The sequence below is a fragment of the Neobacillus sp. plas4 genome, assembly GCF_057221695.1.
The window spans coordinates 3,720,607-3,835,949 of sequence record NZ_CM170152.1 but is presented as its reverse complement, the minus strand read 5'-3'; the positions used below and the strand labels follow the sequence as shown (position 1 = coordinate 3,835,949).

Genomic DNA, 115,343 nt, shown 5'->3' with positions numbered 1-115,343 from the left:
CAGCAGAATTTATGATAAAACAACAATTAAATGAAGTGGCGGTTACGGATGAAAATCGTCACTTTCTTGGTATATTGTCTTTAGGTATGGTAACGAAAGCTTTATTAAAAGATGTTTCTCCGGATATATCGATTGAGAACCATTTTGACAAACAGGCTAAAACTTTATACTTTCAAGAAGTATTATCGATTGTTTCATTAACAAAAGGGAGTATACCAGTTGTTGATAAACAAAATGTATTGCTAGGCATGTTAAATCAACATGATGTTTTAGATGGATTAGCAAAAACTTACCAAGAGTTAGAGCGATTGGAAAAGACTATCGAATGGTTGAGTATTTGTTTTGATAATGTCTCTGAAGGAATTGTAGTGGTTAACGAAAATGGGTTCGTCAAAATGATTAATAAAGCATATTGTAATTATTTAGGAGTTGAACAAAAGTCAGCAATCAATCAACATGTTGTAAATATCATTGAAGGCACACGATTACATATGGTCATTCAAACGGGTATTCCTGAACATAATCAAGTTCAATTTTTGCAAGGTCAAGAAGTCGTTGCCCACCGCATCCCTATTTGGAAAAACAATAAAATCATCGGGGGAATAGGTATCCTTGTTTTTCAAGGAGTTTCTGAACTTTATACCATTTTTGATAGAATTCAGGAATTAAATGGAACAACGGACCTGACATCCGTAAATATTGAACAGCCAAAACGAAAAGAAGAACCCACTACTTTTAACCAAGTCATTGGAAAGAGCGAACGGTTTATCCATGCAAAAAACATTGCCCGGCGTGCTGCACAAACCTCTGCCTCTATATTAATTACCGGAGAAAGCGGCGTAGGAAAAGAGATCTTTACAAAGGCTATTCATTCCCTGAGTAAATATAGTGAAGGTCCGTTTATCAGTGTGAACTGTGCTTCAATTCCAGAGCATTTACTTGAATCTGAACTATTTGGATATGAAGAAGGTGCGTTTACTGGTTCGAGAAAAAAGGGGAAACCAGGAAAATTCCTTTTAGCCCATAAGGGGACATTGTTTTTAGATGAAATTGGAGATATGCCTTTACATATGCAATCAAAAATATTACGTGTTTTACAGGAACGGGAGGTAGAACCAGTAGGAGGTTCGAAACCGATTCCCGTTGATTTCCGGCTCATTGCGGCTACAAACTGTTCAATTAAGGAAATGGTAAAGGAAAATAAATTCCGAGAAGACCTATATTATCGTATCAATGTTATCCCCATTACGATTCCGCCGCTAAGAGAAAGAAAAGAAGATATCCCACTTTTGATTGGGCAATTTATGAAAACAATCTGTGAGAAATATCAAATACCACTGAAAGATATAAGTAAAGAAACCGTTGCGGGTATGATGGAATATACATGGCCAGGAAATATCAGAGAGTTATTTAATGTGATGGAAAGGCTTATCACATTGGTAGATGGTCAAGGAATTTATTTTGATGACTTTCAACGCTACTTCTTGGAACGGAATAAAACGAATAAAGAACAGGCAATCGAGTATCAAATGTTGGAGAGGGAAATTGCCCCGATTACCTCCTTACATACACTGAAACGCTCTGAACTACAAAAGGAAAAAGAGCTTCTCATACAAATACTAAAAGAAGAACAAGGGAATAAGACACGTGCGGCTAAGAAGCTAGGTATTTCAAGGGCTACTCTATATAATAAAATAAAAGAGTTCAACCTATAAAAGTGTCCAATCAATTAAACGTAGTGTCTAAACTTTCAAACATTTTGTCTAATAGTTTAGACGCTTTTCGTTTTAAATGTTTCGAATATTTACTATTTTCCCAAAGATGTAAGTTGGCACACTTCTTGCAGTATAAAGGTTATAAATACAAACAATGATTTGGGGGTGTCGCATGCTTAGTTTTATTGGTCTTTTCCTAAGCTTGGCTTTATTAATTCTATTTACAATGCGAGGAGTAAATATTATTATTGCTGCCGTTCTCTGCTCTACTTTGCTTGCGTTAACAAGTGGTTTGTCCTTGGAGAAAGCGCTTACGGAAAATTATATGACTGGATTCACTGGTTATTTTGCTTCATGGTTTCTCGTATACCTATTAGGCGCTATTTTTGGAAAGGTAATGGAGGAAACGAAAGCCGCAGATTCCATTGCGGAATGGGTAAAAGTCAGAGTGGGTGCAAAACGAGCAGTCTTTGCCGTTGTGGCGGCTTGTGCATTAATGACATATGGGGGAGTAAGTATTGCAATCGTTGGTTTCTCTGTTTATCCGATTGCTGTTTCCTTATTCAAAGTAGCCAATCTGCCTCATCGATTTATCCCTGCAGCGATCGTTTTCGGATCCATCTCTTTTACGATGACTGCACCGGGATCTCCGGAGGTTCAAAATCTTATTCCAATGCAGTTCTTTGGAACACAGCCTACTGCAGGAGGATGGATTGGTGTAATCACTGCGATATTTATCATGGTTTCAGGGGGCTATGCCCTTAAGTACATGGTTACAAAGGCAGTGAAAAATGGAGAGTCGTTTGCCTTACCAGGTTCGCAAAAAGGAAGTGGAAGTGCCCTTTCTGAAGTGGCAGCAGCTTTAGAAACGCAAACAAATGAAAAACTGCCGCCTTTCATTTTAGCTATTTTGCCATTAGTCATGGTTGTCGCGGTATTAAATGTTGCTTCAAGGTTTATTTCTCCAACTGCAGCCGCATTATTAGGTTTATTCTCAGGGGTCATTGTTGGATTAGTCTTAATGAATCAATACTCTAGGAAGTATAGCGCCATCTTTGGAAAAGGCAGTGAAAACGCTATTGTAGCAACGGCAAATATATGTGCGGTCGTTGGTTTCGGTGCAGTAGCCCAACAGTCACCCGCTTTTGGATCAATTGTCGATTCACTTGTGAGTATGCCTGGAATGGCATATGCCGGATTAGCAGCAGCTGTAACGATTATTGCGGGAATAACAGGTTCAGCATCAGGAGGACTTGGAATTGCACTACCTATTTTAGCACCTGCCTATATGGCACAAGGGCTTGATCCAGGTGCGATGCATCGGATTTCATCGCTTGCTTCTGGCGGACTTGATTCTCTTCCTCATAATGGATATATTGTCACAACCATCCGTGCCGTATGTAATGAAACGCATGAGAAAGCATACATGCCTATCTTTGTTCTTACAGTTGGAATTTCATTGATTGCACTCGCACTAGCTGTCTTGTTATACACATTCATGGGTTAGTAATCGATCAACTTAATAAAGGAGGAATAATAATATGAGTAACCTATCAAAGATTGCCTTCATCGGGTTAGGGAATATGGGCCTTCCGATGGCTATTAATCTTGTAAAAGCGGGGTATGAAGTTTATGGAGTAGATACGATTTCAGAGGCTGAACACAAATTTTCGCAAGCTGGCGGAAAAATCGGAGTGGCTCCTGCTATTTTAGCGAAGGAAGTAGACATTATTATGACAAGTCTTCCAACGCCACAAATCGTAGAGAAAGTGTATCTGGGTGAAAATGGAGTGATAGAAAATGCACACCCTTCGCTAACTATTATTGATTTTAGTACAATCTCTCCTCAATTAAATGAAAATGTCTATACTGTTTCAAAGGAAAAAGGGATTGACTACCTAGGTGCTCCCGTAAGTGGAAGTGTATCTGGTGCAGTGAATGGAACTCTTACCATCATGGTAGGCGGAGAAAAATCTGTTTATGAAAAATCCCTTCCAGTTCTGCATGTACTTGGAGATAATATCTTTCATTTAGGTGAAAGTGCTGGTACTGGAACGGTTATTAAACTATTAAATAATCTAATGATCGGCTTCTATACGGAGGCAGTAGCTGAAACCGTTGCATTAGGGGAGCAGATGGGTGTAGATGCACAAACGATCTATGATGTATTAAGCGTAAGTTTTGGGCAAAGCAGAATCTATGAAAGAAACTACAAAGGGTATATTGCTCGAAACGACTTTAACCCTGGATTCTCTACAAACCTATTACTAAAAGACCTAAAACTAGCAAAACAAATGGCGGCGGAAGTTGGAAGCCCTCTCCCGATTGGGGATCAATTAATTGATTTATATACAAAGGCTGTAGAAAAAGGATATGGTCCACAGGATATGTCAGCCGTCTATCTAATGGTGAAAGAGTCTATCGAAGAAAACAATCTCGTGACATCAAAAAATTAATTAGGAGGAGAAATGAACATGACTACTACAACACAAAATACAGTAAAAAAATTAACCCATTTTATTGGCGGTGAAATGACGCCAGGTAAAAGTGAACGCTTCGGGGAGGTATATAGCCCATCTACAGGTGAAGTCATTGGATTATGTCCTCTTGCATCAACAGAGGAAGTAAATGAAGCGGTTGAAGTGGCACATGCTGCATTCGAAAAATGGAAGAGAGTATCATTAGGAAAAAGAGTAGAGGTTCTTCATCGTTTTAGAGGTTTATTAGTGAAAGAAATGGATTGCCTGGCTGAAATGATAGGTTTGGAAAGTGGAAAAACAATCGCTGATGCAAAAGGAGAAATTGTTCGTGGAATTGAATCTGTTGATTTAGCTATCAATGCCCCACATTTGTTAAAGGGAGAATACTCCGTAAATGTGGGTGGAGATATTAATTCGTTCTCGATTAAACAACCGTTAGGCGTGGTGGCTGCAATCTCTCCATTTAACTTTCCAGTTATGGTACCACTAGCAATGACATCTATGGCGGTAGCGGTCGGAAATGCCGTAATCTTAAAACCTTCCGAAAAGGTTCCGAACTCTGCCTTATATGTATCGGAGCTTTGGAAAAAAGCTGGCTTGCCGGATGGAGTTTGGACCGTTATCAATGGAGACAAAGAAGCTGTAAATACGATCCTAACAAATCCAAAGATTCATGCGATTAGTTTTGTTGGATCTACTCCAGTTGCTGAATACGTGTACACGGAAGGAACCAAAAATAATAAGCGTGTAGCAGCTTTTGGCGGCGGAAAAAATCATATGATTATCATGCCTGATGCAGATTTAGATCAAGCGGTAACCGCATTTCTAGGTGCGGCATACGGATCTGCTTCACAACGTTGTATGGCTATTTCTGCAGCGATGCCAGTTGGGGAAAAAACAGCTGAAGCATTTGTAACCAAATTGAAAGCTCGTGTAGCAGAGCTTAAAGTGGGAGCATATACAGATGAAAGTGCAGACTTTGGGGCTGTCATTTCTCAGCAATCAAAAGATACGGTTCTTAAGTATATTAATGAAAGTCTTGAAGAAGGCGCTGTTTTAACCGTAGATGGTCGTAATCCTGAAGTGAATGTACCAGAAAAGGGATTCTACTTAGGAGCCACTCTTTTAGATCATGTTACTCCAGATATGAAAATATACCGTGATGAAGTATTTGGGCCAGCACGTATCGTCGTACGGGTTAGCACATTAGACGAAGCGATTAACCTAATTAATAGTCACGAATTAGGTAATGGGGTTACCATCTACACTGAAAGTGGTCCTGCCGCAAGAAAGTTCACACAAGAAATTGAAGTAGGAATGGTTGGTGTGAACGTCCCGATTCCAATTCCAGTCGGATACCATAACTTTGGAGGATTAAAACGTTCGAAATTCGGTGAAGCCCACATGTTTGGACCAGATACAGCACGCTTCTTCACAAAGTCTAAAACGGTATCGGAAAGATGGCCCGAAGCCAAGGAAGAAAGCAAGACAGAGTTTGCTTTCCCTAGTAGTAATTAATAATTACGTTATTCGTGAACATCATGTTTCACTCATAATTATTAATCGATTGGAGGAATATGTATGAAGGCAATTGTTATCAACGAATTTGGTGGTCCTGAAGTCTTAAAAATTGTTAATCTGGATACTCCTTCAATCAGCACAAACCAACTATTAATACGCGTAGAAGCAACTAGTGTCAATTTTGCTGATATACAGACAAGGCAAGGTACCTATCATGCGGCAGGGAAGCCTCCGATTATTCCTGGTTTAGATGCCGCAGGAATCATTGAGGCTGTAGGTTCAGATGTAAAAGGCTTTAAAGTGGGACAACGAGTGATTGCTTTTCCAAAAACCGGATCATATTCGGAATATATCACGGCAGATGAAAATCTTACTTTTGCCATCCCAAATAACGTTGATTTTCGGACAGCAGCAGCAAGTCCAGTCGTTGCTTTTACGGCTTATAAACTTCTCGCCGATGTAGGCAGGGTGCAACCGGGTGAAACGGTTCTGATCCATGCAGCGGCAGGAGGCGTTGGGACGACAGCGATCCAGCTGGCGAAAATCTTAGGTGCGAGCTGTGTTATTGGAATCGTAGGAAGTGAAAACAAGGTTTCGACTGCGATAGAAGCGGGGGCAGACCATGTCATTTGTTACGAGAAGGATGAATTTGCGCCTAAAGTTAATGAACTAACCAATGGAAAAGGAGCCGATGTCATTTTAGACTCCATTTCTGGTAAAGTGACAGAAAAGAGCCTGGATTGTTTAGCGATGTATGGGCGTTTGGTCAACTTTGGGAATGCGAGCGGTGATTTCGGTCAATTTATTACGAAAGATTTGCATGCCAGCTGTCGAGCTGTTCTAGGATTTAGTTTAGGTACGACGAGAAATAACCGTCCGGAACTATTACGTGAACCGGCTAAACGGTTAATGAGTTATTTAGCAGAAGGTCGTTTGAACATGAAGGTCGGAAAAAGTTTTAAAATGGAAGAGGCTGCAGAAGCACATCGTTTGGTGGAGAGCAGAAAAAGCACAGGAAAAGTTTTATTGGAAATGAACAAATGATGTGAGTCGGCACTTCTTGACATCGTTGTGGGAAGTTAAATTTTATGCAGAAAGATCAAGTCGTTATATTGAAAGGATGCTTTGCTTCTATCAGGGAGTAAAGCTTTTTTTCCATTAATGTTGCTGGCTTTTCAGAATTATTTATTAGTTTAAATATATATCTTATTCAAAGAAATGGAGGAGAAGAAATGATGAAAACACGAGTAACAGAGATTTTCGGAATTAACTATCCAATTGTACAGGGAGGACTTGCTTACCTCGCCTATGCTGAACTGGCGGCAGCAGTTTCGAATGCAGGTGGACTCGGACAAATTACGGCGGCTACACTACGTACACCTGAAAACTTGCGGAATGAAATTCGTAAAGTGCGAACACTAACAAATAAGCCATTCGGTGTAAACTTTGCAATTGCGAGACACGACGGTCAATATCAGGAGTTGCTTGAAGTTGCTATTGAGGAAAAGGTACCGGCCATATCTATAACTGGGGCTAACCCACAACCTATCTTTGAACGGATTAAAGGGGAGAACATAAAAACGCTTGTCCTTGTAGCAGGTGTTAGACAGGCACAAAAAGCCCAAGAACTTGGTGCAAATGCGGTAATGGCGGTTGGGCAGGAAGGTGGAGGACATTTAGGACGTGATGGAATTGGTACAATGGTGCTTATTCCGCGTGTGGTTGATTCTGTATCAATCCCAGTATTGGCAAGTGGAGGCATTGGAGATGGACGAGGTTTATTGGCGTCATTGGCTCTAGGAGCAGAAGGAATTGAAATGGGTACTCGCTTTATTGCAACCCAAGAGTGTATTCATGCAAATGAAAAATATAAGCAGGCAATCCTTCATGCCAAAGAGACGGATACAGTAATTATTAAAAAAACAATAGGCTCACCAGGACGAGTTTTGAAAAATGACTTTGCTTTAAGTATTATCGAACGCGAACAGGGAGGAGCAACTTATGAGGATCTGAAAGATGTGATTAGCGGTGAAGCTAATTGCAGGTATATCTATGATGGAAATGAATCAGAAGGCTTCGGATGGGCTGGGCAGGTAGTTGGGCTTATCAACAATATTCCTACGGTTCAGGAATTATTTGATGAGATAATTCTAACAGCAGAAAAAGGATTAAGTCATATAGGTAATCTTTTCGAAAGAACGGACGCATAGATTATATTACTATATTTATTGCAAAAGAATCTAAGCGGGGGAATCGATGAGTTAAGGGAATATTTTCAAGTATACTTAATGGATAGCATTTGCTGCGCTAAAGGGAATGTTATTTCCTCCACCCGAATACCCGAGCTGCTTCTATCAGGTAAAAAGAAGGAAACGGAAAAATTATTAAACTGGAAATTTTTTTCCCCTTGATAAAATCATGTTTATAGTAGAATTTTAAAATAATCAGGGCCCTTCTGGAAAATACAGAAGGGCCCTTGTTGTCGCCTATGGAAAATGATTGAAACGAGGCAATTTAATGCGAAAAGAGCAAAATTGCAGGCGAGTGTAAGTTTAGATTAATAGATTTATTAAAAGTGTAGGTACGTACAATTTTTTGAAACGGCGTCTACTTTACGTCACACTTTACCCCTGCCCCAATTTTTGTTTCAATCCCTGCATAAATTCTCTTGTCACCATTGGTACGTGCTTTGTTTTTGGCAAGACGCTGATTAAATAAGAGGTACTATAATCTGTGTCTGTATCCACATACGGAATGGGGACAATACTTCCATTTAGCACGGAAGGGTCATTCCGGATCCAATATTCTGTAAAGATTCCCGTCGCGAGGTTACTGGCAATTAGTTGTTTGATTACATCGTGATTGTTTGAATATAAAACCACGTTTCCTTCTCCGTAATCTAGAAATATTTTGTTCCAAAATCTTTCCGCGAATTTTTCATTTCGAATCACTAATGGCTGTCGTATCAATTCCTCGGGACCTATTGTCTTGTTATATGCCAATGGGGAATGTTTACTAACGCAAACCATTACGTTTGATTGCAAGAGCACTTCCAGTGATATTCTAGGATCTTCTATCTTTAGTGTCTCATCCGTTCCTAAAACTAGACCAATATCAAAAAGATTATTTTTTATCGCTTCAATAATGTTATGGGTATCGTTCTCCTGGATTTCAATTTGCACGTGTGGAAAATCCTGTCTAAAAGAATGAATAAGGTCTGGAAGAAAAGTTGAAAAATAGATGGACGAAGCGGCTATTTTTAATTCCCCTTTTACCTTGGTATGCTCCTGTCCAAGGTTTCTCATGTCCATTAATTTGCTTATTATCTCTAGAGAAAGTTTAATCACTGCTCTACCCTCTTCGGTACATACACTTCCCAAGCGAGACCTTTTAAAAATTTTAACTCCAAGTTCTGATTCCAGGCTGGAAATGGCTTGACTAATTGCAGAATGTGATACATGTAGCTTTTCAGCTGCTTTTCCAATCGTTCCTTGCTCAGAAACTTCTATTATATAGTGAAGATGGTCGGTATTCATATTTCATTTACCTCCTCTTTAAAATTCAATTGATAGGTTTATTGTAAGTTTTTCTTACTATATTGTAAATATTCTTAACTTTATCTTTATTATGAATTCACATACTATTGGAGTAAGGAGTTTGGAGTTCTTCCAAATGAAATCTTAATCCTGGATAAAGTGAGGTGAAATAGCTCAATGATTACAAAAAAGGTTCGCATTCAATTTGTCGACACAGACATGTCAGAGCGTATTCATTACAGTTCGATTTTCCGCTATTTTGAAATTATGGATCACGACTTTTTTAGACGTATTGGTTATCCCTATAAGAAAATCTTTACATTAGGTTTGGATATGCCACGGGTACATGTAGAGTGCAGCTATTTAGGCAATATTCGTTATGATGATGAACTAGAAATTCAAGCTACTATTGCAAAAATCGGAAATTCATCCTACACGTTACAATTTTGTTTTTACAATAAAGATGAACTAGTGGCGAAAGGTCGTTTGACAAATGTGTTTATTGACACTTCATCAGGTAAATCCGTAAAAATACCAGAGTTTATCAAAGAGGAATTAGTAAAGCATCTTGATCCAGTGTCCGTTTAGTTTTAAAAGTAGAATAGCAAACTACTAAACTGAGTTTAAAAAAATAAGGAGGAATCCAATTATGGCAAAAAGAAAAATTATTGTTACGGTTGCACCAACAAGTAACTTCCACGGGAAAGAAGCAAATCCTGCACTTCCAGAGCAGCCAAAAGAAATCGCAGAAGAAGTTTACCGCTGTTTAAATGCTGGTGCATCGATTGCTCATATTCATGCTAGAGATCTAAATGGAAGACCAACCAATGATGTGAATGTTTTTAAGGAAATTAAGGCTGAAGTCACTGCTAAAAGTAATATCATTACCCAATTTAGTACAGCTCCTGCCATGGTTCCAGAAAGCCATATTGATGATGGTTTACAAGTATTAGAGGCAGAGCCCGAAATGGCTTCACTTGATTGTGGATTAATGCAGGCGTATACGCCAAACTTTATTAAACCTACTTTATGGGACCGTAATTGGCTCATCAGTGCAGCGAAGAAAATGAAAGAACTCAATATTAAACCTGAGATGGAAATCTTTAACCATGCACAGCTTGAAGACGTATTAAATATCTTTATGCCGATGGGTATCATCGATGGTCCAGTTTCTTTTAATTTTGTATTTGGCATGCAGAAGATTAATCAAGGCTCCATCCAATTCAGTATGGAAAACTTAACACACATGGTTCGTAAGTTACCAGAAGGTGTATTCTTTGGTGCAATGGGAATTGCGCAACAGCAGCACCAGGCAACAATTGCATCCCTCCTTCTAGGTGGAAATGTTCGCGTTGGCTTTGAGGATAATATTTACTATCGACGAGGAGAACTTGCGACAAGTAACGCCCAGCTAGTTGAGAGAATCGTAGGAATCGCTACTGATTTAGGGTACGAGATTGCGTCACCTGATGAGGCTAGAGAAATGCTAGGGATTAAAAAAGTCGAAGCGACTCAAAATAAATAATTCGGGAAGCCAGGGGACGGTTCTGTTGGTCTTCACTAATGTTACAAAAAAGCCGTGAGAACCGTCCCTTTGGTTTTTCCTTTGGTTTTTGGGGGGAGAAACAGTGAAATTTTACGATTTAAGTGTTTATTGGGAAGCGAATCCCATGGCTGAGCCATGGCCGCCGAGGGTACAATTTTCAGATAGCGCGGAAGAAGCGGTGAAGCTGGCAGATAAGCTTGATATCCAACCTGCTGATTTTCAAGATGGCCTAGCTCTTGCTGTAGAAAGTGTCAGTGCAGAGGTTTTTACTCACATCGGAACCCATTGTGATGCTCCTATTCATTTTGGTCCGATTACCGAAGGGAAACCATCTCGCACTATTGACCAACTGCCTCTTGAGGAATTCTATGGGAACGGTGTTATTTTAGATATGCGTCATAAAGAACCGAGAAGCGGGATTAGTGTTGAAGATGTACAGAAGGCACTGGCAGATATGGAGTACAGTATTAAACCTAAAGACATTGTCCTCATCATGACTGGGTATGATAAGTACATTTATGATGAAAAGTATCTTAGGGACCAGCCGGGTATGACGGGTGAGGCAACGGAATGGCTGATTGATCAAGGGGTTAAGCTTATGGGCATTGACGCCTACACTTTTGATCGTCCATTTGGTGCGATGGTTGAGGACGTTAAAGCCGGAAATAAGAGTGCTTTGTTCCCAGCCCATTTTATCGGACGGAAAAAAGAGTATTTCCACCTGGAGAAACTCGCAAATCTGGATCAGGTGCCTGTAAAACATGGCTTTACTTTTTGCGCATTTCCAATTAAAGTCAAAGGCGGCACGGCAGGTTCTGTGCGTGCAGTGGCAATCGTTGAATAAAATAAATGTATACATTTTTTCTACCCAAGGACGACAATGAAATCAATTGTTGTCCTAATTTTTTTGTCAAAATTATCAGGTAAAAACAGTGAAATTATTCAAAATCGAAACTATCCTTAGCATAATATTATTCTATTTTAGTAAAGCATAACTTTAACCTCACACCCTTGAACGCCTCTATCATACTATTTCCTATCATTATTTTTCATGAACTATCTATCGTTACTTTGGAATAATAGTATGCGAATTTAAGCACAAGCGATACTTAATATTGATTGTCAATAATTAATTTAAAATTCTGAAATAACGTTTGAGAGAAGCTCAATGTTCCAATATAATGTAAATTAGCAAGGGATAACCCTTGTAATGACTACTAAACGTTCAATAAGTGGAGGTTGTTATGGAAATAAGGCAATTACGTTATTTCATTTCTGTTGCGGAACATTTGAATTTTACACATGCAGCGAAAAGACTTTTTGTAGCACAACCAGCTGTGAGCCAGCAAATTGCTAGTTTAGAAAAAGAATTAGGTCTTAAACTTTTTGTTCGCGATAAGCATTCTGTACAATTGACACCTGCCGGAAAGGTTTTTTTGAAAGATGCGATTGAAATGTTAAACCGTTCCGAAGATGCAATTAAAAAAGCAAAAAAGGCTGCAATTGGTGAAGTTGGAGAATTGAATATTGGTTTTTTATACGCCACAGTTAAAAATTTCTTGCCTTCTCTCATAAGGGATTTTAGAGAAAAGTACCCACATGTTCAAATAAGCTTTAATCATTATCAAACGGCACAAATTATTGAAAAACTGAGAAAAGACGAGGTTGATATTGCCTTTACTTTGTCCTTTAGACCTGAGGATGTGGCTGAATGGGAGTACAAAACATTAATTTCACAACCATATGGTGTGTTTATGAGCAAAAGCCATCGGCTTGCTGGTAGAAATTGTATCCCAATTATTGAGTTAGCAAATGAACCTCTTGTTATGCTTAATAGAAAAGAAGCACCTTACGGATATGACCATTTGATAACGCTCTTTTCTAACCACGGGTTAATCCCCAATATTACTACTCACACGCGGCGGATCGAAACCGTATTAATGCTCGTTGAAACAGGATTGGGTGTTGCGGTACTCCCTAAGCATCTTGGAGTCTATGCCAATCCAGATATTCGATTTATTGAGATAGAAGAGTGGCAGCACACCGTTGAGATTGTTGTTGCATGGAAGAAGACAAATTCAAATCCATCCATTCCATTGTTTTTGGCGGGACTAGATTCATTAAATTTTAAAGAAGTTCAGGATAATATAGGACTTGTTCGATAGGCATTATAAAAAGTAACGGACGGCAGACAAGCCTCCCGTACTTTACGTTTCTTTATATAAAACAATTGAATTAACAATCAGTTGGTAATAAATTGTGCTTATAACGGCGATAAATTTCAGATATTTCAATTTATTGGTACTTTCAAATAGAATGTTAATATGAAAGCGGTTCCCAATCTAAATCATGAGAACATGTTGATATTTATCTACCTATTAAATAGGTACATAAAAGGGGGTTGAAAAGGAGTGGGATGGTTAGAAGGTAAAGTAGCATTAATCACCGGAGGGGGCTCAGGCATCGGCAGAGCATTAATTGAACGCTTTATTGAAGAGGGTGCCCAGGTTGGTGTGTTAGAACGATCCGAAGAAAAAGTAAAAGATTTACAAGAAGAGTTTGGTGCTAAGGTGGTTGTGGTTCAAGGAGATGTATCGCTGCTGGAAGATAATGAAAGAGCGGTAGCTGAAACGGTTCGAGTGTTTGGTAGGATTGATACGTTTATCGGCAACGCAGGCATCTTTGATTATTTTGTGAATTTACTAGATTTGCCTAAGGAGAATCTTGATAAATCATTTGATGAGCTTTTTGGTGTTAATGTAAAAGGACCTCTTTACGGTGCAAAAGCTGTTCTTCCGGAATTACTAAAAACACAAGGAAATATCATTTTTACTGTATCGAATGCAGGATTTTACCCTGCAGGCGGAGGCCCGCTTTACACGGCATCCAAACATGCTGTGGTAGGGTTGGTCCGAGAATTAGCATATGAACTAGCACCGAAAATTCGTGTCAATGGTGTTGCTCCTGGTGGTACCCTTACGGATCTAAGAGGGCCATCTGCATTAGGTCAAGAAAAACAAACGCAATCAAAAGTAGACAACATAGAAGATCTAATGAAGACAACGAATCCATTACATGTCGTTCCAACTCCTAGACAACATACAAGTGCATACGTCATGCTAGCTTCCAACCAGGATTCAATGGCAATTACAGGGGTCATTATCAACAGTGACGGCGGATTAGGTGTAAGGGGATTCCATTCTGCCGCAGGAGGAGAACATTTATAAAAGATTGAAAGCGATTTCGTGTTCATTCCTTCATTTGTTTAGGAGCCAGGGGGACGGTTCTGTTGGCAACAGCACAACTGAAAATAAAGCCATAAGAACCGTCCCTATGGTTTAGGTTTACCTACGGTTTACGGTTTAATAAGAAAATTTAAAAAAGGGGATGTTTCTAGTGATTAATAAGACTCTCAAAGAAACACAGCTCAGTGACGGCACAAAAATTAGTGATTTAGTGGATGCTGAAAAAGGGATTATCTCACCTAGAATCTTTTCAGACCAAGAGATTTACGATTTGGAACAAGAAAAAATATTTTCAAAGGTTTGGAATTTTGTCGCTCATGAAACGGAAATCCCGAACGTAGGCGATTATGTTACACGATTTGTTGCCAATGATCCTGTCATCGTTGTTCGTGAAGCTGAGGATAAAATCAATGTTTTATTGAATGTTTGTATGCATAAAGGGATGCACCTTTGCCGTACGGACAGTGGAAATACAAAAAATTTCCGTTGCATTTACCATGGCTGGACCTACAAGGCTGATGGGGCCGTAATGGGAGCACCTGCAGCGAAAGAAGCATATAAAGGCGCTTTTGACAGAAATCAATTTAAATTGGTGAACGCTCGCGTAGAAAGATACGCAGGACTTATTTTCGCCACATTTAATCAAGATGCTCCTTCGTTAGATGAATATCTAGGAGATATGAAATGGTACATCGACTTGTACTTCAATCGAACACCGCTAGGGATGGAAGTCCTTGGGGAACCAGCACGCTGGATTATTAAAGCAAACTGGAAATCTGCTGCTGACAATTTTGCTTCAGATTCTTATCACACGGTGATGACGCATTACTCTGGTGTGGAGTTAGGTCAATTACCACCGAATCCTATGTTTGCGAGCTTTGGTGTGCAAGTTGCGATGGAAAATGGCCATGGCATTGGGGTTATTGGTGCTCCTCCTAATATTCCATTACCTGAGTATTTAGCTTTACCGCAGGAAATTGTCGATGCAGCCCATGCCAAGCTGACAGAACCACAGTTGGAAGCATTAAGACGATCAAATTTCGTTCCTGGAAATGTATTCCCAAATTTCTCTTTACTAAATGTTATGCAGCTTCCAGGCTTAGAAGAAAACGAATATCCCGTACCTTTTATGTCCATGCGTGTTTGGCAGCCGAAAGGTCCAAATGAAATTGAACTTCTCAGCTGGTTCTTAGTTGAAAAAGAAGCACCACAAGAGTTTAAAGAGGCAAGTAGAGACAATTATATTCGTAATTTTGGTGCGAGTGGAATGTTTGAAGCGGATGATGCGGAAGTATGGAGTGGTATTGCCAGGGTTACGAAAGGTGTGACAGCGAAAAAACAATTAAAACTTCATTATATTATGGGATTGGACGCAGAACATGAACCAGGAAATTGGCCAGGACCAGGGAAAAAAATTGCTCAAACCACCTATACAGAGCAAAATTCACGCAATTTCTTCGGCTACTGGGCGCAATTGATGTCAGAAAAATCTTAAAATACGATTGGCAATAGGAGGGAAAGAAATGAGCGGTCAAATTAAACCGACAAGTCTGTTTATTAATTTTAATGATCCTATCTATCTCGAAATCTATGGTTTTTTATTAACAGAGGCGGCATTGTTAGATGGGAATCAATTTAGGGATTGGACAACTTTGTTAAGTGAAGAATTACAGTATACAATGCCAGTACGTTCTACACGTGAGAACTTTATTAAATCCCATTTTTCAAAAGAGATGTTTCATTTTAATGAAAACTATAAATCAATGATTTTACGTGTTAGACGGATGGAAACGGACTATGCATGGGCAGAAGACCCAGCCTCAAGAGCACGCCGATTCATTACAAATGTTCGTGTTTCAAGATTGGATGATAACCGCTTTGATGTGAAGAGTTATATCCTAATGACGCGGAACCGGCTTGAAGCGGTAGAATATCAACTCCTTTCAGCCGAACGGTGCGATATTATTGAAAAAACAGAAGATGGGTTGAAATTGCTGAAACGAGAAATCTTTGCTGATTCTACAATTATCGGAATGAAAAACCTGCAACTCTTCCTCTAAAACATGTATTTTTTAAAATGATAGATTCATCCTATCTGAGCATCAGCTTAGGTAGGATGAAACATACGAAAAAATTAAAACAAGGGGGAGTTTTAGAAATGGGTAATTCTATAGCGAGAAAACCGCTGCTAGGAACAAATGATATCAATCAAATTGCCTTTGTTTTCAAGGATATTGAAAAAGCTTCACTTTCTTTTGCGAAACTGCTTGGTACGACGGTTCCTCAATATTTTACAGCTGCACCGCAGGAATTTTCGCAAGTTACATATTATGGGGAACCTACTCCAGCCAGAAACAAATTAGCCTTTTTTGAAACTCCGGGGGTTCAGGTTGAACTCATCGAGCCGGATTCCGTGCCCAACCTGATGCGGGAGTGTTTAGACAAGGGGGAAGGCTTTAATCACATTGCTTTTGACGTCGATAAGATTTCTACCACGCTAGAAAGCTTGGAGGAAAAATATCCAGTCGCACAAACAGGCGAGTTTTACCCTGATAAGGGCAGATATGCATTCCTTGATACTTGTGAGAAGTATAAAACCTATATCGAATTGTTGGAGCATGAGGGGCGAAAACGAGATGAGCCACTTTCTCCGCTGACAGGCGACAGCCAGTATGAAGGGAAACCGATACTGGGAACAAATAAAATTGCCCAAATTGCTTTTGTTGTACGTGATGTAAAAGAAGCCCAAAAGGCTTGGTGTAAAATGCTTGGAGTGGAGCCTTCAACCATCTACCATTCAGGTTTTGAAGGCGCGAACAAGGTATCGACATACAATGGCCGGCCATCGGAAGGAAGAAGCCACTTTACCTTCATTCAAACACCACGGATTCAAGTGGAATTAGTACAGCCGGACATCGCATCACCAAGTACCTGGCTGGATCACTTAGAAAAACATGGGGAAGGGTTGCACCATATTGCCTTCTTCGTCGACAGTGTAGAAGAGAAACGAGATTTATTGAACAAGCTCGGTTTTCCGACGATCCAAGAAGGACTTTTTTACGATGGCTCAGGTAAATACGCGTATATGGATACGACATCAGAATTTTCAGTGATCATCGAACTACTAGAAATGTTCAATGAATAGAGGAGGAATAAAGGATGGCAATTGAAAAATTGGCCCATGCCGAGCTTCGGGTACCCGATATTGCAGCGGCGATTGATTATAATGTCAATGTTTTTGGTCTAAGAGAAATGGGGAGAGTGGGAGAAACCATTTATCTAGGATGCGGATTTGATAATAACTATGATTTAGCGTTAACACCGGGTGGAACAGGAATTGCCCATTTTGCTTATCAAGTAAGAAATGAAGACGATCTGAAACATTATAAAAAACGCCTTCAAGACCATGGAATTAGAGTGGAAGAGCGGACGGATGCGGAGCCTAGTGAAAAGAAATGTATTGCTTTTGATCTGCCAGCTACCAGAGTTCCGATTCGCATGGAATTGATTACAGTAGAAGATCGCCCAGCCTATTTTAATCCAGCCTCTAGTCCTTATCGAACTTTAAAAGGTGTGGGACCTCATGACCTCGATCACCTTGGTCTTAAGGTACAGGATCCAAAAGAACTAGCGATATTTTTAGAAAAGGTATTGGATTTTAAAATGTCTGATATTTTCATGCCAGCTCCAGGCGTTTATGGCGCTGTTTGGTCCCGCGTCCAGGAATACCATCATGATTTAGCCTTTATGGGCGGTGTTGGTGGTCCAACTGAATCGTTAGATCATATTGCCTTCTATTTTGAAAATATTGATCATATGAAAAGAGCTTTAGATATGCTTGCGCTGCATGATTTGAAACTCGAATTCGGAGTAGGAAGACATGCACTCGGTGCGAATCTCTATGCGTATTATTGGGCTTGTGGGAATCGCTACGAATTAAGTGCCGAAATGCCGCGAGTGATAGATGATAGTGCAGAAACCATTATTTGGAATGATATCAAAAAATCAATGAGCTCATGGGGTATCCAAATGCCTGAATCGTTTAAAACTGGATCTTAATCTTAATGTGCTTTCTTACATCACTGCCTAAGTAAATATCATTCAAATATTTGCTTAGGCACTTTTTACGAGTAATATTTTCTAAAAATTCTGAAATATAAACGAATTAGTAGGAGGATTAGGAATGATTGAATCTGTTAAGAACGTTTTAATCGTTGGTGGGGGTATTAGTGGATTAACCGCAGCGATTGCTTTGGAAAATGCAGGGGTGAAAACGGAAATTGTCGAGCTAAAAGAAGAGTGGAATGTCTATGGTGTTGGTATTTTTCAACCGCCAAATGCCCTTCGAGCGCTAAATGAAGTTGGTGTCGCGCAAAAATGTATTCAACAAGGATACTCGTTCTCGGGTACAGCTTTTTGTGATGCGAATGGAAATCAATTCACAGCTCCCAATAATCCGAAAATTGATGGGTATCCAGGCTTAAATATCATTTCTAGAAGAACCTTACATGAAATTCTTTTAGAGGAAGCGGAGACGTGTGGTGCCAAGATTCGAATGGGTGTAACGGTGGAGGAGATTGACAATAAGGAAAATCATGTTGATGTGAAGTTGACGGATGGAAGTACGGTTACAGTTGACTTGGTCATTGGGGCAGACGGAGTTCATTCAAAGGTCCGGAATTTGCTATTTGGAAAAGTTGAACATGAGTACGTTGGGCAAGCATGTTGGAGGTATGAACTTCCACGTCCCAAAGAATTAACAAACAGAGTTTTGTATTATGGAAAGAAGGCAAAAGCCGGATTGGTTCCGATGTCAGAAGAAAAAATGTATCTTCTCTTAATGTCTGCAGAACCTGGAAATCCAAGAATGCCTGAAGATCGAATGCATGAATTATTACGTGATAGACTTCAAGAATTCGGAGGAATGGTTGCGGAGGCACGGGAACTCATAACCGATCCGGCTGAAGTGGTTTATCGACCGATCTTTAGCTTTATCATGCCTTCACCATGGTACAAAGGTCGGGCTGTATTGGTAGGAGATGCTGCCCATGCGTCTACGCCGCATCTTGGTCAAGGGGCTTCCATTGCCATTGAAGATGTGATTGTGTTAGCTGAACTTTTGGAAAAAGAGTCTGACGTTCAACAGGTGCTGCAAAACTTTATGGAAAGACGTTTTGAACGCTGCCGACTGCTTGTCGATAGTTCACACCAATTGGTGAAATGGGAACTTATGGAGTGGGAAGGGCAAACTCTAGAAGATGTAAACCCGGGAAAGTTTTCACATCTCATCTTTGAAAAAATGAACGAAGTTATTTAATAAAAATTATTTTTAAGGGGTGTTTTATTTGGAAAAAAGAAAGTTTTGGACGTATGAAAATAAGATAGTAGCCCTATTTTTCTTCTCAGTAGGATTTGTCTTCTTTGATCGACTAGCGATCAATTACCTGATTCCTTTTATCCAGGAAGATTTTACACTAACCAATACCCAAATCGGATTAATTGGTTCGGCGTTAGCGATAACGTGGGCAATCTCTGGACCATTGGGAGGCTATCTGTCCGATAAGGTTAAAAGTAAAAAAGCGCTCTTAGCTACGTTCGTTCTTGGTTTTTCTCTCGTGTCTTTAATGCATGGTTTAGCAGCGTCATTTGCTACTCTGTTTGTTTTACGATTGATTATGGGAGTAGTCGAAGGCCCCATCACACCGATAACTCAATCCATTTTGGCAGCTGAATCTTCAGAGAAGCGTCGTGGATTCAACATGGGATTTACGATGAATACAGGAAATGCAATTTTCGGGAGTTTTCTAGCACCGCTTGTCATTGTAGCATTGGCAAATGTGTTTGATTGGCATACGGCATTTTATTTGACGATCATCCCAGGGATCATTTTAGCTATTTTCATTTTTAAGATTTTGCGTAATCCACAAAAAACGAATGAGGCAGTCAAGTCATCTGCCGATGCAAATAAAAAAGCGGGGGTAAAAGAAGTATTCAAACACCGTAACATCTGGTTATCAATCATTATTTTCAGCTTCTTCTTGATCTATGTAATGTCTTTCAATATCTTTGGTCCAGTTTTCCTTGTTAACGCAAAAGGCATGACTCCTGGCGAAATGAGTTTAGTTATGGCTGCATTTGGAGCAGGGTTTGCTATCTTTGGAATTTTGGTTCCGATCCTATCCGATCGTATTGGCAGAAAACAGGCATCACTCATCTTTGGAATCCTTTCCGGATTTACTCCACTTGCCATCATCTATTTAGACTCTATGGCGTTAATTCTTGTATTAGTATTCCTATTCTCTTCAGGTATGGGTGTAGGTTCATTGGTGATGTCCACCATTCCAGCTGAATCTGTTCCGGTCCAATATGCTGGGATGGCTGTCGGATTAGTTATCGGTATTGGCGAACTATTTGGCGGCTTTTTAAACCCAATGTTAAGTGGTATGGCCGCTGATACATGGGGTTTAGCAGCTCCACTCATTATTAGCTCAAGTGCAGCATTTTTAGCTTTTGCTTTCACACTATTTCTCCGTGAAACAGCACCCGTTAAGGTTCGAGTAAACGCTGAGATCGAAACAGTTCTATAAGTGCCTAGGTCTCTCTCTCCGTAGAGAGACTTTTTTTAGGCTATTTTTGAATTGATTGTTGTTTTAAAACTTAGGATTTTAGAAAAGTGGTTGATTCAGACGAGATTGCACTTGTATTAATTATACACGTCTGATATTCAAATAAAGCTTTGTCTTCAATGGAGGGTCTTGAGGACAAATCGCAGGAGTTGCCAAAGAGATTTGTCTTTAATGGAGGGCCTTGAGGACAAATCGCAGGAGTTGCCAGAGAGATTTGTCTTTAATAGGGGGTCTTGAGGACAAATCGCAGGAGTTGCCAGAGAGATTTGTCTTTAATGGAGGGTCTTGAGGACAAATCGTAAGAGTGGTCAGAAAGATTTGTCTTCAATTGGGAACTTGAGAACAAATCGCATGCACTATCATTCTTTCAGCCACAGTTACCTCTGAACTCAACAAACTATGTCTGAAGCAATCTCTTTGTAAACTGTTTACGAAAAGAGATTTTTTAACACATTCTTTATTGTAATAAGCATTCTTTATCACTGACATAATATTTAGGTATTTCAAATTATTACAAAAACTAAGTAGTATAACATTATAAAGCGTTTACAAAAAACAAGATTAAGGGAGAGAAGAAAAAGTGGCAAATTATACACGATTGGAAGCTAGACAGTGGGCAAAGGAAAATTTAACAGGGCTTGCAAATGTGGTCATTCCTTCATTTACACAGAATCTAACTCGTTTAAATGAAAAAGGAATCCGACATGATGTTCGGAGAAATATTGAGTTGGGCTTTACCGGGACACTACTAGTGGCAGAAACGGCTACTACTCTTGAAGAATATATCGAATTTACAAAGATTGCAGTAGACGAGGCGAAAGGGAACATCACCATTATCCACCATGCGAGTTTTCACACGCTGGAAGAGAACATTCAAGCAGTTAAATTGGCAGAAGAAGCTGGCGCTGAACTAGTCCTGCTTTCATATCCTGCAAATTTTTATCCGAAGGACAGCCAGGAAATCTATGAATATACGAAAAACTTTGCAGAAGCTACAAACTTAGGAATTATCCTTTTCCCTGTTCCACTATGGAACTTTGAACGTCTGCACCCTGCAGCCATTGATCCAAAAATCATTAGACAACTTCTTGACGATGTTCCGAATATTGTTGCCATCAAGGCAGAGGGCGGAATGCCATTAGTTGCCGGCTTCACTCAATGTTATCAACTATTTAAAGATGAAGTCATTGTAATGACTCCTTTAGAAAAAGACGCATTCGCCATCGGAAACTTAGTACCAATCCAATGGATGGCTACGAGTAACTATGAAATGTATGGTGATGTGTTACCAAAACTATTCAACTTAATGCAAGAAGGAAAATTTGAAGAGGTATATGAACAATATTGGAAATTACAGCCTGCAAGATCGACCATTGGAAAATTCATGGCTTCTACGGATGGTGCCGGTTTAGTGAATCGTATGCTTTGGAAATATGCAGCTTGGCTAAACGGCTTTAATGGTGGACCATTACGCCAGCCAACAATGAAAATAAACCAATCGCAAATGAGCGCGCTCCGTCAAGCTCTCATCAAATCAGGAATTGAAGTAACAAACGATGACGATAGTCAATTCTTCATCGGCCGCAATCCAGAATTATAAACAAAATCTTACAGGGGTGAATCTTATGACACTGATTTTAAATTTAAAAGATGTTGAGCAGGCCATTAACATGCGAACGATCATTGAACAAATTGAAAAAGGGCTTGTGGAAGAATATAACGGTGGTGTAATCATGCCGCCTCGAATGAATATGGCAACGAATAACCAAGGATTTTTCCGATTAATGCCGGCAGTAATGAATGAAAGCAGCTATATGGGGTTTAAAGCATTTTTTAAGAGTGGCGGGCAAGTTCGATACCTAATTGGAATCATTGATCAAAATGAAAACAATTTAGAAGCAATGATGGATTCCTCTTATTTAACAGCCGTCCGAACAGGGGCGACAACTGGATTAGCGACCAAATATTTGGCTCGAGAAAATGCGAGGACAGTTGGCGTCATCGGTTCAGGTCTTGAGGCTAGAACAAATCTAGAGGCAGTGTGTGCGGTAAGAGATATTGAATACGTAAGAGTATTTAGTCCGAATCCACAACGTAGGGAACTTTTTGCAACCGAAATGGGTGCAAAGCTTGGAATCCAAGTGGAAGCTGTGGCTTCACCGTTTATGGCAGTAGAAGGTGCAGATATTGTAAATGTATGTACCAATACATCTACAAAAGGAAACGGTGTTGCGTTTGAAGGCAAATGGATGAATAAGAGCATGCATGTAAATTCAATCGGTTCAACCATGCCAATCATGCGTGAAATCGATACAGATACATTTGAAAAAGCAGATGGCATTGTAATCGATACTATCCATCTTGAAAACGAATCCGGTGACGTATTGCAGGCAATAAAGGCAGGTCAATATGATCGCTCAAAAGTTGTCGAGCTGAAAGAGCTGGTAGTAGGGAAAAAGGTCCGTCTTGATGATGACCAAATAACCCTTTTCAAATCGGTGGGAACAGCGGTTCAGGATATCATGGCTGCGCGGGCTGTGTATGAGGAAGCAAAGAGGCTTGGTGTTGGAACGGATGTTGGCGAGTTTTTGGAAGCGAAATTGTTTAACTAAATGGCTTTGTTAATTTTTAGTACAGCAGTATAAAAAGGTCGATGAAGGACAAATCAGGAGAGTTCAGAGCGAGATTAGTCCTTCATAAGCGTGATGAAAGACAAATCAGATGAATTCCAAGTGAGATTAGTCCTTCAAAAGGATTTTTCTGGGAAAATCAACATCAGTCTTTAACAAAGACAATTAAAATACCCTAGCTAAAGGAGGAGAAGGATTGTGAAAAATGTATCTTCAAAGGCTCAACAAGGTACAGGTCTATATATTAATGGGGAATGGTTAGAATCAATTGAAACAATGAAGGTTTACGACAAGTTTTCCGATGAAGTTATTGGCGAGGTTGCCGTTGCCGGACGTGAGGACATTGATAACGCTGTTAAGGCAGCAAATGAGGCGATGAAAAATCGTCCTCTGGCTGCACACGAAAGATATGAAATCTTAAAACGTACTGCAGAACTCGTGAAGGCAAATGGTGATGAAATAGCATTGTTAATTGCTAGGGAAGGTGGAAAACCTTTAAAGGATGCCATCGCTGAAGTCAACCGTGCAGCTGCTGTCATTACCACTTCTTCTGAAGAAGCGAAAAGAATTCATGGTGAAACCGTACCTCTCGATGCGGTTCCGGGATCTGAGAACCGGATGGGATTATATATTCGTGTCCCTGTAGGTGTGATTGCAGCGGTTACCCCGTTTAACTTTCCCATCAATCTAGTAGTACATAAAGTAGCGCCAGCGATCGCTGCTGGATGTGCTGTAGTCCTTAAGCCGGCATCCACGACTCCGTTAACTGCAATATTCTTATGTAAACTATTAGAAGAAGCTGGGCTGCCTAAAGGCTATATTAATTTGGTAATTGGATCAGGACGTACGGTTGGGGATTATTTAGTGGCACATCCAGGGAAAAAAATGATTACCTTTACGGGAAGTCCATCTGTTGGGTTACAAATTAAGAAGAATAGCGGTTTTAACCGTGTGACATTAGAACTTGGTAATAACTCTGGAAACATTGTCCACGAGGATGCGGACCTTGATTTAGCTGCAGATTTACTAGCAAAAAGAGCTTTCGGATCAGCTGGTCAATTTTGTGTATCGGTTCAACGGATTTACGTCCAAGAAAAGGTCTTAGAATCGTTTACACATAAAATGGTAGAAGCCACTAAAGGTCTTGTAGTAGGGAACCCACTTAATGAAGAAACAGATGTCGGACCGATGATCAGCTTAAAAGAAGCTGAAAGGGTAGAAGAATGGGTTAAAGAAGCGGTTCAAGAAGGGGCAGAGGTAATCATTGGTGGAAATAGAGAAGGAGCGGTCATGCAGCCAACGCTCCTAAAAAATGTGAACCCTAAAATGAAAGTAGTGTGTGAGGAAGTATTTGGACCACTTGCTTCAATCATTCCTTATAAAACATTTGATGAGGCCATCGAGTTTGTAAACGACTCAGAGTATGGTTTACAAGCTGGAGTTTTCACAAACAATATTGAATTGGCTTGGAAAGCGGCAAAAACGATTACGACGGGCGGCGTGATCATTAACGATACTTCATCCTATCGTGCTGACATCATGCCATATGGCGGTATTGATAAGAGTGGTGCCGGCAGAGAAGGTCCAAGGTTTGCAGTGGAAGAAATGACGGAAATTAGAATGGTCGTTTTCAATCTACAAAAATAGTCAAAAAGCTCCTGATGTCGATGATTACTGGCGGATAGCGAGAAATACTGGCGGATAGAAAAAACATTGAATCCTCCCCCTCACTTGGGGGAGTTTCAGTCGATTATATGAATCGAGCTTACAATTGGAGGGTGGGATAACAAATGACAGCAAGTGCTTTTAATAAAGATGATTTTTATCGTGAACCTATTGAGGTTTTAGTGGTTGGAGGAGGTCCGGTTGGTCTTTCGACGGCAATGGAGCTCGGGCTTCGGGGAGTCAAATGTGTCGTGGTAGAACCGCGAAAAGAGGTTTCTAGATTACGGCCTCGTGCCAAAACAACCAATGCCCGTTCCATGGAACATTTTAGAAGATGGAATATTGTGAAGGATATAAGAGCGGCAGCTTCGTTAACACCTGAATGGTCTCAGGAAGTTAGTTTTTGCACGAGTTTACTAGGAAGAGAAATTACTCGATTTGATGAAGCGTGGGCAATTACGGCCGCACCACGAGAGCTTTATGCAGAGGCTGGGCAATCGATTCCTCAATACACCATTGAAGAAGTGTTGCGGGACCAGGTTAGTAAATTGGAAACCGTTCGATTTGCTATGGGATGGAGCTTTGTTGGTCTCTCCCAAGATGATGAAAAAGTGATTGCTCAATTACAAAATGAAACAAATGAATCGGTATCCGTCGAGTCCAAATTTCTAGTTGGCTGTGATGGTGCACGCAGCGGGGTACGGAAAGAAATCGGGATATTTTACGAAGGGGATGTCGAAACAAAGGCTAATTTTAATGTCGTGTTCCGTGCACCAGGATTAGCAGATTTAGTTTCGCAAGACCCTGCAATCCAATATTGGGTAGTGAATAACGAGGCTCCTGGTTTACTAGGAAGATTAGACTTGCAGGATACCTGGTGGATGATGTGCCTTGGAGTGGACCCTGTAGAAGGAAATGCCAATCCTGAAAAATATATTCATGGAATGATAGGGGATAAAGTACCGGTAGAAGTATTAGCTACAGATGATTGGTCCGCACGTATGCTGCTTGCGAATCACTTTCAATCCGGCCGTGTATTCCTTGCGGGAGATGCCGCACATCTCAATCCACCTTGGGGCGGTTTAGGCTTCAATACAGGATTAGGCGATGCGGTAGACATTGGATGGAAGCTTGCTGCTTATTTGCAAGGCTGGGGTGGAGAAGAGTTACTAAAATCCTATGAAATGGAAAGACGTCCGATCAGTGACAGGGTGATTAAAACAGCAACAGAGAATATGCAAACCCTCTCTTCAGAGCTTGCTTCACTCACCATTAATGCTAGTAATCAAGAAATCTATTACAAAAAATTGGCAGAGCATATTCAAAAGACAAAGAAAATGGAGTTTCATAGTTTAGGTCTCGTGTTGGGATATCGTTATGATCATTCCCCGGTCATCGCGGATGATGGTACACCTTGGCCAGAAGAAAGTGTGGTCCATTATCAGCCAACCTCACATCCAGGGGCAAGATTACCACATACATGGTTAGATGGTAACCATTCTATCTTTGATGAACTCGGTGAAGGGTTTACTTTATTGGTACTCGATCGAAGCATAGACATCAGCCAATTAGAAAATAGTAAAAATAAGATTCCGCTTAAAGTTGTTACCCTAGAGAAGCCGGACCTTATTGAAAAATACGAAAAACCTTTACTGTTAGTTCGTCCAGATCAGCATGTAGCATGGCGCGGAGATAAATTAACTGAAGATTTTGACTTATTACTCCAAACTGTCTGCGGGATTAAGGAACTTGATAAATCAAAAATTTAATGAAGCACTAAAAATAGGAAGAAGGGTGGAATGGAAGTGGAACCATTTCAATATGTAAGCCACGCAAATAGGGTTATTTTTGGACAAGGAAAACGCAGTCTTGCGAAAGAGGAATTAGTCCATTTAGGAATAAAAAAAGCAATCGTTATTGCTACTCCACAACAAGTAGAGTTAGCCAACGAGATCGGAGAAGTGATTGGAGAGCTTTGTGGCTATATTTATACAGATGCGGTCCAGCACGTTCCGATCGAAACCGTTAAGGACGCGCAAAGTATCGTAGAAAAGCTGAATCTTGATGGTCTTGTCGCTGTTGGGGGTGGTTCGTCAATCGGCCTTGCGAAAGCCATTGCATTGAATGCTTCATTACCTATTTTGGCCATTCCTACTACGTATGCGGGTTCTGAAATGACACCCGTTTGGGGCATTACCGAAAATAATATCAAGAAAACAGGAACAAATGTCGTTGTCAAACCGAAGGCTGTTATCTATGATCCGGATCTTACTATCACATTGCCTCAGAATTTCGCGGTAACTAGTGGAATGAATGCGATTGCCCATTGTGCAGAGGGTATATATGCAGAAAACGCAAATCCGATTATTTCCTTATTTGCAGAGGAAGGGGTTCGGGCACTAAGCAATAGCCTTCCTAAGATTATTGAAAACCCAGATGACATGGAGGCAAGATCCGAGGCACAATATGGGACGATGCTGGGTGGAATGGTGCTAGGTTCAGTGGGTATGGCTCTTCATCACAAGCTTTGTCATACATTAGGCGGTACCTTTAATCTGCCGCATGCAGAAACGCACACTGTGATCTTGCCATATACGATTCAGTACAATGCGGAACATGCTCCAAAAGCGATAAAAGCCTTAGCACGAGCACTAAAAACGACCGAAAAAGATGTACCAGGAGCTTTATTTGATTTAGCTCATTCATTGGGAATCTCGATGTCATTAAAAGATTTAGGGATGAAAGAGAGTGATTTGAATTCGGCTGCTGAATTGGCAACGAAGAATCCATATTACAATCCGCGTCCCGTTACGAAGGATGGAATTCAAGAACTCCTTCAAATGGCTTATGAAGGAAAAAGACCAGTACCTGGATTGATATCTGCCACATAAACGAGCAAGCTGCGAGGTGAAGAATGTGAATAAATTAATGACAACGGCCGAAGCAATACAAAAGGTTAAATCTGGGGACACCATTATGGTGGGTGGATTTGGCTTGGTTGGTGCTCCGTTAAGTCTTATTGACCAGTTGACGAAGGAAGAGGTAAATAACTTAACGATCATCAGTAACAACCTGGGGGAACCAGGTAAGGGGTTAGGAATTCTGCTTAGACAAGGAAAAGTGAAAGAAGCAGTAGGCTCCTACTTTACGAGTAATCGTGAAGTAGGAGAAAACTACAATGGCGGAAAAATAAACATTAGACTTATGCCTCAAGGCACGATGGCAGAATCTATTCGCGCTGGCGGTGCCGGAATCGGCGGGTTTTATACAAAAACGAGCGTAGGGACAAAGTTAGGTGAAGGGAAAGAGGTACGGGAGATTGATGGACAAATGTATGTTTTTGAAAAAGCATTACATGCAAATGTCTCATTAATTAAGGCTGCAAAAGCCGATACACAGGGTAACCTCGTATATTACAAAACCGCTCGGAATTTTAATCCAGCGATGGCGACAGCAGGAGATTTTGTGATTGCAGAGGTGGATGAAATCGTAGAAGCAGGCGAGCTTTCCCCTGAAGAAATTGTCACACCGCATTTATTTGTGGATGCCATTGTACGTAGTCAATATCAATTAACCAGGGAAGGAGTTGTACAGACAAGATGAGTGTACAAACTGATTCCAAAGAGTTGATTGCTGAACGTGCAGCGAAAGAATTATCCGCTTCATCCGTAGTAAATCTAGGTATTGGAATACCAACCCTAGTAGCAAAATATGCAGATTTAAACCAGGTGTACCTGCATACGGAAAATGGAATGTTGGGTGTAAAAGATATTGAATCAGAGGAAGAGATTGATCCTAGTTTAGTGAATGCTGGGAAATTGCCAATCGGTGAAAATATAGGAGCTTCCTATTTTGATAGTGCAGAATCCTTTGCGATGATTCGAGGCGGACATATCGATATTGCAATTTTAGGTGCTTTACAGGTGGATGGACATTGTAGCATCGCGAACTGGGCAATCCCAGGACAAAATATTCTTGGCGTTGGCGGTGCGATGGACCTCCTGGCTGGCGTAAAAAAGGTCATTATTACGACCAATCATACAGATAAAAAAGGAAAGTCTAAGATCGTAAATTCCTGTACTTTTCCTGTCAGTGCGGTTCGTAAGCTAGATTTACTCATTACAGATTTAGCAGTATTTGAGAATCAAAATAATAAATTAATACTAACAGAATTAATGCCAGGAGTAACCTTAGAAGAACTGAGAGCAAAGACAGACGCAAGTTTTGATGTAAGTGATCAACTGATAAGTCACAAGGAGTGTAAAAAATGATCGATAATCATGTATATGTAGTAAGTGCAAAGCGGACAGCTGTTGGAAAAATAGGTGGTGCACTAAAAGAGGTCCAGCCAGATGATTTATTGGTGCCTTTATTTCAGGACCTAAAAGGAAAACAGTTTCTTCCGGAAGACGATATTAACGAAGTCATACTTGGGCAGGCAAAGCAAAGTCAAGATCAATCGAATATAGCACGCCAAGCATTACTGAAAGCCGATTTTCCGGAAAGTATTCCTGGGTATACCGTCCAACGTCAATGTGGTTCTGGGATGCAGGCGATTCACAATGCCTTTCTAGCTATTAAAGCTGGCTATGGAAATGCCTTCATTGTCGGGGGCGTTGAGAGCATGAGTAATGCACCATACTATATTTCAAATGCTCGGTATGGTTTAGTGTCAGGAAATGGAGCCATTCTTGATCCGAATAAGGAAAGCCAGCCGGGTTCACAGCCAGAAGAGAAGTACGGACGTCTCATAATGGGAGAAACAGCTGAAAATCTCGCAGAACAGTATTCGATTTCTAGAGAAGAGCAGGATCAATTTGCCTACAACAGTCAAGTAAAAGCAAACACAGCTATCGAAACGGGCAGATTTCGTGATGAAATCGTTCCGGTCAAGATTAAGCAAAGAAAAGGCGATCCTATTCTTTTTATAACAGATGAACATCCTAGATTAACAAGTTTAGAAAAATTAGCTGCGTTAAAGCCAGTTTTTAAAACAAATGGAACGGTAACGGCAGGGAATTCTTCCGGATTGAATGATGGTGCGTCTATGTTGTTAGTCGTATCTGGAAAACTAGCAAAAAAATACGATTTACCTGTCTTGGCTGAAGTAGTTAGTATTGGTGTTTCTGGCGTTGACCCGCGCGTGATGGGAATCGGTCCCGTGTGTGCTTCGAAAAATGCATTGGAGCAAGCGGGCATAGAGGAAAAAGATTTAGATTTAATTGAATTAAATGAGGCATTTGCAGCCCAATCTTTAGCAGTATTAAGGGAGCTAAATGTACCATTGGAAAAAGTAAATGTGAACGGGGGAGCCATTGCTCTAGGTCATCCGATTGGAAATAGCGGCGCAAGAATAGCCGTCTCCTTAATTCATGAAATGATAAAAAGAAATGTAAAATGGGGTCTTGCTACCTTATGTATCGCAGGGGGACAGGGGATTGCAACGGTTCTTAAAAATGTAAGTGCGGATTAAGCTATTATTCTATGGAATGGTCACTGAGTGATGAGAGCCCGAAGATTACCAAAAATAGGGTCATTAGTCACTCATAAAGATGCAACAATGTAATCAAGATGGAAAGAGTTCGCTTCAAATAATCTGATATGGGGTGAAAGGAATGAATGAAAGATTATCAGAAATTACTCAAAAAATCACAATGAGTCTCCACGATATCATAAGGGAATACGAAGTGACAGAAGGAGAGTGGATGCAAGCCATTCAATTTTTAACACAGGTCGGTATTAAAGATGAGTTTATTTTACTATCGGATGTATTAGGTATTTCTATTTTAGTAAATAACTTAACACACTCCCATGACCATGATGATCATGCAACGGAAAATAATGTGATTGGACCACTATACAGAGAAAATGCACCACTGTTAAAAACACCAGCAAGGCTTTGTTCGATTGAGGAGAGCGACCAGCCTTTAGTAATGTCTGGCCAAATACTTTCCGTAGATGGAAAACCGATTTCCAATGCAATTGTGGATGTCTGGCAGGCGAATGAGAAAGGGGACTATGAAAATGAGGACCCGAATCAAGCAGATTATAATTTAAGAGGAAGAATAGAAGTGGATGAACAAGGGAACTATCAATTTACCTCTGTCGTTCCTGGCGGATATGAAATTGGTAAAGGTGGTCCGGTCGGTGAATTATTAAAACAAATTGGACGTCACGCATGGAGACCGGGCCATATCCATTTTAAAATCGAAGCGGAAGGATACAAACCGTTAACAACGATGCTTTTCATCCCAAATGATCCGTGGATCGATTCCGATGCGATTTCTGCAGTTAAAGATTCCTTAATTTTGAACTTGAGAAAGACTGACAATCCAAGTGACAAGGAAAAATACGGTTTGGAAAAGGCATTCTTTATTTGCGATTATGATTTTAAATTAATTGCTGATAATTTGTAAAAACTGAAAAACACACATAAATGTTGTTAATTCAACATTTATGTGTGTTTTTTGATTTAGAAACAATATCAAGAAAATTAAGGGAAATCTGATATGGTCATATTAGCGCATTTGGATGAAAAAGCTAATGAAAGTATAGTAATGAAAACAAAGCATGATTGAGCAAATGTGCTATGTTTTATACGATTACACGAAAAAAGACCTCATTAAAATGTCTAAGAGGATTGCTTTAGGAAATCCCTGATTTCATCAAAAGAAATTCCTAAATTTCTTGCTTCTACTATCAGTTCTAGCCATTCTTTATCTAGTTCTTTATCACCAATTAAAGCAGTGTCCATTCTATTTATGTATCCTCCTAAGATTAAAAGACATTTTAGTTAATAACCCTATATCCAAAGGTTCACAATTTTATTTTGCACATTCAAGATAATCATAGCTTAAGAGTTTTGAGGCGCATTTCTTACAAGTTACTTTGCCTATTTCGACAAACTTAATTTGTTTAAGTGTTTTCCTTTTAATAACCAAATCGGAATTATACTTTAGACCACATTCACAGGAATTTAAATCTTTTACAATATGAACCCTTTTTTTCTGTTTTATTAGTGGATATAACATTATTACTTCACGCCTTTTTTTATAAAATGTTCTTTATTTAGAACTGCTATTGATGTAATTGTAGTTTAATTTCTAGAATTTGTAAATGAATATATGGAAAAAACACCCAAATTTATTGGAGTTAGAATATGTCTTTTGAACCTATTAAAACTTCTTTAAATTTCTATAAATAGTAGTCACAGCACAGTGTCTTAAATGCAACTGCAAAAAAGAGCTGACCCAAAAGTAATATTTAATAGTACTTTTGGGTCAGCCTCAATGATATTCATCTTAGAAGAATTTATCAGTAGTAACGATGGTTGATTAATTAATCCCTCGTAGTAGGATCTTCAATTCTGTTCGTTGATTCTGGAATCGCGTCATAAATCGCCGTATCCACATCATGAATTGATCCGTCTGCAAGCCCTTTAAATACCTCATATAATGGTACTTTTACTGTTTCCTTCAGCATGCCGGCTTGTTTTTGTCCTAGTGTTTGGGTTTGTCCTTTAATTTCAATCAGCATGATGGCTGCATCATTTAAAGCAAACGCTCCAAGTGCTGTACCTGGAAGGTTAACGTCAGGATATTTTTGAATGGCGCCATAATGTGAGTTCCCTCTTTGAAGAGCAAGATTGGCCAGCGCATTCACTTGTTTACCTAGTTTTAAGACGTCCGCATCTACTTCATAGTGTTTGCCTGTAAAAGGATCCGTGTAAGGATCTGCCACTACTGCAGCTACTTGAACAGGAACGGATCTATTGTCCTCATCTGAAAGTGTATTAAATCCACGGTGGTGAACATCAACAAAAACATCAGGTTTAAATTCCTGAAAAACTTTTGTTACCGTACGTGCTTCAGCTGTTACATAAAAACCACCATTATTGCTGTTATTGGTTGCTCTGCTATTAAGGAATTGTGCTACTTTAGCAGGATCTTCATTTTCAACCCTAAAATCCAAATTCGGATTATAGTCACGGTTTTGGTCGTAACCAGGGATTCCATACACCACACGGCCATTATTTGCCTGACCTCTTTCACTGCCATCCGCATTATAGTACCAAGGCGCCAGTGTACCCGCAGGCAGAGCTATATTTTCTGGAAGCCAAGTTTGGTGTGTATAACGAGTAGGGTACCATTTACCTTCAAAAGTATTATCTGATCCTTCTGGATTAATTCTTGGCATAATCCAAATGGATACTTTTTCTAGTATTTTATTGATCTCCTGTCCGCCGCTTGATAGTTTTTGAATAATATCAATGGCAGCCTCTGTTCCAATTTGTTCGTTGCCATGAATTTGCGTTGTAATTAAAATTCTTTTTTTGTTAGGATCGGCGTCACCGAATTTAACAACGTACAATGGATTGCCTTTATCTGCTTCGGTTTTATATCCATCTAAAGTATGGTTAGAATGTCCGACAATTTCAAGCTTCATTTTCCCTTTAGACGATGCTTCAAGTTTCTGTAGAGTTTTGGTTAGTTCCTCATTTGACATGTAACTGGATAAAGAGATATTTTGTTCACCCTCAATATAAGGTCCATTTGGATTTGATTGAGGTCCAGCCAATGCAGTAGATGAAAGTGTCATGGTTAATGCCATTGCGGCTGGAATAACAGCCTTTGAAAACTTTTTCATAGAAATTCCCCCCAATATGTAATAGATACCATTTTTCTATTTCGAGTATAGAAATAAAAGGTAGTTATTAAATATATTACCAGAGGATAGCGTGAATATTAACTGAAAAGTCATTATATTTGGAAAATAAGTCAATAGAACTTGTCTATCATTTCGTTTCAGACCATATTACCCAATGTGCCATTATAGATAGATGGTTTTTTTATCCTATTTTTATAAATTTAGCAGTTATTTTCTTTAGTTATTGTAGTGAAAATGACTTATATTACTTGTGAATCATTTGTAAAAACAAAAAAACACTCATAAATGTTGTTAACTCAACATTTATGAGTGTTTTTGGTTGTTGAAGCAAAATCCTTGTCCTTCATTATCAAATATCTTGAATCGTTGTTTTGTCTTGAATACGTAACATGCTCTTAATCTTTTCAATAATAACGTCAGGAGAAGTATGAAGTGTGATGGCCAATTCTTTAAACAAGATATTTTGTATGGTATTTAAAATTCTACTATCTTGCTGATAAAACTTTCTTTTCCCCATTTCAATTTCATGCTTTTTCCGCATCAGGGTATTGGCTACTTTTGCAATATCCATTCGATTTCCAGTATTTACAATATTTTTATACACTTGGACACGTAATTGCGGCTTTTCAATCCAATTAATTCCTGCTGAATGAAATGATTCTAAAATTCTTTCTGCTTCCTCTTGATCCATTAATTTAACTTTTCCTATGTTGTCATTATCTACAGGGGTATTAATCGTTAATTTCTGATTATTTTCAATCGGATGTAATACATAGTAAGTCTTAGTAATCCCGGCATATGTCTTATCAGAGATATCATCCACTCTGCATATACCATGTCCTGAATAGACGATTAAATCACCAATCTTAAACATAGTGCTACCTCCTATTTAAAAGTAATATCAAATTAGTTGATAAACTTATTATACCATCATTTTTGAATTTTGTAAACCAAGTTGACAAAGTGAATGTATTTTTATGCAAAATTATACAGTTATCTGTTACAGACTTTTCCTCTATCTATTTCTCGAATTTTGCGAGGCAGGTACTCCAATCAAAAAATATTATAAAGAGATAATAAGTTTATCTTATTATCACAATAGTTTTCCGATATTTCCGATTATTACGGAAATTATATAAAGTAAAAATAGGCTAACAGTAATTCGAGTATGAAAGTTAGTTTTGAAAACGTTTTTATTTTACGAATGGATTAGAAATATAAGAAATGGAGGAGATGAAATGCAGCTCGTCATAGACGGAATTTCTAAACGCTACGAAAATAAAGGGCGGGAGACGGTCGCGCTGGATGGAATTGATCTCGTAGTAAAGAAAGAAGAGTTTGTTGCGATCGTTGGACCGAGTGGTTGTGGAAAATCAACGTTATTAAATATTATTGCTGGGTTAACGTCTCCTACATCTGGTGAAGTATATTTCGAAAGAAGTGAGGATGAAATGAATTTACCGAATATTTCGGTAGTATTCCAGGAAGCAGGATTAATGCCTTGGCGCACTGTTAGAGAAAATATAAATCTTGGTTTAGAAAAAATGAAAATCAGCGAAGAAGAAAAACGAAATAGGATCGAAACCTACATAAAAATGGTTGGATTAGAGGGGTTTGAAGATGCATATCCGCATCAGTTATCTGGAGGTATGAAACAACGAGTTGGAATTGCTAGAGCCCTTACAACGAAACCAGATTTATTGTTAATGGATGAACCACTATCAGCGTTAGATGCACAAACAAGAATCGTTATGCAAGAAGAACTATTAAATATATGGAATCAAGAAAAGCACCGTACGATTTACATTACCCATAATATCGAAGAAGCTGTATATTTAGCTGATAAAATCATTGTCCTTTCTCGGAGACCAGGTCGTATTAAATCGGTTATCCAAATTGATTTGCCTAAAAACAGCAGGAAAGATCATCAATCCGAAATCCTGAATTATCGTGAAACCATTTGGAACTTGATAAAAGATGATGCGCAGCAAGCGATTAAGGAGGATATCGATGGCTGAAGTGAATGTGAAGGAAATAAAAGTTGATGTAGAAAAAATTAAAATGAATGCCCTAGACACAAAAATCATTGTAAAAAATAAGGCCGCATTTTTAGATAAGAAAATCCCTAACTATGTTTCTGTTTTAGGAGTCATAGGGATTTTGGTTTTATGGCAAATTGTTTCTAAGTCAGGCTTAGTAAATGAATTTACATTACCTGCACCAACAACCGTATTGAGCACTGCATGGGAGTTAATCACGAGCGGGGCTCTTTGGCCAGAAATATCAGCTAGTTTATATCGCATAGGGATGGGGTATGCAGTTGGTTGTATTCTGGGTATCGTCATTGGCATCGTGTTAGGTTTCTCAAAGTTGGGGGAGAAAATCGGGATACCGATTATCAACATTTTGTATCCTATTCCAAAAATTGCTATCTTGCCCTTGATTATGTTGTGGTTAGGTATTGGGGAAATTTCAAAAATCACCGTCATTTCCTTAGCCGTATTTTTTCCTATCGTTTACAACACCTATACGGGTGTAAGTCAAACAAATCGACTATTACTAAATGTTGCCATTACATTCGGTGCAACAAAATTTGACTTAATTAAAAAGGTGATTTTCCCTAGTGCTCTTCCAATGATCTTTGCAGGGATGAGAATTTCAGCTGGTGTTTCCCTATTAATCTTAGTTTCAGCAGAAATGATTGCAGCGCAGCATGGCATTGGCTCCTTTATCTTAAAGAATGCAGATTTACTGGTTATCTCTAAAGTTTTAGTAGGTGTTTTGGTTCTTTGTATCATTGGAGGTCTATTCAACTTTGTTTTAGCTAAATTAGAAAGTAAATTTGTACATTGGAAATCTTAATCGGAATGGAGTGGGATGTATGAAAAAATTATTGTTTGCTTGTTTACTAGGGGTTATCATGGTTGTTCTAGCAGCTTGTGGAGAAGAGGCTTCGACGAATACATCGAATGGTGATAAGAAAGAAGCTAAAAAAGAAATTGAAACCGTTAAAGTAGGATCATTAGGTAATTTGAGCAATGCTTCTTTGTATATTGGTGATGAGATAGGAATCTTTCAAAAATATGGTGTCGACGTTCAGTTTGAAAGTTTTAAAGGAGCACAGCCAATGTCTATCGCTGTTCAAACGAATGAGGTAGAAGTGGGAACAGGTGCATTTACAGCAGGTTTATTTAATCTATTAATGGAAGGGGACTCCCCTATTAGAATTGTTGCGGATGGCACTCAAGAAAAAAAGGGTTATCCTTCAACAGCTTTGATTGTTACAAAAGAGCTTTATGATAGTGGTGTAACCACGATTGAAGCGTTAAAAGGTAAAAAAGTCGGGATTACTCAAAACGGTGCTTCTGTACATTATATGCTAGGTAAGGCACTTGAAACAGCAGGATTAACCTTCAAAGATGTTGAGGTAACCCCATTAGGATCGTTAGGTAATATTGCAGCTGCACTTGAAAGCGGACAAATTGATGCTTCGTCATTGCCAAGTACCTTAGTTGAAAAGTTGGTGGCAAATGGTCAAGTAGAAATCATTGCACCGATTTCAGATTTAGTAGAAATGCAAGCAGCAGGCGTCTATTTCTCGGGTAAAATGATAGAGAATAAAGATTTAGCTGTTCGATTCCTTGCTGGTTACATTGAATCTACAAGATATTATTACAATAATGTCCTCAAAGCTACAGACACAAGTTCAGAGGACTATAACCGCGATCTCGAAATATTAGCGAAACAAACAAGTATTCCAAAAGAAGGTATAGCAAAAAATTTAAATTATATTGATGAAAATGCAGAGTTCTGGGCTGAAGACTTGAAAACTTGGTCTGATTGGTATTTAGAAAATGGATTAATCCAAACACCGCTTGATATAGAAAAAGTAGTAGATAAAGAGTTATACAACGAGGCGTTAAAATTAATAGAAAAGCAATAATATTAAAAAGCCGATTTAGATGTGATTTTCACTTTCTAAATAGGCTTTTTTTGAGATGTAGAAAATGATATTTTAAGAGCATTTAAATACATATAAATTTTAACTGAATAACAAGAATCATTACTTAAGGAAATCAAGTATAAACACTAATATTTATTCATGTTTGTGAAGTGATGCTTACTGCACTAAATGGCAGAAGAATTGAAGAAGATCATCTAACATCATATAAATGAAATCTTATGAAACGTCTTTAATAAATTATATTTACCCTTATAGTATAAAGCTGTTAGCATAGAATGTAACGAAAAGTTTACTAAAAAGAGGAGGGGTTTTATTGGCGGCAGAAATAAGTTTTAGAATAGCTACTGAAAAAGATTTAGATAGTATTGTTGCAATGCTTGCTGATGATGTTTTAGGAAGTAAGCGTGAACATTATGAGCATCCACTTCCAATTAGTTACATAAAAGCATTCGAGGCTATTACATCCGACCCTAATAACGAGTTAGTAGTGGCATGTGACGGTAATAATGTAATTGGGGTGCAGCAAATTACTTTTACACCATACATAACACACCAAGGTGGATGGAGAGCTACTATCGAAGGAGTGAGAACATCAGCTTCTGTAAGAGGTAAAGGCGTAGGTACTGAACTTATTAAATGGGCAATTCAACGTGCAGTAGAACGAGGTTGTCATTTAGTACAACTAACAACTGATAAAAAAAGACCAGATGCGTTAAGATTTTATGAACGGTTAGGTTTTAAAGCAACACATGAAGGTTTAAAGCTGAAACTTTAAGGAGGCAGAACTATGTCTACAGAGGGTAAAGCGAAGAAGAGTTATTTTAGATTTAGCAGTTACGTTAGATGGTTTTATTGAATGGCAAAATGGAGAAGTTGATTGGTGCATAATGGACTCGGACATGGAATTCATTAATTAATTAAATTTAGCGAGCTCAGTGGATTGGGAAAACAAACATTCTAGCTTAATGATCAATAAATAGTAAAAAACAGCTGGCTTAGATGGATCGGCCAGCTGTTTGTTTGTGTCTGATTGATAGAGCGAGAACTGCGATTTAGAGATTGTATGGCATCTTCTATTGCAAATGTTGTAGTTTATCGGGATTAGCAACCGAGTAGATTGTCTGAACTCGATTGCCACTAAAAGCAAAGGAGTACACATATTGTAAGTAATCATCGAGTGTTAACATCAGTCCCGGCAGACCGTTGATAGAAGTATAGGTAATAATTAACGGGAGGAGTTAAGTTGAAAAAACACTTTACCAAAAATAATATTTCTGAGATGGTTAAAAATGAAAAGAAATTATGTTATCGTGTGCATTATTGGAACAGCAGTAATGCTTTTTCTACTTCATGTAAAGGAAGGGATAGTTTATCCATTAAAATAATTTCTAGTGCCTCTCATAATGCAAATTATGATAACTTTAGGAATTTAATGATCTACTCAGTTCTTTTGTGCAATCAATAAAATTTAGGTGCCTGTAACTTATCGAATGCGACAAATTTCGAGTAGTCACTTTATTTATTATCAAGATTTTTCAATTGCCTATAAAGGATCTTTGTGAAAAAAAGCGAAAGAATGGCCCCTGCGAGTAAAAGTGCCATATCCTTCTGGGAGTCCCATATGTCTCCTTGCATACCTAAAAAGTCTTTTGTGGCTTTTCCTTCTTTTCCTATTTTTGTACCTAACCATTCAATGATTTCGTATAAAGCCCCTATTGATAGTGTTATACATACAGCAATTATATTTGTCGTTTTACTTTTTAATAAAACTGTTTTCCTTAATAATATCTCGATTATAACGATGACCATAAGCCCCTTAAGAAAATGACCAAACCGATCATAGTTGTTTCGTTGTAAATCAAAATAATCTTTGATCCATGTAAAGAGAGGAACTTTGGCGTAAGAATAATGCCCTCCAATAAACGTCAAAATGACAAGAAGAGTAATAATGACATAGGAAACAGTGGTAAGCCGAAACTTATTGTAGCTTGATACCAAGAATAGTAAAACCAACACGGAAGGTGAAATCTCCATCATCAAAACCCTATAACCTTCCTCTGGTTTAATTAGAGACCAAATAAGAACTAGCAAAACAACAAATAACAAGAGAAAATGAATCGAAGTACCTTTTTTACGTGACATTCAAATCACTCCATTAGAAAACATAATGTATCTAGTATTAGCTAAACATTTAAATAGTATAGATGAGGTATAGGGTTAAAATTGTAATGTTTTCTTCCAAAATAATACATAACAAACTCCATTTGGAAAAGAATAAAAAGGATTTTTCCAAGTTGTGGAGGGTAAAAAATGGTAGAAGAAAATAAGAATAAAGAGAAGCTAGGTACTGGTGAAGGGAATGATTCCTTAACCAATCGCCAAGGTCATCCCGTAACCGATAACCAAAATATCAGAACCGTAGGAAACCGAGGGCCTTCAACCCTTGAGAATTATGACTTCATCGAAAAGATCTCTCATTTTGATAGGGAAAGAGTACCTGAGAGAGTGGTTCATGCTCGGGGAGCTGGTGCCCATGGATATTTTGAGGCTTATGGAAAAGCAGGGGATGAGCCGATTGCAAAATACACAAGAGCAAAATTGTTTCAGGAAGCGGGAAAACGTACTCCAGTCTTCGTTCGTTTTTCAACGGTAGCAGGTGCAATGGAATCACCGGAAACAGCACGGGATCCTAGAGGATTTGCTGTGAAATTTTATACGGAGGATGGAAACTGGGATCTTGTCGGAAATAATCTGAAAATATTCTTTATCCGAGACCCGATGAAATTCCCTGACATGATTCATGCATTTAAGCCGGATCCGGTTTCCAATTTAAGTAATCCTGAACGAATGTTTGATTTTCTTTCTGGTACACCAGAAGCGACACATATGGTGACATTTCTTTTTTCTCCTTGGGGAATTCCTGCAAATTATCGCCAAATGCAGGGATCAGGTGTCAATACATACAAATGGGTTAACAAAGATGGAGAGGCTGTGCTAATTAAGTACCATTGGGAACCCTTGAAACAAGGTATTAAGAACCTTTCTCAAAAGGAGGCAGATGAGATACAAGGTAAAAATGTAAGCCATGCTACACAAGATTTGTATGAGGCTATTAAGAATGGTGATTATCCTGAGTGGGAGCTTTGTGTTCAAATCATGAGCGATGATTACCATCCTGAGCTGGATTTTGATCCATTGGACGATACCAAATTATGGCCGACTGATCAATATCCATTCTTAAAGGTAGGAAAAATGGTTTTAAACAAGAATCCAGAAAATTATTTTAATGAAGTGGAGCAGGCTGCATTCGGTACAGGAGTATTAGTCGATGGATTGGATTTTTCTGATGATAAAATGTTACAAGGCAGAACTTTTTCCTATTCCGATACACAGCGACATCGGGTGGGCACAAACTATTTACAGCTTCCGATTAATGCACCTAAAAAGCGTGTGGCCACCAATCAGCGAGGGGGACAAATGTCCTATCAAGTGGATGTAGGATCTGATCAAAATCCACACGTAAATTATGAGCCTTCCGTTATCGGTGGGTTAAAGGAAGCTGAACAAATAGGAAAAGTCCATGAGCCACACTATAATGACAAATTGGTCCGCGAAAAAATTGATCGTCCAAACGATTTTGGGCAGGCCGGTGAAACGTATCGGAGCTTCGAGGACTGGGAAAGAGATGAGCTCATCAGTAATCTTGTCGATGCACTGAAAGTTTGCAGGCCAGAAATTCAGGATAAAATGATTGAGTATTTTACGAATGCCGACGAGGATTATGGAAAACGAGTCAAAGATGGTGTAGCAAAAGCGATGGAAATGAGAAAGGATACTACACATACAAGCACAGCTGAAGCAGATGAGACGACACAAAAGGCAAAACAAATGGGACATGAAGCAGATCCATATTAAAATCAAAAGACCGAACTTTTAGTGAGTTCGGTCTTTTGTCGTCAAGCATAATCTTTAATCTAACAGCACCTTGACAACGGCTTTTTTAATAGATTGTGGTGTACGGTCATAAATTTCAGGACTATGGACTTCTTCCGGTAAAAAGATGGCAAATGATCCTTGGTTCACAAGCATTAGATCGCCAGTTCCTTCATAATAATAATGGTCTTTTTCTTCATGCCGCTCGATTTCGTTCATTCCTTCAATCGTTGAATATCCCATTCTTTCCTGACCGCTTATCATGTATTGAATATCTGCGTATTTTAGATGGGATTCCCAACGTCCTTGTTCTTTTGGTCTCGTCTCGTATTCTTCTATAATAATAAACAAATTTAATCCATCTATTTCGTATTTACCTGGTGCGAATGAATTCAAATCATGTTCAATCAGATACTCTAGTCCTTTTTGCATTCTCGGATGAATACCATAATAAAATTTTGCATTCGCTAGCTTATCTATGATCATTGTAATCCCTCAAACTTTCAATTTTTAGAATTTGTTTAGAAAAACTTAGTGTTAATATGAAACGAGCGTTATTCACATAATTACCCATATAGTGAAACCGTTGTACCACTATGCAGTTAGTTTGAGTATATACACTTTTTAAATATATGTAAAACAAATATTTTGAACTGAAATAGAGGAAATTGGGAATTCAATCCATACTATTCAAAATATTGATATATTGGGAAAGTATATTGACAACTTTATTTGCCTTCTGGTAGATTACTCTTAATAATATAAATCAGTGACGAGAACGAGTAAGAAAAGAATTATGTTCCCCAGAGAGTCGGCGCATGCTGAAAGTCGATGAACACAACTTCTCTGAAAATCATCTCCGAGGTGCAAAGCTGAACTAGGTAAGCTTTGACGAATTTCCACCGTTACAATGGAACACGTATGATGGTACGTTGACTGAGAGCCGGATTGTTTCATTTTGCGAAACTTGCGGAATAAGGGTGGTAACGCGAGTAATAACTCGTCCCTATTTTAGGGGCGAGTTTTTTTATACAAAAAATAGTAATGCCCATCAGTTATTTCAATCGATTATTCTCGTAAATCAGATCTGTTTATGTCCCAAGTTACTTTTTTTAGAAACGAGGTTTCATGAAGTATGAAAAATATAATTGTTGTCGTTGGATCGTTAATTGTTGCTTTTGGCTTTAATTTCTTTCTGGTTCCATACGGGATTTTAAGTAGTGGAATAAGTGGTATTGCCATTTTGATTGGGTTAATCACTCCATTTGATATAGGTTTAATGAATCTATTGCTCAATCTGCCTATACTTATATTGGGATACTTTAAGCTTGGTAAGTTGATTACGGTTAATACATTGATTTGTGTTGTATCACTTTCCGTTTTCTTATCTCTTTTGCCAGTCGTTCCTGTAACAGACAATATCTTGCTGTCGGCAATTTTCGGAGGAATCATCGGCGGCATTGGGATTGGCGTGATTTTGAAATATTCAGGCACCTCTGGCGGATTGGATATCATTGCGATTATCATTTCACGCACTAGTAATGTTAGTGTGGGTCTTCTCCTGACGGGCATGAATGGCGTCATTGTCCTTATTTCTGGTGCTGCTTTCGATTGGAATATTGCACTATATACGCTATTGTCGATTTTTTTGACTGGTAAAATGATTGATACTATTCACACGAATCACATCAAATTAACGATGCAGATTGTTACGACAAAAGGGGAGTTAATACGAAAGGAATTACTAGAATCAATCTATCGAGGTATCACCATTACAGAAGGTTATGGCGGCTATACAAAGGAGACAAAACAAATATTAATGATTGTGGTTACACGCTACGAAATGCTGCAAGTTAAAAAAATTGTCCGCAGCCATGATGAAAAAGCCTTTATTAATATATTTGAAACGGTAGAAGTCGATGGAGAATTCGCAAAAAATTAGATTCGGGTCAGACCTCCGGCGAGTTAAAGCTTTAAATCGCCGAAGGTTCACACGATTGTGCGAGGTGAGTACGTATAATATTAGATAGAACAGTTGAAATAGTTTACAAAGGTGGAATACTCTACTATAATGACCTTTATAGCAAAAAAATGAATACGAGACAAATAGGTTTCTTAAATAATCTAAAGTGAGATTCATTTGAGACTAAGAGGGAAGTTGGTTAAAGTCCAACACGGTCCCGCCACTGTAAGCGAGAAGGAAGGTTATAAAAATCCACTGTGTTTATAACATGGGAAGGGATAACCAACGGTGATTCGCAAGTCAGGAGACCTGCCTATTATGTTTTTAAGCTTCCTCGAGGAAAGGAATGTTTAAAGTGCAGGTAATCGATTATGTAAATAATTTTTTATTTATTATGAAGATTGCAAGTTACATACAGTCCACAAGACTTAGTAGTATAAAACAAACTGCCTTTTTACTTTAACGCTTTCCTCCGGAACAGCGTTTTTTTGTGTTCAAAAATAGAAGGGGGAAAAAAATGATGAAACTGATCGGAAAAAAATGGGGTCTTTTCCTTGTAGTTCTGCTGTTAAGCATGGGTATCATAGCAGGCTGTGGCACGGAAGGACAAAAGACGAAAGAAGATGCGGCTGCTAAAACGGAAGAAGTGGAGAAGGAAAGTGGAGAACAATTCCCTATCACCCTCACGGATGATGCGAATCGAGAAGTAACGATAGAAGAGGAACCTAAAACAATCGTTTCAATTCAGACAAGTAATACTGAAATAGCGTTTGCACTTGGGTTAGGCGATAAAATAATCGGAGTATCCGATTATGATAACTATCCCCCAGAGGTAGAAAAAATAGAAAAGGTTGGAGCACAGGATATCAATTCAGAGCTGGTTCTGACACTCCTTCCAGACATTGCACTTGTTACGGATTATCATTATAAAACGCATCCAGAAACCTTAAAACAGTTTGAGGAAGCTGGTATTGACGTGGTGGTTGTTGGAAGTGCGGTATCTTTTGAGGACGTATATAGCAAAATTGAAATGATTGGTACGGCAACCGGAAGTAAGACGGAAGCAGATGAAATCGTTACAGATATGAAAGAGCGTCTTCAAGCAATCAAAGACAAAGCAGCAGCGATCAAAGATAAAAAGAAAGTTTGGGTTGAAGTTTCACCGGCTCCAGATATTTTTACAACAGGACAAAATACCTTTATGCATGAAATGCTTGAGACCATTCAAGCCACTAATGCCGCAGAAAATCAAGATGGCTGGGTAAAGATGACGGAAGAAGAAATAGTAAAATTAAACCCTGATGTGATTATTACCACTTATGGCTACTATGTAGATAATCCAACAGCAGGGGTGCTAAGTCGTGAAGGATGGACAGAAGTGCCGGCTATAAAAAATAAAAACGTATTTGACGTAGATAGTGATACGGTTACAAGACCCGGGCCTCGTTTAATTGAAGGAGTCGAGACACTTGCGGAATTTATCTATCCGGAAATATTTAAGAAATAAAATAGGTTGGATGTATTTGATTAGCGGAGGGCTTTTACTTGGTACAAGCCTTCTTGGCTTATTTTATAGTAGTGTCGCAGTTCCAGTCCCTGTCATTTTACATATAATTCTGGAAAAAACGTTTAACATAGGTTGGCTTGAGATGGTACCAAAAAATGAAGAAATGATCATTTGGAATATCCGACTGCCACGAGTTCTTCTTGGTTTTTGTATAGGTGCGTCTCTGGCATTAGCGGGTGCTGCTTTTCAAGGGCTATTACGCAATCCTTTAGCAGACCCCTATACCATAGGAGTATCATCTGGTGCCTCTTTAGGTGCCGTATTGGTTTTATTTTTTCAATTTACGATTGTTGGTTTAGGCAGTTTTACGCTTCCGTTTGTCGCCATTTTATTTGGATTAATCTCTTTACTCGTTGTATTTGGACTCGTTCACTTAAGCAGTAAAAGTCTTGCGATTGAAACGATCATATTGGCGGGAATCATTGTAAGTGCCTTTATTGGTGCAATTGTCTCTCTCATTATTTCATTAAGTGATAGAGACTCCATGACACAAATTATCTACTGGTTATATGGCAGTGTGGGAATGAGAGGGTGGAGTCATGTTCAACTTATTCTCCCATTTATGCTAATAGGTTCTTTTATATTATTCTATCACTACCGTGAATTAAATGCCCTGGCACTAGGTGAGGAAGCAGCAGATCATATTGGGGTGGATGTTAAAAAGGGAAAGACATTCGTTCTAATTGGTGCGTCGTTATTAACAGGTGCAGCAGTAGCTGTTTCAGGGTCAATTGGATTTGTTGGACTTGTTATTCCACACCTAGTACGACTAGTTACGGGCCCAAATCATCGACATGTCCTTCCGCTTTCCTTGATAATAGGCGGAGCTTTTCTCATATTAGCTGATTTAATGGCTAGAACCATCATTGCTCCTAAAGAGCTGCCAATTGGCGTTATCACTGCCCTCATTGGTGCACCTGTATTTGCCTTTTTATTGATTCGAGAAAGACTTGGGAGGGGGATTAGAAGATGATCAACGTTCAAAACTTGGTAGGAGGATACTTCAATTCCCCCGTTATTAATGGTATAAATTTAGAAATTGAAAAAGGAGAATTTTTTGCTCTTCTTGGTCCGAATGGGAGTGGGAAAACAACCCTTTTTAAACTCATTACAGGGCAGTTACCGACGATTAGCGGGAAAGTATCAATCTGTGGTAAAGAAATTTCTTCTCTCTCAAAACTAGAGAAAGCCAGAAAAATGGCGGTTTTAACACAGGAAGTTCAAGTATCCTTCGATTATACGGTTGAGGAAATCATTAGTCTTGGCCGCTATCCACATCAAAAGGGAATTTTTAAGCAGCTTTCGAAAGAAGACCGGAAAGTCATTGAGGAGGTAATGGAAGTAACCCAAATTAGCGACTTTCGCAATACTCAATTTCGGCGGATTAGCGGTGGTGAAAAACAGAGGGTCCTATTGGCCAAAGCTTTAGCCCAGGAGCCTGAGATCTTACTTTTAGATGAGCCTACCAATCATCTAGATATAAAACATACCTTTCACATGTTAAATCTATTAAAAGAACGGCAGCAAACAACGGGGTTAACCATTTTTGCTATCCTGCATGATTTGAATGTTGCTTCACTCTATGCAGATCGTATTGCCTTACTACATAATGGAAGTTTTTTGGAAGTAGGAGATGTAGACCTATTAAGGAAAGAAGATCAATTAAATACGGTTTACGAGGTAAAAGTGAAATCCCAATCACACCCAACTGTTCCGAAACCGCAGCTTCTCATGACACCAAACTACGCCGCATCAAGTCAGTCATGTAACTTTGAAGAATTTTATACAATAAAACAAACAGAAGAATATATTCATGTTCAATTTAATCAGCCCTTACGCACACTATCCAATACGGCAATTGGTGCTGGTATACAATGGTTAAAACATTTTTGTCATTTTTATGTGGCGGAGAATGATTTTGGTCTACACCCCGATTTAGAGCAATTGATGGAACAATACTCCATTCCTCATGAACAAGCGGCCGGAATCATGACCGCTTCAGAACTCGAGGATACTGTAATTGTAACTAAAGAAATAGAAAATTTTCATATGATGGCAATCGTGACGGCAGGAAGAGGGACGAACATCATGGTTTTCATAGATGCACATTTAACGGATGGTGCTTTAGTGGATGGATATATGACCGCCACGGAAGCAAAAGTAAAAGCATTACAGGAATACAATCTAGTAGACTCTCATTCTTCAACCGATACCCTGATTCTTGCTCTTACACAGCAAGGGGAAAAATTATCTCACGCTGGTTCAGGAACGATTGTTGGGGAAGGAATTGGCCAAATCGTGTATCATGCTGTAAAGGAAGCATTTAGCAAGTATGAAGAAAAGGTATCAATTTCATTGTAAAACAAACTATATGTGAGCTCGTTTTTTCATTTGCAAAACAAAGAATAAGGAAATTTCCTTAGGGGTTACAAGCAAATATGGTAGACAGCACCCGTCTGGAAATGTAATATAAAGAAAATCAAATACATATTTTAAACAGGCGTTATGCATCTAAGAATGTATAGCTTAATAGGGAAGTTCGGTGAAAGTCCGACACGGTACCCGCCACTGTAATCCGGAGCTAATTGCACAATGTCACTGCTTTATTTTAAAGCGGGAAGACGCAAAGAGCATCGATGGTAAGTCAGGAGACCTGCCTGTTTAGAAAGCACGACGTGACCTACGGGATATAGGGATGTGTTTACGGAGACGGAAGTATGCTTTTTTTTAAAAGCAGAACATACCATTGTTTTTTGTGAGCATTTAAACCCACCAGGTTTAAATGCTCTTTTTAGTTTGGTCACTATTTTATACGACGGAGGTAAGTTTAAAGTGAAAAAAAGATCATTATGGGTTTCATTTGTTGTCCTGTTAGGTTTAACAAGCTATTTTTGGGCGAACTCTTATCGTCCAGCCTATGCAATGCATATTATGGAAGGATTTCTACCAATTGGCTGGGCTGTTTTTTGGTGGGGAATCACCATTCCATTTGTTGCCGTTGGAATACGATCGATTTCGAAAAAATTAAAAGAAAATCCTGAATTGAAATCAATGCTAGGTCTATCTGGTGCATTTGCATTCGTTTTATCCGCGTTGAAAATTCCTTCAGTGACAGGTAGTAGTTCTCATCCAACGGGTGTAGGATTAGGGACTATTTTATTTGGCCCAACGGCGATGAGTGTTTTAGGAACAATAGTTCTTTTATTTCAATCACTATTGTTAGCACATGGTGGAATTACAACGTTAGGAGCGAATGCCTTTTCCATGGCAGTCGTCGGACCTCTACTCGCCTATGGAATATTTAAGTTTGGAAGAAAAATGAACTTATCTATAGCTGTTGCAGTCTTTTTAGCTGCAATGTTAGGGGATTTAGGGACATATTTAGTGACATCGGTTCAATTAGCGTTAGCTTTCCCTGCTGAGGTGGGTGGCTTTGTGGCTTCATTTGTAAAGTTTGCTAGTATCTTTGGTTTTACACAAGTTCCTTTAGCGATTAGTGAAGGCTTACTTACGGTTATTGTGATGAATTTACTTCAAAAATATAATATCGCAGAATTAAAGCAATTACTATCAATTAAGGAGGCAAGCTAACATGAAAAATGGAGTACTATTTTTAATTGTAATTTTATTAGCAATTATTCCATTAATTTTTCTAAATGGTGCTGAATTTGGTGGAGCTGACAGGCAAGCTGAGAAAGCGATTATCGAAGTGGCACCTGACTATGAGCCATGGATTACTGCTATATGGGAACCACCAAGTGGAGAGATTGAAAGTTTACTATTCTCATTACAAGCGGCTCTCGGTGCCATCATCATCGGATATGTCATTGGATATGGAACAGCTAGAAAAAAGTATTCTTCACCCAAACAATAGTGGAATGAATTGAATGCTATGATAAAAATTGTTGATTATGCTTATACCAGCGGATTAAAAGATGTTCATCCCGTTGAGAAGGTTAGTTTTGCACTGATCTTTCTCTTTTTTACAATTATTTCAAAAAATATTTCCGTGGCTTGTTTTACCTTTACTGTAATGAGTATTGGGGTGTTATTCAAGGCGAAAATCCCGTTTATAGCATATTTGAAACTTCTATTCGTCCCTTTTGTTTTCTTAATGACAAGCTTAGTTGCCATTTTATTTTCCATTGCACCTATTTATCAAGAAGATTTAGAGGTGCTTTGGCTGGTAGAAATAGGTTTATGGCAAATCTATATAAGTTCTTATAGTATCCAACAATCATACGAACTAGCCACAACGATTTTAGCAAGTGTGAGCTGTTTATATTTTCTTGTTTTATCAACACCTCTTAATCAATTTATCTGGGTATTAAAAAAAGTAAAACTACCAACCGTATTTGTAGAATTAATGGGGATTACCTATCGATTTATCTTTGTTTTATTGGAAAAGATGAATGAAATTTATATTGCACAATCTAGCAGGCTTGGCTATCAAAATTATAGTAGCTGGATTTACAGCGTTGCACAGCTTATTGTCAGCCTTTTCGTTAAATCGATGCTCTCAGCAAAACAGCTTCAAATCGCAATTGATAGTCGTGGTGGAGATGAACATTTGTATGATGTGGATTTATCAATGGGCTATAATCGTGGGCATTTTGTCATTATTTTTATATCGTTTGTAACACTTTTCATGATATATGTTATGTCAAAATCATGAAAGATCAATGAAAAGGACGTATGCAGAGTGAGTGAACAAATAATAACGTTTGAACAAGTTTCTTATCAATATGCAGATGGAACGATGGCATTGAATAAAATAAATCTTTCAATTGAAAAAGGGAAAAATATAGCCTTATTAGGGAATAATGGCGCTGGGAAATCGACACTATTTCTGCTTATGAACGGTATTTTAAAGCCAACAAGTGGAAGCATTTTATACAGTGGAAAGAAGTTGACCTATAAACGGAAAGAGATTCAGCAATTAAGGCAGCAAGTCGGTATTGTATTCCAAAATTCTGAAACCCAACTTTTTTCATCTAGTGTTTATGATGATATTAAGTACGGTCCAAAAAATTTAAATTTACCCACCGAAGAAATAGAGAGGCGTGTAAAGGAAGTCATCACATTAACAGAAACGGAATCGCTTAAAGATAAACCTCCTCACTTTTTAAGTATCGGACAGAAAAAAAGGGTAGCAATCGCTGGAATTCTTGCTATTGATCCAGAATTAATCGTGTTAGATGAACCAACAGCTGGACTCGATCCTTACTATTCAAATAGAATAATGGAAATTTTGGATAAAATTAATCACCGAAATCGGACGATTTTATTGTCTACTCATAATGTAGATTTAGCTTATGAGTGGGCAGATGAGGTCATCATCTTAAACAATGGGCATTTGATAGCTCAAGGAACAGCCGTTGAGGTTTTTAATAAAAGAGAAATTCTCGAAAAAAGCCATTTGCAAGTACCTTGGATCATGGAGGTGTTTGAAAGATTACAAAGAACGAATTTATCGAATAAAAAGTATCCGAGATCGAAGGCAGAACTGTTTGAAATGATGGAATGACTATGTAAATGGAGTTGCTCTACAAAGCTTTTATAAAATTATTAAAAAATAGTGTATCAAATATTTAGATTATATGATATATTTAAAAAAATTAATAAAGTAATTTAAATAAGTGCTCACATTTGTGAGGTAATAGGGAAACTAGTGAAAGTCTAGTACAGCCCCCGCTACTGTAAGAGCTGATGAAATTACAATGCCACTGAGAAATCGGGAAGGTGTAAGAGTAAAAAGAAGCTTAAGTCAGGAAACCTGCTTATTTAAACGACACTTGCTTTTCGGAGGGAGAAGTATAGGCGGGACAATTTTACCTATTGTTTTTGAGTTTCAGTATGCTATTTTTATACTGTCATATCACATGCCTGTATTCCTTTTAAAAGGAGTGCAGGCATTTTTTATTTGGAGGTAAGCCTATGAAAAAGGGAAAAATTTTTGTTGTTGGCTTCGGTCCAGGTGATCGTGAGCATATTACAAATCGAGCTGTAGCTGCATTGCAGCAAAGTGATTGTATTATTGGCTATAAAACATACGTGGAGCTAATTGAAGCTTTCGTAACAGCAAAATCCATTGTCAGTACGGGTATGACAGAAGAAGTGTCACGTGCACAGGATGCAGTAAAGAAAGCTGAATCAGGCCAAATTGTCTCAGTCATTTCCAGCGGAGATTCAGGCGTTTATGGTATGGCTGGATTAGTGTATGAAGTGCTGATTGAGAAGGGCTGGACTGAAAAAGAAGGAATTGAGGTAGAAATTGTACCAGGTATTTCAGCGATTAATTCTTGTGCGAGTTTATTGGGTGCGCCTGTCATGCATGATTCCTGCACGATAAGTCTAAGTGATCATTTGACGCCTTGGACTGTAATAGAAAAGCGCATTGAAGCAGCTGCGATGGCCGATTTCGTAATAGCTTTATATAATCCGAAAAGCGGTAGACGGACACGCCAAATTGTAGAGGCACAAAATATTCTATTAAAATATCGTTCTCCTGAAACACCGGTGGGACTTGTGAAAAGTGCCTATCGTGAAAATCAACATGTGGTGCTGACAACACTGGCTGAAATGCTTGAACATGATATAGGAATGCTGACAACGGTTATTATCGGGAATTCTTCTACTTTCTTTTATGACAATAAAATCATTACCCCTCGAGGGTATCAGCGTAAATATACGTTAGGTGAAGAAAAGCAAAGTTTAAAACCGCATCAGCGTTTGAAAAAGGAAGCCGAACCATGGGCATTAAATCAAGAAACAGGGGAAGCGCAATCTGGTTATGAGCAAATTGAACGAAAAAAACAAGAAGTTAGCTCATTAGATTTGGCCTTAAAGGCATTATCCATGGTGTCTAAATCGGAAATAGAATATCCGCATTTAGTTCAGCAGCCGATTGAAAATATATTTGAATTTGCAGTTTCACCTGGTGTTGCCAATAAATTTATTAAGCCAGAGCAAATGCGCGTATTGGCCGAAACAATTGGTGAGAGCGGCACCATGGAATATACACCAGATCATCGTTTTTTACTAAAGATTCCAACAGATCAACCTGAATCGATTGTTGAAAAACTTGAACAAAATCATTTAATTGTGATGCCTGTGGGCGATGTTTTAAATTTAAAAGCTTGTGATTTTTGCTACGGTGAAAAAGCAGAATCTATTCCATATGCAGAAGAAATAGCAGCAAAATTGGGGGGCTTAAAGCTTCCAAAAGAATTACATATTGGTTTCAACGGCTGCGGTATGGCCTGTTATCGGGCAGTATTCGATGATATCGGGATCGTCTACCGCAAGAAAAAATTTGATTTATTTATTGGCGCAAAGCCGGTTGGCCGTACTGCCCATGCTGCACAGCCAGTAGCAGAAGGAATTGAACCAGAACAACTGCTGCCGTTATTAACGAAAATTATAGAAGAGTACAAACAAAATGCCCATCCAAATGAACGCTTTTTTAAATATTTTAAACGTGTGAAAAAAATTCAGTATTTTAACTATCATGATATGAGCTCCAAAATTGAAGTCGAACCGGCACCATGTGGAGATTAGGAGGAACACATGATTTTATTTTTAGCAGGCACAAGTGATGCGAGAGCATTAGCCATTCAATTACAAAATCAAGGCTATCCTTTATTAGCAACAGTTGTCACAGAATCTGCTGCCGAAAGTTTAAATGCCCACCATATTCCTAATCAAGTCGGGCGGTTATCAGTTGATGACATGATGGCGCTTATTCAGAAGGAAAAGATGACCTGTGTCATCGACGCCAGCCATCCATATGCGGAAGAAGCGTCGAAAACGGCAATGGCAGCAGCAAAAGTATGTGATATTCCCTATATTCGTTATGAAAGGCCAGAAGAACAGTTTATTTCTCCGCTAATTACAGAAGTTGAAAGTTATGAAGAAGCAGCCAAATTAGCTCAATTTCATAAAGGAACGATCATGCTGACAACAGGCAGCAAAACGTTAGAAATATTTGCTAAATATTTAATGCGTGATGAAATCCGGCTTATTTGCAGAATGCTACCAAATATAGGGAACATGGAAAAGTGCAATAGTTTAGGTATTAAACAAAAGGACATTATTGCGATGCAGGGCCCATTTTCGGAATCATTAAATAAAGCACTATGTGAGCAATATAATGTGTCTCTAATGATTACAAAAGAAAGCGGCAAAGTGGGATCTGTAGATGAAAAAATGACAGCTGCTCTACAATTAGGGATTCCTGTTATTTTAATAAAACGGCCAGCGATTGAATATGAAAATTTTTGTACTTCTTTCGAAGAAGTAACTCAACTATTAGGAGGTTTTATTCTTGGCAAACATGAACTTTAATACAAAGTTTATTCCCGTAACGGTAGATCCAGACAAGATTTATGATCACAGTTTCGCCATTATTAAAGAGGAAATGGGCGAACATTCATTTACAGATGAGCAATGGCTAGTTGTTCGACGGGTGATTCACGCTTCAGCAGATTTTGAGTTAGGCCGCAGCATGATTTTTACACCTGATGCCATTGAGGCAGGGGTTCAATCCATTTTAGCGGGCCGACATGTAGTGGTGGATGTACAAATGATCGAAAGCGGTTCAGGACGGAAACGATTCCAAAAGCATGGCGGGGATTTACATTGTTATATTGCGGATGAAGATGTCTCAAAGGAAGCGAAGGCTCAAGGAACAACACGTGCTATTATTTCCATGCAAAAGGCAACGCGTTTACATGAAGGAGGAATCTATGCCATTGGCAATGCACCAACCGCATTGCTGGAGTTGATTCGATTAATAAAAGATGGTGCTGCAAAACCGGACTTAATTATTGGAATGCCAGTCGGCTTTGTATCAGCAGCAGAGTCGAAAGCGGAGTTAGCAGTGCTGGAAGGGATTCCATTTATTACAAATGTTGGAAGAAAGGGTGGCAGTACAGTGACAGTCGCTGCACTTAATGCCATTTCGATTATGGCGGATGAACGAGCAAAAGAAACGAAATAAAAAAGACCCTTCACAAATGCGTCATGGCTACACGACAGGAGCATGTGCAACAGCGATGACAAAAGCGGCACTGCAAGCACTTGTGAGTGGAAAGGTACCAGATGAAGTTACGATTTATTTACCGGTTGGTCAGTATGCAACATTTAAAGTAACGGCATTTGAAGTCTCAGATGACGAGGTAATGTGTGAAACGATTAAAGATGCCGGGGACGATCCTGATGCTACGCACCAGGCACGAATTCAAAGTACCGTTCGTTATTCAGAAGAAGAAGGTATTCATTTAGATGGCGGGGTTGGTGTAGGGCGAGTAACAAAAGCGGGACTTCCTGTACCTGTAGGTCAAGCAGCGATAAACCCCGTACCGCGTAAAATGATATTTGCTGTTGTACGAGATACAATGGAAAAATTTAAATTGAATTGTGGAATTGAAGTGGTTATTTCTGTACCAGACGGTGAAGAGATTGCTGAAAAAACATTGAATGGGCGATTAGGCATTATTGGCGGAATTTCGATATTAGGTACACGGGGAACAGTGGTGCCATTTTCAAGTTCTGCTTATATGGCAAGTATCGTGCAAGCAATCAATGTAGCAAAAGAATCAGGATGTGAGCATTTAGTCATTACAACGGGCGGACGCAGTGAAAAATTTGCAATGAAGCAGTATCCACATTTAACTGAAGAAGCATTTATCGAAATGGGCGATTTTGTTGGTTTTACGTTAAAGAATATTGCAAGGAAGAAAATTCCCAGGGTTTCGTTAGTTGGGATGATGGGGAAGTTTTCTAAAGTTGCACAAGGCGTTATGATGGTTCACTCAAAAAGCGCACCGATAAGCTTTGAGTTTTTAGCAAGCATTGCCAATAAAGTGGGTGTTGATGAGGCAAAGCAGCGAGAAATTTTACTAGCGAATACGGCTTCACAGGTTGGTGAAATGCTTCAAGGAAACGAGTCATTTTTTGCAGCACTTTGCAAAAACTGCTGCTATTATGCACTAAATCACATGAATACTGACATAAAAGTGTCGACAACCTTGTATGCCATGAATGGAGATTGTTTAGGAAAGGCGGAGAACATTGACAAATTGGATGAAGATGATTGGTATAGGGGATAATGGCGCGGAAGGTTTGCTCCCCCAATATGCTGAGTGGATCAATGAATGTGATGTACTTGTAGGCGGGGAACGTCATTTGCAATTTTTCCCGGAATATAAAAAAGAGAAAAAAGTAATCAAAGGCGGTTTGTCAGCGTTAATAGCTGAATTACAGCAAGAAACACGGAATGCCGTTATATTAGTGTCCGGTGATCCACTGTTTTATGGACTAGGCAGTGTACTTGCGAAGAAGCTGCCATTAGAGATTTATCCATACACCAGCTCGGTACAGCTCGCTTTTTCTAAAATGCAGGACAGCTGGCAGGACGCGTATATTGTCAGCTTGCACGGCCGTTCCATTAAAGGGTTTGCACAAAGAATTGATGGGCGTAAGAAAATTGCTGTTTTAACAGATGAAACGAATTCTCCGCAGGCAATTGCAAAATATTTAAAGCGTTTCGGCATGACAGAATATGATGCCTTTGTTGCTGAAAATTTACAAGGTAAAAACGAGCGCTGCCGCTCCTTCACATTGGACGAGATGGAGCAAACTTCCTTTTTTCCATTGAATGTTGTGATTTTAAAACAGCGTGAGTTAGTCGAACGCACCCCTCTTGGCATTCCGGATGATGCATTTTTTCAGCGAAAACCAGATAAAGGGTTAATTACTAAAAGAGAAATTCGAACTCTTTGTCTGCAGGAGTTAGGTCTTAAAGAAAATAGTATTGTTTGGGATATTGGGACTTGCACTGGTTCAGTAGCGATTGAAGCAGCAAAAATGGCTCGGGAAGGTGCCGTGTATGCAATTGAAAAAAATGAGGGTGACCTTGAAAACTGTTTGGAAAATCAATTAAAACATCGGACAGATTTTGTTGCAGTGCTAGGGAAGGCACCTGATCGTCTGGATGAATTTCCAGATCCACATGCCATTTTTATTGGCGGCAACGGTGGAAATATGGAGCATTTATTGTACACATGTATCTCACGCTTACAGCCAAATGGACGCCTTGTTATGAATATTGCAACGATTGAAAATCTGGCAGAAGCGCTTCAGCGTCTAAAAGCATTAGGCTGTGAAGTATCGATATTACAGGCACAAATTTCAAAGAGTAAACCAATCTTAAATTTAACGCGTTTTGAACCGTTAAATCCAATCTATATTGTGACAGCAAAGAAAGGAAAAGAATAATGAGAATGGGAACGTTATTTGGATTAGGTGTTGGGCCGGGAGATCCAGAATTAATCACAGTAAAAGCATTTCGCAGATTGCAGGAAAGCCCAGTCATTGCATATCCTAAAAAATTAAAGGGCAGTAAATCTTATGCTCATCGTATTGTGGAAGTGTATATTAACCCGGCAGAAAAAGAGATGCTTGGTTTAGTATTCCCCATGACAAAAGATGAAGATACACTGCGTGCTGAGTGGACAAAATCAGTGGAAGCGATTTATAGCTATTTAGTTCAAGGAAAAGATGTAGCGTTTGTGACTGAAGGGGATCCGATGCTATATAGCACATTTATTCATTTAATGAATTTAATGAAATCGATGCACCCAGATGTCCCGATTGAAACGGTAGCAGGTATTTCGTCATTTAATGGTTCTGTTAATCGCTTAGGGATTGCATTGGCTGATGGTGATGACCATGTTGCTATGATTCCTGCTACAGAGGATATGGAAGAAATGCGCCGGGTGATTGAAAGCCATGATGCAATCGTCTTTATCAAAGTAGCAAAAGTTTTAGACGCAATGCTCGATCTCCTGGAGGAAATGAGTTTATTAGAAAAAGCACATGTCGTTACAAAAGTTACTTCTGACGAAGAGGTAATTTGGAAGATTAATGAACTTCGGGGTACAGAATTAAATTACTTGTCATGTATGGTGGTGCGCAAATAATGAAGAAAATTTGGATTATTGGAGCAGGTCCGGGAGATCCGGATTTAATCACGGTGAAAGGTTTAAAGTTATTAAAAGAAGCGGATGTTGTGATGTATACTGATTCACTCGTAAGCGAAACGTTAGTAGCGGAAGCGAAGGAGTCGGCAGAAATTATCCGCACAGCAGGGATGCATCTCCAGGAAATGGTGGATTGTATCGTCGAGCGTGTCAATGCAGGCAAAACGGTTGTACGTTTACATACAGGCGACCCGGCGATGTACGGGGCAACGATGGAACAAGTGGCACTGCTGAAGCAGCATGATATTAGCTATGAAGTTGTGCCAGGTGTAAGTTCTGTTTTTGCATCTGCAGCAGCTGTTGGCGCAGAGCTGACGATTCCTGATTTAACCCAAACGCTTATTTTAACACGTGCGGAAGGACGTACACCTGTGCCTGAGCGTGAAAAATTACAGGCACTGGCAAGCCATCACTGTACGATTGCCATGTTTTTAAGTGCAACATTAACAAAGAAAATTACCAAAGAACTGCAGGCAGCAGGCTGGGCAGACGATACACCGGTTGCGGTTGTGCAGCGTGCTTCGTGGCCAGACCAAAAAATTGTACGGACAACAGTTGCTGAATTAGATGAAGCAATGCGCGTCAATGGTATTCGCAAGCATGCGATGATTCTAGCAGGCTGGGCATTGGACCCGGATATCTATGAAAAAAATTATCGTTCGAAGCTATATGACAAAACCTTTACTCATGGCTTCCGCAAAGGTGTGAAGGAGAATGATTAGTTTACGTGAAGGTGAAATTCCTGTAATAGAAAAGCGCAAACCATATGCTCTCGTCGCCATAACGAAACATGGGGTGGCACATGCAAGAAGCTATGCGCAAAAATTCCCATATGCGGACCTTTATTATATGAAGAAATTCGAGCAGGGCGACGAAAAGGCGCGCCAAATTCAGTTATTTGATGGTACGGTTCGCCTATTATTGCCCGCTTTGTTCCAGCAGTATAAAGGAATCATTTGCATCATTTCCCTCGGTGCTGTCGTTCGCATGATTGCTCCGCTTTTGATTGATAAAAAGAAAGATCCTGCAGTGTTAGTGGTGGATGATAAAGGTCAGTTTGTCGTCAGCGTATTATCGGGTCATATTGGCGGTGCTAATGCCTTAACCCATGAATTTGCCAATGCGATTGGTGCAGCACCCGTTGTTACAACCGCATCAGATGTTCAAAAAACAATTTCAGTTGATTTATTTGGCGCACAATTTGGTTGGATTTGGGATAGCGAAGAAAAATTAACACCCGTTAGTGCTTCGGTTGTAAATGAAGAGCATGTTGCAATCGTCCAAGAGACGGGAGAAAAAAATTGGTGGATGTACGATCGCTCAATGCCAGAAAATTTGAGAATTTATCCATCAATAGATGAAGCGATCATGGCAAAGCCACAAGCGGCCCTTCTTATTACAGATCGGTTAATTGAGGCGCATGAAGAGGTGCTGCTCGAGAACGGCGTTATATATCGTCCAAAATCAATTGTACTTGGCATTGGCTGTAATCGTGGCACGGTAATGGCAGAAATTGAACAAGTCATAGATGAAACATTAGCGGAGCTGCGTTTAAGTAAAAAAAGTGTCAAAGCAGTTGCGACCATCGACTTAAAGAAAAACGAAACAGGCCTGCTTGAATTAACGGCTAAACATAACTGGCCGTTTGTAACTTACACACCTGACCAGCTAAATGAAATACCAATGCAAAACCCATCAGAAACAGTCTTTAAATATACAGGTGCATATGGGGTCAGCGAGCCGGCCGCATTGCGTTATTCGAATGCGAAAGAATTACTGCTCGAGAAAAAGAAAAGCGGAAATGTGACCATTTCCATTGCACGTTTCAACTTTCAGGAGGAAGTACAATGAATCGATTTGTTCTAGCCGGCACAGGAAGCGGTGTTGGAAAAACAACATTCACAATCGGCATCATGCGTACGCTTATGAAGCGTGGATTAACAGTCCAGGGCTTTAAATGCGGTCCTGATTATATTGACCCAACGTATCATACAGCTGTCACAAAACGCCCTTCTCGTAATATTGATAGTTTCATGATGTCCCATGATACAGTCCGTGCCATTGTCGCAAGAGCGAGCCAAGATGCAGATGCAGCAATTATTGAAGGAGTGATGGGCTTTTATGATGGCAAATCCCCATTATCAAATGAAGGATCTGCTGCTCATATTAGTGTGATTACAAAAAGTCCCGTCATTTTAATTGTCAATGCAGCAAGTATGGCAAGAAGTGCGGCTGCGATTGTCAAGGGATTTCAAATGTTAGATGAAAGCTCCAATATTGTTGGTGTTATTGCCAATCAATTAGGAAGTAAAAGCCATTTTGAAATTGTCAAGGCAGCGATTGAACAAGAATGTGGAATTCCAGTCATTGGCTATCTGCCAAAAGGAGCTGTACCTTCGATGCCAAGCCGTCATCTCGGTTTAGTTCCCGCCATTGAACGTGGTGATCTAGATTCCTATTTTAATAGTCTTGCAGAAGCAATTGAAGAAACAGTGGATATTGAACAGCTGCTGGAAATTACAAAAACACAATCATTGGACGTTACTGAATCTATATTTGATGTACAGGAGCAAAGACAAGAAGTACATATTGCAGTTGCAAAGGATGCCGCTTTTAACTTTTATTATGAAGAAAATTTAGAATTACTCCGTGCATATGGTGCCACCTTGCATTACTTTTCTCCATTACAAAATGAGGAAGTTCCAGAAAAAGCGCAGGGGCTGTATATTGGCGGCGGTTTCCCGGAAGAGTTTGCGGAACAATTGGCGAAAAATGAAGAAACAAAGCAATCAATAAGAGCCGCTCTTAAGCAAGGGATGCCAACATTAGCGGAATGCGGCGGTTTTATGTATTTAACAGAGGAAATTGTGAATCGTCAAGGACAGGTTTTCCAAATGCTCGGAATCATTCCAGGACATGTACGGATGCAGGATAAATTAGCGGCACTTGGCTACCGGGAAATTACAGGTGTTCCAGGGAACTTTCTAATCAATGAAGAGGAGCAGGCAAAAGGGCATGAGTTCCATTACTCAACGTACGAGGGGAAGCATACATCACCAGCTTATTTTAGTAAAGGCCGTTTGCGTGCTCAGCAGGAAGGTTATCTACATAAAAATATTGTTGCTGGCTATACACACTTTCATTTTGCTTCGAATCCACAGCTTGTGAAAAACTGGCTTACAGCATGTTTGGAGGTAAACAATGAATTATTTCCCACTATTAATGAATATTGACTATAAAAAGGTTGTTATTGTTGGGGGCGGACATGTAGCACGTCAAAAGGTGGAAGCGCTGCTGCCAACAAATGCGCTAGTGACAGTGATAAGCCCAGAGGTAACCGAAAAATTGCAGCACTATATCAATGAAGGGCTTGTGACATGGAAAGAAAAAGAATTTGAACCTGCTGATTTAGATGATGCAGCACTGATTTTCGCCGTTACAAATGAGGAAGAGGTAAACAATGCAGTGGAAGAAGCGGCCCAGCATTGGCAATTACTCAGCCGTGCGGATGCAAAAGGACGTGTTGATTTCATCAATCCAGCAGTAGTTCGCCGCGGTGATTTCGTTTTGACTGTATCGACGTCTGGAGCAAGTCCAGGTCTGACACGCCAGGTAAAGACGAATTTAGAAGAGCAATTTGGAGTACATTACGCGCAGTATGTTGCTTTTTTAAAGGAAGCACGGCAGCACATTTTACAAGTGTCTACAGGCGATGAGAAAAAACAGCTATTAGCAGAGCTCCTGGATCCACAGTTATTACAATGGATCGAGCAAGATGAAAAACAAAAATGTGAAGCGTGGCTGCAGCAGCGTATAGGAGAAAAGCGGTGAGCGGATTTGTATATATTGTAGGAGCTGGTCCTGGTGACCCAAAACTATTGACGATTCGTGGATTAGAGTGCATTCAGCAAGCAGATGTGATTTTATATGACCGTCTGGTGAATGTTGAATTATTAAAACATGCGAAGCCTGACGCCGAGCTGATTTATTGTGGAAAAGAACCCGGCAGGCATGGACTGATTCAAGATGAAATTCATCGTGTGCTAGTGGAACAAGCCAATCTTGGCAAGCAGGTTCTCCGCTTAAAAGGCGGTGACCCATTTGTCTTTGGACGTGGTGCAGAAGAGGCCGCGATTTTACGTCAAGCCGATATTCCATTTGAAATCGTGCCTGGTATTACAGCGGGAATTGCTGTGCCTGCTTATGCAGGGATTCCTGTAACACATCGTGATTATGCTGCAAGCTTTGCAATTGTTACAGGTCATGGCCGTCAAGAAAAGGAGCAGGATTTTTTAAATTGGTCCGCGCTAGCTCAAATTGATACGGTGGCCTTTTATATGAGCATTGGCAATATCGCGCATATTACGAAAAGCTTAATTACCTATGGCAAAAGTGAATCAACACCTGTTGCCGTCATTGAATGGGGCACAACCAAAAATCAGCGTACGATTACAGGCAATCTATCCACGATTGCACAAGATATTCAAAAACATCGTATCTCTAATCCATCCATGATTTTAGTTGGTGAGGTTGTTAGCGTACGGGATCAAATTGCCTGGTTTATAGAAAAGGAGCATGAATTATGTTAGATGCATTAAAAAAACGCCGTGCGATTCGCCAATTTGAAACGCACGAAGTCGAACGTGACAAAATTGAGACTTTATTAGAAGCAGCAACGTATGCACCAAATGACCGTATGCGTGAGCCCTGGCATTTCTATGTATTACAGGGCGATAGCTTAAAACGATATGAGCAAGTGGCGCTCGATTATTTACAAAAACGCTTCCCAACAAAACCGCATTTAGTGGAAAGCTCAATGGAAGCTGTCACAAAGACACCGCTTGTCATTGTCGTGACTTCTGCGATTGTCGATGGAGACGAAGGTGCAACAAAAGATAATACCTTTGCAGTCAGCAGTGCGATTATGTCGATATGGTTAATGGCTGAACAGCTTGGTTTAGGCATGGTATGGCGTACACGCGGTGTTGGCTTAGTGCATGATACAGCATTACATGATTTTATTGGTGCGTCGGTTGGGGAGCAATTAGTAGGGACGTTATGTATTGGTTACCCTGCAGAAGAAATCACTTCCGCGAAAAAGCGTACACCATTTGCAGAAAAAACCACTTGGCTATAAGGCGGTTTGTACGTGGCACGATTGTACGGGCAACTGTTGCAAATACTGTATGATTGTCCATTCGTATTGTGGAGATTAAGGAGAAAATTCAATGATAAAAAGCCCCCCTTTACAAATTGATTTTGAAAAGCTGTGGAAAGACGGCATGTTAGACTGGCATGGCAAGATGCCAGAAAGAATGATTCATGATGAACTGGAAGAAGCATATTGGGCTCAGTCCATGATGAAAAAAACATACAAGCAAACAGATAACTATGCAAAAAAAATTTATGAAAAAATGAAACATTATATCCCCAAAAATTCAAGTTGTATTGAAATTGGGCCGGGATGGGGCAACTATACATTCCCACTCAGTCAAGATGTCAAAAGTTTAACGTTAGTTGATAGTTCTGAAAGTGTACTTGCCTACTTAAAACAATACTTTGAAAACGATGCACCTGTTCAGTTCGTTCAAAGTAAATGGGAAGAAGCGCAAATTGAGCAGCATGATGTTGTTATTGGGGTGAACTGCTTTTATCGTATGTATGAAATGAATGTGGCGCTGAAAAAAATGAACAGGCTTGCTAAAAAGCGCGCCATCATTGGTTTAACAACAGGACCTATTCAGCCGCATTACGTTATTTTAGATGAGCAGTTTGGCTATGACATTAAATATCCTCGCCGTGATTATATTACCATCGTTAACATGCTGTATCAGTTAGGGATTTATGCAAATTGTGAAATGCTCAAGCTGGAGCGTGTGTATCGTTATGATACATTACAGCAATTATATGAAGCACAAAGCAAAAAAATCTTATCACCACAGTTTGACATGGCGCATGTGAAAGCATCACTCGAACGCTTTATTAGTATGGAGGATGACCAGTATGTGTACCGTCACCCATTCTATGCAGCGATCATAAGTTGGGAGCCAGTGAAGTTACATAACTAAGTTTCGTTTTGCCATTTCAAATATGGGCTTTTAATCGGCGGCACTGTTGATATAACAAAGAGACATAGAGGCTACAAGATGATGGAAGAGGGGGAGGTCACTATATGACAACCTGGAATTTAACGCAAATGCAGCGTCACTTACTCATTTGCAATGGTGCAACCTGTATGGGAGCAGGAGCTGAAGAGGTAACCCAGCAAATTCGTGATGAGATCCGTAAAAACCGTTTGGATGAGCATATTCATACATCGCGTACACGCTGTAACGGTCGTTGTAAAGATAAATGTGTCGTAATTGATTACCCAAAAGGGACATGGTATTCGGTTCAACATGAAGAAACCGCACGTGATATTGTTCATGAAGCAGTTGAACAAGATGCGATCATTTACTCAATGGAGCACGGTGTGCGGAAACGCAGCGAAAATCGAATTAAAGGAATTGATAAATACAAGAAAGATAAAGGACCAATGAAAAAAGCTGTATTATTTGTTGGACATGGCAGCAGGCTCGAGGCAGGGAATATAGAAGTTCGGGAATTTATCGGGCAAATGAAAGAATACATTGATCCAGCCCTTTTAGTAGAAACATGTTTCTTAGAATTCGCGTCACCAAATATTGAAGATGGGATTCAGTTGTGTGTTGAACAAGGTGCGGATGAAATCCATGTAATTCCCATCATATTATTACATGCAGGACACTCAAAACTCCATATTCCAGCAGAAATCGAACATGCTAAAGAGCATTTCCCCGATGTTCAATTTACCTATGGCCAGACGATTGGTATTCATGAGGAGGTCTTTGAGATTTTAAAATCAAGACTTACTGAAGCAGGTTTTGATGTGGATCAAAATCATGAGGATACGGCCATTTTATTAATTGGACGAGGCGGCAGCGATCCATATGCAAATGGTGATTTTTATAAAATCAGCAGATTATTGTGGGAGAAATTAAATGTACCAATCGTTGAAAGTGCCTTTATGGGGGTAACGACGCCAACTGTGCAGGATGGGATGGAACGCTGTATTAAATTGGGAGCAAAAAAAATCATCATGCTGCCGTATTTTTTATTTACGGGAATTTTAATGGAAAGAATGAATAAAATGGCCGAACAGTTTAAAGAGTCTTATCCGCATGTATCAATTGATATTGCTCAGTATTTTGGCTATCATCCAAAGTTAAGAACGGTACTGTTAGAACGTATGAATCAGGCCTTAAACGGTACTTCGACTGGTATGCAAGATTTAGAAAATTTCCGTAAATATGCGAAAGAACATGGGTATGAACATCATCATCACCATAATTAATGGATAGATAACCGGTTTTTGTTTTATAGGCCGGTTCTTCTTAGTCTAGTAGCTGGTTATACTCATTTTCATTTTGCCTCTTGCCCTGAAATGGTTGAGAACTGGATTAGAAAATGTTTAGATAATAGGGGGAAAGAAATATGAATCAACCAATCAATCGAAATGGCTTAACACTGGTGTATACCGGTCATGGAAAAGGAAAAACAACATCCTCTTTAGGGTTAGCACTTAGAGGAATTGGCAGAGGACTGAAAGTGAAAATCTATCAGTTTATCAAATCACCTGAACGTACATATGGTGAACAAATAGCCCTGAAAAAGCTAGGTGTGGAAATGGTTCAACTGGGAATTGGTTTCACCTGGACCAAAACACCAGAGGAACATAGAGAAGCCTTAAAAATAGGATGGCCGAAAGCAAAGGAAGCGGTTATGAGTGGGGAGTATGATTTGGTAATCTTAGATGAACTGAATAATGCGTTAGCCATTGATAAGTTTCCAATCGATGATGTTTTGCCTCTTAACGAAGTCATAGAATTAATCAAAAATAAACCTTCCCATGTTCATCTTGTTATTACCGGAAGAGATGCCAAGCAGGAAATTAAAGACATAGCTGATCTTGTTTCAGTCATTGAAGCGGAAAAACATTATTACAATGAAGGCGTTCCCGCTGTAAAAGGAATAGAATTTTAGAATCATAAAGGAGGCTTTGATATGAGATTAATATCCATTTGTCCAAGTAATACAGAATTAGCAGCTTACTTAGGTTTAACTTCTTCGTTGGTAGGAGTGGATAACTACTCGGATTGGCCGGAGGATATTCAAACATTACCGAGACTGGGGTCAGATTTGGACATTGATATGGACAAAGTGGAAAAATTACAACCAGATTTAGTATTAGCCTCGCTTTCTGTACCTGGAATGGAACGAAATATCGAAGAGTTAAAGAAACGAAACATACCGTATGTCATTGTCCCTAACCCCAAGACATTAACAGAGGTAGGAGAAAGTATATTATTCGTTGGGGAAGTGACGAATACTTCTGACAAAGCAAACCAATTATTCAAGAAATACAATCATTTTCTCGAAAACTACCGATCTTTATGTAAGCAGGTAGAAAAGCCGGCAAACCTTTATTGGGAATGGTGGGCTAAACCAATTTTTACTCCTGGAGCGACCAACTGGATAACTGAGATTAGTAAGCTCGCAGGGGGAAGAAACATATTTGAGGATATGCCTCAGTCAAGCGTAAAAACGCATTGGGAAGAAATCGTACAAAGAAATCCCGATGTGATTTGCGTTATTTGGGTGGGGGTACACAAAGAAAAAGTGAATCCAAAGGTAATCCTAAAACGCCCTGAGGTGGAGAAGATGGAAGCTATTAAAAATAATCAATTGTATATATTGGATGAACCATTATTTTGCAGACCTTCACCAAGATTATTACTTGGGTTAAGTAAGATAGCAAGTATCCTTCACCCTGATATCTATCCAGAGTTTAACGAAAATAATGATCCTTTATTAGATGAAGAGGTTGAGTTTCAAATTTAATTTAGGTTCTTTTCTAAAAGTTTGTTGCTTTAAGTAGATGAATTTGGGATTGACGCCAAGGGGACGGTTCTGACGCCAAGGGGACGGTTCTCATGGCTTAATAATGGTAATCACTTGCCGAAAAAAAGCCATCAGAACCGTCCCCGCGGTCGTGTTTTGGTAATTTTAGTGTCGTAAAAGACAGGAAAGCATCCCCTTCATCTGAAAGGGATGCCTTTTTCGTTTATAGGAACATTTTTTCTAATTCTAAAGGTTCGATGTACTCTCCATCTTTATAAGCACGCATGTTACCGCCGGAGATTTCATCAATAAGAACGATTTGCTTGTCCGCACCAGTTCGTCCAAATTCAAATTTAATGTCGTATAACTCGATGCCTTTCTTAGCAAGTTCCTCTTTGACTATATTTCCAATTTGCTGCGTAAGGTCTTTTAACACGATGTATTCATCCTTAGATAAAATACCAAGCATATCTAATGCATCCTGATTAATTGGGGGATCTTCGCGGTCATCATCCTTTATGGTAACTTCTACAAATGCATCAAGAGGTTGTCCTTCTTGTGCGTACAAGCCATATCTGCGTAAAAAACTCCCTACTGCACGATATCTGCAAATTACTTCTAGTCCTTTTCCAAATACCTCAGCAGGTTTAACCGTCATGGTTGCTTGTTCGATGTCAGCATCAATATAATGAGTTGGAATTCCTTTTGCTTTTAAAACCTCAAAGAAGTATTTCGTTAGTCTTAATCCCGCACGTCCAGCCCCTTCAATCGTTAGACCCACTGTATTTGCACCTGGGTCAAAAACGCCGTCTACACCTGTAACATCATCTTTAAATTTAAGTAAATAATTACCATCTTCCAATGCATAAACATCTTTTGTTTTTCCTGCGTACGTAAGCTTCATGTTAGATCTCCTCGTGTATGAAATTAAAATTTACTTTGATATAACGCTAATAATTATAATAATCTTAAAATTATAGTTGCACAAGGTAAACATTCCGAAACTAAAAAGGTTTTGATTCGTAACACTGAATAGAAGAAAATAAACCGGGGGTGTTTAAGATATGGATTTTTATTTTTACCTAACCATCATTATAGGCTTTTCTCTAATTTATTATGGGTATGTGAAGAAAAAAGATAATGAACTAAAGATAAAAGAATTGGATTTAGAGGAAAAAAAGTTAGAGTTAGAGATGAAAAAATTGGTTCATGAAAAAAAGACTAGCATACTATGAGGAAATGCTAGTCAGTGGATTAGGTTATTATCGACGATATTATGCCGGCACTTAAACCAAGTATTATAAGGAGTGCTAAGTATGCGGAGGGACCCTAAAGTCTTTTTGGATGATATTTATACTGCTGCAGAAAAAATAAAGGACAAGGGAGAGTAAGGTCCCAGTGTCCCTTTAGAGAAAAATGACTGTTATTCACGTATTATAAACAAACTATTTAGCTATATTTTCATTATTACTAATTCCTATTTGAATTGAAGTTTGGCTATATCCCAGTTTGCCTTTTGTTACGATAAGAATGACCAAAGCGAGCATTGCTAATCCAATAGTAAAAGACAAATCCGATTTTTTTAATTCAGAGTTGGCCAGAAAAGGCTGGATCAAACTAAAGGTATTCAGACTAGCATGAGCCAACATGACAATAAACAAGTTTCCTTGTTTGCAATTGAAAACCCAAGTAAGAATAATCGAAACAGCAAAACACAACATGAGAAAAATCGGCAAATGAGCAAGAATGGTAGAAAGGTTAGAATCAGGCCCACCCTTTTGAGCAGTCGTTAAGAAATGTGGCAGATGCCAAAAAGCCCATAGAATAGCGAGTAGCAGGGTTGCCTTTAAAGGGCCAAATTTGGATTGCATACGTGGTAAAGCAAAGCCTCTCCAACCGATTTCCTCGGGAAAAGGACCACCGCCAAAGAAAACCGTAACGAGATAGAAAGGATATGTAATAAAAAATGCTGCAGTAAGACCTTCGAATTTTGGAATTCCTCCATTTACGATCACCATCCCCACATACATCACAGCAGGAATGAGTACAAGAGCAAATAAGTACCATTTTAAACCGACTTTCACTTTCCAAATACTTTTTCTAATGCGTTTCCATGCTTCAAAACGGATTCCTACTAGGTATTAACTCAATTAAATGCATATGTACAGCAGCTTAATTCAAAATCAGTTAGGTGTTATTTTAATAAATTCAAAAGTATTTGCAACTTTTGTATCGATTGTTTATACTATGGGTAATAGTAATTTAAATTTTCAAAAAATTATATTATTTGTGCACTTAGAAAATAAAATTAGTTGCGTCTTAGGGGGTATGATAAAATACACTGGGGTGAATTTAAATGGCTGAACAATCATTAAGAGATCGAATTATAGAAACATCGCTTCGCATGTTTGAAGCAAAAGGCTTTCACAAAGTGACTGTTGATCAGATTGTGAAAGAAAGTAAGACTTCGAAAGGTGGATTTTATCACAATTTCACGTCAAAAGATGAATTGCTTTATCTTATCCACGACCATTTTATTTCCTATGTCTTAGAACAAGGGAAAAAAGCAAACGAACAGTGGGATACGCCTACGGAGAGACTCCACGCGTTTATTAAGTCGTTTGTTTCCATGATTGATCTTTATAAATCAGAAGTAACGGTGTTCTATGAAGAGTACATGTATCTAGCTCCTGAATACATTAATGACATTAAGATAAAAAGGGATCAATATAAACAATTAATATTTAAGGTGATTCAGGATGGAATGGATTGCGGTGAATTTCGAGACCTGCCAGTCCCTATTATTTCGATGGCTATTTTCGGAATGGTGAACTGGACCTATAAGTGGTATAAACAGGATGGTCAATACTCAATTGAAGAAATTGCAGACATGTATGCCGATATTATCTTGCATTCATTATTGACTGAGGAAGCGAGGGAAAATCCCAAATTTTCAAAGTTCTTTCTGAAATCCTATCCGCAAGACTTTAAAACTCAGATGTTCTAAAGGGAAATAGTAATGCTAGTTGGTCAGGATTTGGACTGTTTGAAGGTGTCCTGTAAAGGCCTTTGTTTGATTCAGGGTCATGTAAAAGGGTTAGTTTAATTCAAAGACCAACTAGTTGGTCTCTTTAAAAAGGACTAACCTTCAACACATTAAAAGGGTTTATTACTAAGGACCAACTAGTCGGTCTTGCGAAAAGGATAACCTTCAACACAATAAAAAGGTTTTTTATCTCTAAGACCAACTAGTCGGTCTTAGCTGAACTTAAGTTTAACGGATCTTCTTCGTCGTGTTCTCGTTCATAGAGATTTGAAAGTATGTCGAAATCAAACTGGCAGGAGTGTTTATTTATGATAAAAATGCTTGAATTACGAGAAATGATTAGATTAGTTAGCAAGTCTTCCATTCAAGAATTTAGCATAAAAAATAATGGAATCAGAATTACGATGATAAAACAGATTTCAAACCCCGGATTCCCAGAAGAAACCGTTCAAACGGCATTCAACGAGGCGGCTACCACATTGGAACTAGGACCTCAAACTTCAGACCGGGTTGTGCCAAAAATAGAAGATGAGGGATTTAAAGCAGCCTTGCACCAAATTGTTTCGCCTGTAATCGGTGTATTCGCTTCCACCTCTCAAGGTGGCCAACCGTATGTAACCGTCGGTGATCATACCACAAAAGGCACTATTGTAGGTCATTGCAAAGTGGAAAAGTTAGATCTGGATCAGGAAATCATATCCGATGTAGAGGGAGAAGTGGTCGAGTTTCTTGTGGAAGACGGCGAGGTCGTGGAATACGGACAACCGCTATTTTTGGTGAAGTTAAAAAGCTAAGGGGGAAGGTCGAATGTTTAAAAAAGTACTGATTGCTAATCGTGGAGAAATTGCTGTTCGTGTCATTCGTGCATGTAAAGAAATGGGGATTCAAACCGTGGCCGTCTTCTCCGAGGCAGATAAAGAAGCCCTTCATGTAAAATTGGCCGATGAAAGTTTTTGCATCGGGCCGACTGCGTCAAAAGATAGTTATTTAAATATGACCAATATCATGAGTGTTGCCTTGGTATCCAATGTGGATGCCATTCATCCTGGATATGGATTTTTAGCGGAAAATGCTGATTTCGCAGAATTCTGTGCACGAAAGGATGTGACCTTCATCGGACCGGATGCCGAAGCGATTAATAAAATGGGTGCGAAAGCGGTGGCAAGGGAAACGATGAAACGTGCCGGTGTTCCGACTGTCCCGGGTACAGAGGGGCTCGTCGACGATATAGAAGAAGCAGTAAAAGTTGCTAAAACAATCGGTTATCCGGTGATTGTCAAGGCCACAGCAGGTGGTGGTGGAAAAGGTATGCGGGTTGCGAATGATGAGGATGAATTGAGAAAAGCGATTCGCCAAGCGCAGAAAGAAGCTGAAACCGCATTTGGCAATCCCGGTGTTTATTTAGAAAAGTATTTAGAAGAGCCCCGTCATGTAGAAATTCAAATTATGGGCGATCAATACGGAAATGTGGTTTACCTAGGGGAGCGTGATTGTTCGATCCAACGCCGCCACCAAAAACTTGTAGAAGAAGCGCCATCCCCAGCTCTTGATCAGGAACTCCGTGAAAAAATGGGAGAGGCAGCTGTTGCTGCGGCTAAGGCCGTTAACTACCATGGTGCCGGAACCGTTGAATTCCTATTAGACAAACATGGCCAATATTATTTTATGGAAATGAATACCCGCATCCAGGTTGAGCACCCGGTTACGGAAATGGTAACAGGATTTGATTTGATTAAAGAACAAATTTCTGTCGCTGCCGGAAACCCGCTTTCATTTGAACAAAGGGATGTACAGATTAATGGTTGGTCGATTGAGTGCCGCATTAATGCAGAAAACCCTGCAAAGAACTTTATGCCATCTCCTGGAAAAGTAGAGGTCTATCTTCCACCAGGCGGGTACGGCGTCCGGGTCGATAGTGCCGTTTACCCAGGTTATCAGATTTCTCCATTTTATGATTCGATGGTAGCGAAAATTATTGTTTGGGGAAAGGACCGTGATGAAGCGATTCAACGGATGAAGCGTGCATTAGAAGAATTTGTGATCAGCGGTATTAAAACTACGATTCCGTTCCATCTGCAATTATTGGAGCATGAAGCTTTTGTTAAAGGCGATTTTAATACGAAATTTCTAGAATTACATCCGATTAAAATAGAAGATTAAACCCATTGAAAAAAAGGAGCGAAAGTCCATGTGGAAAATGCATGAAATTAGAGAAATGATTAAGCTGTTTGAAGAATCGGCGCTTGAGGAAATGAAAGTCGAAATAGAAGGATCAGAATCCAATATTTATTTAAAAAAGCAAGCAGGAGCAACGATTCAATTAAGCAATGAAACTATCGAAACTGTAAAACCAAGCATGAAGCAGGAACCTGTTGCTGTAGCTGTTAAGGAGGCACCGGCCTCAATGAAAAAAGAAACAGCGAAGTCTGTTCAAGAAGAACGTCTGAAACCAGTTAATGCGGATGATCCAAGTTTAAAGAAAGTCGTTTCACCAATGGTTGGGACGTTTTACAATGCCTCATCGCCTGAGTCACACCCGTTTGTGAGAATCGGTGACAAGGTTGAGTCTTCCACCGTCGTTTGTATTCTTGAAGCAATGAAGCTATTTAATGAAATTGAGGCGGAAGTAAGCGGTGAGATTGTCGATATTTTAGTCGAAAATGGCCACTTAGTCGAGCACGGCCAAACACTGTTCCTTGTGAAACCAGAATAGGATGATAGTTTCCTAGATGAAAGAGGGATCCCTAATGATAATAAATGCAAATATGGATGAAAAAGAAAAGCTAAATAAAGAAAATAGTGGGTTCGCTGAGTTCCCAGCTCCTTCTTTTAATGAGTGGAAACAAGCGGCGGTCAAGGCGTTAAAAGGGGCGTCATTTGAAGAGAAGCTTGTTACAACGACGTACGAAGGGATTGCCATCCAACCAATGTATTCAAAAGAGGATGTAATCGGAATTTCTCACCTTTCCTCATCACTCGGGACCGCTCCATTTGTACGCGGAACAAGGGAAATAGGAGAACAAAGAAAACCGTGGGAGGTCAGTCAAGAGCTGCCTTATGGCACACCTTCTGAATTTAATGAGGCGGTAAAAATCGACTTAACCCGGGGCCAGACGATGGTAAATCTTGTTCTTGACCGTGCTTCAGCATTGGGACAGGATCCGGATCAGGCAGCACCGGAATGCGTAGGGGATAAAGGGGTCTCTATTAGTTCTCTAGAGGATGTCAAAAAAGCCCTTGAGGGAATCAACCTTGAAAAAACTCCACTCTTTGTCCAAGCGGGGATGGTGGGACTCCCTGTCTATTCGATGATTGTTGCAGAGGCAAGGCAGGCGGGAATGGATATCCGTCAGCTGCGCGGTTGTGTGGGAATGGATCCATTGGGGACTTTGGCAAAGGAAGGAACTTTACCAATTTCGCTGCAAAAAGCGTATGAATGGATGGCAAAACTCATCTTATGTTCCAAAGGAGAAACGCCGGAATTAAAGACGATTCTCATCCAGGCTGACCCTTATCACCAAGCTGGCGGAAATGCAGCGCAGGAATTGGCATTTGCATTGGCAACAGGGGTGGAATATATCCGGGAAATGCAGAACAGGGGATTGTCAATCGGAGATGTGGCCCAAAGCATGATTTTTACCTTTTCCGTTGGGTCCAATGTCTTTTTGGAGATTGCAAAGCTCCGTGCGGCACGCCTCCTTTGGTCAAATATTGTTGCTTCATTTGGCGGAAAGGAAGAAGAGCTGAAAATGTCCATTCACGCGCGCACATCTTCCTGGACAAAAACAGTATCCGATCCGTATGTAAATATACTGCGAGGAACAGCAGAGTCGTTCGCGGCTATTATTGGCGGGGCAGATAGTCTTCATGTGTCACCGTTTGATGAAGCCGTTCGATCACCTGATGAATTTTCCCGTAGAATCGCACGAAATACGCAAATTATTTTAGATAAAGAGGCACACCTCTCAAAAGTGGCAGATCCTGCAGGTGGGTCTTGGTACGTGGAATCCCTTACCGATTCACTTGCCAAACAGGCTTGGCAGTTATTCCAGCAAATTGAAGCGAGCAGTGGTATGTTTAATTCTCTTGAGAAGGGCGAGATTCAGGAACAAATAAATGCGATTGCGAATCAGCGATTTACCAATATCGCCCACCGCAAAGAACGCTTGGTCGGAACAAATATGTATCCGAATTTAACAGAAAAAAAGCTTTCTAAGAATGCGGAATCCGTTTATGAAGTACGTTGCAAAGAGGTACGCTCGTACCGGGAGACCGCCTCTCCAGAAGGGAAGGAAACGTTGCTTCAGCGATTGGGAGCCGAACAAAACCTAGAAAGTTTCTTAAAGGTATTTCGTCAAGGGCTCACCATTGGGGAAGTGATGGATACTATTCAACAAAATAATCCAGATGTACCAAGCATCCAAGCGTTGCCTGCCCGCCGAGCATCAGAACAATTTGACTCCTTACGGGAACATGCTGAAAGCTATAAAGAAAAGCATGGTTTTTATCCAAAGGTGTTCCTAGCAAATCTCGGCAAGCCTGCTCAGTTCAAGCCAAGGGCGGATTTTGCAACGGTATTTTTTGAAGTCGGCGGTTTTGAAGTTCTTTCAAATAACAGCTTTGAAACGGTAGATCAAGCTGTTCAGGCTACGGTAGAATCGGAAGCTTCGATTGTGGTCATTTGTTCTCATGATGACGTCTATGCCGATATGGTCCCAACGCTTGCAGGCGAACTGAAAAAGATGAATCCGGAGCTAACGTTATTATTAGCTGGTTCCCCAAGTTCCGAACATGCAGAATTGTTCAAGCAAGCTGGGGTAGATGAATGGATCCATATGAAATCAAATTGTTATCAAGTGCTGTTTGACCTTCAACAGCGGAAAGGATTGGACAATGAGTAGAAATCCAGATTTTACGACCATTGCCTATAATGAAAACGCTCCATCTCTAAAAGGGAAGCTAATGGTTCAAACTTCATTCGAACAAGAAGCATGGCAGACGATGGAACAAATTGCTGTAAAGCCTTTCTATGAAGAAAAGGATTTGGCTGGGATGGAGCATCTTGATTATGTAGCCGGGATTGCCCCGTTCTTGCGCGGTCCTTATCCAACGATGTATGTCACAAAGCCTTGGACAATTCGCCAATATGCCGGATTTTCAACTGCTGAAGAAAGCAATGCTTTTTATCGCCGAAATCTTGCGGCCGGGCAGAAAGGACTTTCGATTGCCTTTGACTTAGCAACGCATAGAGGCTATGACTCTGATCACCCTCGCGTCGTCGGGGATGTGGGAAAAGCAGGTGTGGCTGTCGATTCGATTCTCGATATGAAGGTATTGTTTGATAGGATTCCACTTGATCAGATGTCGGTTTCAATGACGATGAACGGTGCAGTTCTGCCAATCATGGCTTTTTACATTGTTGCAGCTGAGGAGCAAGGGGTTGAGCAAGCGAAACTAACTGGAACCATTCAAAATGATATTTTAAAAGAATATATGGTCCGGAACACGTATATTTACCCGCCAGAAGCTTCAATGAAAATTATCGCCGATATTTTTGAATATACATCCAAAAATATGCCTAAATTTAACAGCATTAGTATTTCTGGCTACCATATGCAAGAAGCGGGTGCCCCAGCAGACATTGAGCTGGCTTATACATTGGCGGACGGCTTGGAATATGTTCGCACAGGGATAAAGGCCGGCATGGATATTGATACATTTGCGCCAAGACTATCATTTTTCTGGGCGATTGGCATGAATTATTTTATGGAAGTGGCGAAAATGAGGGCCGGACGGATGATTTGGGCGAAACTCATGAAACAGTTTAATCCGAAAAATGAAAAGACGATGGCACTCCGCACTCATAGTCAAACTTCGGGGTGGAGTCTGACCGCGCAAGATCCGTTTAATAATGTCACAAGGACCTGTGTGGAGGCAATGGCAGCGGCATTGGGCCATACACAGTCGCTTCATACGAATGCACTTGACGAAGCAATTGCGCTGCCAACGGATTTTTCCGCACGCATTGCCCGGAATACGCAATTGTTTTTACAGGATGAAACGGGAATTTGTAACGTCGTGGACCCATGGGGAGGTTCTTATTACGTCGAATCGTTAACGAAGGAACTTGTCGACCGTGCTTGGGAGCATATTCAAGAAATTGAGTCACTTGGCGGGATGGCGAAAGCCATTGAAACAGGATTGCCGAAGATGCGAATTGAGGAAGCCGCCGCTCGTCGCCAAGCACAAATTGATTCGGGGAAAGAATCAATCATTGGCGTCAATCAGTATCGGCTTGAGAAAGAAGATCCGCTTGAAATTCTTGAAGTAGACAATACAGCGGTTCGCGAAGCGCAACTTCGCAGATTAGAAGAATTGCGCATCAATCGTGATGAGGCATTAGTAAAATCAACCCTTGAGGCAATCACAAAATCGGCTGAAACTGGGGAAGGCAATCTGTTAGCTTTGGCGATTGAGGCCGCACGGGCAAGAGCAAGTCTTGGAGAAATATCGGACGCTTATGAAAAAGTGGTCGGTCGACATAAAGCGGTAATTCGTTCAATCTCCGGAGTCTATAGTGCAGAATTTGGCGAGAACGAACAAGTAGCCGTTGTAAGAGAAATGGCAGCTGAATTTGAACAACAGGAAGGAAGACGCCCAAGAATCATGATTGCAAAAATGGGTCAGGATGGCCATGACCGTGGCGCAAAAGTGATTGCTACGGCTTTTGCAGATTTGGGATTTGACGTCGATATTGGTCCGCTATTCCAAACGCCGGAGGAAACAGCAAGGCAAGCCGTTGAAAATGATGTGCATATCATTGGTATGAGTTCCCTAGCTGCTGGACATAAAACTTTATTGCCTCAATTAATCGAAGAATTGACGAAGCTTGGTCGTGAAGATATCGTTGTCGTTGCCGGCGGGGTCATTCCGGTACAAGACTATGAATATCTCAAAGAAAATGGAGCTGCAGCGATTTTTGGACCAGGTACTGTAATCCCTGTTGCGGCGCAAAAAGTATTAGAAGAAATTAACCGCCGACTTGAGGATGAAATGTAATCATGGATAACAATAAGATAAAGCCGGAATGGATCCCGGAAGGTGGAGGAAGGGAATATGCTTCCCGTGTAGTGAAGGGGGTGTCAACGGAGGAAAAGCAGGAAAAAGCGCCAATCGTCCCTCGCTCCCCCCGCCGGCGCCGGTTAAACGTCAGTGACTATGTTGAAGGTGTCCTTTCTAGGAACCGGACGGTCATTGCCCAAGCAATTACGCTGGTTGAAAGCAACCATCCGGCCCATATGGAGCTTGCACAGCAAGTGTTGAAAGCGCTCCTTCCGTACACCGGAAAGTCAATTCGTATTGGAATCAGTGGTGTACCTGGTGCGGGGAAAAGCACGTTGATCGAGAACTTTGGAACGATGCTTTGTAATCAAGGAAATCAGGTGGCTGTCCTCGCAGTTGATCCAAGCAGTTCCATTACGGGGGGAAGCATTCTTGGTGATAAAACAAGAATGGAAGAACTGTCGCGAAATCCCAATGCCTTCATCCGACCATCAGCAACAGGAGGAACTTTAGGTGGAGTCAATCGTAAAACACGGGAGACGATGCTAATTTGTGAAGCGGCAGGGTATGATGTGATCATCGTTGAAACCGTTGGCGTCGGCCAAAATGAAGTGACGGTCCGCTCGATGGTCGATTTCTTTCTATTGATTATGCTGACCGGTGGCGGAGATGAACTTCAGGGGATTAAAAAAGGGATAATGGAGCTGGCTGATGCGATCTTCGTCAATAAAGCCGATGGTGAAAATAAACAGCGTGCTTTAGCCGCAAAATCGGAATTTAACCGGATTCTGCATTTTTTACATCCAATTACAGAAGGATGGGCACCTAAGGCCTATATCTGTTCTGCTTTCACAGGGGAAGGAATGGCAGAAATGTGGCAGTTGATTAATGATTTCAAAGAGAAAACAACTGTGTCTGGAGTGTTCGGCAGGAGGCGGCAAAAACAAACCCTTGACTGGATGTATACAATGGTTGAGGATTACTTGCGGTCAAGCTTTTATAACAATTCAGAGATAAAAAGGATGCTGCCGGGAATTGAAACAGTAGTTCTTAATGGGGAAATTTCAGCAACAATGGCAGCAAAACAGTTATTAAAAACATATGAGGACCATTAAAGGAACATAAAGGGACGGGGAAATATCGGTTAAACCACCAAATCAAATTAGGAATTCAGATTAGAAGAAAGCAAGGTGAGTAACTTCAATGAGTACTATGTATGAAAAAATAAATGAGTTAATGGATAAAAAGTATAAAGTTGAGCTAGGCGGCGGGGATGATCGGATTGAAGCCCAACATAATCGCGGTAAGCTAACTGCTAGGGAACGTATTGATCTGCTCTTAGACGAAGGCACATTTGTCGAATTAAATCCATTTATTCAACATCGAGCCACAAACTTTGGAATGGATAAAATTGAAGCCCCAGGGGAGGGAGTCGTCACTGGTTACGGAAAAATTAATGGCCGAATTGTTTATGTGTTTTCACAGGATTTTACCGTTTTCGGAGGGGCGCTTGGTGAAGCACATGCGCTGAAAATTTCGCGCATTATGGACTTGGCGGCCAAAAATGGAGCACCGATCATTGGTTTGAACGATTCAGGAGGCGCACGAATTCAAGAAGGAGTCGAGGCACTTGACGGCTATGGCCATATTTTTTATCGCAATGCGATTTATTCTGGAGTCGTTCCGCAAATCTCTGTTATTTTAGGACCATGTGCCGGTGGAGCCGTTTATTCACCGGCGATTACCGATTTTGTGTTTATGGTCGAAAAGACAAGTCAGATGTTTATTACCGGTCCAAAGGTAATTGAAACAGTAACAGGAGAAAAAATTAGCTCTGAAAACCTTGGCGGAGCAAGTGTTCACTCAAGTATAAGTGGTGTAGCACATTTTACTGCAGAATCTGAACCCGAAATTTTAAATGACGTTAGAAAGCTAATCAGCTTTCTGCCGCAAAATCAGTCGGAACAACCACCGGTTGTAGAAGCAGAAAAAGACAATGGCTGGAGTGATGAAATCATTGATCTCGTACCGATTGAAGGGACAAAGGTTTATGATGTGTGCAAAGTGATAGAAGAGGTCGTCGATCATGGGGAATTCATGCAAGTTCAACAAAACTTTGCGAAAAATATTGTCGTTGGATTTGGCCGTATTGATGGTCATAGTGTAGGAATTGTCGCGAATCAACCGAAAGTGATGGCGGGGGGATTAGACATTAACTCGTCTGATAAATTGTCCAGATTTATCCGCTTCTGTGATTCATTTAATATTCCTTTGATCACGTTTGAAGATGTTACAGGTTTCTTTCCTGGAATCAACCAGGAGCATGGCGGAATTATCCGTCATGGTGCGAAAATTCTCTACGCTTATTCGGAGGCAACGGTGCCGAAAATTACCGTTATTCTAAGAAAAGCCTTCGGTGGAGCCTATGTTGCTTTGAATTCGAAATCAATTGGCGCCGATATGGTTTACGCATGGCCAAACGCAGAAGTTGCAGTAATGGGACCTGAAGGAGCAGCGAATATCATCTTTGCGAAAGAAATTGAACAGAATGAAGACCCAGCGGCAATGAGAGCCCAAAAAATCGCTGAATATCGCGAAACTTTCGCGAATCCATACCAAGCAGCATCAAGAGGCATGGTCGACGACGTCATCGACCCACGTGAAACCCGAAAAAAACTCAAAGAATCCCTTGAAATGCTACGGACTAAAAAAGAAACAAGACCTGCGAAGAAGCATGGGAATATCCCACTTTAGCGACAACTAGTCGGAGAGAGCCAAGGGGAGAGCCAAGGGGACGGTTCTTGTGGCTTTTTTGAAGGAGGGAATGGACCCAGGAGAATCGTCCCCGTGTTTATCTTATTTTACTATATTTTCATTATTACCAATCCCAATTTGATGAGAAGAATGGCTATATCCTAGTTTGCCTTTTGTAATGATAAGTAGGACCAAATCGAGTATTGCTAATCCAATAGTGAAAGATAAATCTGAACTTTTTATAGAAGAGTTTGCAATTGAAAACCCACAATACCTTTTAGAGAAAAATCGAAAACTTAATTTTTGTTTTTAGTACTGATGGTAACCCTGAATAAACACTGAAAAAGTGAATCTGTTACAGTTGAAAAAAAATAACACCTACAAAGTTGATATATCAATGTTTGTAGGTGTTAGTTGCAGGCTGATAAAATGTGCGGTTCTTGAATGTAATTAAATCAGGTATTTCTCAGCTTCCTTCGTATAATGCAGTACTTGATCAAGTTTACCATTTTTAAGTTTTACTGCCCATTCAGGATCAGCTAGCAGCGCACGGCCGACTGCTACATAGTCAAATTCGCCTGCTTTGATTTTTTCATCTATAATTTTGAGATTGTCTACAATTGTTACATGATCATGATCCTGATTGCTCAAATATGCACGGTTAATTCCCACAGAACCGACTGCAATCGTTGGCTTTTCAGTAATTCGTTTAGTCCAGCCTGCTAAGTTTAAGGATGGATCTTCATCTTTAAATTCAGGTTCCCATATCCGTCTTGTAGAGCAGTGGAAAATATCTACTCCAGCTTCAACCAATGGGGTGAGCAATTGTTCAAGCTCAATAGAATTCTTAGCTAATTTAGCTTGATAATCGGTTCCCTTCCATTGTGAATAACGAAAGACAATTGGAAAGTCAGGTCCGACTTCTTTCCTACAAGCACGAACAATATCTGCCGCGAATTTTGTCCGCTTTCCTATATCCCCACCGTACTCATCGTTTCGCTTATTCGTTACTTCCCAAAAAAATTGATCAATTAAGTATCCATGCGCTCCATGCAATTCAATTCCATCAAAGCCGATGGATTTGGCATTTGAAGCAGCTTCGGCGTATGTATTAATCATTTCAATGACTTCTTCTTCCGTTAAAGCCTTTATTTTTTCACTTCTGTGGCCTTTTAAAGTAAAACCAGACGGACTCACAGGAGGTGCGTCAATATTTGGTTCACTACCTGCTTTTCGTGCTGCACCTACATGCCATAATTGTGGTATGATTTTGCCACCTGCTTGGTGGACTTCATTAACTACATTTGCCCAGCCACTTAAGGCGTCCTCACCATAAAAACGGGGAATATCGGCACTCATTGCTGCAGCTGGGTGGTTGATCGCTGTTCCTTCAGTTATGATGAGCCCAATCCCATTCTCTGCACGTTTGCGGTAATAGTGTGCAACATTTTCCCCTGGGACACCTTTTGGCGAAAAGATTCTTGTCATTGGGGCCATCACTAATCGGCTTGCTAAGATTTCATTTCCGAACGGTACAGATTGTAACAAAGTATGTCCTGCGTACTTTTTATCCAAGGCGAGCACTTCCTTCCATTAATAGGTATTATCTTGTTTCTTTAATTCTACAATTCCACTATACAAATATAAACTGATAAGTCTTATGTATTTACTTATATCTAAACATTGAGTTTTCTTTTCCCATTAGTCCGAAGGGATGTAAGGTTGTGTGGATTGATTAAACTACTAAAATTATATTGAACAATCAGAGGGACCTCCATTTAAAATGAGAATCCCTTTAAAAAAATAAAACCATAAATTGGATACCAAGTTGATTATGTTCAAGTAAGCAAGGCTCAATGAATGTACATGATCCACCTTGTGAAATCCTAAAATAGATTCCTGGTGTCGAGCTTAAGGAACCTGAGCGGAGATGGAGGAAGATACCGATACCCGAATCAATGTTGCTAGAACAGAACAGCTTCTTGAAACAAGTCCTACCATCATTAGTACAGGATGTCCATATTGTTTAACCATGATCAGCGACGGCACGAAAGCAAAATAAGTAGAAGATAATGTGCAAACATTAGATGTGGTAGAAATACTTGAAAAATCGTTACTATAAATTCGTTTATAAGTGATCATGAATAATTTAACGATACGTTACGACTCGTTAAACGATACGGGGACAAAAAGAAAAACAAAAAGAAAAATAAAATTAAAAATAAAAAACAACAACAAAAAAGAACAGCTCGCTATCTAACTGACACGTTTCCAAAAGAAAAATAGTTTCAAAAACAAGTACGTATGTTGTAGTTATAAAAACTTTAAAAACACTCACTAACGATCAATGTTTGTGAGTGTTTTTGTATGGAAAAATGTGTGCAGCTTACAATTCCTTTTAAAGTTAACAGTACCCTTGTGACGAATTGGGGATTTACGGGGTGTGTGCCATAATACAAAATCAATTGGTTGGTGAATTCGTGGTGCCAGGTGAAATAGATATCTGTCTGTTCTTCCATTCATGAAGTTAGAAATACAATTCCTGTACATACCCATCGATTGCAGTGGATTTCAACATAGAGATCGCACTATTTTTCACGTTCCCAAAGGATAAATATGTTAAATTATCAAAAACAGGAATATAATATAAGCCAATTACTGATAATCAGGAGGGTGTATGTCTAAAAAGAAAATCGTTTTTACTGGTGGAGGCTCGGCTGGTCATGTAACGCCAAATATAGCCATTATCTCTGAGCTGAAAAATTGGGATATTCATTATATTGGCTCGCGAAAAGGGATTGAAAAAGAATTAATACAAAAAATAAACATTCCTTACTATGGAATTAGCAGTGGGAAACTTAGGAGATATATAGACTTTGAAAATATCATCGATGTCTTTAGGGTAGTAAAAGGATGTGCGGAGGCTAGAAGGATCCTAAAAAAATTGAAGCCTAATTTGGTTTTTTCCAAAGGAGGATTTGTTTCGGTACCAGTTATTTTAGCTGCGAAATCTCTTGGGATCCCTATATTTATTCATGAAAGTGATATGACTCCTGGATTGGCAAATAAAATTTCTACTCGATTTACAACCAAGATTTTCACTTCTTTTGAGGAGACGAAAAAATTTTTTCCAGCTCAAAAGACTACTGTGATTGGTTCACCGATAAGAAAAGAGATACTAAATGGTTCGGCTGAGAAAGGAAGATTGTTTCTAGGGTTTGATCATAACCGTCCGATACTAACTATTATGGGTGGCAGTTTAGGGGCGAAAAAAATTAATGAGGTAGTCAGAAGCTCTATAAAACAGCTTACTCAGCATTTTCAAGTTGTTCATTTGTGCGGAAAAAATAATACAGATCATCATTTTTCTACCATTCCTGGGTATCGTCAATTTGAATATGTTCACGAAGAGTTACCCGATATTCTGGCTACTACCGATTTAGTCATTTCTAGAGGTGGCTCGAATGCCATTTTCGAATTTTTAGCGCTAAATATACCAATGTTAATAATTCCTCTAGGCTTACAACAAAGTAGAGGAGATCAAATTTTAAATGCACAAGCTTTCCAAGAAAAAGGATACTCACTTACCTTAGAAGAAGAAAAACTTAATGATAAAAGATTAATTGAATATTTAGATACTCTCTATAAAAATAAGGAGAAATACCAACAAAATATGAGAGATTCCCATAAAGGAGAAGCGTTACAAACACTGGTTGATGAAATTAATAAATATTAAAATCACAATGTGGAAATGGCTTCTTTTATTTTTTGCATAACGGTATTGGATAAAACTATTATAGGTCCCCCGGTATGTTAAAGCTTTACTTCACCTGGGGCCCCATTTCTTTAACACTCATAAATTTTTAGGAAGCAAAATAGACGGAAAAATTTCGCTTAATGAGTAATTACTTATAAAAAATAGCATTATAGACGGAGAGATTCCGCCTATTGACTCAAAAAACGTGAAAATGAGGGATTTTGCGTTACTTACCGGAAAACCTCCGCTTATATACCCCAAAATGAGCTCCAATCTGCATTTAACCGGAAAGTCTCCGGTTATTTTACTATCGCTACTAACTATTAAGGATAGGACTTATCTTTAAATAGAATCGGCCCTATGGATACTATCTAATACCCTAACAACGAAATGTTGTTAGGGTTTTCACTTATACAGGGGGCCGGATAAACATTTTCTATGAATCACGTTTCTTCCACTTCACTTTGCAAATCATTCGTCAAAGGATTATCACATAAGCACCAGTTTAAAGCACTTTTCCTCTAGTATAATAAATATAAATCTAAATCTACTGCTTACATATCCAGGGGCAGTTCCCAGAATTCCAGATAAACAGAACGAACTATCCTAGCATCACAAAGGAGTGAAATAAAATGCTGCAAAAGATTGATGTAGGAACTTGTTACCGCATAGTTTTTGAGGCGCTAGCACAAGGCGATGGGGTACAGTCGATTGTGGATGCATTATTCGACTATACAAAAATGCCAATTCACGTCGTGGATAACTCTTTCAAGGTGCTTGCAGCTTCTTTTGATAGAACCACAGGCAGTCCTCACCTCGATGAAATGATTGTTAGAAAAATCGTCCCACTTGATGTCGTCATCGGAGACTATTGCCGTTTAGGATATTTAGAATTGCTAGAAAAACATCAAAAGTCGATTGTTGTGGATTGGGGTGTAATTGAGGTTCCTCAGGCTTCGGCCGCCATCCGCATCAACGGCCATATTGCAGGATTGTGTGCCACCACTTTTAGTAATCAGGAACAGGCGCTTGAAGCACTTGAGGTGAATGATATTCTTTGCAAAGCTCTTGCTATTGAATTCGATCGGCAGCAGCGGGGTGAGGTATTACCAGCTGATCCCATCCATCAAGTGTTGACGAGAGAAATCTTTTGCGATCTCATACCTGAACAGATACAAAAAGGAAGCTCAGACCTAATAAATAGCAGCCTTCTACAACCAGGCTATCAAATGGCTGTTATTACCTCAATCGTACCAAACAATACGATGGTTCAATATGTCCAAAAGGCCATCGCGGATGTATTTCCTGGTACTTTTTATTTGAATACAGGAGAATATTTATATCTGTTTATGGACAATTTTCCTGATGGTGATAGTGCTAAAAACAGGAATAAAACGGTGGGGCAGCTAATGGAAGAATATCAATGTTTTTGTGGGTTGAGCGGCGTTTTTGATGATCTAGCTAAAAGGTCCAATTTCCGTCTTCGTGCACAAAAGGCGTTAGAGATCGGACATGCTATTCACCCTGATAAAAATTTGTATTTTTTCGATGATTATTATTTGGAGATTGTAGCTTCCTATGCAGCAGAAGGACTTGGCGAAGCGGGATATACCTTGCCAGAGCTTGAAAAACTGTTGGAGATTGATAGAAAAAAAGGAACAGATTACTACCTTACCCTCAAAACCCATTTGGTTCTTGGAAATAACATGAACCTGACGGCAGCCAAAATGCACATCCACCGCAACACCTTAGTCTACCGGCTTGCAAAAATTGAAGAGATTATAGAAGTGGATATTAATGATCTAGAAGTGGTTCGACGTCTTAAGGCTGCCATGACTTTACGATATGTGGCAGAAACGATGCATCACCATGAAATTTCATCCTGCCCTCAACACCAAGATTTTTGGGCAAGGCTGCCATAGCTTCATTAGAAAAAAAGCATAAAGCTGTCATTGCCGATTATGGACAAAAAATGAACAAGGCGCACCGACTTTGTGCATTACTGCACAATATAGACGAAAAGATTGGTCTTTCTATCCGATGAATCGAGGCTGGATAAGGGATAAAATGTACTTAACAGGGTTTCCTCTGAAAGGAGAATCGTCACCTGAGATTGCCCGTTGTTAACATCAAATTCCTTATTTGAAATCGACTAAGAAGGGAAGTAAGTGGAATGACTACTACAGTATTAGAACGAGTTAAGATGGAAAATCAATATGCGAAACTATTTGAACCAATGAAGATAGGAAAAATGACCTTAAAAAATCGTCTAGTAATGGCTCCGATGGGTACCTTTACGCCAATGCAGGATGGTACGGAAAGCGAAGAAGGCATCGCATATTATGAAGAACGTGCCCGTGGCGGAATTGGAATGATTATCATCGGTGCACAATTTCTCAACGAAAAAACGGCACAGGGCGGACCAACGATGGCCGTTGACAATAATCGTGCGATTCCTAAGGCTACTGTTTTATGTGAAAGAGTTCACAGATGGGGTGCGAAAATCTGTGCTCAAATCAGCCCGGGAACAGGGCGTAACGGCATGCCGGATATTGGGGAACGTGTACCGATTTCTTCATCTGAAAATCCTTCTTTTCACAACCCGGAAATGATTTGCCGCGCGTTAAGCACGGAAGAAATCAAGGATATTATGAAAGACTGGGCTCAAGCAGCTCTGTTTGCAAAAAAAGCTGGATTTGACGCCATCGAAATCCATGGTCACGCCGGCTATCTCATTGACCAATTCCTTTCACCAATCTGGAACAAACGGACCGATGAATATGGTGGCTCTTTTGAAAATCGTGCCCGGTTTGCTGTAGAAACCGTTCAAACGATTCGCGAAGCGGTTGGTCCAGACATACCAATTTTATTTAGAATTGCTTTGGATCACCGATTTGAGGGCGGCCGCACCATTGGGGACAGCATGCCATTGATTGAACTACTTGAAAAAGCTGGCGTTGACGCTTTGGATATCGATGCCGGTGCATATGAAACGATGGATTACATCTTTCCTCCTAGCTATTTGGGAGATGCGTGTATGGGCTATGTTTGTGAAGAAGCGAGAAAGCACGTAAGCATTCCGTTGCTTAATGCAGGTAGCCATACACCAGAAACGGCCTTAGAGCTAGTCAATTCAGGAAATTGTGATTTTGTGATGTTTGGACGCCAAACAATTGCCGATCCAGAATTTCCTAAAAAGCTGATGGAAAACCGCCGCGAGGATATTCGCCCATGCCTGCTTTGCAATGAGGAATGCATTGGACGCGTCTTTAATAGAACGACACAGATTAGCTGTACCGTGAATCCTCAAGTTTGTATGGAAAAATATTTTCAAATTGAAAAGACTTCTTCACCACAAAATATTGTCGTGATTGGCGCTGGCCCAGGCGGATTGGAAGCAGCCCGTGTCGCCGCTTTAAAAGGCCACCATGTAACGGTTTATGATAAAGGTGAAACATTGGGTGGTACATTTGGAGTCATTGCCACTGGACCATTTAAAAAACGAATCCGTGACCTGATCACTTGGTATGGAGTACAACTGAACAAACTGAATGTAGAAGTAAACCTAAATACAGAAATTAATGTCGATGATTCTATTTTGGAAGCTGCAGATAAAATTTTTGTTGGGACAGGTGCAATTCCATTTGTTCCGAACATTCCTGGTATTGAAAGTCCTCATGTACTGGGCGTGGTGGACGCTCATAAAAACGGGGTACAGGGAGAAAAAGTCGTCGTCTGCGGCGGAGGGATGAGCGGCTGTGATACCGCATTAGAATTGGCACTGGAAGGCAAACAAGTAACAATCGTTGAAATGTTAAGTGAATGTGCACGGGATGTCATGGTGATTAATAAAATCAGTCTGATGCGCCAGCTGGCAGAAAACAATGTAACACTGTTGACATACAGCAAGGTAGTCTCTATTGATGAAACTGGCGTCACCATTGAGAAAAAAGATGGTACCGTGGAGCTAGTAGCAGCTGATACCGTCATCACCGCATTCGGCCAAAAGCCAAGCACGGATTTCCCAGATGCCGTCAGAAAACAATACAATATCAAAACAACGGTCATCGGTGATGCTGAGAAAGTTTCCAAGGCTGCCAACGCTATCCATACCGGCTTCTATGCTGCCATGGCAGTAGAATAAGAGAAAGCCTTGGGGCGATTCTCATTTCAATATTTGTAAGGAAAAAAACTCCTCGGTCTATTAAAGAAAGAGGAGTTTTTTAGTAAGGGTTCCGTTTCCTATCGCAAACATTAAAATTGTAAGTTAAAATGAGTGCCAATTTTTATATGAAATTGACACTCATTTTTAATTGGTGTAAAGCCATTTATCCGAAAATCATATAAAATTTGTATAGGAAAATGGACCGCAAATTGTATGGGTACACTGGTTGCTGTACCCATACAATTTTACTCTCGATTTAATATAAAAATGGAAGTTTTAATTGGAAATATATAGGTTAAGAGAAATAAAGTTAGTAAAAAGATGCACTTACGCTATCGGGTAGGTTAGCAGTACAAGTTATAAATTTAATAGTTTAAAGTTATAGAGCATTTCTTTGAATGAGGATGCTTTTTATTTTTGCTTTAAACAATAATATACAATAAAAATGTTTTCTAATTTAATAAAATTTTATTGAAAATCAATAAAATTAATATTAAAATCAAAACAGAATAAATAAGTGAGGTGCTTTTTATGGAGAAAGTAACAACGTTGTTTTTAAAAATAGCTGTTATTCTTTTAGGAGTCCCAGTTCTTGCTCTGTGCATCTTTTTGGTGCCTGAGATGGCGAACCTTGCAGCAATATTGCTTCCAGAGTTTGCTTTTATAAAATATCTCGTTTTCGTCGCTTTTGATGCATCGGCAATACCTTTTTACTTTGCTTTGTATCAGGCTTTCAAACTCTTACGCTATATTGACAAAAATAAAGCTTTCTCCGATTTATCTGTAAAAGCTTTAAAGAAAATCAAATACTGTGCCATCACAATCAGTATTTTGCATGTGCTAGTTTGGCCGCTCTTCTATATCTTTGCGGAAGTAGACGACGCACCAGGAGTTATCTTTGTCGGATTGGTTGTTCCTTTTGCTTCGATGGTTATCGCAGTCTTTGCGGCTGTTCTCCAAAAACTTTTACAAGAAGCAATTAATATCAAATCAGAAAATGATTTAACGGTCTGAGGTGAATAACAATGGCAATTATAATCAATATTGACGTGATGTTAGCAAAAAGGAAAATGAGCGTAACAGAACTTTCGGAGAGGGTTGGAATCACAATGGCGAACATTTCTATATTGAAAAATGGAAAGGCCAAAGCGATTCGAATATCAACTTTAGAGGCAATTTGTAAGGCTTTAGAATGTCAACCTGGAGATATTTTAGAATACAAAAGTGACGAAGACAGTTAAACATTGTGGAGAGAACTTAATATAACAATTATTAGGGGAGGTATAACTATGGACATTAACAATTTGATTATTGAAAATATTGCTAGCCCTCATGAGCTGGAGAGAATGTATAGAAAAGACCCGAAAGCTTTTAAAAAGTCATTCTCACACGCATGGGAACAAAATCCTGATTCTCAGGTTCTTGGTGTTTGGTATGAAAGATTGCATTTCAAGGAGACGGCAAATACGGAAAAATCTGCCTTGCTTCAAAAAGGTTTCTTATTTATGGGCATTTTAGCCATTCTGGCCGGGATAAGCACCAGGATCATTTTCCATTTTGTCGAACAGGAAGCAATTGCTCCAATTAACCTGGCTTTCGGTATAATTCCCTTTATTGCTGCCTATTTTGTTTACCATAATACTCCGAAAAAAAGTGTTATTTATTCCCTTGCAGCGTTGTTCCTAATTTCCGGGTTTTATCTTAATATACTGCCATTAAATTATAAAGACAGTATTATCCTTGCATATTTACACCTTCCCATATTCTTATGGGTATTAGTAGGGCTTGCATTTACAGGAAATGAATATTCAAAAGGCAGTTCAAGATTAGCCTATATTAAATTTAATTTGGAATTTTGTATTCTCTACGCCAGTATGGCAGTTAGCGGAATTGTGCTAGCAGCATTAACCATGCAGTTATTTAGTTTTGTTGGCTTGGATATAGAGGACTTCTATTTTAGTAATGTCGTTTTATTTGGTGCTGCCGCTCTTGCTATTGTAGCCGCATACCTGGTATCAATGAATCTTAAACTAGCTAAGAATATTACACCATATATAGCTAAAATTTTTAGCCCTCTTGTCTTGGTCACATTGTTGGTCTATCTTATAACAGTTTTATGGGTCGGGAAAAATCCATTCATGGACCGCAATTTCCTGATAGCCTTCAACGGAATACTTCTTGGTGTATTGGCCGTTACCATATTTTCCATTACCGAAAGCGACTCAGACAAGAAAAAGAACATTTCAGATTATATAAATTTTGCCTTAATTGTTCTTGCGCTTATCATTGACAGTGTGGCTTTATCAGCCATTGTGTTCAGACTTTCTTCTTATGGGATTACGCCTAATAGACTTGCTGTTTTAGGAGTAAACATACTTATCTGTGCAAATTTAATTTGGATTATGCTTTCCTATATTCGTTTTCTACAAAACAAAACCGGACCTTCAACTATCCAAGATGCCGTTACTAAGTATTTGCCGGTCTACGGACTTTGGGCAGCTTTCGTTACATTTACTTTTCCTATAATTTTTAATTAGAAAGGCTCTGTTAATGTAACGAAAAGATAATCTTCTATAACGTATAAAATCCTTAGAGCCGATATTATGAAGCTTTTTATAAAGAGTTAACTGGATTCTTTAAAATATGTCCAGTTTCATGTGCCCAACGAAAAAGGACTTCATGAAACATATTTGATAAGCTAAACTTGCAGGTTTTAAGTTTGAGTTTGATTTAGATTAAATGTGAAAAAATGTACTTACACTAAAGAGGGCTTTACTTTTATAAAAAGTAGAGCCCTTTTCTTCTTAAAGGGGTAGAATACTTCAATAAGGTTTATGGGTTTTTGTGGTAAAGTTAGAGGGGGTTCAATAAAATTATGTTCAAAAGGGGGGGGTACAATGGGAAAAAGGAAATTATCAATTACAGTATTTTTACTGAGTCTTTTTTCATTGCTTATTTCGCTTAAATTATTTTGGAATTTAGGTGTTTTTGTTGATGAGTATAGTTTAAGCCCTGATATTGTTAATGGCGGAGACTTTTGGCTAGCAATGGATTGGTTAAGATTATTATTACTGTTATTGCTTTGTGTTGTATCTGGTATAAGTATTTTTAGAGGTAAACAGAATAAGTGAAATTATACATATAATATTAAATAAACATTGTGAAGAGTTACACTATAAACTATAGGGTAGCAAGAGTAAAATAATGAGTGGCTGCGTGTTGCTCTTTTTCTTTTTCTGATAAAATCGTAGATTAGTGGGATTAGAAATAACTAAGAACGTCTTGTGATAAGAAAAAACAAAAGGAAAGAGGTCTCCCACTTTTCTTTTGTTTCAGTTAGGTTAATTTAATTTTAAATTCTTCTATTAAATCTTTAAAAGCTGGGCGTTCATTTCCATCTCTTCCAACAACATGTGATGCTGTAACTAACGAATTTAAAACTGCCTCCTCCGTTGCTTCTCCAATAGCTCTAAAAGCTAAGTCCATATCTTCTTCATGAATCATAGAAAGTGAAAGGCAATGTAAAGTTTTTTCATGAGGTATTTTCATTGCTGTTGAAAAACCAATAACTACCTCGCCACTTCCAGTTGTTATTATGGACCCAGTTCGCGATAAACCTGTTACTGCCCGTTTAATTATACGATTTAGTTGCCTTTCAGACACTGGGAGATCTGTTGCGACAATAATTATAATTGAACCTTTATCTTTCTCTTCCTCACGAGACTTGAGGATAGCATCTCTTAATTCTTTTCCAATGGGTTTACCGTTTATCATTAAATCACTTAAAATTCCAAAGTTGGATAGTACTAGAACTCCCATTGTGTAAGTGCCATGTTCGATTTCCATGATACGCGAGGAAGTTCCAATACCACCCTTTAATGAATAGCAGAGCATTCCTGTACCTGCTCCCACTGTTCCTTCTTTAAATATGGATGATGCATTTGATAATGCTTGAAAAATATGTTCCTTTTTTATAAATCTAGCCCTAATATCATTTAACAGCATATCATTACACTCACATATTATTGGATTTACAGTACCTGTTGTTATTCCAATCTCAGGATTAAGTTCTAACATATATTCGATCAATGCATCAGCAGCTGTTCCAATACTTAATGTATTAGTTAAAATTATTGGGGTTTCTAGTGTTCCTAACTCATTTATTTGAATTGTTCCCATGGTTTTTCCAAAACCATTTATTACATGGCTTGAAGCGATAAGTTTTTCTTTAAACAGATTCCCTTGGTGTGGTAAAATAGCCGTTACCCCCGTCTGAATTTCCTTATTGCTCAGGGTTACATGTCCAACAGTAACGCCTTCTACATCAGTAATTGAGTTGTATTTTCCAGCTTCTAATCGACCTATTTTAACTCCGAAATCTCTTAATCTCTTTTGACCATTCATACACAACCCGCCTTTTATTTTATAAACCCATTTTTCCAAAAGGCAAAGTGTTAATCAAGATATTTTACTATTAAAACTAATATTAATTTCATCAATGGCGTTTATTTCTTTTCATTCTCATTTTCAAAAAAGGAATGCTTCCAATTTTTAGAGTCCTTTATGTGAAAAGATTTATACCTATAATAGATTCATAGTCGATTCGAATCAATAATGGAGGGGAGTAATGTATATGATCATGAACCAACAAGATTTCAATGTCAAAGAACTAAACTATACGATTAGATCTGCCAGGAAAAGTGATGCGAAAGATTTGTCAGAATTAAGATTACAAATTGATGGGGAAACTGAAAACATGAACCGGGAGAGGGGAGAGGCTTTCATTGATGAAGAAGGTTTTGAAAAAATAATTGAAGCTGATACGAACCATCCAAGAAATCTGTTTTTGGTTGCAGAAGTAGACGGGAAGTTAGTTGGATACTTCAGATGTGTAGGGAGTGATTTAAAAAGATTCCTTCATAAGGCCGAGTTTGGACTGGGCGTACGGAAGGAATTCTGGGGATATGGGATTGGAAAGAATCTTATGAAAGAATCCATTTCTTGGGCGGATACAAACAGCATCAAAAAAATTGTGCTGGATGTCATAGAAACCAACCATACCGCGATTGAACTATATAAAAGACTGGGTTTTGAAATAGAAGGTTTTATGAAAAATGACAAGATCCTCTCAGACGGAAAATACTATCATACATACATTATGGGGAGATTTAAGGATTAATCCCTAAACGAAAACGGACACAAATTGATTTTATCCGAAATGACAATAAATATAAGATTTCTAACTTCCTTCTATTATATTCACGTCATTTATTTTGTTAAGTCCATCATTTTTAGTGTGTTTCCCATCACAATATTATCTTCCCATTTGGCGTATGCTTTAAGAAAGAAAAACGAATACGATGGGACTTAAGCCATTAGGGATAATAAGGAAGAATGCTGAATTCAGTCTAAGGAGGGATTAAAGGATGGAGGCTTCGAACGATGTATTATCTGCTTCACTGCAACAATTAATGGACGAGCATGTGTCGCTCCGGACAGACATGGATCATTTTTATGAGATCACAGAAGACATAGAAATTGAAACGGGTCCAGCTGTAGTAGAATTGTTTGCAAAATTATACGAAAAAGTTTCATCTTTTAATCATAAGCTGAAGGCACATTCTAAACGCGAGGAAGAAGGATTGTTCCCGATGATGACCCGCCATCTTGGTGAACATGATCGGACCATCGAAGTGATGGAATTTGAACATGAAAAGGCGGAGCAGCATCTACAGGATTTTTTAACGGAAGCGGATATGAAGGGACATTCCCTGGATGAAGACGATGTACAATGGATCACCGTTTACGCCGTCCAGGCTCATGCTACCTTAACTCAACACTTTGCGAAGGAAGAAAAAGTGCTGTTTCCGTTGGCAGAGAAAATACTATCGGTTGAGGAGAAGGTGGAGCTGGAACGAATGTTTCGGGATTGATTGAGCATTGCTTTACGCCAGCCAGCAAAGCTATTTTTATATGAACAGTTTGATAGAAAAAGCACTCAAAATATTGATTTATCAAAATTTTGAGTGCTTTTTTGTTTTGTGGGGAAAAAACAGGAATTACAGATTGTCTCGAGTAGTTTCCATATTATTTATATAGTCTGAGACAATAATTTTGATTTAGTCATAGTTGGTAAAGTGAATTTTTGCAAATTATCAGACCTAAGACGATATGAAACCACTTTTTTATTGAACTGCTTGACTACATCAACGTGATCAGCGTAGCAAAACACAAAGATATTAATATCTTTTTTGCCTCTTTTTATGTTGATTACAAATGGACTAACATTCGTCTCTGGATGTAGAAAGAATTTTTCATTGCCCGGAAATACATCATACTGTTTTAATAACCTAGCTTCATTAAAATAGTCAATAAATCTAATCTTTTCTTCCTCTTCCAAGTGATGCTCGTTATAGGTTACAGTAACTTCATTTAAAATAAGTTTTGGATGAAGTGCAATTTTATTTACAATCCATCCCACAACGGCGCTTGGTGGACTCATAACCATTTTAATAATAATTCCAATCAATAACCAAAGAAGAACAGTCCATGTCATACAAATCGACTCCTTACGTAATGAGATCCGATGATTAATTTAGTAATCTACTAATCACTAGGATGAAGAGTATCACAAACTATCATAAGGTAATCTTTAAAGTAACGAACCATCCAATTCATCAGAATTTTAACCAACCACTTAGTAACTCGAGAGATAATCGAAACATCGAAATGTTAAGAATCTAAATAGACGGAAAAATTTCGCTTAATTAGCAAATACTTATAAAAAATAGCTTAATTAGACGGAGATATTCCACCAATTTACTAGAAAAACGTGAAAATGAGGAATTTTGCTTTGCATAATCGGAAAACCTTCCCTTATATACCCCGAAACGAGCTCAAATTCTGCATATAACCGGAATGTCTCCGCTTATTTTATTTTCGCTAGTTACTTAATTCAGAGACTTCTATTTTGAAAAAAAATACAAGCGAAGGTAAGTCCTCTATTAATTAGTATTTATAAGATTGACCTCCGTCAATATTAATAACAGCTGCATTAACAAATGTAGCTTCAGCTGATAATAAAAATACTACAACGCTAGCTACTTCTACAGGCCATCCAAAACGTTTGGTACGGTTAACACTAGCAAATTCTTTACCAGCTTCCTCCCAATTTTCTCCGACTAACTATTTTGATATCGCTTGTTTAATAAACTATCTATTCATGAATAAACACCCACACAAATTTATTGCGTGGGTGTTTATTTAATAGTAGGAATTGAAATTGGGGGGGGGCTTACTTCACCCCTTTTTCTTGATGCTTGTTTATATGTTTTTAGGGCGTCAAGTAAACTAAGTATGAGAGGTCTGCATATATGTTCCGACTTAATGGTTCACACTAAAAAAGTTTATAGTGTTGTTACACTAACTCAATCATCCTGGTAAATTTTCATGTTGGGCAGAACTAAACTATTATTTCATAAATAAAAGTTGAGAATTTGACACATGTAATTTTCCATGAATATTTGCAAAGTGATACAATAAATGTACCGATTGCTCATTATTTCACATGAGAAGGATCTTGTACTGGATTTATCATGAATTTAACAAATAAACTATGATGGAGTGATTCAAATGCAGGGAAAAACAGCGATTATTACCGGTGGAGGCAGTGGATTCGGAAGAGAAACTGCAATAAAGCTTGCTCAAAAAGGAGTAAATATCTCAGTAGTAGATTTGTCTAAAGAAAACGGTGAAGAGACAGTACAGCTTTGTAAAAAATTAGGCAGTGACGCTATTTTTATTCAAGCAGATGTGAGTAAAGTAGAAGATGTAAAAAAATATGTAGCCGAAACATTTGAACATTTTGGAAAAATTGATTTATTTTTTAACAATGCAGGAATTTCTGGTTCGGGAGTTCGAACTTTGGAATGTTCCGAAGAAGAATTCAATGCCATTGTTGATGTGAATTTAAAAGGCGTTTTCTACGGTTTGAAATATGTAGTCAATGAGATGTTAAAGACTGGGGGCGGGTCTATTGTCAATACTGCTTCTCTTGGCGGTTTAGTCGGGATGCCTACCTTAGGAGCTTATTCAGCGACAAAACATGCTGTCATCGGACTAACAAAAACCATAGCTGGTGAATATGGAAGAGATCAAATTCGTATCAATGCAATTGCTCCAGGCACGAATGAAACGCCAATGGTAAAAGCATTCCCTGCAGAAGCTATTAAAGCAATGGCTGAAGCGGTACCGATGGGCAGATTAGGACAACCTCATGAAGTAGGAAATGTAGTAGCATTTCTTCTCAGCGATGAAGCATCCTATATTCATGGTGCTGTCATTTCAATCGATGGTGGCTCTGCTTCATTATAAACATCAATAAATTAATTGTGAAGTGTTAGTCTATTACAAGTATGGGATGCTTGTAAAGTATAGAAATGGTATGCTTAGATAGTAAGAGAAAAGAGGTGGATAGTACATGAAATTAAAAATCATTATGGTTATCTTATTGGCAGCGATTGTGTTGGGTGCTTGCAGTGGAAATAGTAAAAATGAAGGAAGTCCTTTAAAGGAAAATGAAACAAGTGATATAAAGGAATTGGTAAGTGATTACAGCGCCGGTAACATAAAAAGCAAAAATGCTTCGATTACATCCCAGCAGCTTATTGTGACCGATAGTGGAGGCAAAGAGACCGCCTATGACTTGCCTGAAAATGAATTTTTTGTATCAATTGCTCCTTACATCCAGGAAACCCATCCTTGAACCAATCATAGCTTGACAGGTTGTCAAGGTGAACTGGTAAATAAAGAGTTTGATCTATACATTGAAGACAATGAAGGTAATGTGGTAGTCGACGAAAAGGTAACATCGCAAGCGAATGGATTTATCGATTTGTGGCTGCCTCGTGATAAAACATATGAGATAAAGATAGAGCACGATGGAAAAAAAGTAGAATCCGAGATATCTACTTTTGAAAATGATGCAACCTGCATTACAACTATGCAGTTTATGTAGTGAATGAATAGTTTAATACGATTTTTAAACAACAACTATGTGTACGAAAAGAGTATAAAGAAAAATGGAAACTGCCTTTCATGGGCAGTTTTTCTTATGTCTTATCCAAGGCATAACAAGAATGACATGATGGGGAAATTTTGTAATACCATCTTAAAATTAAAAACCTCTCGGAAAGAGCTTTCTCATTTTTACGAATCATAGAAACTAGGTGCAGCCCCGGGATTTCACTACAAAGAGTCGCTAAGAATAAATTAATATGATACACTCTTATGAAAAAGTGCATAAGGCAGGGACTTAAATGAAGGAACATCGGCAATCAGATACTCAAAATTTCAATATAAATCGAAATGGACCTACGCCCGAATACATGGAAGCTGTCCATAAGCTGAGGGAAAAATTACTCTATGGAATCCAAACGAGTGATCGGGATTTGATAGCTCAATATGAAAAGGAAGGTACCCTAAAATTTAGCGATGAACAATTAAACATTCTTAACAGAGTCCCCAATAATAAACTCCGCTCCTATAAAAATATTCTTTTATCACACAATACACTTTATAGTTATGCTGCCGAAAAGGGAAGGTTAAGTGCATGGCAATGCCACTTTATATCGGAAAAATATGCCATCATGATTGAGCACGCCGAAACCTTAGCTGAACTAGATATGATTCATTCAAATATGATAACAGAGTATTCCGACCCAACCATCCGAAAATCTAAAAGTGATAACGTATCAATTGTAGAGAAAGCAGAAAACTATATAGAAATGAATTTTTCGGAGGACATTTCGATGGAAGAAATGGCAGGGAAATTACATGTTCACCCATCCCATTTAATGCGTGCCTTTAAGAAAGAAAAAGGAATGACCATTAGTCATTATCGAAATCTAAGAAGAATAAAAGAAGCAAAACAACTGATCCTTTTCTCCAATCTTTCGATGACGGACATTGCCATTATGGTTGGGTTTAGCAATCCCCAGTATTTTTCTAAACTTTTCAAAGAGGAAGAGGGAATCACTCCTGTAGAGTATAAAAAGAAGACTAAGAAATAACCATATCTATATGTAGTGGTGCATGAAAAATCATGCACCTATTTTTTTTGCTAACATTCGTGCAATTATACTATAAAAACATGCAATTGTAGTACAAAAGTGTTTTTACTATCAGATGTATACTAATAATCAAGTATTAGCTGAAGCGCTTACAGATAGAAACCGAATCAATTTTTTTACTAAAATGTAAACGGTTAAAAAGGGGAGAGTTGATCATGAAAAAGTTTGGAGTAAAAGACCAAGTTGGGTATATGCTGGGCGATGTTGGTGGAAGTTTCGTTAACTTGTATATTGGGTCTTTCTTTATTGTGTTTTGTACCTATGTATTGGGTGTAAGCCCTTACTTTATGGGGACGATGTTTTTAGTTGGTAAGGTATTCGATGCCATTGTTACTGGTATTATGGGGACGATTACTGACCGATATAGAATAGGAAAAAGCGGAGACAAGTTCTTGCCTTGGATTAGCTTTTCGAAATGGATACTAGCAGCAGCCTGTTTAATTGCTTTCGCTGATATCTCTAGTTGGGGATCTACCGCGACTCATATTTGGGTAGTAGCTGCTTATTTATTCTTTTGTGTTGCTTATACGGCTGATGCCATTCCGTATGGTTCATTAGCATCTGTTATCACAAATGACCCTGTTGAACGTACAAAGTTATCTCGTGCCCGTTCAATCGGCGGTATGATTGTTGGTGTTGGATTCTTATCTTTTGTTCCTATGTTTATTTATGATAAGGCTGGAAATATCGTTCCAGAGGCATTCTTCTATATCGCTATTGTATTCAGTATTTTATCATTATTATCTTATACAGGGCTTGTAAAATTAACAACTGAACGAATCCGTGACGAAAAACCTGCTGGAGCTAAGCCTGATTACGATTTTAAGGATGCATTTAAAGAGGCATTTTCCAATAGACCATTAATCGGTATGATGGTTGCAACTCTTGGTTCTACCTTAATTATTTCTGGTGTTGCTACTTTAGCTGCTTATGTATTTGCAGAGTATTATAACATGCCTAGTGCCTTTGCCATCAACTCATTCATCAGCATGGGAATTATCCTTGCGTTATTCGTTGTTATTCCAAAACTAGTAGCAAAATTCAATAAACGTAACTTAATTCTTGCTACATCAGCATTCAGTTTAGCAGCATCCGCTTTAATGACACTTATTACGTTTGAAAATGTATATGTATTTGCAGCATTATACAATATCGCAACAATCGGTTCATCCGTGTTCGTTATCCTGGTTTGGGCTTTGGTTACAGACTGTATCGATTATACAGAGTACAAAACCGGAAAGAAAATTGAAGGAACCCTTTATTCCCTCTATTCCTTCGCTCGTAAAGTAGGAATGGGATTAGGAGCAGCGATTGGAAGTTACTCTTTAGGCTGGGTTGGATTTGTATCTGGTGCAAAATCACAACCACAAGAAGTGGCTGAAGGTATTTTAAAAATGTACACAGGTATGCCAGTTGTTGCATTTATTCTTATCCTAATTGGTGTAGGACTAATTTTTAACCTAAATTCAAAGAGAACAAATGAAATGTATGCTGTATTAAAAGAAAGAAGAGCGTCTTAATAGTTAGGCGATTCCTTAAAAAAGAAAAGCAAGGAGAGATATAAATTGCGTACTAGATTCCTTTCAAAACTAACAAATGGGGAAGTCGAAGAGTATTTAAATCGGAACGATATAATATTTGTTCCAGTTGGAGTAACGGAAACTCACGGAGCTTTGCCGCTCGATTCTGAAACTGTTTTAGCGGAAGCGATTGCTTTAAAAATGGCGGAAGAATCAGATGGGCTTGTTTTGCACAACTTGCCTTATTTCTTCCCAGGAGGAACGATTGTTGGCCGGGGAACGGTTCAAATGAGCATTAAAGACGGCATGGCTTATTTGGATAAAATTGCAAAGTCATTACTAAATCAAGGTTTTAGACGACAAATCTATATTACTAGTCATGGTCCGGCCCATATGACAGTCAGCGGTATGGTTCGTGATTTCTTTGATGAAACAAAAGTACCAATCCTTTATATGGACGTATTAAAAGCTGCAGAGGCTGCCAATTTCAAACTGATGAATTTATTTCATGACATGACCATTGGTGCATATAAAGTTTTAGGCAGATTAGAAGACGTTCCATTGAATGTACCTGAATCCCATTCAGTTACGTATGATGTGCAGCATATGTTAACAGGGATGGGGAAGAATCCTGGGAATTTATTAGGACAATATGCTTATCAATCCGGTGCAGTAGGTTCTTACTTTAACGAACCATCCGATCATATGGCTACACCACTTTTGACAACACAGGAAGAAAGAGAAGAATTTGCTGATAGGGGTGTTCAAGCGATTAATGAACTTGTACAGGCATTGGATATGCCGGCGATCGTTGAAACACTTCGTCTAGCGGATGTTTACACGAAGGAAACAATTCTTCCTAGATACGGGGCATACTTGCCAGGCGAAAAAGTGTAAGAAGCAAATAAGAAGTCGTGCGAACCATATGGGAGTCGCACGACTTTAGCCAAATGCCTCCCCTTAATGTTGGGGAGGCTAGAACATCATAAGTCTTCTTAACGTGATATTCTGATTAAATTTTAAGGATCCACATAGACGGAAAAATTTCTCTTAATTAGTAAATAGCATTGAAAATAGCCTAATTAGACGGAGAGATTCCGCCTATTGACTCGAAAAACGTGAAAATGGGGGATTTCGCTTTGCATAATCGGAAAACCTCCGCTTATATACCTTCGAAACGAGCTGCATTCTGCATCTAACCGAAAAATCTCCGCTTATTAAAGGACTTCTATTAAAATAGAAGTAACGGGTTATTAACAAAAAGGGTGCTTTGATTTTAGCATTCTTTTTATTATCTAAATAATCCAATGGATAAATGGGATTTTATCCAATTTCCTCTCCTTAAGGGTGGGGAGGCTTAAGTTTTCTTACCGGAAATAGAACTGATAAGACGGTATTGTCGAAATATAAGGAAATAGATTGACAAATTTAGGGATTCTATTAAACTAAAAATAGTTCTATCCACAAATTCTTCTCTAAATATTCTTTTTTATATTAGCGACTCCGCAAATGTTCTACATTCTTCAATTGTAGCCACATTAAACCACTTTTTTTTCACTCGCCTTAACACTTATTAATATTAAGAATCTGTCTGAAGTTCAAATGAATGATTATTTACAAAACTCATGAAGTGCATCTTTTTTTATGAGGTTTTACTACACCAAATCAATAGAGAAATATTCCGTAAACAATATTGGACTCAGTGGAGGGATGATATGGGATTTGAAGAAGAATACCAAGCTTTTATGAATGCTCACATGCAGGCAAGAACTGGTGAACGGTTGCGGCGCTTACAAGAAGGCCACAACGAGGCTGAAAAGTTGTTTTTGAAGCAAGTGTGGTGGCCTTTATTTTCCCAGTTTCGATATCTTCATCCAGAATATGAAGTCGATGATTTCAAGGATGGTAAAAGGTATTTGGATTTTGCTTATATTCGTCCCGCCATCCGGATTTGCCTTGAGGTTGACGGATATGGCCCTCACCTTAAGAACATAAGCAGATGGCAATTTTCCGACAGCCTGGAACGTCAAAACCAGTTGGTGATTGACGGATGGACAGTGATTCGCTTTTCTTTTGACCAAGTGAATGAGAAGCCTCGTCGATGCCAACAAATCGTTCAGCAAGTGATTGGCCGCTGCCTGGGTGATGAACTGGACCAAACATCTCTGTCCTTTTTAGAAAAGGAAGTGCTTCGGCTGGCAATTCGAAAAGGGGAAGCCATATCCCCAATAGAAGTCGAGAAGTATTTGAAATTAAGTGACAAGACGGTAAAAAAAGTACTTTCTGAATTAGTCGATAAAAAGATGCTGATTCCCGCATCGGGGACCAAGAGGGTCCGCACCTATCGATTGGGGGATCAGGTTAAGCGCCCGCTCTGATAAATAGACGGAGAAATTTCGCTTAATTAGTTTTTTTTATAAAAAAAGGCTTAAATAGACGGAGAGATTCCGCCTATTTACTCGAAAACCGTGAAAATGTGAGGTTTTGATTTGCATAACCGGAAAATCTCCCCTTATATACCCCGAAACGAGCCCCATTCTTCCTCTAACCGGAAAGTCTCCGCTTATTTTATTTTCGCTGGTTACTTAATTAAGGATAGAACTTCTATTTAAATGAAGTGAAATGAAAACCATCGCGAAACGGGTTTTACTGATAAGTTTTGGGTATATTATCCTTGATTGATAGATAAATACAAAGGGCTATAAGCCGATTTTGTGCTGATTAATAGATAATTGTTATATGATAAGTGGATATTGATGTAGGGAGTGGAATAAATGAATCAAATTCTTCAAATGGGAGCAAATACAGCATTACTTTCTCCAAAAGGTAATGTTACGGTTAGCTATGAAATTTCTAATTCAATAGATATTTCATTAACAGCTTTTCTTTTAACGGATTCAGATATGGTAAAAGGAGATAACGGAATCATATTTTATAATCAGCCAACAAGCTCTTCTGGTGTAGCTACACTTATACCTTCGGAGCAAGTTGGTAATACAAAAGTACATAAACTTAATTTTGACATGAGTAAAGTCCCTGTTGGTATTACGAAAATAGCTATAACACTTACAGAAGATAATAACACTGGATTTTCAAATGTAAAAAATTTAAAGGCAGAGATATATACTGATCATGATAGTATCCAGCTAATTCCATCCAGTTTCACCAATGAAAATGGAATTGTAGTATTGGAATTATACCTAAGGAATGGTCAGGTAAAGGCAAAATCAATCTGGCGTGGATTTGATTCTGGGCTTGAGGGACTATGTAAAAATTACGGTGTTGAGGTTGAATCTGATGAGCAAACCAAGCCTGCTGAACCTCAATTGATTCAAAAACAAATCCCAAAAGCACCTGATAAGACTCTATCTGTTCCTGAAAATAAAAATAAACAAACCACATCTACAACGATAAGCCTTGAAAAGGTAACGGGTAAGGTAAGTCTAAACAAAGGTCAAAAACCAGTTATAATTGAAAAAACACCAGAAATTACGGCTACGGTATCTTGGGAGACTGGGACAGATTATGATATATATGCTTTAGTCTATACAAAGAATGGGAAGCAGATAGATGTAGCTATGTTTGGGGCGAAAAAAACACCTCCCCTCAGGAGTTTTGGCAACGGGGCAGTCGAACATATGGGGGATGTTAGGAGAAATAATCAATCAACGAAGACAGAAGTAATCAAATTAAGGTTAAATGATGATATTCTCGCAGTTGTTCCTGTGGTTTATTCTGCTCAGTCAAATGGAACAGGCTCATTCTACAGATATAAAGTGTCCATGAGTATAGATAATAATCAGGGAACTTCGGTTACTATATTCGCAAAGAATGCAAATAATAATGATACCATTTATTCCTGTGTGCCCGGGATCCTTCATAATACTCAAGAAGGAGTTATTATCAGTCCATTGGAGCTTTATAGCAAACCGAACTCAGAGCGTAGACCTAAACTTAGGATGGGGTCTTCAAATATGGTAGAAGTTTTAATGGATGAAGGACCGGTAAATGATTATAAGTAGAAAGGTTTTACCTATAATCGAATAAGGATTACTACCTTAGTACATAGCTCCCAAATAGGAAAAAAATAGTTGAAACATTAAAACTTAAAGGAAGAAGGCTGTCACTTTTTATAAGAAGACAGTCTTTCCTATTTACACAAATAAATGAAAGAAATTAGAGAAAAATATTTTAAAATAATATAATAGAGTGGATTGGTAATTGAATATAAACAAGAAGGAGCTGTTTGTTTTGGTACAATCTTTAACAGGTAAGGTAGCTTTTATTACAGGTGCAGGGAGAGGCATTGGAAAAGCAACTGCTATCGCACTTGCGAATGAAGGAGTTAACCTTGGTTTACTTGCAACAACTGAATCAAATTTAAAACAAGTAGCAAGCGAAGTGGAAGGACTAGGAGTGAAAGTGGCTTACGCAGCAGTGGATGTTTCAAACTTTGAGCAAGTCCAACAGTCGATTGAAAAAATAACAACCCAATTAGGCAAAGCTGATATTTTGATTAACAGTGCGGGAACGAGCAAATTTGCTTCTCTTTTAGACATGGATCCAGCAGAATGGAAAAGGATTATTGACGTAAATTTAATGGGTACCTATTACGTAACACGTACCGTGCTTCCTCAATTAATTGAAAAAAATAGTGGCGACGTGATCAATATTTCCTCCACCAATGGCTTGAATGGGGCTGCGACTTCAAGTGCTTATAGTGCTTCTAAATTTGGTGTCATAGGATTAACGGAATCATTAGCCCAAGAGGTTCGTCGAAATAATATCCGGGTAACGGCTTTAACTCCAAGTACAGTCGCAACAGACATGGCACTTGATTTGAAATTAATCCCTGAAAACGATGAGAAATACATGCAGCCAGAAGATATTGCGGAACTGATCGTTTCTCAATTGAAATTAAATCAAAGAATCTACATAAAAACAGCTAGTGTATTGGCTACGAATCCATTCTAATCCATATTGTTTAAGATAAAAAGACGACAGCACCATCCGAATATGGGTGGTGCTTGTCGTCTATTTATGAAGTAGCCAAGAGTGGCGGTTTATTTCTAATCAATTTAGATTCTATAAGAAAAAAGGGGAGAAGATGGTATGAGAAAGGTCGAAGTGTGTTCATACAATGAAAATTGGTGTGTAATGTTTTCGGAAGAAGCGGAAAAACTGAATCTCATTTTTGGAACAGAAATTGTAGACATTTATCACTTTGGCAGTACAGCTGTTCTAGGATTAAAAGCCAAGCCGATTATAGACTTGATGCCTGTCGTAAGAGACATTGATGTCGTTGATCAATACAACGAAGAGATGAAGAAAATTGGTTATGAACCAAAAGGGGAGAATGGAATTCACGGACGAAGATACTTTAAAAAAGGTGGAATTAATCGTACACACCACATACATATTTATCAGGTTGGAAGTGATGAAATAAAACGGCACATAGCCTTTCGAGATTACTTACGAAGCCATCCAGATGTAAGGAAGAGCTATGGTGAGTTAAAAGAGAAATTGGCAAAATAATATCCATATGATATTGACTCCTACATTAATGGTAAGGACCAATTTGCTCAGGAAGTAGAAGTTTCAGCACTGAATTGGTTTAATCAAAATCAAATTGATTCTGTTGACTAGACGAGTACAATTGTTAAATAGAAGGGAAATTCAGTAAAAGTTGGGTTCCTAATATAGGTAATGCCCTACTGATACAGGGGGCCTTACTCATCTCTGATTTAGAGTATCTAGCGCTTTCTTTCCACCAGCTAACCACTCCATAAATAATAAGCAGTACCAACCCGATCTCTATAGCATGGTCGGCTATGTTAAGAATTCCACCTGAGCGAGGGATAAAATCTGTCACTTGCCCAAACAAAAGCCGGTCAATGCCATTCCCAATTGCTCCTCCGACTAGAAATCCAAAACTACTATCGATGAGTGCTCCTTTCATTTCTTCGTTTCTACGAATATAGAAAACAACGATCACGAACAGTACAGCTGCAACACCAAAGTGCCGAGCATAGCCAGGAAAATAACCACCTGCCATCCTGCTATTCTCGATATGAGTGAGTGATATGCCCCACAATGTAAATGTTTCATTTATATCAATATATATACGAATTAGATATTTAGAAAGCTGGTCCAGCACAAGGACTAGAATAGCAATTAGATAAAATAGCATAAATAGAGCTTCTTCCTTGCAGAATTATTTGCATTCTAAACATCAGTATTATGGAAAGATTTTGTCTTTCCTAATATTAAGCATTTGTTCGTAGACACGTAACGAGATTGTTAAAAAAGGAAATTTTAAAAACAACAGCAAAAAAGGGAGATTGTTGGTTAAACAAGCTCCCTTTTGTTTATTTAGTCGTTCTGCTGAAGAAAATCCTCGGTTGAAATTACATTGGCATACATGCCGTTAAGTGCACCAACAAACGCATAATGAACCTGTTCAGCTGGCACTTTCCTTTCTTGATAAGATAAGTCCCTTGTCGCACATGCGTCTTCAATAAGTGTAGTTTCAAAGCCTAGCTCCACAGCACCTCTGACTGTGGCATCAATACACATATGCGTCATCATACCAACAATCACTAGCTTGGTTACTCTTTTTTCTCTTAATTTGCTTTCTAGTTCGGTTTTGAAAAAGCTGTTAGGCGCATGTTTTATGATAATACATTCGTTTCCTAATGGGAAAACACTTTCATTTAGTTTAACCCCCTCTGTATTTGGAAGAAAGAAGCCTAACCCTGGGTCACTTGCGATATGCTGGACATGAAAAATATTGTCTTTGTTATTCTGTCTAAACCATTCAAGAACCTTAGCAGCATTAGCGGCTGCTTTTTCAGGGTTGCTTAATTCCATCTTTCCATTTGGAAAATAGTCATTCTGAATATCAACAATAATTAAAGCTGTGCTCATTTGTTACCACCTCATAATATAATTTTGTATAATAAAATGATAAACAATATTTTGAATTTAATCGACGCTTTGCTGAAACACTTTTATATCAAACACTTTCATGGTGAAAGGAATTTATAATGGAACTTGATAACATTGATTTTCAGATTCTTCGGTTACTATCTGAAAATTCACGTATTCAATGGAAAGACTTAGGTGAACAAATTCATATGACGGGACAAGCAGTAGGGAATCGTATTAAAAAACTTGAGGAAAGTGGTGTAATTAAAGCCTACTCTCTAATAGTAGATGAAATAAAATTAGGGTTGACCTTTACAGCTTTTGTAATTATTTATATGAAAACAGCAAATCATGATTCATTTATTCGTTTTATTAATGATCGAAATGAGGTAGTTGAAGCTCACCGAATATCTGGGAAAGGATGTTACCATTTAAAAATAAAAGTTAAATCCCAAGAACAATTGAATCTTTTTCTTGATAAACTTCTCGATCATGGGAACTATAGTTTAAATTTATCCATACAAAAGATTAAACAACATGAACAGTTGACCCCATATGATTGAAATTCTTCGCCTCTTTTATTTTGGAATACATTAATACCTAAGGGTAATTGAAAATACTAACAACTCTTTTTTAACAATATATCTAAAGAAGGGGGGAGAAGGTAATAGCGGTTATCCAAATTGGTTCTCTTACCATTATGATGAAATGGATTGTTCTTGGTATTGCCATTGTGATCGGATTTATTTTTTTAAAACTATGGCTTCTGCATTCACATAAAAATGAAGCTGGAAAACAATTATTTGATTTGGCATTAAACAGTGTTTTTTTGGGTTTTCTGTTTTGGAAAGGCAGTCAGCTGCTGCTGGAACCTAAATTAATTATTGAAAGTCCATTGTCTTTATTGTATTTTACCGGTGGCACAAAGGGATTAATTTTAGGAGCACTCGGTGCGTTAATTTATTTTTTGTTTAAAGCCAGAAAATTAAAAATAACAAACCTTATGATTCTGCAGTCGACACTTGTTTTTGTCTTTGCAGTTATGAGTGGGTCTTTCTTATTAAATCTTTTCTTAAATGATGATAAGCCGAAAGTGAATACAGCCGGCACAAAAATAGCAGAAATCGGTCTCCAGGAAGGAAATAGAGCACCTGATTTTCAATTAAAGACGTTAGAGGGTGCTCACGTTAAACTGTCTGATTTGCGAGGAAAAAAGGTCATTTTGAATTTTTGGGCAACCTGGTGTCCACCTTGTAAAGCTGAGATACCTCATATGCAGGATTTTTATGTCTCAAGTGACAAAACCAAAGTAGAGATACTCGCCATCAATTTGACCACATCAGAGAAACATCCGAGAAATGTAAAGGAATTCGTAAAAGATAAAAATGTAACTTTTCCTGTCTTACTCGACCAAGATGGAGATATAGGCACCCAATATCAAGCGATAACAATTCCAACAAGTTATCTGATCGATTCCCAGGGGATTGTTCGGAAGAAAATAGTTGGGCCAATGGATAAAGATATGATGAACCAATTAATAGAAAATGTTGATTGAAAAAATGTTTAAAGAAGGTGAAAATCCTTTACTATTTTGTTGCCGGGATTCTCACCTTATTCATAAAGGGGGCTATTCCAAAAGACCTATTTTAAACATTTCAGAGTCATAAATATGTTATTGGCATTTTTATTCTTGCAATGTGCAGTTGGACCTTTTGGGTAGATAATCTTAAGAGTCAGCTACTCGTAATAGAAAACTAACCCCTAGATTTTGAATTCATGAATATCAAACTACGGAAGTAGTTACAGCTACTTCCGATTTCTGTGAATAAAAATTAAACAACGTTTAAATTTTAAACAATATTCAAAAAAATACTTGCAAAGTAGGAAAGGAGCTGATAAATTATAATCAATACAAAATATTCAGATAATTAAAAAGGGTTTAAAATTATAATTGTAAGCAGTTACGGCTTGCAAATTTTAATAAAGCGGTGATTCTATGAAACTTTCTGAAAAGAAAATTCTCCGAAAGAAAGAACAAATTCTTGCTTCTGCAATTGAAATCGTTAATAGAAGAGGCTACAGCGGCGCGACGATGGAGGAAATTGCTGCTGAGCTTTTAATGACCAAAGGGTCTCTCTATTATTATTTCAAAAACAAAAGTGATTTAATGTACCAATGTCACAACTTTGTCCTTTCACAGGCAATAGAGGATTTGGAAGAAATTCTAAATGACGAGGACAGCAGTGCAACAGAAATTCTCAAAAAAATGATTGCTACCCACATGGAGTATGCGATCGAAGAAAAAGAAGTGTTCAACCTAATTATGGAGCCAAAACGTTTTTTTAACGAGGAGCAGCTTGAACTAGTGTTAAAGCTTAGAAAGAAATATGAGGATTTATTCAACCAAATCATCAAAAGAGGGTCTGCTAGTGGAGAATTCCTAGCAGAGGAACCTTCGATTGCAAGGATGATCATACTTGGAGCCATGAACTGGGTGCAACAATGGTATAACCCAAAAGGTCGATTAAAGAAAGAAGAAGTGGTTGATTTATATACAAAATATATTTTAAAAATATTAATTTAAGGAAGAAAGAAGGGGAAACAATGTTAAAAGAGGTGTCTAGTCAAACAAAAAAGCTTCGAACACAACTTATTGAGTTCATGGAGGAGCATATATATCCTTACGAAATGGTATTTGAAGAAGAGTTGAACCGCCAAGAAAACAGGTGGGAAATTCCGCCGATGATTGAAGAATTGAAGGAGAAAGCAAAGGCACAGGGCCTATGGAATTTATTTATACCGGATGAAGAATACGGAAAGGGACTATCAAACTATGAATATGCCCATCTATGCGAAATTATGGGCCGCTCTCTTCTTGCACCGGAGATCTTTAACTGCAATGCCCCTGATACAGGTAATATGGAGGTGCTCATCAAATACGGTACCGAAGCGCAGAAGGAGCAGTGGCTTGAGCCGCTGTTAGAAGGGAAGATTCATTCCGTTTTCTCGATGACTGAACCGGATGTGGCATCTTCAGACGCAACGAATATTCAAAGCAGCATTGTTCGAGAAGGCGACGAATATGTGATAAATGCTAGAAAGTGGTGGTCAACGGGGGCGTTAGATCCACGATGCAAAATCGCTATCGTAATGGGGAAAAGTGATCCTAATGCCGAACGTCACAAACAGCAGTCTATGATTCTTGTTCCATTTGATACACCTGGAGTGGAAGTGAAAAGAAATCTACCGGTATTTGGCTACGACCATGCACCAAACGGACATGCTGAAGTCCACTACAACCATGTGCGTGTACCAGTTTCCAATATGTTATTAGGCGAAGGAAGAGGGTTTGAAATTGCTCAAGGCCGCTTAGGACCAGGGCGAATTCACCATTGTATGCGTGCAATTGGAGCCGCGGAACGGGCCCTGGATTTAATGATCAAGCGTGCCAATAGCCGGGAGGCGTTTCGTTCGAAGCTAATTGATAAAGATACGATAAGGGAACAAATTGCAGAAAGCCGGATTGACATTGAGCAGGCAAGACTTCTTACCTTAAATGCGGCAAACAAGATTGATCAAGAGGGTGCAAAAGCAGCAAGAAAAGAGATTGCCATGATAAAAGTTGCTGTGCCGCGAGTATCCATTCGAGTCATTGATCGTGCCATCGAAGTATTTGGCGGAGCAGGTGTCTCCGAGGATTTCCCACTTGCCGCTCATTATGCCAATGCAAGAACACTTAGGATTGTTGATGGACCGGACAAAGTCCATTTAAGAGATATTGCTAGAATGGAAATTAAAGAACAACTATAGGAGGGTTGCACCGAATGAAATCTTGGTTCGTGACAACGTTAGGAGATCCGGAAGAGGCTCTTGAAATAAGGGAAATCAAAAGGCCGGTTCCAGAAAAAGGGGAAGTAGTCGTTCGAGTGAAGGCTTTCGCGCTTAATTTCTTTGATATCTTGCAATGCCAAGGAAAATACCAGGAGAAACCAGCACTTCCGTTTACCCCCGGTGCCGAAGTAGCAGGAGTCGTCGAAGAAGTGGGAGAGGGAGGTTCTCTGTCTGTCGGTCAGCGTGTTCTCGCAGTTCCGCTGCTGCCGCATGGTGGATTTACTGAAGCAGTGGTTGTCAAAGAAGAGGATGTGTTTCCGATCCCGGAGGAGCTTTCGTATCAGGAAGCTGCTGCAATGTTTATTACCTATCATACCGCTTACTATGCGTTACAGACGAAAGCCCAACTCAAGCCTTCTGAGAAACTTCTTGTTCACGCTGGTTCAGGTGGAGTGGGTTCCGCCGCAATTCAAATTGGAAAAGCAATTGGTGCTAAGGTTATTGCGACTGCTGGGTCTGCTGAAAAGCTCGAAATGTGCAGACAGCTGGGAGCCGATGTTGTGATCAATTACCGAGAGGAAGACTTTAGTCAAAAAGTAAAAAAAGAAACAACGGGGCATGGAGCTGATGTAATCTTTGACCCTGTTGGGGGAAATGTGTTTCATTCATCACGCAAATGTATTGCATTTGATGGCAGGCTTCTACTTATTGGGTTTGCGGGAGGAAACATTCCTGAAGCACCGATGAATCATGCCTTAATTAAGAATTACTCACTCGTAGGCGTACACTTTGGATATTTCCGTAGGCTTTTTCCAGAAAAAGTGAAGGCTGCCCATGATGAGTTAATGGAATTATACAAAGCAAAAAAAATTAAGCCGCTTATTTATCATAATTATTCCTTCGAAGAAGTCCCATTTGCCCTAAACCAATTGGGCAGCCGGGAAACATGGGGGAAATTAGTAGTGGGGACGAAAGGGGTAAACAGATGAATGAATTCGTTGAAATAAAGGTTGAACAAGGAATTGGTCATATTGTTCTCAACAGGCCAAGCAAGTTAAATGCCATATCAAGGGAGTTAGTGCAGGAATTACGGGAAGAGCTTCTGAAACTTGAGCACAATCAAGATGTGAAGGTAATCATTCTATCAGGCAGTGGTAAATCCTTCTGTGCTGGTGGAGACATCGATTCCATGAAGAAATTGAAAAATCAAGCTGAGGCAGCCGAGTGGATTGAATATGTTTCAGGACTGACTAGACAGATTCTTGAGCTCAATAAATACGTTATTGCCGCTGTCCATGGCTATGCTGCTGGGGCAGGATTTAGTCTTGCTCTCGCATGCGATTTCATTGTGGCTGAAAAGGGAGCAAAATTCGCTTTGAGTTTTTCGAATATTGGGTTAATTCCTGATCTGGGATTAATTAAGCTTTTATCTGAAAGGGTTTCACCACCTTTGGTAAAAGAATGGATTTCCGCAGGCAGAAAGATTACCGCAGAGGAAGCGATGTCGTATCAAATGATTAATCGCCTTGTTGAAGGGGATGTTGTTAAGGAAGCGGTTACTTTTGCTGATTTCATTGTGAACGGGCCTTCAGTGGCAAACAAGTACGTTAAGTATCTCGTCAATACCGCTCCATCTCTACATCATGAAACAGCACTGATGCAGGAGAATTCGATTCAGGCAATGTTGCTTCAAACGGACGATCACAAAGAAGGGGTTTCGGCCTTTTTGGAGAAAAGAAAAGCTAGTTTTATTGGTTCATAATTAACAAGATGAATTTGGTATGAGAAAGGGAATAGAGTGGGTATTACGGACACAAATTATTTAAAAAAACTGATGGAGAAGAACCATCCTTCATATTTAAAATAGAAAGAAATGGTTAATAGAATGAGAAAAATCCATGTAATAACGCAAAAGGAATTAGTAGATTCCGAAAAAATTCGTAATTGTACGGCGGTAGTCATCGATGTTTTATTGGCCACCTCCACCATTACCTATCTACTCGAAAAGGGCTATGAATCTGTGTACGCAGTCAAAGACGCTCCTTCAGCACTCGAAATAGGGAAGAAGCAGGATGGTCCCTATATGTTAATGGGCGAATGGCAGGGGGAACCGATAGAGAGTTTTCTTTATCCAGACCCCGCGTTAATTGAGACAACATTATCAAAAAAAGTGGCAATCATTTGCTCAACAAATGGAACGATTGCGATTGAATCAGCTAAACGGGCAAAGACATTATATGCGTCCTCACTATTAAACGGGCACCGTGTCGCAGAACAAATTGGGGAACAGGAAGATAGGGCATCGATTGTTCTCATATGTTCCGGAAATACTGGCCGCTTCTCGATGGAAGATTTTATTGGAGCTGGACAAATCGTTGACCACCTTATGAGGATGGAGGCCTGCCAACTTTCCGATGCAGCAAGGTTAGCAAGAGATGCATTCGTTCAAGCTAAGGCCAAACATTATGTTAACCTGCTAGAAAGCGAAACAGCAAATTTGTTAAGAAGAACCGGTTATGAGCATAGCACTCAATGGGTGATTGACCATGTTGAAAAAGTAGATGTGGTGCCTGTTTATAAGAATGGAAAAATTTCTGCTATTGGAAAGGAGTGGTCAGATTGTTTGTTACATACGAACAAATAGGATTTGTCTATAAGCTGACCATTGCAAATCCGCCTTTGAATGTGCTGACTGACCCACTATTAAGTGATTTGGACAAAGTGATTGATGAAATCATTACCAAACCGGATTGCCGTGCGGCCGTGATTACAGGAGCAGGTGAAAAGGCATTTATTGCAGGGGCCGATATTTATCAATTTCTTCATCTTGATGCCAATAAAGGTGCGAGATTAGTAGAAAAAGGAAAACGGATTTTTGATAAGCTGGCGTATGCACCTTTTCCGGTCATTTGTGCAATAAATGGTCTTGCTCTAGGGGGTGGACTTGAACTGGCGCTAGCTTGTGATATTAGAATTGCTGAGCAAAAAGCAAAACTTGGTTTCCCGGAAACTGGGTTGGCGATTCTGCCAGGCTACGGCGGTACACAGCGCTTGACCCAATTAATAGGACCTGGACGGGCAAAGAAAATGATTTTTTCAGGAGCAAGCCTTACTGCGGACGAAGCATACGAATGGGGAATTGTTGAAAGTGTAGTACCAAACGGTAAATCTATCAATGAAGCATTGGCACTCGCTGAACAAATCGGAAATAAAGGCCCGCTGGCCATAGCGAAAGCAAAACAAGCTATAACACAAGGCTTAGACTGTACGCTTGCGGAAGGCCAAAAAATTGAAACACAATGTTTTGCCGATCTTTGTATTACTCAAGACATGCAAGAAGGAGCAACAGCGTTTATTGATAAACGACTACCAACCTATTATGGCAAGTAAGCAGGGGTGAATGAAAAATAATGAAAATAGCTAACCAATCTATTGATTCCGAACATATTAATTGGGGATTGCTCGAAACTTTGATTCGCGAAACGATTCCGGGCATTCCAAATGAAGCACTGAAGGTAAAGAAGTTTTCCGAAGGCTATTCCAATCACACCTACCTACTAACGTTTGAGAAATGGGAGGCAGTGTTAAGAAGGCCGCCATTTGGGGAGATTCCGGCGAAAGCACATGATATCAAACGTGAATATAAGATTCTGTCAAGTCTGCATGGAGTCTATCCCCTTGCCCCAAAACCATACCTATACAGTGACGACCCTGCCATTATGGGGAAACATTTTTACCTTATGGAAAAAAAGCAAGGTGTAGTCATTAACGATGCTCTTCCTGAAACGTATGGATCTTCTGACTTGGTTGGTCCTGCCATTTCAAAAAGTATCATCAATAGCTTAGTTGAGCTTCAAAAAGTAGATTACAAGAAAGCCAACTTAATGGATATCGGGAAACCAGAAGGGTTTTTAGAAAGACAAGTTCATGGCTGGATCAAGCGCTACAGCATTTCCAAGACGCATGATATTGCTGGAGTTGCAGAACTAGAGGCATGGCTGGTAAAGCAAATCCCAAAAACCGTCGATACGACAATTGTTCATAATGACTTTAAACTAAACAACCTCGTTCTAGACCCGGACGATCCTGGGGAGGTAAATGGGGTACTCGATTGGGAAATGGCCACCATTGGAGATCCGATGTCAGATATAGGAGCGGTTCTTGCTTACTGGGGAGAAGCGGGCGATCCAGACATGGGGATTTCGCTGGTGACAAACCAGAAAGGCTTCTTCTCAAGACGGGAAATGGCTGAACTGTATGCAAAGGTAAGCGGCCGAGATATCTCACACATTGACTATTATACGGCATTCGGATTTTACAAGCTTGCCGTCATTTTACAGCAGCTCTATTATCGCTGGAAAAAAGGCGCAGCGGATGACGAACGGTTTGCGAAACTTCATATCCCAATCGCCAATTTATTTAACTTAGCGAATTTAACACGTACAAATAAACTCTTGTAAAAAAAGGATGAGATAAAATTTGAAATAACTCATCACTACAAACCATTTGAGAGAATTGGAGTGAAAGAACATGACTGAAGTTTATTTAGTTGATGGTGCAAGAACCCCGTTTACGAAGTTTGGAGGGTCGTTTGCACAAACTGGTGCAACGGAGCTTGGAAAGACAAGTGCCATAGAGGCGCTGCGCCGCTCAAATGTTGATCCGGTGCAAATAGATCATGTCATCTATGGAAACGTGATTCACACTGAAAAAAACGCTTCCTATATTTCTAGACACATCGGATTATATAGCGGTATTCCTCAGGAGGTGCCAGCACTTACATTGAACCGGCTTTGCGGGTCTGGTCTGCAGGCTGTTGTTTCAGCTGCCCAGCATATTTTAGTCGGCGATGCCAACATCGTCCTTGCAGGTGGGGCGGAAAATATGTCGCAATCTCCTTACTCTAATTTCACGCAGCGTTTCGGCGGGGCAAAAATGGGGAACCTCTCGTTTGAGGATATGCTGTTGGCAACATTAACGGACCAATACACAGGAAATGGGATGGGTCTTACCGCAGAAAAACTGGCTGAAATGTATGAAATTACAAGGGAAGAACAGGATGCATTTGCAGTGGAATCAAACCAAAGGGCTGTGAAAGCAGCTCCTGCCTTCCAAGAAGAGATTGTCGCGGTTGAAGTGAAAACAAGAAAAGGCAGCTTAATTGTCCGTGAAGACGAACATATAAAACCGGATGCAAACATGGAAGCCTTATCCAAGATTAAGCCTTCTTTTAAAAAGGACGGAACGGTAACGGCGGGGAACGCCTCAGGCATTAATGACGGTGCAGTATCACTTGTGGCAGCCGGGAAACAAGCTGTACAAAAAAACAACCTAAAGCCAATTGCGCGTATTGTATCCTGGGCTGTTGCTGGAGTTGATCCATCCATCATGGGCATCGGGCCCGTTCCAGCAATCCAACAGGCCCTTGAAAGAGCAAAGCTCACGCTTGATGACATGGATGTTATTGAAGTGAATGAAGCATTCGCTTCACAATACTTAGCGGTAGAAAAAGCGCTGGGGCTTGACCGCAAAAAAACCAATGTGAATGGCGGGGCGATTGCCTTAGGCCACCCGGTTGGCGCAAGCGGGGCAAGGGTGTTATTGTCTGCTGCTTACGAGTTAAGACGTAAGAATGCACGATTTGCGGTTGTAAGCTTATGTATTGGCGGTGGTCAGGGTATTGCAATGGTGATTGAGAGTGTCTAAACTGCCATAGTTTTTTAACGCTTTTAACCAGTTCTATTTGGTCAGCAGGGCATGGGGGGGAAATACCCTCAAAAACCAGAAAAACGCCCTGCGCATTTTTCCATTAAAAAACAGTGATGTTCCAAATTTTTTTCAGGGGGATATAGTAGATGAAAATCGCAGTATTAGGGTCAGGAATCATGGGGAATGGCATTGCACAGGTGTTTGCGACTAGTGGACATCATGTCACAATCGTAGATATATCAAACGAAGTTCTCAGAAAAGCCGAAAATACAATCGCAAAAAGCCTTACCAAAATCGCGCAAAAGGATGAAAAGATTGTTCCAAGTGAGGTGTTAGCACGCCTGAATTATACTACCGACAAACAGGAGTTACGTGATGCGGATCTTGTTATTGAAGCGATTACTGAAAATATCGAGGTAAA

Annotated in this window: 103 protein-coding genes, 6 pseudogenes, 3 riboswitches and 1 other annotated feature (2 of these 113 only partly in view); of the genes and pseudogenes, 95 read left to right on the top strand and 14 right to left on the bottom strand. The window is 39.2% G+C overall.

Translation table 11 applies throughout. From position 1 onward, the window contains the following. The 6 genes from AC2TFD_RS19085 to AC2TFD_RS19060 form a co-directional block, all read left to right on the top strand. Positions 1-1,715: the 3' portion of a sigma 54-interacting transcriptional regulator gene (locus AC2TFD_RS19085; RefSeq protein ID WP_484673765.1), read on the top strand. Its footprint begins 115 nt before the window's first position; the window shows 1,715 of its 1,830 coding nt (coding positions 116-1,830); the start codon falls outside the window, past its left edge; it ends in the stop codon at positions 1,713-1,715. A 172-nt stretch (positions 1,716-1,887) separates the two neighbouring features. Then, on the top strand, positions 1,888-3,222 hold the full coding sequence (locus AC2TFD_RS19080; RefSeq protein ID WP_335512901.1) for a GntP family permease: 1,335 nt from the start codon (positions 1,888-1,890) through the stop codon (positions 3,220-3,222). 34 nt (positions 3,223-3,256) lie between these two features. After that, positions 3,257-4,171 (top strand): NAD(P)-dependent oxidoreductase, encoded by a 915-nt coding sequence (locus AC2TFD_RS19075; RefSeq protein WP_484673764.1) that lies wholly within the window; start codon positions 3,257-3,259, stop codon positions 4,169-4,171. Positions 4,172-4,189: 18 nt separating this feature from the next. After that, a complete protein-coding gene (locus AC2TFD_RS19070) occupies positions 4,190-5,713 on the top strand; it encodes a CoA-acylating methylmalonate-semialdehyde dehydrogenase (protein WP_335512906.1) in 1,524 nt (507 codons plus the stop codon). Positions 5,714-5,776: 63 nt separating this feature from the next. Continuing rightward, complete coding sequence (locus AC2TFD_RS19065) at positions 5,777-6,760, top strand: quinone oxidoreductase family protein (RefSeq protein WP_484673763.1); 984 nt, start codon at positions 5,777-5,779, stop codon at positions 6,758-6,760. Positions 6,761-6,951: 191 nt separating this feature from the next. Next, positions 6,952-7,926, top strand: coding sequence for an NAD(P)H-dependent flavin oxidoreductase (locus tag AC2TFD_RS19060; protein ID WP_484676345.1), 975 nt, complete (start codon positions 6,952-6,954; stop codon positions 7,924-7,926). Positions 7,927-8,340: 414 nt separating this feature from the next. Here AC2TFD_RS19060 and AC2TFD_RS19055 read toward each other — a convergent pair whose 3' ends face one another. Then, on the bottom strand, positions 8,341-9,252 hold the full coding sequence (locus AC2TFD_RS19055) for a LysR family transcriptional regulator (RefSeq protein WP_484673762.1): 912 nt from the start codon (positions 9,250-9,252) through the stop codon (positions 8,341-8,343). A 177-nt stretch (positions 9,253-9,429) separates the two neighbouring features. Between AC2TFD_RS19055 and AC2TFD_RS19050 the strand changes: the two genes are divergently transcribed. From AC2TFD_RS19050 to AC2TFD_RS18955, 20 genes are all read left to right on the top strand, one after another. Next, entirely contained in the window at positions 9,430-9,840 is a 411-nt protein-coding gene (locus AC2TFD_RS19050; RefSeq protein ID WP_484673761.1) for an acyl-CoA thioesterase, read from the top strand. Between the two features lie 61 nt (positions 9,841-9,901). Next, a complete protein-coding gene (locus AC2TFD_RS19045; RefSeq protein WP_484673760.1) occupies positions 9,902-10,777 on the top strand; it encodes a beta-keto acid cleavage family enzyme in 876 nt (291 codons plus the stop codon). Between the two features lie 103 nt (positions 10,778-10,880). Further along, positions 10,881-11,642, top strand: coding sequence for a cyclase family protein (locus AC2TFD_RS19040; protein WP_484673759.1), 762 nt, complete (start codon positions 10,881-10,883; stop codon positions 11,640-11,642). A gap of 400 nt (positions 11,643-12,042) precedes the next feature. Beyond that, complete coding sequence (locus AC2TFD_RS19035) at positions 12,043-12,963, top strand: LysR family transcriptional regulator (protein ID WP_484673758.1); 921 nt, start codon at positions 12,043-12,045, stop codon at positions 12,961-12,963. A gap of 246 nt (positions 12,964-13,209) precedes the next feature. After that, positions 13,210-14,025, top strand: coding sequence for a 3-(cis-5,6-dihydroxycyclohexa-1,3-dien-1-yl)propanoate dehydrogenase (hcaB, locus tag AC2TFD_RS19030; protein WP_484673757.1), 816 nt, complete (start codon positions 13,210-13,212; stop codon positions 14,023-14,025). A 169-nt stretch (positions 14,026-14,194) separates the two neighbouring features. Beyond that, a complete protein-coding gene (locus AC2TFD_RS19025; protein ID WP_484673756.1) occupies positions 14,195-15,538 on the top strand; it encodes an aromatic ring-hydroxylating oxygenase subunit alpha in 1,344 nt (447 codons plus the stop codon). Between the two features lie 28 nt (positions 15,539-15,566). After that, complete coding sequence (locus AC2TFD_RS19020) at positions 15,567-16,103, top strand: aromatic-ring-hydroxylating dioxygenase subunit beta (protein WP_484673755.1); 537 nt, start codon at positions 15,567-15,569, stop codon at positions 16,101-16,103. Between the two features lie 98 nt (positions 16,104-16,201). Next, entirely contained in the window at positions 16,202-17,188 is a 987-nt protein-coding gene (locus AC2TFD_RS19015; RefSeq protein ID WP_484673754.1) for a VOC family protein, read from the top strand. A 14-nt stretch (positions 17,189-17,202) separates the two neighbouring features. Further along, entirely contained in the window at positions 17,203-18,102 is a 900-nt protein-coding gene (locus AC2TFD_RS19010; RefSeq protein WP_484673753.1) for a VOC family protein, read from the top strand. A 124-nt stretch (positions 18,103-18,226) separates the two neighbouring features. Beyond that, a complete protein-coding gene (locus AC2TFD_RS19005; protein ID WP_484673752.1) occupies positions 18,227-19,360 on the top strand; it encodes an FAD-dependent oxidoreductase in 1,134 nt (377 codons plus the stop codon). A gap of 28 nt (positions 19,361-19,388) precedes the next feature. After that, positions 19,389-20,630 carry an MFS transporter gene (locus AC2TFD_RS19000; RefSeq protein WP_484673751.1) on the top strand — a complete coding sequence of 414 codons (1,242 nt, stop codon included), beginning with the start codon at positions 19,389-19,391 and terminating at the stop codon, positions 20,628-20,630. A gap of 619 nt (positions 20,631-21,249) precedes the next feature. After that, the gene (locus AC2TFD_RS18995; RefSeq protein WP_484673750.1) at positions 21,250-22,269 is read left to right on the top strand and encodes a dihydrodipicolinate synthase family protein; all 1,020 of its coding nucleotides are present in this window, start codon (positions 21,250-21,252) and stop codon (positions 22,267-22,269) included. A 25-nt stretch (positions 22,270-22,294) separates the two neighbouring features. Beyond that, positions 22,295-23,281 carry an ornithine cyclodeaminase family protein gene (locus tag AC2TFD_RS18990; protein WP_484673749.1) on the top strand — a complete coding sequence of 329 codons (987 nt, stop codon included), beginning with the start codon at positions 22,295-22,297 and terminating at the stop codon, positions 23,279-23,281. Between the two features lie 216 nt (positions 23,282-23,497). After that, complete coding sequence (locus AC2TFD_RS18985; protein WP_484673748.1) at positions 23,498-24,946, top strand: aldehyde dehydrogenase family protein; 1,449 nt, start codon at positions 23,498-23,500, stop codon at positions 24,944-24,946. A gap of 143 nt (positions 24,947-25,089) precedes the next feature. Continuing rightward, on the top strand, positions 25,090-26,733 hold the full coding sequence (locus AC2TFD_RS18980) for an FAD-dependent monooxygenase (protein WP_484673747.1): 1,644 nt from the start codon (positions 25,090-25,092) through the stop codon (positions 26,731-26,733). Between the two features lie 36 nt (positions 26,734-26,769). Beyond that, a complete protein-coding gene (locus AC2TFD_RS18975; RefSeq protein WP_484673746.1) occupies positions 26,770-27,855 on the top strand; it encodes a maleylacetate reductase in 1,086 nt (361 codons plus the stop codon). 25 nt (positions 27,856-27,880) lie between these two features. Next, positions 27,881-28,567, top strand: coding sequence for a CoA transferase subunit A (locus tag AC2TFD_RS18970; RefSeq protein ID WP_484673745.1), 687 nt, complete (start codon positions 27,881-27,883; stop codon positions 28,565-28,567). After that, positions 28,564-29,235, top strand: a complete 672-nt coding sequence (locus tag AC2TFD_RS18965; protein ID WP_484673744.1) for a 3-oxoacid CoA-transferase subunit B — start codon at positions 28,564-28,566, stop codon at positions 29,233-29,235. Before AC2TFD_RS18970 ends, AC2TFD_RS18965 begins: the two co-directional genes overlap by 4 nt. Continuing rightward, a complete protein-coding gene (locus tag AC2TFD_RS18960) occupies positions 29,232-30,437 on the top strand; it encodes a thiolase family protein (protein ID WP_484673743.1) in 1,206 nt (401 codons plus the stop codon). The genes AC2TFD_RS18965 and AC2TFD_RS18960 overlap by 4 nt, the downstream gene beginning before the upstream one ends. A gap of 142 nt (positions 30,438-30,579) precedes the next feature. Further along, positions 30,580-31,380, top strand: a complete 801-nt coding sequence (locus AC2TFD_RS18955; protein ID WP_484673742.1) for a dioxygenase family protein — start codon at positions 30,580-30,582, stop codon at positions 31,378-31,380. Positions 31,381-31,595: 215 nt separating this feature from the next. On the opposite strand, the gene AC2TFD_RS18950 is transcribed toward AC2TFD_RS18955, so the two are convergent. The 3 genes from AC2TFD_RS18950 to AC2TFD_RS18940 all read right to left on the bottom strand — a co-directional run bounded on the left by AC2TFD_RS18950 (position 31,596) and on the right by AC2TFD_RS18940 (position 34,505). Further along, complete coding sequence (locus tag AC2TFD_RS18950; protein ID WP_484673741.1) at positions 31,596-31,718, bottom strand: anti-repressor SinI family protein; 123 nt, start codon at positions 31,716-31,718, stop codon at positions 31,596-31,598. Between the two features lie 584 nt (positions 31,719-32,302). Continuing rightward, positions 32,303-33,610, bottom strand: coding sequence for a M14 family zinc carboxypeptidase (locus AC2TFD_RS18945; RefSeq protein WP_484673740.1), 1,308 nt, complete (start codon positions 33,608-33,610; stop codon positions 32,303-32,305). Positions 33,611-33,980: 370 nt separating this feature from the next. Next, positions 33,981-34,505 (bottom strand): CarD family transcriptional regulator, encoded by a 525-nt coding sequence (locus AC2TFD_RS18940; RefSeq protein WP_484673739.1) that lies wholly within the window; start codon positions 34,503-34,505, stop codon positions 33,981-33,983. 364 nt (positions 34,506-34,869) lie between these two features. On the opposite strand from AC2TFD_RS18940, the gene AC2TFD_RS18935 reads away from it, so the two are divergent. The 5 genes and pseudogenes from AC2TFD_RS18935 to AC2TFD_RS18915 form a co-directional block, all read left to right on the top strand. Then, complete coding sequence (locus tag AC2TFD_RS18935; protein WP_484673738.1) at positions 34,870-35,649, top strand: ABC transporter ATP-binding protein; 780 nt, start codon at positions 34,870-34,872, stop codon at positions 35,647-35,649. Then, the gene (locus AC2TFD_RS18930; protein WP_484673737.1) at positions 35,642-36,493 is read left to right on the top strand and encodes an ABC transporter permease; all 852 of its coding nucleotides are present in this window, start codon (positions 35,642-35,644) and stop codon (positions 36,491-36,493) included. The genes AC2TFD_RS18935 and AC2TFD_RS18930 overlap by 8 nt, the downstream gene beginning before the upstream one ends. A 19-nt stretch (positions 36,494-36,512) precedes the next feature. Continuing rightward, on the top strand, positions 36,513-37,574 hold the full coding sequence (locus AC2TFD_RS18925; protein ID WP_484673736.1) for an ABC transporter substrate-binding protein: 1,062 nt from the start codon (positions 36,513-36,515) through the stop codon (positions 37,572-37,574). Positions 37,575-37,908: 334 nt separating this feature from the next. After that, on the top strand, positions 37,909-38,370 hold the full coding sequence (locus tag AC2TFD_RS18920; protein ID WP_484673735.1) for a GNAT family N-acetyltransferase: 462 nt from the start codon (positions 37,909-37,911) through the stop codon (positions 38,368-38,370). A gap of 43 nt (positions 38,371-38,413) precedes the next feature. Then, positions 38,414-38,503: pseudogene (locus AC2TFD_RS18915) on the top strand (dihydrofolate reductase family protein); the annotation flags it as partial. A 607-nt stretch (positions 38,504-39,110) separates the two neighbouring features. Here the strand turns inward: AC2TFD_RS18915 and AC2TFD_RS18910 are convergent. Next, positions 39,111-39,737: a DUF2238 domain-containing protein gene (locus tag AC2TFD_RS18910; RefSeq protein ID WP_484673734.1), complete on the bottom strand. Its 627-nt coding sequence runs from the start codon at positions 39,735-39,737 to the stop codon at positions 39,111-39,113. Between the two features lie 168 nt (positions 39,738-39,905). Between AC2TFD_RS18910 and AC2TFD_RS18905 the strand changes: the two are divergent. Beyond that, positions 39,906-41,400, top strand: a pseudogene (locus tag AC2TFD_RS18905) (catalase); the annotation flags it as partial. Between the two features lie 164 nt (positions 41,401-41,564). Here AC2TFD_RS18905 and AC2TFD_RS18900 read toward each other — a convergent pair. Then, positions 41,565-42,014, bottom strand: coding sequence for a NanQ anomerase/TabA/YiaL family protein (locus AC2TFD_RS18900; RefSeq protein ID WP_335517542.1), 450 nt, complete (start codon positions 42,012-42,014; stop codon positions 41,565-41,567). A 274-nt stretch (positions 42,015-42,288) separates the two neighbouring features. Continuing rightward, positions 42,289-42,539, top strand: a binding site (T-box leader). Positions 42,540-42,663: 124 nt separating this feature from the next. Here AC2TFD_RS18900 and AC2TFD_RS18895 point away from each other — a divergent pair. The 24 genes from AC2TFD_RS18895 to AC2TFD_RS18780 all read left to right on the top strand — a co-directional run bounded on the left by AC2TFD_RS18895 (position 42,664) and on the right by AC2TFD_RS18780 (position 66,021). Then, complete coding sequence (locus AC2TFD_RS18895) at positions 42,664-43,470, top strand: YitT family protein (protein WP_484673733.1); 807 nt, start codon at positions 42,664-42,666, stop codon at positions 43,468-43,470. A 149-nt stretch (positions 43,471-43,619) separates the two neighbouring features. Then, positions 43,620-43,822, top strand: a riboswitch (cobalamin riboswitch). 189 nt (positions 43,823-44,011) lie between these two features. Beyond that, the gene (locus AC2TFD_RS18890) at positions 44,012-44,998 is read left to right on the top strand and encodes an ABC transporter substrate-binding protein (RefSeq protein ID WP_484676344.1); all 987 of its coding nucleotides are present in this window, start codon (positions 44,012-44,014) and stop codon (positions 44,996-44,998) included. Positions 44,999-45,008: 10 nt separating this feature from the next. Next, entirely contained in the window at positions 45,009-46,031 is a 1,023-nt protein-coding gene (locus AC2TFD_RS18885; RefSeq protein WP_484676343.1) for a FecCD family ABC transporter permease, read from the top strand. Beyond that, entirely contained in the window at positions 46,028-47,419 is a 1,392-nt protein-coding gene (locus AC2TFD_RS18880; protein WP_484673732.1) for an ATP-binding cassette domain-containing protein, read from the top strand. The genes AC2TFD_RS18885 and AC2TFD_RS18880 overlap by 4 nt, the downstream gene beginning before the upstream one ends. A gap of 120 nt (positions 47,420-47,539) precedes the next feature. Beyond that, positions 47,540-47,733: riboswitch (cobalamin riboswitch) on the top strand. Between the two features lie 247 nt (positions 47,734-47,980). Further along, positions 47,981-48,649, top strand: coding sequence for an energy-coupling factor ABC transporter permease (locus AC2TFD_RS18875; RefSeq protein ID WP_335517581.1), 669 nt, complete (start codon positions 47,981-47,983; stop codon positions 48,647-48,649). A gap of 1 nt (position 48,650) precedes the next feature. Further along, positions 48,651-48,932 (top strand): energy-coupling factor ABC transporter substrate-binding protein, encoded by a 282-nt coding sequence (locus tag AC2TFD_RS18870; RefSeq protein WP_484673731.1) that lies wholly within the window; start codon positions 48,651-48,653, stop codon positions 48,930-48,932. A gap of 18 nt (positions 48,933-48,950) precedes the next feature. Further along, positions 48,951-49,733, top strand: coding sequence for a cobalt ECF transporter T component CbiQ (cbiQ, locus tag AC2TFD_RS18865; RefSeq protein ID WP_484676342.1), 783 nt, complete (start codon positions 48,951-48,953; stop codon positions 49,731-49,733). A gap of 27 nt (positions 49,734-49,760) precedes the next feature. Beyond that, positions 49,761-50,585, top strand: a complete 825-nt coding sequence (locus AC2TFD_RS18860) for an energy-coupling factor ABC transporter ATP-binding protein (protein WP_484673730.1) — start codon at positions 49,761-49,763, stop codon at positions 50,583-50,585. 93 nt (positions 50,586-50,678) lie between these two features. Continuing rightward, positions 50,679-50,856, top strand: a riboswitch (cobalamin riboswitch). 139 nt (positions 50,857-50,995) lie between these two features. Continuing rightward, complete coding sequence (gene cobJ, locus AC2TFD_RS18855) at positions 50,996-52,618, top strand: precorrin-3B C(17)-methyltransferase (RefSeq protein WP_484673729.1); 1,623 nt, start codon at positions 50,996-50,998, stop codon at positions 52,616-52,618. 9 nt (positions 52,619-52,627) lie between these two features. After that, positions 52,628-53,404 carry a precorrin-6A reductase gene (gene cobK, locus AC2TFD_RS18850; RefSeq protein WP_484673728.1) on the top strand — a complete coding sequence of 259 codons (777 nt, stop codon included), beginning with the start codon at positions 52,628-52,630 and terminating at the stop codon, positions 53,402-53,404. Beyond that, positions 53,394-54,059, top strand: coding sequence for a precorrin-8X methylmutase (locus AC2TFD_RS18845; protein ID WP_484676341.1), 666 nt, complete (start codon positions 53,394-53,396; stop codon positions 54,057-54,059). The genes cobK and AC2TFD_RS18845 overlap by 11 nt, the downstream gene beginning before the upstream one ends. Then, the gene (locus tag AC2TFD_RS18840) at positions 54,034-55,170 is read left to right on the top strand and encodes a cobalt-precorrin-5B (C(1))-methyltransferase (RefSeq protein WP_484673727.1); all 1,137 of its coding nucleotides are present in this window, start codon (positions 54,034-54,036) and stop codon (positions 55,168-55,170) included. Before AC2TFD_RS18845 ends, AC2TFD_RS18840 begins: the two co-directional genes overlap by 26 nt. Beyond that, positions 55,145-56,338, top strand: a complete 1,194-nt coding sequence (cbiE, locus tag AC2TFD_RS18835; protein ID WP_484676340.1) for a precorrin-6y C5,15-methyltransferase (decarboxylating) subunit CbiE — start codon at positions 55,145-55,147, stop codon at positions 56,336-56,338. Before AC2TFD_RS18840 ends, cbiE begins: the two co-directional genes overlap by 26 nt. Continuing rightward, on the top strand, positions 56,338-57,042 hold the full coding sequence (gene cobI / locus AC2TFD_RS18830; RefSeq protein WP_484673726.1) for a precorrin-2 C(20)-methyltransferase: 705 nt from the start codon (positions 56,338-56,340) through the stop codon (positions 57,040-57,042). The genes cbiE and cobI overlap by 1 nt, the downstream gene beginning before the upstream one ends. After that, positions 57,042-57,824, top strand: coding sequence for a precorrin-4 C(11)-methyltransferase (gene cobM / locus AC2TFD_RS18825; RefSeq protein ID WP_335519069.1), 783 nt, complete (start codon positions 57,042-57,044; stop codon positions 57,822-57,824). The genes cobI and cobM overlap by 1 nt, the downstream gene beginning before the upstream one ends. After that, positions 57,817-58,953, top strand: coding sequence for a cobalt-precorrin 5A hydrolase (locus tag AC2TFD_RS18820; RefSeq protein ID WP_335519066.1), 1,137 nt, complete (start codon positions 57,817-57,819; stop codon positions 58,951-58,953). Before cobM ends, AC2TFD_RS18820 begins: the two co-directional genes overlap by 8 nt. Further along, positions 58,950-60,335 (top strand): cobyrinic acid a,c-diamide synthase CobB, encoded by a 1,386-nt coding sequence (locus AC2TFD_RS18815; RefSeq protein ID WP_335519062.1) that lies wholly within the window; start codon positions 58,950-58,952, stop codon positions 60,333-60,335. The genes AC2TFD_RS18820 and AC2TFD_RS18815 overlap by 4 nt, the downstream gene beginning before the upstream one ends. Continuing rightward, complete coding sequence (locus tag AC2TFD_RS18810) at positions 60,304-60,933, top strand: precorrin-2 dehydrogenase/sirohydrochlorin ferrochelatase family protein (RefSeq protein ID WP_335567880.1); 630 nt, start codon at positions 60,304-60,306, stop codon at positions 60,931-60,933. Before AC2TFD_RS18815 ends, AC2TFD_RS18810 begins: the two co-directional genes overlap by 32 nt. Beyond that, positions 60,930-61,691, top strand: a complete 762-nt coding sequence (gene cobA / locus AC2TFD_RS18805) for a uroporphyrinogen-III C-methyltransferase (protein ID WP_335567881.1) — start codon at positions 60,930-60,932, stop codon at positions 61,689-61,691. Before AC2TFD_RS18810 ends, cobA begins: the two co-directional genes overlap by 4 nt. Beyond that, a complete protein-coding gene (locus tag AC2TFD_RS18800) occupies positions 61,685-62,239 on the top strand; it encodes a nitroreductase family protein (protein WP_484673725.1) in 555 nt (184 codons plus the stop codon). Before cobA ends, AC2TFD_RS18800 begins: the two co-directional genes overlap by 7 nt. Positions 62,240-62,330: 91 nt before the next feature. Then, positions 62,331-63,170 carry a class I SAM-dependent methyltransferase gene (locus AC2TFD_RS18795; RefSeq protein ID WP_484673724.1) on the top strand — a complete coding sequence of 280 codons (840 nt, stop codon included), beginning with the start codon at positions 62,331-62,333 and terminating at the stop codon, positions 63,168-63,170. Between the two features lie 104 nt (positions 63,171-63,274). Next, a complete protein-coding gene (locus AC2TFD_RS18790) occupies positions 63,275-64,474 on the top strand; it encodes a CbiX/SirB N-terminal domain-containing protein (protein ID WP_335567883.1) in 1,200 nt (399 codons plus the stop codon). A 140-nt stretch (positions 64,475-64,614) separates the two neighbouring features. After that, positions 64,615-65,163 carry a cob(I)yrinic acid a,c-diamide adenosyltransferase gene (locus tag AC2TFD_RS18785; RefSeq protein ID WP_335567884.1) on the top strand — a complete coding sequence of 183 codons (549 nt, stop codon included), beginning with the start codon at positions 64,615-64,617 and terminating at the stop codon, positions 65,161-65,163. A 21-nt stretch (positions 65,164-65,184) separates the two neighbouring features. Beyond that, positions 65,185-66,021 carry a cobalamin-binding protein gene (locus AC2TFD_RS18780; RefSeq protein ID WP_484673723.1) on the top strand — a complete coding sequence of 279 codons (837 nt, stop codon included), beginning with the start codon at positions 65,185-65,187 and terminating at the stop codon, positions 66,019-66,021. 223 nt (positions 66,022-66,244) lie between these two features. On the opposite strand, the gene AC2TFD_RS18775 is transcribed toward AC2TFD_RS18780, so the two are convergent. After that, on the bottom strand, positions 66,245-66,925 hold the full coding sequence (locus AC2TFD_RS18775) for a phosphoribosylaminoimidazolesuccinocarboxamide synthase (protein ID WP_335517235.1): 681 nt from the start codon (positions 66,923-66,925) through the stop codon (positions 66,245-66,247). A 160-nt stretch (positions 66,926-67,085) separates the two neighbouring features. On the opposite strand from AC2TFD_RS18775, the gene AC2TFD_RS18770 reads away from it, so the two are divergent. Next, positions 67,086-67,256 (top strand): hypothetical protein, encoded by a 171-nt coding sequence (locus AC2TFD_RS18770; RefSeq protein WP_484673722.1) that lies wholly within the window; start codon positions 67,086-67,088, stop codon positions 67,254-67,256. 210 nt (positions 67,257-67,466) lie between these two features. Here AC2TFD_RS18770 and AC2TFD_RS18765 read toward each other — a convergent pair. Next, a pseudogene (locus AC2TFD_RS18765) lies at positions 67,467-68,141 on the bottom strand (CPBP family intramembrane glutamic endopeptidase); the annotation flags it as partial. Between the two features lie 236 nt (positions 68,142-68,377). Between AC2TFD_RS18765 and AC2TFD_RS18760 the strand changes: the two are divergent. From AC2TFD_RS18760 to AC2TFD_RS18725, 8 genes are all read left to right on the top strand, one after another. Beyond that, complete coding sequence (locus AC2TFD_RS18760) at positions 68,378-69,028, top strand: TetR/AcrR family transcriptional regulator (protein ID WP_335517238.1); 651 nt, start codon at positions 68,378-68,380, stop codon at positions 69,026-69,028. Between the two features lie 347 nt (positions 69,029-69,375). Next, a complete protein-coding gene (locus tag AC2TFD_RS18755; protein ID WP_484673721.1) occupies positions 69,376-69,861 on the top strand; it encodes a biotin/lipoyl-containing protein in 486 nt (161 codons plus the stop codon). A gap of 13 nt (positions 69,862-69,874) precedes the next feature. Then, entirely contained in the window at positions 69,875-71,227 is a 1,353-nt protein-coding gene (gene accC, locus AC2TFD_RS18750; protein ID WP_307198035.1) for an acetyl-CoA carboxylase biotin carboxylase subunit, read from the top strand. Positions 71,228-71,255: 28 nt separating this feature from the next. After that, positions 71,256-71,780 carry an acetyl-CoA carboxylase biotin carboxyl carrier protein gene (accB, locus tag AC2TFD_RS18745; protein ID WP_484673720.1) on the top strand — a complete coding sequence of 175 codons (525 nt, stop codon included), beginning with the start codon at positions 71,256-71,258 and terminating at the stop codon, positions 71,778-71,780. Positions 71,781-71,814: 34 nt separating this feature from the next. Then, complete coding sequence (locus tag AC2TFD_RS18740) at positions 71,815-73,968, top strand: methylmalonyl-CoA mutase family protein (protein ID WP_484673719.1); 2,154 nt, start codon at positions 71,815-71,817, stop codon at positions 73,966-73,968. Further along, positions 73,961-76,126, top strand: coding sequence for a methylmalonyl-CoA mutase (gene scpA / locus AC2TFD_RS18735; RefSeq protein ID WP_484673718.1), 2,166 nt, complete (start codon positions 73,961-73,963; stop codon positions 76,124-76,126). Before AC2TFD_RS18740 ends, scpA begins: the two co-directional genes overlap by 8 nt. 2 nt (positions 76,127-76,128) lie before the next feature. After that, positions 76,129-77,244: a methylmalonyl Co-A mutase-associated GTPase MeaB gene (gene meaB, locus AC2TFD_RS18730; RefSeq protein ID WP_335520310.1), complete on the top strand. Its 1,116-nt coding sequence runs from the start codon at positions 76,129-76,131 to the stop codon at positions 77,242-77,244. A gap of 97 nt (positions 77,245-77,341) precedes the next feature. Next, entirely contained in the window at positions 77,342-78,883 is a 1,542-nt protein-coding gene (locus AC2TFD_RS18725) for an acyl-CoA carboxylase subunit beta (RefSeq protein ID WP_335520313.1), read from the top strand. 450 nt (positions 78,884-79,333) lie between these two features. Here AC2TFD_RS18725 and AC2TFD_RS18720 read toward each other — a convergent pair whose 3' ends face one another. Beyond that, positions 79,334-80,380: an NADH:flavin oxidoreductase gene (locus AC2TFD_RS18720; protein ID WP_484676339.1), complete on the bottom strand. Its 1,047-nt coding sequence runs from the start codon at positions 80,378-80,380 to the stop codon at positions 79,334-79,336. Positions 80,381-80,813: 433 nt separating this feature from the next. Here AC2TFD_RS18720 and AC2TFD_RS18715 point away from each other — a divergent pair. From AC2TFD_RS18715 to AC2TFD_RS18680, 8 genes and pseudogenes are all read left to right on the top strand, one after another. Further along, a pseudogene (locus AC2TFD_RS18715) lies at positions 80,814-80,945 on the top strand (hypothetical protein); the annotation flags it as partial. A gap of 615 nt (positions 80,946-81,560) precedes the next feature. Next, positions 81,561-82,619: an undecaprenyldiphospho-muramoylpentapeptide beta-N-acetylglucosaminyltransferase gene (locus AC2TFD_RS18710; protein ID WP_335567903.1), complete on the top strand. Its 1,059-nt coding sequence runs from the start codon at positions 81,561-81,563 to the stop codon at positions 82,617-82,619. Between the two features lie 653 nt (positions 82,620-83,272). Beyond that, positions 83,273-84,562: a PucR family transcriptional regulator gene (locus AC2TFD_RS18705; RefSeq protein WP_484673717.1), complete on the top strand. Its 1,290-nt coding sequence runs from the start codon at positions 83,273-83,275 to the stop codon at positions 84,560-84,562. A 251-nt stretch (positions 84,563-84,813) separates the two neighbouring features. Next, positions 84,814-86,784, top strand: coding sequence for an oxidoreductase (locus AC2TFD_RS18700; RefSeq protein WP_484673716.1), 1,971 nt, complete (start codon positions 84,814-84,816; stop codon positions 86,782-86,784). A gap of 552 nt (positions 86,785-87,336) precedes the next feature. Continuing rightward, a complete protein-coding gene (locus tag AC2TFD_RS18695) occupies positions 87,337-87,819 on the top strand; it encodes a DUF2975 domain-containing protein (RefSeq protein ID WP_335567906.1) in 483 nt (160 codons plus the stop codon). Between the two features lie 11 nt (positions 87,820-87,830). Next, on the top strand, positions 87,831-88,046 hold the full coding sequence (locus AC2TFD_RS18690) for a helix-turn-helix domain-containing protein (RefSeq protein ID WP_335567907.1): 216 nt from the start codon (positions 87,831-87,833) through the stop codon (positions 88,044-88,046). Positions 88,047-88,094: 48 nt separating this feature from the next. Then, positions 88,095-89,342, top strand: a complete 1,248-nt coding sequence (locus AC2TFD_RS18685; RefSeq protein WP_335518625.1) for a DUF4153 domain-containing protein — start codon at positions 88,095-88,097, stop codon at positions 89,340-89,342. Positions 89,343-89,702: 360 nt separating this feature from the next. Next, positions 89,703-89,936: a hypothetical protein gene (locus AC2TFD_RS18680; protein ID WP_335520282.1), complete on the top strand. Its 234-nt coding sequence runs from the start codon at positions 89,703-89,705 to the stop codon at positions 89,934-89,936. A gap of 205 nt (positions 89,937-90,141) precedes the next feature. On the opposite strand, the gene AC2TFD_RS18675 is transcribed toward AC2TFD_RS18680, so the two are convergent. Further along, on the bottom strand, positions 90,142-91,209 hold the full coding sequence (locus AC2TFD_RS18675; protein ID WP_335520285.1) for a DmpA family aminopeptidase: 1,068 nt from the start codon (positions 91,207-91,209) through the stop codon (positions 90,142-90,144). A gap of 229 nt (positions 91,210-91,438) precedes the next feature. Between AC2TFD_RS18675 and AC2TFD_RS18670 the strand changes: the two genes are divergently transcribed. Both AC2TFD_RS18670 and AC2TFD_RS18665 read left to right on the top strand, forming a co-directional pair. Further along, positions 91,439-91,984 carry a GNAT family N-acetyltransferase gene (locus AC2TFD_RS18670; RefSeq protein ID WP_335520296.1) on the top strand — a complete coding sequence of 182 codons (546 nt, stop codon included), beginning with the start codon at positions 91,439-91,441 and terminating at the stop codon, positions 91,982-91,984. Between the two features lie 247 nt (positions 91,985-92,231). Further along, the gene (locus AC2TFD_RS18665; RefSeq protein WP_335520289.1) at positions 92,232-92,738 is read left to right on the top strand and encodes a hemerythrin domain-containing protein; all 507 of its coding nucleotides are present in this window, start codon (positions 92,232-92,234) and stop codon (positions 92,736-92,738) included. 158 nt (positions 92,739-92,896) lie between these two features. Here AC2TFD_RS18665 and AC2TFD_RS18660 read toward each other — a convergent pair whose 3' ends face one another. Further along, positions 92,897-93,361, bottom strand: a complete 465-nt coding sequence (locus AC2TFD_RS18660; RefSeq protein ID WP_335520293.1) for a YfmQ family protein — start codon at positions 93,359-93,361, stop codon at positions 92,897-92,899. A gap of 452 nt (positions 93,362-93,813) precedes the next feature. Further along, positions 93,814-93,957, bottom strand: a pseudogene (locus AC2TFD_RS18655) (SDR family oxidoreductase); the annotation flags it as partial. Positions 93,958-94,437: 480 nt separating this feature from the next. Here AC2TFD_RS18655 and AC2TFD_RS18650 point away from each other — a divergent pair. The 9 genes and pseudogenes from AC2TFD_RS18650 to AC2TFD_RS18610 all read left to right on the top strand — a co-directional run bounded on the left by AC2TFD_RS18650 (position 94,438) and on the right by AC2TFD_RS18610 (position 104,101). Then, entirely contained in the window at positions 94,438-95,178 is a 741-nt protein-coding gene (locus AC2TFD_RS18650) for an SDR family NAD(P)-dependent oxidoreductase (RefSeq protein ID WP_335518237.1), read from the top strand. 106 nt (positions 95,179-95,284) lie between these two features. Beyond that, on the top strand, positions 95,285-95,821 hold the full coding sequence (locus AC2TFD_RS18645; protein WP_335518240.1) for a CueP family metal-binding protein: 537 nt from the start codon (positions 95,285-95,287) through the stop codon (positions 95,819-95,821). Between the two features lie 301 nt (positions 95,822-96,122). Further along, entirely contained in the window at positions 96,123-96,875 is a 753-nt protein-coding gene (locus AC2TFD_RS18640; RefSeq protein WP_335518242.1) for a helix-turn-helix transcriptional regulator, read from the top strand. A 215-nt stretch (positions 96,876-97,090) separates the two neighbouring features. After that, positions 97,091-98,455: an MFS transporter gene (locus AC2TFD_RS18635; protein WP_335518244.1), complete on the top strand. Its 1,365-nt coding sequence runs from the start codon at positions 97,091-97,093 to the stop codon at positions 98,453-98,455. A gap of 45 nt (positions 98,456-98,500) precedes the next feature. Further along, positions 98,501-99,352 (top strand): creatininase family protein, encoded by an 852-nt coding sequence (locus AC2TFD_RS18630; RefSeq protein ID WP_335518247.1) that lies wholly within the window; start codon positions 98,501-98,503, stop codon positions 99,350-99,352. Between the two features lie 818 nt (positions 99,353-100,170). Further along, positions 100,171-100,833: a DNA-binding response regulator gene (locus tag AC2TFD_RS18625; RefSeq protein ID WP_335567916.1), complete on the top strand. Its 663-nt coding sequence runs from the start codon at positions 100,171-100,173 to the stop codon at positions 100,831-100,833. 396 nt (positions 100,834-101,229) lie between these two features. Further along, positions 101,230-102,477, top strand: coding sequence for a TerD family protein (locus tag AC2TFD_RS18620; RefSeq protein WP_484673715.1), 1,248 nt, complete (start codon positions 101,230-101,232; stop codon positions 102,475-102,477). Between the two features lie 229 nt (positions 102,478-102,706). Continuing rightward, entirely contained in the window at positions 102,707-103,429 is a 723-nt protein-coding gene (locus tag AC2TFD_RS18615; RefSeq protein ID WP_484673714.1) for a 3-ketoacyl-ACP reductase, read from the top strand. A 138-nt stretch (positions 103,430-103,567) separates the two neighbouring features. Beyond that, positions 103,568-104,101 (top strand): annotated as a pseudogene (locus AC2TFD_RS18610) (GrpB family protein). A 13-nt stretch (positions 104,102-104,114) separates the two neighbouring features. Here AC2TFD_RS18610 and AC2TFD_RS18605 read toward each other — a convergent pair. Then, positions 104,115-104,645 carry a signal peptidase II gene (locus AC2TFD_RS18605; protein WP_484673713.1) on the bottom strand — a complete coding sequence of 177 codons (531 nt, stop codon included), beginning with the start codon at positions 104,643-104,645 and terminating at the stop codon, positions 104,115-104,117. 182 nt (positions 104,646-104,827) lie between these two features. Then, the gene (locus AC2TFD_RS18600; RefSeq protein WP_484673712.1) at positions 104,828-105,382 is read right to left on the bottom strand and encodes a cysteine hydrolase family protein; all 555 of its coding nucleotides are present in this window, start codon (positions 105,380-105,382) and stop codon (positions 104,828-104,830) included. Positions 105,383-105,501: 119 nt separating this feature from the next. Here AC2TFD_RS18600 and AC2TFD_RS18595 point away from each other — a divergent pair, with 119 nt between their 5' ends. The 11 genes from AC2TFD_RS18595 to AC2TFD_RS18545 all read left to right on the top strand — a co-directional run. Continuing rightward, a complete protein-coding gene (locus AC2TFD_RS18595) occupies positions 105,502-105,945 on the top strand; it encodes an Lrp/AsnC family transcriptional regulator (protein WP_484673711.1) in 444 nt (147 codons plus the stop codon). A gap of 137 nt (positions 105,946-106,082) precedes the next feature. Further along, positions 106,083-106,937 carry a peroxiredoxin family protein gene (locus AC2TFD_RS18590; RefSeq protein ID WP_484673710.1) on the top strand — a complete coding sequence of 285 codons (855 nt, stop codon included), beginning with the start codon at positions 106,083-106,085 and terminating at the stop codon, positions 106,935-106,937. A gap of 441 nt (positions 106,938-107,378) precedes the next feature. Continuing rightward, complete coding sequence (locus AC2TFD_RS18585) at positions 107,379-107,966, top strand: TetR-type transcription factor C-terminal domain-containing protein (protein ID WP_335567924.1); 588 nt, start codon at positions 107,379-107,381, stop codon at positions 107,964-107,966. Between the two features lie 20 nt (positions 107,967-107,986). Then, entirely contained in the window at positions 107,987-109,192 is a 1,206-nt protein-coding gene (locus AC2TFD_RS18580; RefSeq protein WP_484673709.1) for an acyl-CoA dehydrogenase family protein, read from the top strand. Between the two features lie 14 nt (positions 109,193-109,206). Beyond that, a complete protein-coding gene (locus AC2TFD_RS18575; RefSeq protein ID WP_335567926.1) occupies positions 109,207-110,202 on the top strand; it encodes an NADPH:quinone oxidoreductase family protein in 996 nt (331 codons plus the stop codon). Further along, on the top strand, positions 110,199-110,975 hold the full coding sequence (locus AC2TFD_RS18570; protein WP_335567927.1) for an enoyl-CoA hydratase/isomerase family protein: 777 nt from the start codon (positions 110,199-110,201) through the stop codon (positions 110,973-110,975). Before AC2TFD_RS18575 ends, AC2TFD_RS18570 begins: the two co-directional genes overlap by 4 nt. A gap of 123 nt (positions 110,976-111,098) precedes the next feature. Then, positions 111,099-111,857 carry a 2-phosphosulfolactate phosphatase gene (locus AC2TFD_RS18565; protein WP_335513788.1) on the top strand — a complete coding sequence of 253 codons (759 nt, stop codon included), beginning with the start codon at positions 111,099-111,101 and terminating at the stop codon, positions 111,855-111,857. Then, positions 111,824-112,603 carry an enoyl-CoA hydratase/isomerase family protein gene (locus AC2TFD_RS18560; protein ID WP_335513790.1) on the top strand — a complete coding sequence of 260 codons (780 nt, stop codon included), beginning with the start codon at positions 111,824-111,826 and terminating at the stop codon, positions 112,601-112,603. The genes AC2TFD_RS18565 and AC2TFD_RS18560 overlap by 34 nt, the downstream gene beginning before the upstream one ends. Before the next feature lie 20 nt (positions 112,604-112,623). Next, positions 112,624-113,673: a phosphotransferase family protein gene (locus tag AC2TFD_RS18555; protein WP_335513792.1), complete on the top strand. Its 1,050-nt coding sequence runs from the start codon at positions 112,624-112,626 to the stop codon at positions 113,671-113,673. A 70-nt stretch (positions 113,674-113,743) separates the two neighbouring features. Continuing rightward, positions 113,744-114,919, top strand: coding sequence for a thiolase family protein (locus tag AC2TFD_RS18550; protein WP_335513793.1), 1,176 nt, complete (start codon positions 113,744-113,746; stop codon positions 114,917-114,919). A 149-nt stretch (positions 114,920-115,068) separates the two neighbouring features. Continuing rightward, positions 115,069-115,343: the 5' end (the start) of a 3-hydroxyacyl-CoA dehydrogenase family protein gene (locus AC2TFD_RS18545; RefSeq protein WP_335513795.1), read on the top strand. The gene runs 559 nt beyond the window's last position; 275 of the gene's 834 nt are visible here — the first part of the coding sequence; it begins with the start codon at positions 115,069-115,071; its stop codon lies beyond the right edge, outside the window.

What these genes read in the sequence shown, in the direction of transcription:
- AC2TFD_RS19080 (WP_335512901.1), top strand. Translation starts at nt 1,888, where the DNA reads ATGCTTAGTTTTATTGGTCTTTTCCTAAGCTTGGCTTTATTAATTCTA.
- AC2TFD_RS19075 (WP_484673764.1), top strand. Translation starts at nt 3,257, where the DNA reads ATGAGTAACCTATCAAAGATTGCCTTCATCGGGTTAGGGAATATGGGC.
- AC2TFD_RS19070 (WP_335512906.1), top strand. Translation starts at nt 4,190, where the DNA reads ATGACTACTACAACACAAAATACAGTAAAAAAATTAACCCATTTTATT.
- AC2TFD_RS19065 (WP_484673763.1), top strand. Translation starts at nt 5,777, where the DNA reads ATGAAGGCAATTGTTATCAACGAATTTGGTGGTCCTGAAGTCTTAAAA.
- AC2TFD_RS19060 (WP_484676345.1), top strand. Translation starts at nt 6,952, where the DNA reads ATGAAAACACGAGTAACAGAGATTTTCGGAATTAACTATCCAATTGTA.
- AC2TFD_RS19055 (WP_484673762.1), bottom strand. Translation starts at nt 9,252, where the DNA reads ATGAATACCGACCATCTTCACTATATAATAGAAGTTTCTGAGCAAGGA.
- AC2TFD_RS19050 (WP_484673761.1), top strand. Translation starts at nt 9,430, where the DNA reads ATGATTACAAAAAAGGTTCGCATTCAATTTGTCGACACAGACATGTCA.
- AC2TFD_RS19045 (WP_484673760.1), top strand. Translation starts at nt 9,902, where the DNA reads ATGGCAAAAAGAAAAATTATTGTTACGGTTGCACCAACAAGTAACTTC.
- AC2TFD_RS19035 (WP_484673758.1), top strand. Translation starts at nt 12,043, where the DNA reads ATGGAAATAAGGCAATTACGTTATTTCATTTCTGTTGCGGAACATTTG.
- AC2TFD_RS19020 (WP_484673755.1), top strand. Translation starts at nt 15,567, where the DNA reads ATGAGCGGTCAAATTAAACCGACAAGTCTGTTTATTAATTTTAATGAT.
- AC2TFD_RS19015 (WP_484673754.1), top strand. Translation starts at nt 16,202, where the DNA reads ATGGGTAATTCTATAGCGAGAAAACCGCTGCTAGGAACAAATGATATC.
- AC2TFD_RS19010 (WP_484673753.1), top strand. Translation starts at nt 17,203, where the DNA reads ATGGCAATTGAAAAATTGGCCCATGCCGAGCTTCGGGTACCCGATATT.
- AC2TFD_RS19005 (WP_484673752.1), top strand. Translation starts at nt 18,227, where the DNA reads ATGATTGAATCTGTTAAGAACGTTTTAATCGTTGGTGGGGGTATTAGT.
- AC2TFD_RS18990 (WP_484673749.1), top strand. Translation starts at nt 22,295, where the DNA reads ATGACACTGATTTTAAATTTAAAAGATGTTGAGCAGGCCATTAACATG.
- AC2TFD_RS18980 (WP_484673747.1), top strand. Translation starts at nt 25,090, where the DNA reads ATGACAGCAAGTGCTTTTAATAAAGATGATTTTTATCGTGAACCTATT.
- AC2TFD_RS18965 (WP_484673744.1), top strand. Translation starts at nt 28,564, where the DNA reads ATGAGTGTACAAACTGATTCCAAAGAGTTGATTGCTGAACGTGCAGCG.
- AC2TFD_RS18960 (WP_484673743.1), top strand. Translation starts at nt 29,232, where the DNA reads ATGATCGATAATCATGTATATGTAGTAAGTGCAAAGCGGACAGCTGTT.
- AC2TFD_RS18955 (WP_484673742.1), top strand. Translation starts at nt 30,580, where the DNA reads ATGAATGAAAGATTATCAGAAATTACTCAAAAAATCACAATGAGTCTC.
- AC2TFD_RS18950 (WP_484673741.1), bottom strand. Translation starts at nt 31,718, where the DNA reads ATGGACACTGCTTTAATTGGTGATAAAGAACTAGATAAAGAATGGCTA.
- AC2TFD_RS18945 (WP_484673740.1), bottom strand. Translation starts at nt 33,610, where the DNA reads ATGAAAAAGTTTTCAAAGGCTGTTATTCCAGCCGCAATGGCATTAACC.
- AC2TFD_RS18940 (WP_484673739.1), bottom strand. Translation starts at nt 34,505, where the DNA reads ATGTTTAAGATTGGTGATTTAATCGTCTATTCAGGACATGGTATATGC.
- AC2TFD_RS18935 (WP_484673738.1), top strand. Translation starts at nt 34,870, where the DNA reads ATGCAGCTCGTCATAGACGGAATTTCTAAACGCTACGAAAATAAAGGG.
- AC2TFD_RS18930 (WP_484673737.1), top strand. Translation starts at nt 35,642, where the DNA reads ATGGCTGAAGTGAATGTGAAGGAAATAAAAGTTGATGTAGAAAAAATT.
- AC2TFD_RS18925 (WP_484673736.1), top strand. Translation starts at nt 36,513, where the DNA reads ATGAAAAAATTATTGTTTGCTTGTTTACTAGGGGTTATCATGGTTGTT.
- AC2TFD_RS18910 (WP_484673734.1), bottom strand. Translation starts at nt 39,737, where the DNA reads ATGTCACGTAAAAAAGGTACTTCGATTCATTTTCTCTTGTTATTTGTT.
- AC2TFD_RS18900 (WP_335517542.1), bottom strand. Translation starts at nt 42,014, where the DNA reads ATGATCATAGATAAGCTAGCGAATGCAAAATTTTATTATGGTATTCAT.
- AC2TFD_RS18895 (WP_484673733.1), top strand. Translation starts at nt 42,664, where the DNA reads ATGAAAAATATAATTGTTGTCGTTGGATCGTTAATTGTTGCTTTTGGC.
- AC2TFD_RS18890 (WP_484676344.1), top strand. Translation starts at nt 44,012, where the DNA reads ATGAAACTGATCGGAAAAAAATGGGGTCTTTTCCTTGTAGTTCTGCTG.
- AC2TFD_RS18885 (WP_484676343.1), top strand. Translation starts at nt 45,009, where the DNA reads ATGTATTTGATTAGCGGAGGGCTTTTACTTGGTACAAGCCTTCTTGGC.
- AC2TFD_RS18880 (WP_484673732.1), top strand. Translation starts at nt 46,028, where the DNA reads ATGATCAACGTTCAAAACTTGGTAGGAGGATACTTCAATTCCCCCGTT.
- AC2TFD_RS18875 (WP_335517581.1), top strand. Translation starts at nt 47,981, where the DNA reads ATGCATATTATGGAAGGATTTCTACCAATTGGCTGGGCTGTTTTTTGG.
- AC2TFD_RS18870 (WP_484673731.1), top strand. Translation starts at nt 48,651, where the DNA reads ATGAAAAATGGAGTACTATTTTTAATTGTAATTTTATTAGCAATTATT.
- cbiQ (WP_484676342.1), top strand. Translation starts at nt 48,951, where the DNA reads ATGATAAAAATTGTTGATTATGCTTATACCAGCGGATTAAAAGATGTT.
- cobJ (WP_484673729.1), top strand. Translation starts at nt 50,996, where the DNA reads ATGAAAAAGGGAAAAATTTTTGTTGTTGGCTTCGGTCCAGGTGATCGT.
- cobK (WP_484673728.1), top strand. Translation starts at nt 52,628, where the DNA reads ATGATTTTATTTTTAGCAGGCACAAGTGATGCGAGAGCATTAGCCATT.
- AC2TFD_RS18845 (WP_484676341.1), top strand. Translation starts at nt 53,394, where the DNA reads ATGAACTTTAATACAAAGTTTATTCCCGTAACGGTAGATCCAGACAAG.
- AC2TFD_RS18840 (WP_484673727.1), top strand. Translation starts at nt 54,034, where the DNA reads ATGAACGAGCAAAAGAAACGAAATAAAAAAGACCCTTCACAAATGCGT.
- cbiE (WP_484676340.1), top strand. Translation starts at nt 55,145, where the DNA reads ATGAAGATGATTGGTATAGGGGATAATGGCGCGGAAGGTTTGCTCCCC.
- cobI (WP_484673726.1), top strand. Translation starts at nt 56,338, where the DNA reads ATGAGAATGGGAACGTTATTTGGATTAGGTGTTGGGCCGGGAGATCCA.
- cobM (WP_335519069.1), top strand. Translation starts at nt 57,042, where the DNA reads ATGAAGAAAATTTGGATTATTGGAGCAGGTCCGGGAGATCCGGATTTA.
- AC2TFD_RS18820 (WP_335519066.1), top strand. Translation starts at nt 57,817, where the DNA reads ATGATTAGTTTACGTGAAGGTGAAATTCCTGTAATAGAAAAGCGCAAA.
- AC2TFD_RS18815 (WP_335519062.1), top strand. Translation starts at nt 58,950, where the DNA reads ATGAATCGATTTGTTCTAGCCGGCACAGGAAGCGGTGTTGGAAAAACA.
- AC2TFD_RS18810 (WP_335567880.1), top strand. Translation starts at nt 60,304, where the DNA reads ATGAATTATTTCCCACTATTAATGAATATTGACTATAAAAAGGTTGTT.
- AC2TFD_RS18800 (WP_484673725.1), top strand. Translation starts at nt 61,685, where the DNA reads ATGTTAGATGCATTAAAAAAACGCCGTGCGATTCGCCAATTTGAAACG.
- AC2TFD_RS18795 (WP_484673724.1), top strand. Translation starts at nt 62,331, where the DNA reads ATGATAAAAAGCCCCCCTTTACAAATTGATTTTGAAAAGCTGTGGAAA.
- AC2TFD_RS18790 (WP_335567883.1), top strand. Translation starts at nt 63,275, where the DNA reads ATGACAACCTGGAATTTAACGCAAATGCAGCGTCACTTACTCATTTGC.
- AC2TFD_RS18785 (WP_335567884.1), top strand. Translation starts at nt 64,615, where the DNA reads ATGAATCAACCAATCAATCGAAATGGCTTAACACTGGTGTATACCGGT.
- AC2TFD_RS18780 (WP_484673723.1), top strand. Translation starts at nt 65,185, where the DNA reads ATGAGATTAATATCCATTTGTCCAAGTAATACAGAATTAGCAGCTTAC.
- AC2TFD_RS18775 (WP_335517235.1), bottom strand. Translation starts at nt 66,925, where the DNA reads ATGAAGCTTACGTACGCAGGAAAAACAAAAGATGTTTATGCATTGGAA.
- AC2TFD_RS18770 (WP_484673722.1), top strand. Translation starts at nt 67,086, where the DNA reads ATGGATTTTTATTTTTACCTAACCATCATTATAGGCTTTTCTCTAATT.
- AC2TFD_RS18760 (WP_335517238.1), top strand. Translation starts at nt 68,378, where the DNA reads ATGGCTGAACAATCATTAAGAGATCGAATTATAGAAACATCGCTTCGC.
- AC2TFD_RS18755 (WP_484673721.1), top strand. Translation starts at nt 69,376, where the DNA reads ATGATAAAAATGCTTGAATTACGAGAAATGATTAGATTAGTTAGCAAG.
- accC (WP_307198035.1), top strand. Translation starts at nt 69,875, where the DNA reads ATGTTTAAAAAAGTACTGATTGCTAATCGTGGAGAAATTGCTGTTCGT.
- accB (WP_484673720.1), top strand. Translation starts at nt 71,256, where the DNA reads ATGTGGAAAATGCATGAAATTAGAGAAATGATTAAGCTGTTTGAAGAA.
- AC2TFD_RS18740 (WP_484673719.1), top strand. Translation starts at nt 71,815, where the DNA reads ATGATAATAAATGCAAATATGGATGAAAAAGAAAAGCTAAATAAAGAA.
- scpA (WP_484673718.1), top strand. Translation starts at nt 73,961, where the DNA reads ATGAGTAGAAATCCAGATTTTACGACCATTGCCTATAATGAAAACGCT.
- meaB (WP_335520310.1), top strand. Translation starts at nt 76,129, where the DNA reads ATGGATAACAATAAGATAAAGCCGGAATGGATCCCGGAAGGTGGAGGA.
- AC2TFD_RS18725 (WP_335520313.1), top strand. Translation starts at nt 77,342, where the DNA reads ATGTATGAAAAAATAAATGAGTTAATGGATAAAAAGTATAAAGTTGAG.
- AC2TFD_RS18720 (WP_484676339.1), bottom strand. Translation starts at nt 80,380, where the DNA reads ATGGCCCCAATGACAAGAATCTTTTCGCCAAAAGGTGTCCCAGGGGAA.
- AC2TFD_RS18710 (WP_335567903.1), top strand. Translation starts at nt 81,561, where the DNA reads ATGTCTAAAAAGAAAATCGTTTTTACTGGTGGAGGCTCGGCTGGTCAT.
- AC2TFD_RS18705 (WP_484673717.1), top strand. Translation starts at nt 83,273, where the DNA reads ATGCTGCAAAAGATTGATGTAGGAACTTGTTACCGCATAGTTTTTGAG.
- AC2TFD_RS18700 (WP_484673716.1), top strand. Translation starts at nt 84,814, where the DNA reads ATGACTACTACAGTATTAGAACGAGTTAAGATGGAAAATCAATATGCG.
- AC2TFD_RS18695 (WP_335567906.1), top strand. Translation starts at nt 87,337, where the DNA reads ATGGAGAAAGTAACAACGTTGTTTTTAAAAATAGCTGTTATTCTTTTA.
- AC2TFD_RS18690 (WP_335567907.1), top strand. Translation starts at nt 87,831, where the DNA reads ATGGCAATTATAATCAATATTGACGTGATGTTAGCAAAAAGGAAAATG.
- AC2TFD_RS18685 (WP_335518625.1), top strand. Translation starts at nt 88,095, where the DNA reads ATGGACATTAACAATTTGATTATTGAAAATATTGCTAGCCCTCATGAG.
- AC2TFD_RS18680 (WP_335520282.1), top strand. Translation starts at nt 89,703, where the DNA reads ATGGGAAAAAGGAAATTATCAATTACAGTATTTTTACTGAGTCTTTTT.
- AC2TFD_RS18675 (WP_335520285.1), bottom strand. Translation starts at nt 91,209, where the DNA reads ATGAATGGTCAAAAGAGATTAAGAGATTTCGGAGTTAAAATAGGTCGA.
- AC2TFD_RS18670 (WP_335520296.1), top strand. Translation starts at nt 91,439, where the DNA reads ATGATCATGAACCAACAAGATTTCAATGTCAAAGAACTAAACTATACG.
- AC2TFD_RS18665 (WP_335520289.1), top strand. Translation starts at nt 92,232, where the DNA reads ATGGAGGCTTCGAACGATGTATTATCTGCTTCACTGCAACAATTAATG.
- AC2TFD_RS18660 (WP_335520293.1), bottom strand. Translation starts at nt 93,361, where the DNA reads ATGACATGGACTGTTCTTCTTTGGTTATTGATTGGAATTATTATTAAA.
- AC2TFD_RS18650 (WP_335518237.1), top strand. Translation starts at nt 94,438, where the DNA reads ATGCAGGGAAAAACAGCGATTATTACCGGTGGAGGCAGTGGATTCGGA.
- AC2TFD_RS18640 (WP_335518242.1), top strand. Translation starts at nt 96,123, where the DNA reads ATGAAGGAACATCGGCAATCAGATACTCAAAATTTCAATATAAATCGA.
- AC2TFD_RS18635 (WP_335518244.1), top strand. Translation starts at nt 97,091, where the DNA reads ATGAAAAAGTTTGGAGTAAAAGACCAAGTTGGGTATATGCTGGGCGAT.
- AC2TFD_RS18625 (WP_335567916.1), top strand. Translation starts at nt 100,171, where the DNA reads ATGGGATTTGAAGAAGAATACCAAGCTTTTATGAATGCTCACATGCAG.
- AC2TFD_RS18620 (WP_484673715.1), top strand. Translation starts at nt 101,230, where the DNA reads ATGAATCAAATTCTTCAAATGGGAGCAAATACAGCATTACTTTCTCCA.
- AC2TFD_RS18605 (WP_484673713.1), bottom strand. Translation starts at nt 104,645, where the DNA reads ATGCTATTTTATCTAATTGCTATTCTAGTCCTTGTGCTGGACCAGCTT.
- AC2TFD_RS18600 (WP_484673712.1), bottom strand. Translation starts at nt 105,382, where the DNA reads ATGAGCACAGCTTTAATTATTGTTGATATTCAGAATGACTATTTTCCA.
- AC2TFD_RS18595 (WP_484673711.1), top strand. Translation starts at nt 105,502, where the DNA reads ATGGAACTTGATAACATTGATTTTCAGATTCTTCGGTTACTATCTGAA.
- AC2TFD_RS18590 (WP_484673710.1), top strand. Translation starts at nt 106,083, where the DNA reads ATGATGAAATGGATTGTTCTTGGTATTGCCATTGTGATCGGATTTATT.
- AC2TFD_RS18585 (WP_335567924.1), top strand. Translation starts at nt 107,379, where the DNA reads ATGAAACTTTCTGAAAAGAAAATTCTCCGAAAGAAAGAACAAATTCTT.
- AC2TFD_RS18580 (WP_484673709.1), top strand. Translation starts at nt 107,987, where the DNA reads ATGTTAAAAGAGGTGTCTAGTCAAACAAAAAAGCTTCGAACACAACTT.
- AC2TFD_RS18575 (WP_335567926.1), top strand. Translation starts at nt 109,207, where the DNA reads ATGAAATCTTGGTTCGTGACAACGTTAGGAGATCCGGAAGAGGCTCTT.
- AC2TFD_RS18570 (WP_335567927.1), top strand. Translation starts at nt 110,199, where the DNA reads ATGAATGAATTCGTTGAAATAAAGGTTGAACAAGGAATTGGTCATATT.
- AC2TFD_RS18565 (WP_335513788.1), top strand. Translation starts at nt 111,099, where the DNA reads ATGAGAAAAATCCATGTAATAACGCAAAAGGAATTAGTAGATTCCGAA.
- AC2TFD_RS18555 (WP_335513792.1), top strand. Translation starts at nt 112,624, where the DNA reads ATGAAAATAGCTAACCAATCTATTGATTCCGAACATATTAATTGGGGA.
- AC2TFD_RS18550 (WP_335513793.1), top strand. Translation starts at nt 113,744, where the DNA reads ATGACTGAAGTTTATTTAGTTGATGGTGCAAGAACCCCGTTTACGAAG.